This window comes from Yersinia pekkanenii (assembly GCF_001152565.1).
Taxonomy (GTDB): domain Bacteria; phylum Pseudomonadota; class Gammaproteobacteria; order Enterobacterales; family Enterobacteriaceae; genus Yersinia; species Yersinia pekkanenii.
Map to the genome: position 1 here is coordinate 1 of NZ_CQAZ01000013.1, position 115,343 is coordinate 115,343.

Here is a 115,343-nt window from a genome sequence, read left to right on the forward strand (position 1 = left end):
CTCCATTATGAGGCAAAAAAGTGTCTACGAAACCCGGGTCTATTCACCCTACGAATAATACTGCTGATGTAATCAGTTTTAAACTACTCATCTAAAAAATTTAGTCTCTAGACAACTCCTCAGCAGCTCCCTGCTCCAGGGCCTCTAAAATAGAGCAATAAGTTGTGGCATGGGTACTTCCACAACAGGCATTACTCAGTCGTTTTAGTGACTCACGCATTCTCTTCAGCTCAGTAATTTTACTTTCCACGTCGTGTAGACGAGAGTCAACAATCGCCTTTGATTCCTGGCATGTATGATGTTCAGGATCGACGCGGATCGACAGTAACTCAGCGATAGTTTCTAATGTAAACCCGAGCCGTTTCGCATAACGAATAAATCGTAAACGCTGTAAATCCTGTTCGTTATAAAGTCGATAACCGCCTTCGGTACGTTTCCCATGATCCATCATGCCTTGCTTCTCATAATAACGAATAGTATCTGGTGTAACATCGGCAAGTTTAGCAATCTGCCCAATTTTTAACATTTCGTCATTCCTCTTTTGAACGTTTATCTACAGCTTTGTGCTGATACTCTTTATGTGCAAAGTCAGTACTAAACCTTGTTTGTTGTAATCTCAGCACCAATAAAAGCCAAGATCTATACACATTCGGTAGTTATCATCCAATGACAATCATTCAGTAATAGTAAGTGCTTCCTGATGATCTTCCAATTCAGGGGACAAGATACATATTTTAGTCACCTTTACTCGATTCTCAAATCAAGAGAGACAGAGGTGTCATAATCTAGTTCTAATGGTTTACCATTTCCTGGCAAATTATCGAGTGTCCCTTTTATTGGACATCAATAATGTATTTTTAGCCTATTAATTAATCCCAAATTGTTCCTAAGAGATCAAATCCTACAAATCGAAAGATGGCTAAGATGAAAGGATTAGTAGCCAAATAATAAGAAGTGATTGGCAAGATACGAAGGGGATAAACATAGATCACTAAATTATGGACGTAAAAAAACCGGGCAAGCCCGGTTTTTTTACGCGTTTACAGATTACTCTGCAGCAACTACTTCTGCTTGCGATGCAGCACGATCAACTAACTCGATGTAAGCCATCGGTGCGTTGTCGCCTGCACGGAAACCACACTTCAGAATGCGAGTGTAACCACCGGCGCGGCTCGCAAAACGCGGGCCTAGCTCGTTAAACAGTTTTGCCACGATCTCGTTATCACGAGTACGGGCGAATGCCAGACGACGATTAGCTACGCTGTCGGTCTTGGCAAGAGTAATCAGCGGCTCAACAACGCGACGCAGCTCTTTCGCTTTCGGCAGGGTCGTCTTGATTATCTCATGACGAACCAAAGAGCCGGCCATGTTACGGAACATAGCCTGGCGATGGCTGCTGTTACGGTTCAGTTGACGACCACTCTTACGATGGCGCATGACCTTATCCTTCTCAGTAAAACCTTAACCTGTGATCCGGTTACTCGTCAGCAATGCTAGCTGGTGGCCAATTTTCTAGGCGCATGCCTAAAGAAAGACCACGTGAAGCAAGCACGTCTTTAATCTCAGTAAGAGATTTTTTACCCAGGTTCGGCGTTTTCAGCAACTCAACCTCGGTACGCTGTACCAGATCACCGATGTAGTGGATAGCTTCTGCCTTGAGGCAGTTAGCAGAGCGGACAGTCAATTCCAGATCGTCAACAGGGCGCAGCAGGATCGGATCGAACTCTGGCTTCTCTTCTTTAACTTCCGGCTGACGTACATCACGTAAGTCAACGAAAGCTTCAAGCTGTTCAGCCAAGATAGTTGCCGCACGGCGGATCGCCTCTTCAGGATCGATCGTACCATTAGTTTCCATCTCGATAACCAACTTGTCCAGGTCGGTACGCTGTTCTACACGCGCTGCTTCAACATTGTAGGCAATTCGCTCTACAGGGCTATAGCATGCATCTACTAACAGACGACCAATCGGGCGCTCATCTTCTTCCGAATGAATTCGGGCAGAAGCCGGCACATAACCACGACCACGTTGAACTTTGATACGCATACTAATAGATGCGTTCTCATCGGTCAGGTGGCAGATAACGTGCTGCGGCTTGACGATTTCGACATCACCATCATGGGTGATATCGGCTGCAGTCACAGGGCCAATGCCAGATTTATTCAGGGTAAGAATAACTTCATCTTTGCCCTGAACTCTCACCGCCAGCCCTTTCAGGTTGAGCAGGATCTCCAGGATATCTTCCTGTACGCCTTCTTTGGTGCTGTACTCATGTAGTACACCATCAATCTCAACCTCGGTCACAGCGCAACCCGGCATAGATGAAAGCAGAATACGGCGCAGTGCGTTGCCGAGAGTATGGCCAAAGCCACGCTCTAACGGCTCAAGGGTCACCTTGGCATGCGTCGAACTGACTTGCTCGATATCTACCAGGCGCGGTTTTAGAAACTCTGTCACAGAACCCTGCATTGTGTCCTCTCTTTGGTACTAAGCTTTACTTGGAGTAAAGCTCGACGATCAGGTGTTCGTTAATGTCCGCAGACAGATCAGTACGTTCAGGAATACGTTTGAACACACCTTCCATCTTGACAGCATCAACTTCCAGCCAAGTCGGCTTTTCACGCTGCTCAGCCAGCTCCAAAGCTGCCTTAACACGAGACTGCTTTTTAGCTTTCTCACGGATGCTGACTACGTCATTCGGAGATACCTGATAAGAAGCGATGTTAACAACGCGACCATTTACCATGATAGCTTTATGACTCACCAGCTGACGTGATTCAGCACGAGTTGCGCCAAAGCCCATACGGTAAACTACGTTATCCAGACGCCCTTCCAGCAGTTGTAACAGATTTGCACCTGTGTTGCCTTTCAGACGTGCTGCTTCTTTATAGTAGTTACGGAATTGACGTTCTAGAACACCATAGATACGGCGAACTTTTTGTTTCTCACGTAACTGCACACCGTAGTCAGACAGACGCGGTTTACGCGCACCGTGCTGGCCAGGTGGTTGTTCGATCTTACACTTGGTGTCAATCGCGCGAACGCCAGACTTAAGGAATAAGTCTGTGCCCTCACGACGGCTCAGCTTGAGCTTAGGCCCCAAATATCTTGCCATTTTCTATCTCCAACAAACCTAAAAGCAGCGTTATACGCGGCGCTTTTTCGGCGGACGACAACCGTTATGAGGGATCGGAGTCACATCAGTAATATTAGTGATGCGAAAACCAGCCGCGTTTAACGCACGGATAGTAGACTCACGGCCCGGACCAGGTCCTTTAACCATAACTTCCAGATTCTTGATACCGTATTCTTTCACTGCGTCAGCGCAGCGCTCTGCTGCAACTTGCGCTGCAAACGGAGTAGACTTACGAGATCCACGGAAACCGGAACCACCTGCTGTTGCCCAACCCAATGCGTTACCTTGACGATCTGTAATGGTAACGATGGTGTTGTTGAAAGAAGCATGGATATGAGCCACACCGTCAGAGACTGTCTTTCTTACACGCTTGCGTGCACGAATAGGTGCCTTTGCCATTATTCAATCACCCCGATTATTTCTTGATCGGTTTACGCGGACCCTTACGGGTACGTGCGTTGGTCTTAGTACGCTGACCGCGAACTGGTAGACCACGACGATGACGCAAACCACGATAAGTCCCAAGGTCCATCAGACGCTTGATGCTCAGGGTCACCTCACGACGCAGATCACCTTCTACAACGTACTTGGCAACTTCGTCACGCAGCTTCTCGATTTGCTCTTCAGACAGCTCACTGATCTTAACATTTTCAGCAATACCCGTTGCGACACATATAGCCTGTGAACGCGTTTTGCCGATGCCGAAGATCGCTGTTAAAGCGATAACGGTATGTTTCTGATCAGGAATGTTAATGCCTGCTATACGGGCCACTATGCACTCCTACTATTTTATACAGCAATACCATTCTGAAAAGCCCGTTTTCAGGATACTCAAATAGTATTGCAGTCACATACAAAAGATTGGCTGGCTAATCTAGCCAGCTCAACCCAACTTTGCAAGAAAAATATGCAAGATAAATCAGCCTTGACGCTGTTTATGCTTTGGTTCGGCACTGCAGATTACGCGAACGACACCGTTACGCTTAACAATTTTGCAGTCACGACATAATTTCTTGACGGAAGCACGAACTTTCATTTTTACTCTCCGTAACTTCTAAAACATTCCTGATTAGCGGTTATAACCTTTCAGGTTTGCTTTCTTCAATGCAGACTCGTATTGACTAGACATCATCAGAGTTTGCACTTGAGCCATAAAGTCCATGATGACCACCACTACAATAAGTAGGGAGGTACCACCAAAGTAAAATGGTACTTTCATCGCGTCACGCATGAACTCCGGGATCAGGCAGATGAAAGTAATATACATCGCACCAATTAAGGTTAGACGCGTCATTACTTTATCGATGTACTTCGCCGTTTGCTCTCCCGGACGAATTCCTGGCACGAATGCACCGGACTTCTTCAGGTTATCTGCTGTTTCACGCGGGTTGAACACTAACGCCGTGTAGAAGAAACAGAAGAAGATGATTGCAGACGCATAGAGTAACACATAAAGCGGTTGTCCCGGCTGCAAATACATCGAAATAGTCGTCAGCCAGTTCCAACCTGTCCCGCCCCCAAACCATGATGCAATCGTAGCTGGGAACAGAATTATGCTGGAAGCGAAGATTGCTGGGATAACCCCTGCCATATTCACTTTCAACGGTAAGTGTGTGCTCTGTGCCGCATAAACACGACGACCTTGTTGACGTTTAGCATAGTTAACGACAATACGACGCTGACCACGTTCAATGAAAACAACGAAGAAGGTTACTGCAAACACTAATGCTGCAACCAACAGCAACAGGAGGAAGTGCAGTTCGCCTTGCCGAGCTTGCTCGATGGTATGGGCTATTGCAGGTGGAAGACCGGCAACAATACCAGCAAAGATTATGATTGAAATACCGTTACCGATACCACGCTCAGTAATCTGTTCACCAAGCCACATCAGGAACATCGTCCCTGTGACCAAGCTAACAACAGCGGTAAAGTAGAAAGCAAAGCCTGGATTGATTACCAGACCTTGCATCCCAGGCATATTCGGCAAACCGGTAGCAATACCGATCGACTGGAATATAGCCAATACCAACGTGCCATAGCGGGTATACTGACTAATCTTACGACGGCCAGCTTCCCCTTCTTTCTTTATTTCTGCCAACGCTGGATGAACCACCGTTAGCAATTGGATAATAATGGATGCCGAAATATATGGCATGATACCCAAGGCAAAGATAGAAGCACGACTGAGAGCACCACCAGAGAACATGTTAAACATTTCAATGATGGTCCCTCTCTGCTGCTCGAGCAATTTAGCAAGCACAGTGGCATCGATACCAGGAATCGGAATAAAAGAGCCGATACGGAAAACAATAAGCGCACCGATAACAAACAAAAGTCTGCGCTTCAGTTCGCCTAATCCGCCTTTAGCACTTTGAAAATCTAATCCTGGTTGCTTAGCCATCTGCTACTTATTCCTCAATTTTACCGCCAGCAGCTTCGATAGCAGCACGAGCGCCTTTGGTGACACGCAGACCACGAAGAGTTACCGCACGAGTGATTTCGCCTGAAAGCATAACTTTCGCGAACTCAATCTGGATACCAACAACGTTAGCGGCTTTCAGCGTGTTCAGGTCGATTACGTCGCCTTCCACTAAAGCCAGTTCAGACAGACGAACTTCTGCCGTGATCATAGCTTTGCGAGAGGTGAAGCCGAATTTCGGCAAACGACGATATAAAGGCATCTGACCACCTTCAAAACCACGACGTACGCCACCACCAGAACGTGAGTTCTGACCTTTGTGACCACGACCAGCAGTTTTACCCAGGCCAGAACCGATACCACGACCTACACGCTTCGGCGCATGCTTGGCACCTTCAGCCGGAGACAGAGTATTTAAACGCATCTGTTACTCCTCAACTTTAACCATGTAGGAAACCAAGTTGACCATACCACGCACAGCAGGAGTATCCTCACGCTCTACAGTATGACCAATACGACGCAGACCTAAACCGATCAGAGTTGCCTTATGTTTTGGCAAACGACCGATACTGCTTTTTGTTTGAGTTACTTTAATAGTCTTTGCCATGGTTATTTCCCTAGAATTTCTTCGACGGATTTACCACGCTTAGCAGCGACCATTTCTGGGGATTTCATATCTTCCAGAGCTGCAATAGTTGCACGAACCACATTGATCGGGTTAGTGGAACCATATGCCTTGGCTAATACGTTATGAACCCCTGCAACTTCCAAGACGGCGCGCATTGCACCACCGGCGATAATACCGGTACCTTCAGAAGCTGGTTGCATGAATACACGAGAACCTGTGTGAGCACCTTTAACTGGGTGCTGCAGGGTACCGCTATTCAATGCAACATTAATCATAGCGCGACGGGCTTTTTCCATCGCTTTTTGGATCGCTGCCGGAACTTCGCGTGCTTTGCCGTAGCCAAAACCAACGCGACCGTTACCATCACCAACTACTGTCAGTGCGGTAAAGCTGAAAATACGGCCACCTTTTACGGTTTTAGATACGCGGTTTACCGCGATCAGCTTTTCCTGCAGTTCGCCAGCTTGTTTTTCGATGTGTGACATCTTACACCTCTACCTTAGAACTGAAGGCCAGCTTCACGGGCAGCATCTGCCAGTGCCTGGACTCGACCATGATATTGGAAACCGGAACGGTCAAAGGATACTTTCGTGATCCCTTTTTCCAATGCGCGCTCAGCAATAGTTTTGCCTACAGCTGCTGCGGCATCTTTGTTGCCGGCGTACTTCAATTGCTCATTGATAGCTTTTTCTACAGTAGAAGCTGCTACCAAAATTTCTGAACCGTTTGGTGCAATAACCTGCGCGTAAATATGGCGTGGGGTACGATGTACCACCAGGCGAGTCGCACCCAGTTCTTTGAGCTTGCGGCGTGCGCGGGTCGCACGACGGATACGAGCTGCTTTCTTATCCATAGTGTTACCTTACTTCTTCTTAGCCTCTTTGGTACGCACGACTTCGTCGGCGTAACGGACACCCTTGCCTTTATAAGGCTCAGGACGACGGTAGGCACGCAAATCTGCTGCAACCTGACCAATCACCTGCTTATCAGCGCCTTTCAGCACGATTTCAGTTTGGGTCGGGCATTCGGCAGTGATGCCAGCCGGCAATTCATGGTCAACTGGATGAGAGAAGCCTAAGGCTAAATTCACCACGTTGCCTTTAACTGCGGCACGGTAACCTACGCCTACCAGTTGAAGCTTCTTAGTGAAGCCTTCGGTAACACCAATGACCATTGCATTAAGCAGTGCACGAGTGGTACCCGCTTGGGCCCAACCGTCTACAGCACCTTCGCGTGGAGCGAAAGTCAGTGTATTTTCTTCTTGCTTAACTTCAACAGCACTATGGACGGTACGAGTCAGCTCGCCGTTCTTACCCTTAATCGAAATAACCTGACCGTTGAGTTTTACCTCTACGCCGGCAGGAATGACGACGGGTGCTTTTGCAACACGAGACATTCTTTCCTCCCAAATTAAGCTACGTAGCAGATAATCTCGCCACCAAGACCAGCTTGGCGAGCTGCACGATCGGTCATAACACCTTTAGAGGTAGAAATAACAGCAATACCCATACCAGCCATAACTTTTGGCAGCTCATCTTTTTTCTTATAGATGCGCAGACCTGGACGGCTGATACGTTGAATGCTTTCTACCACTGCCTTGCCCTGGTAATACTTAAGTGCTAATTCCAGAACAGGCTTGGTGTCGCCTTCGATTTTAAAATCTTCAATAAAACCTTCTTCCTTCAGAACGTTGGCAATTGCCACTTTCAGCTTGGAGGAAGGCATGGTGACCGCGACTTTGTTTGCGGATTGACCGTTACGGATACGGGTCAGCATATCCGCGATCGGATCTTGCATGCTCATCTGTCTTTACTCCCGTGATTCAATTGGTGACAATTACCAGCTAGCCTTTCTAAGGCCCGGGATTTCACCGCGCATTGCGGTTTCACGGACTTTAATACGGCTCAACCCGAACTTCCGCAAGAAACCATGCGGACGACCAGTTTGGTTGCAGCGGTTACGCTGACGGGACGGGCTGGAATCACGCGGCAGAGACTGCAGCTTCAGAACAGCATTCCAACGATCTTCGTCGGACGAGTTCACACCAGAGATAATAGCTTTTAATTCCTCGCGTTGAGCGCGGTATTTGTTAGCTAGTTTCACGCGAACGACTTCGCGTGCTTTCATTGATTGCTTAGCCATCAGTAACCCTACCTTACTTGCGGAATGGGAATTTAAAAGCAGCCAATAGTGCACGGCCTTCATCATCGGACTTCGCAGTAGTGGTAATGGTAATATCCAAACCACGTACACGATCGACTTTATCATAGTCGATTTCCGGGAAGATGATCTGCTCGCGCACACCCATGCTGTAGTTTCCACGACCATCGAATGACTTAGCGGACAAGCCACGGAAGTCACGGATACGAGGTACAGCAATGGTAATCAGACGCTCAAAGAATTCCCACATGCGTTCGCCACGCAGGGTTACTTTACAGCCGATCGGATAGCCCTGACGGATTTTGAAGCCTGCAACAGATTTGCGTGCTTTGGTGATAAACGGCTTTTGACCGGAGATTGCTGCCAAGTCAGCTGCTGCATTATCCAGCAGTTTCTTGTCAGCGATCGCTTCACCAACACCCATGTTCAGGGTGATCTTCTCGACCCGAGGGACTTGCATGACAGAGTTGTAGCCAAACTGAGACATCAGTTGTTTGACCACCTCGTCTTTGTAGTAATCATGCAGTTTCGCCATCGTATTACTCCAAATTACTTGATAGTTTCGCTATTAGATTTAAAGAAACGGACTTTTTTGCCGTCTTCGAATCTAAAGCCTACACGGTCAGCCTTACCGGTTGTCGTGTTGAACAGCGCAAGGTTGGAAACTTGAATTGCAGCTTCTTTTTCAACAATGCCGCCTGGTTGATTCAGGGCCGGAACCGGCTTCTGATGTTTTTTAACCAGGTTGATACCTTCAACAATGACCTTACCAGCAGACAGGACATTCTTTACTTTACCGCGCTTACCTTTGTCTTTCCCGGTTAGCACGATAACTTCGTCATCACGACGGATTTTCGCTGCCATGGTTCGCTCCTTAGAGTACTTCTGGTGCCAGAGAGATAATTTTCATGAACTTCTCATTACGCAGTTCACGAGTTACCGGCCCAAAAATACGCGTGCCGATTGGCTGCTCGCTGTTATTATTTAAAATAACACAAGCGTTACCATCGAAGCGAATGACAGAACCGTCCGGGCGACGTACACCCTTCTTGGTGCGCACCACTACCGCCTTCAGAACATCGCCTTTCTTCACCTTGCCACGAGGAATTGCTTCCTTGATGGTGATCTTGATGATGTCGCCGATGCCTGCGTAGCGACGGTGCGAGCCACCTAGAACCTTGATACACATTACGCGACGTGCACCGGAGTTGTCGGCCACGTTCAGCATAGTCTGTTCTTGGATCATGTTAGTGCTCCGCTAATGTCAACTACTACTTTAGGACCCAGAATAGGTCGTTTAAAAGCCCCATTAATGAGGGCGCAGCATTATAACACTGCTTCCAGATTATGGGTAGAAAAAATAAACGGCCCACTTTCTGAGCCGTTTATTATGTCGAGTTGGCTACTCTATTACAGAATCGCTTTCTCTACAACGCGAACAAGTGTCCAAGACTTAGTCTTTGACAGTGGACGGCATTCGCGGATTTCAACCACGTCACCGATACCACATTCATTGTTCTCGTCATGTACATGCAACTTCGTCGTACGACGGATGAATTTCCCGTAAATCGGGTGTTTCACCACACGTTCGATAGCAACAACCATGGATTTCTCCATTTTGTCACTAACTACGCGACCTTGCAGAGTACGGATTTGGTCAGTCATTACGCACCCGCCTTCTCAGTCAGTAAAGTCTTAACACGCGCGACATTACGACGCACTTGTTTCAACAGGTGAGTTTGTTGCAGCTGGCCACTAGCCGCCTGCATGCGCAAATTAAATTGCTCACGCAGCAGGTTGAGCAGCTCAGTGTTCAGCTCTTCAACGCTTTTTTCACGCAGCTCTTGTGCTTTCATTACATCACCGTCTTAGTTACAAAGGTGGTTCCGACAGGCAGTTTCGCTGCAGCGAGCTTAAATGCTTCACGTGCAGTTTCTTCAGGGACACCAGCCATTTCAAACAAAACTTTTCCTGGCTGGATCAGGGCAACCCAATACTCTACGTTACCCTTACCTTTACCCATACGCACTTCGAGCGGCTTCTCAGTGATCGGCTTGTCCGGGAATACACGGATCCAGACCTTACCTTGACGCTTAATTGCACGTGTCATCGCACGACGGGCTGCTTCGATTTGACGAGCCGTCAGGCGGCAACGGCCACAAGCTTTCAGGCCGAACTCACCGAAGCTAACATCCGTACCTTGCGCAAGGCCACGGTTACGGCCTTTGTGCATCTTACGGAATTTTGTACGCTTTGGTTGTAACATCAGCGATTCTCCTTACTTGCGGCCTTTACGCTGCTGCTTTTTAGGTTGAGCAGCCGGTTCCGGTTGTTCAACAGCAGCCATACCACCCAAGATCTCACCTTTGAAGATCCATACCTTAACGCCGATTACACCATAAGTGGTGTGCGCTTCAGATGTGTTGTAATCGATATCCGCACGCAGTGTATGCAACGGAACACGACCTTCACGGTACCATTCGGTACGCGCAATTTCAGCACCGCCAAGGCGGCCGCTTACTTCAACTTTAATACCTTTAGCGCCCAGACGCATTGCGTTCTGTACAGCACGCTTCATAGCACGACGGAACATAACGCGACGTTCCAACTGTGAAGTGATACTGTCAGCAACCAATTTTGCATCCAGTTCCGGTTTACGGATTTCGGCGATGTTAATCTGTGCAGGAACGCCAGCGATATCCGCTACGACCTTACGCAGTTTTTCAACATCTTCACCTTTCTTGCCGATAACGATGCCAGGACGAGCGGTGTGAACAGTCACACGGATGCTCTTCGCTGGACGCTCGATAACGATGCGAGAAACGGAAGCTTTCGCTAATTCCTTAGTCAGGAATTGACGAACTTTAAAGTCGCTGTCCAGGTTGTCAGCGAATTCTTTAGTATTTGCGTACCAGGTAGAGTTCCAAGCTTTGACAATACCTAGTCGAATACCATTAGGATGTACTTTCTGACCCATTGCTAGTCTCCAGAGTCTCAGCGATCGGACACAACCACAGTAATGTGGCTGGTGCGCTTCAGGATGCGATCTGCACGACCTTTTGCACGCGGCATAATGCGCTTCATGCTAGGGCCTTCGTCTACGAAGATCTTCGTGACTTTCAGATCATCGATGTCAGCGCCATCGTTGTGTTCTGCGTTAGCAATGGCAGACTCCAGTACCTTCTTAACCAAACCAGCAGCTTTCTTGTTGGTATAGGCCAGAGTTTCCAGAGCTTGCGACACTTTCTTACCGCGAATCAGGTCCGCTACCAAGCGAACCTTCTGAGCAGAAGAACGAGCGTGGCGATGTTTAGCGATAGTTTCCATCTCTTCCTCCTACCTTAGCGCTTTTTAGCCTTTTTATCGGCCGCATGGCCGCGATAAGTACGGGTCGGCGCGAATTCACCCAGTTTGTGACCGACCATTTCATCGGAAACAAAAACGGGAACGTGCTGACGACCATTATGGACAGCGATGGTCAAACCGATCATATTTGGAAAGACCGTTGAACGACGGGACCAAGTCCGAATTGGCTTCTTGTCTCCGCTTTCCACCGCTTTCTCTACCTTCTTCAGCAAGTGCAGGTCAATGAAGGGACCTTTCTTGAGAGAACGTGGCATGGCTTATCCTCTAATTATTTTTTACTACGGCGGCGCACGATGAACTTATCAGTACGCTTGTTGCTACGGGTCTTCTTACCTTTGGTCTGAACGCCCCACGGGGTTACCGGGTGCTTACCAAAGTTACGACCTTCACCACCACCGTGTGGGTGATCTACCGGGTTCATCGCCGTACCGCGAACGGTAGGACGAATACCACGCCAACGACTGGCACCTGCTTTACCCAGGACACGCAGCATGTGTTCAGCGTTACCGACTTCACCTAAGGTGGCGCGGCAATCAGCTAGAACCTTGCGCATTTCGCCGGAGCGCAGACGCAGAGTAACGTAGGAACCGTCACGAGCAACGATCTGAACGTATGCACCAGCAGAACGAGCCAACTGGCCGCCTTTACCTGGTTTCATTTCTACGTTATGAACCGTTGAACCAACTGGGATGTTACGCATAGGCAGGGTGTTACCTGCTTTAATTGCAGCATCAACGCCAGATTGGATCTGGTCACCAGCCTTCAGGCCTTTCGGCGCCAGGATATAACGGCGTTCGCCGTCTTTGTACAGAACCAGTGCAATATTTGCAGAACGGTTCGGATCGTACTCCAGACGCTCAACCACAGCAGGGATACCATCTTTGTTGCGTTTGAAGTCAACCAGACGATAATGTTGCTTGTGGCCACCACCGATATGACGGGTAGTGATACGGCCATTGTTGTTACGGCCACCGCTTTTGCTTAATTTCTCAAGCAACGGGGCATAAGGCTTACCCTTATGCAACTCCTGGTTAACCACTTTAACAACGTGGCGACGACCCGGAGACGTAGGTTTACATTTAACAATTGCCATTGTTTTACTCCTCCGACTTACTCTGCGCCGCCGATGAAGTCCAGATTCTGGCCTTCTTTCAGGGTGACGTAAGCTTTTTTCCAGTCGCTACGACGACCAACACGCTGACCGTGACGCTTACTCTTGCCTTTAACCAGCAAGGTGTTAACGTCTTCGACTTCGACTTCAAACAGTTTCTGCACTGCAGCTTTAATTTCTGCTTTGGTCGCGTCTTTGGCAACTTTGAGAACGATGGTGTTATTCTTTTCCATCGCAGCGGATGCTTTTTCAGATACATGCGGCGAGCGCAGTACTTTCAGCAGACGTTCTTCACGAATCATGCCAGCATCTCCTCAACTTGCTTCACAGCATCAGCAGTCATAACCACTTTATCGAAGGCGATCAGGCTAACTGGGTCGATACCGGCTACATCGCGAACGTCAACCTTGTACAGGTTGCGAGCTGCCAAGAACAAGTTCTCGTCCAGTTCACCCGTTACGATCAGCACATCTTCCAGAGCCATATCTTTCAGCTTCTGCGCCAGCAACTTAGTTTTAGGTGCTTCAACAGAGAACTTTTCGACAATGATCAGACGATCTTGACGTACCAATTCGGACAGAATGCTTTTCAGCGCGCCGCGGTACATCTTTTTATTTACTTTCTGACTGTGATCCTGAGGCTTCGCAGCAAAAGTCACACCACCTGAACGCCAGATTGGGCTCTTTACAGAACCTGCACGCGCACGGCCGGTGCCTTTTTGACGCCACGGCTTCTTACCGGAACCTGTTACTTCAGCACGGGTCTTCTGAGCACGAGTACCTTGACGGGCACCTGCTGCGTAAGCAACAACAACCTGATGTACAAGCGCTTCATTGAAATCACGCCCGAAGGTAGTTTCGGAAACAGTCAGCGCGCCTTGCGCGTCTTTCATTACCAATTCCATTCCTATCTCCTCGACGTTACGCCTTGACAGCCGGTTTTACGATCAGGTTGCCGCCGGTAGCTCCCGGAACAGCGCCCTTGACCAGCAGTAGGTTGCGCTCAGCGTCAACACGTACTACATCCAGGCTCTGAACAGTTACACGTTCATCACCCATATGGCCTGCCATTTTCTTGCCTTTAAACACTTTGCCCGGAGTCTGGTTCTGACCGATAGAACCCGGAACGCGGTGAGACAAGGAGTTACCATGGGTAGCATCTTGGGTACGGAAATTCCAGCGCTTAACAGTACCGGCAAAACCTTTACCTTTAGACGTACCTGTAACGTCGACTTTCTTAACGTCTGCAAAGATTTCGACGCTAATTTCTTGACCAGCAGTAAATTCTTGACCTTCTGGAAGGCGGAATTCCCACAGACCACGGCCAGCTTCTACGCCAGCTTTAGCGAAATGACCTGCTTGTGGTTTAGTAACACGGTTAGCTTTTTTAGCACCAGTAGTTACTTGCACAGCACGGTATCCGTCGTTCTCCAGGCTTTTGACCTGAGTTACGCGGTTCGCTTCAATTTCGATAACAGTTACTGGGATTGAAACGCCATCTTCTGTGAAGATACGCGTCATGCCCACTTTCTTACCGACTAAACCAATCATTGTTTCAACCTCTCAATCGCTCAATGACCTGATTAACCCAGGCTGATCTGCACGTCTACACCAGCAGCCAGATCCAGACGCATCAGAGCATCAACGGTTTTCTCGGTTGGCTCAACGATGTCAACCAGACGCTTGTGAGTGCGAATTTCGTACTGATCGCGCGCATCTTTATTGACGTGCGGAGAAATCAGAACGGTAAAGCGCTCTTTGCGAGTTGGCAGCGGGATCGGACCGCGTACCTGCGCACCAGTGCGCTTGGCAGTCTCGACGATTTCCGCAGTTGATTGATCGATCAAACGATGATCAAACGCTTTCAGGCGGATACGGATTCTTTGGTTCTGCATGAGACCAGAGCTCCAATTATTTATAAACGTAAATGATTACTCCTCGCACCCATTTCGATTGATGGGGGAGTGTAATCGTTCAACATATAACCCCCATATCGGGAGTATTGTTCAGTAACAACACAAGGCTGCGACTGACAGATTAGTTTCAATCTGACCCACCAAGATTAGGTAGGCCCGCGCATTATACGTAAATACCAGCAGGAAGCAAGCCAGTGTTGAAAATCTATGCGGAAACTTGCCAGATAATTTGAATAAGAAGGAAATAAGAAGGGAAATAGTTATTTTCCGGGGAACTAACAAGAAAAAAGAGTGAGTCCGATGAGGATTCTCACTCTTTCAGGCTGAATAAAGAAACTATCTTGCGGGGATTTAGTCTTTTGCCAACTGAGCCTGCGAGTAGTTCTGTATGCCCAAGCGGGAAATCAGGCTAAGTTCAGTTTCAAGCCAATCAATATGCCCTTCTTCATCAGCCAGGATTTCTTTCAATAAATCACGGCTGACATAATCATGGATAGAATCCGCATAGGCAATGCCTTCACGCAGATCCTTCGCCCCTGCTAATTCAAGAGTTAAATCAGATTTCAGAATTTCCTCTACATCTTCACCAATATTCAACTTACCCAAGTCCTGTAAGTTAGGAATACCTTCGAGGAATAAAATACGTTCTATGTATTTGTCCGCATGCTTCATTTCGTCTATGGATTCGTGATACTCCTTATCATTAAGGCGCATCAGCCCCCAGTTTTTAAACATTCGGGCATGAAGAAAATATTGATTGATGGCAACCAGCTCGTTTCCGAGTAGCTTATTGAGATGTGCAATTATCTTTTTATCGCCTTTCATAGGTATACCCTCCGCTTCCAGTACACAAAGTGTAGTACCAGATGGCAAAGTGTGGGGAAAACTTATCCCTACTAACTATTAGGCAACATCATTCATCTCTGGAATGTTAGCGCGTTCCTCAATCAAGATTTCTCTGGCCTGTCGAATGCACTTCCCGCAGTCTGTACCAATGGGTACTAATTGGCGCAACTGTTGAATGGTATGTGGATGGTGCTGACGTACAGCTTTACGGATAACTTTGTCAGATACCGCATTACACAGGCAAACATACATAAAATGACTCACTTCTTAACCAGTATCCACAGTGTAAATAAGAATGCGAGTTATTTCAATTAAGATTATTTTCTTTAGGCAACAAAAAAGGGTGCCGAAGCACCCTTTTACTTGATCAATAAAGTAATTAATCAATAAAACAATTAAGCGATAACTTTAGCAACAACACCAGCGCCTACAGTACGGCCGCCTTCACGGATTGCGAAACGCAGGCCGTCGTCCATTGCGATTGGGTGAATCAGAGTAACAACCATGTTGATGTTGTCACCTGGCATCACCATTTCAACGCCTTCTGGCAGTTCGATGGTACCGGTTACGTCAGTTGTACGGAAGTAGAACTGAGGACGGTAGCCTTTGAAGAACGGAGTATGACGACCACCTTCTTCTTTGCTCAGAATATAAACTTCTGAATCAAAGGTAGTGTGTGGTTTGATAGAACCTGGTTTAGCCAGAACTTGACCACGTTCGATATCTTCACGCTTGATACCGCGCAGCAGAACACCAACGTTCTCACCAGCACGACCTTCGTCCAGCAGTTTGCGGAACATTTCAACGCCAGTACAAGTAGATTTAACAGTATCTTTGATACCAACGATCTCTACTTCTTCACCAACTTTAACAATACCGCGCTCTACACGACCCGTTACAACAGTACCACGGCCAGAGATAGAGAATACGTCTTCGATTGGCAGCAAGAATGGCTTATCGATAGCACGTTCTGGCAATGGAATATAGCTATCCAGTGCTTCAGCCAGTTCGATAATTTTAGCTTCCCACTCAGGAACGCCTTCCAATGCTTTCAGTGCTGAACCTTTGATTACTGGAATGTCATCGCCTGGGAAATCATAAGCTGAAAGAAGCTCACGAACTTCCATTTCAACCAGTTCCAGCAACTCTTCATCATCAACCATGTCGCATTTGTTCATGAATACGATCATGTAAGGAACGCCAACCTGGCGACCCAACAGGATGTGTTCACGAGTCTGTGGCATAGGGCCATCAGTCGCAGCAACAACCAAAATCGCGCCGTCCATCTGAGCAGCACCGGTGATCATGTTTTTAACGTAGTCAGCATGCCCTGGGCAGTCAACGTGCGCATAGTGACGCGCCGGGGTATCATATTCAACGTGAGAAGTGTTGATGGTGATACCACGTGCTTTTTCTTCTGGTGCGTTATCGATCTGATCGAAAGCACGAGCACTACCGCCGTAGGTTTTAGCCAGTACGGTGGTGATTGCAGCAGTCAGGGTGGTTTTACCATGGTCAACGTGGCCGATAGTACCGACGTTTACATGGGGTTTGTTACGTTCAAATTTTTCTTTAGACACGACTATATTCCTTACTCTGGTGCTCTACCACTTATGAGAGAGCACTGGATCATTGTTTTAAACCCGAAAGCTTATTTGCCACGGGCTTCGATAACGGCTTTAGCGACGTTACTCGGTGCTTCAGCATACTCCAGGAATTCCATGGAGTAAGAAGCACGGCCCTGAGTCTGAGAACGCAGGTCAGTAGCATAACCGAACATTTCAGACAACGGAACCTTGACGCGAACAGTTTTACCGGTAGCAGTATCTTCCATACCTTCGATGATACCGCGACGGCGGTTAAGGTCGCCCATTACGTCACCCATGTAATCTTCAGGGGTTTCGACTTCAACCTTCATGATTGGCTCAAGCAGAACTGGTTTAGCTCGTTTGAAACCTTCTTTGAAGGCGATAGAACCGGCTAATTTAAACGCCAATTCTGAGGAGTCAACATCATGGTAAGAACCGTAGTGCAGACGGACTTTAACGTCAACAACCGGATAACCAGCCAGAGGACCGGATTTCAGTTGTTCCTGGATACCTTTATCAACAGCCGGGATGAATTCTTTAGGAATAGAACCACCAACGATTTCGTTGACAAACTCATACCCAACACCACCCGGTGGCAACGGAGACATGTCGATAACAACATGACCGTACTGACCGCGACCGCCTGACTGCTTAGCGTGCTTACCTTCCACGTCCTTAACGGTATCGCGGATAGTCTCACGGTATGCAACTTGAGGTTTACCGACGTTTGCTTCCACGCTAAATTCGCGGCGCATACGGTCAACCAAGATATCCAAGTGCAACTCACCCATACCTGCGATGATAGTCTGACCAGATTCTTCGTCAGTCCACACGCGGAATGATGGATCTTCTTTTGCCAGACGACCCAGAGCCATACCCATTTTTTCTTGGTCGGCTTTGGTTTTTGGTTCAACAGCAACAGAGATTACTGGCTCTGGGAACTCCATACGTTCCAAGATGATCGGATTAGCTGGGTCACATAAAGTGTCACCCGTCGTCACATCTTTCAGACCGATCGCTGCTGCGATGTCGCCAGCATAAACTTCTTTGATCTCTTCACGTTTGTTTGCGTGCATCTGTACGATACGGCCCAAACGCTCGCGCTGTGAACGTACTGAGTTCAACACAGTGTCACCGGAGTTAACAATACCAGAGTACACACGGAAGAACGTCAGGTTACCCACAAACGGGTCGGTAGCAATTTTGAATGCCAACGCAGAGAACGGCTCTTTGTCGTCTGAATGACGAATAGCCGGAGTATCTTTACCATCGTCCAAAATACCGTTGATTGCTTCAACGTCAGTTGGTGCTGGCAGATAGTCGATAACTGCATCGAGCATTGCCTGTACGCCTTTGTTTTTAAACGCAGAACCACAGGTAACCAAGATGATTTCGTTGCGCAGAACACGTTGACGCAGAGCTTTCTTGATTTCTACTTCGGTCAGCTCTTCGCCGCCCAAGTATTTATCCATCAGCTCATCTGACGCTTCTGCCGCAGATTCAACCAGATTCTGGTGCCATTCAGCAGCCAGTTCAGCCATATCCGCAGGGATTTCTTCGTATTCGAAGGTCACGCCCAGATCAGCTTCGTTCCAATTGATCGCTTTCATTTTCACCAGGTCAATAACACCGGTGAATTTCTCTTCCGCGCCGATTGCCAGTTGCAATGGAACTGGATTCGCGCCCAGACGAGATTTAATCTGACCAACAACTTTCAGGAAGTTAGCACCCATGCGGTCCATTTTGTTAACGAATGCAATGCGTGGAACTTTATATTTGTTCGCCTGACGCCATACGGTCTCAGACTGTGGCTGAACACCACCAACTGCACAGTAAACCATTACCGCGCCGTCAAGAACACGCATGGAACGTTCTACTTCGATGGTGAAGTCAACGTGCCCAGGGGTGTCAATGATATTGACGTGATGTGGTTCGTACTGTTTAGCCATACCAGACCAAAAGCAGGTAGTAGCCGCAGAAGTAATGGTAATACCACGTTCCTGCTCCTGTTCCATCCAGTCCATAGTGGCTGCGCCGTTATGAACTTCACCGATCTTATGGTTTACACCGGTGTAAAACAGGATACGTTCGGTAGTGGTTGTCTTACCGGCGTCGATGTGAGCGCTGATACCGATATTACGATAGCGCTCAATGGGTGTTTTACGAGCCATTTGATTCCTCTATTCCTAGGGCGTTCATTCGGTTAACCCATGCGGGTTGGCTTATTAAAGCGCCCGCATGGTTAGCATGACTACTGCGTGGTGATTACCAGCGGTAGTGCGCGAACGCCTTGTTAGCTTCGGCCATACGGTGAACGTCTTCACGTTTCTTAACAGCAGAACCTTTGTTCTCTGCTGCGTCAGACAGTTCATTCGCCAAGCGCAAAGCCATGGATTTATCACCGCGTTTACGAGCAGCATCAACGATCCAACGCATTGCCAAGGCATTACGACGAACCGGACGAACTTCAACTGGTACCTGATAAGTAGAACCACCAACGCGGCGAGACTTAACTTCGACAGTCGGGCGCACGTTGTCCAGAGCTACTTCGAAAGCTTCCAGAAAATCTTTACCAGAACGCTGAGCCAGGGTCTCCAGCGCGGTATAGACGATTGCTTCTGCAGTAGATTTTTTACCATCTACCATCAGGATATTGACAAATTTAGCCAACAGCTCAGATCCGAACTTAGGATCGGGTAAAATTTTACGTTGACCAATTACACGACGACGTGGCATGGAAATACTCCGTTGTTAATTCAGGGTTGTCCAAAACTCTAAGAGTTTATTTTGACATTAATGTGAAAATGTTTGGCCTTACTTAACGGAGAACCATTAAGCCTTTGGCTTCTTCACGCCGTACTTAGAACGTGATTGCTTACGGTCTTTAACACCTGAGCAGTCAAGCGCGCCGCGGACGGTGTGGTAACGCACACCTGGCAAGTCTTTTACACGACCGCCACGGATCAGGATCACGGAGTGTTCCTGTAGGTTATGACCTTCACCGCCGATGTAGGAGGTGACTTCAAAACCGTTGGTTAAACGCACACGACAAACTTTACGCAGTGCGGAGTTAGGTTTTTTCGGGGTGGTGGTATATACGCGGGTACATACACCACGTTTCTGCGGGCATGCTTCCAGCGCAGGAACGTTGCTTTTAGCAACCTTCATGCTGCGTGGCTTGCGAACCAGCTGGTTAATCGTTGCCATTATTAAAAAAGCTCCTGGTTTTTGCTTCGTAAACACATGATAAATCCCCCTCGTTTGCACTACTGGCATAGAACGAGGACGCAGAATTTTATGGCTGACTATCTAAGGTGTCAAGAAATATACAGCATTGACTGCATTACCACGCCAGTTGTTGCTGATGTTTTAGGGTCAAATCCACGAAGTGAGTATAACCGATTAGCGTGGCGCTGTCCGAAATTTGACCAGCCAAGCCGCGTGCAATAACATCATTTTCTAATACAAATAACGAGGTAGGGTTATTTAACAACAGCTTAAGACTTTCACTGTTTTTCAATACCGCCATTACGCCGTCTTGCAAAAAAAGAATATCATCTTCGGATGTCGCTAATCTCAGCAACGCAGATAAATCGCAGTGATAGGGAGAATGACTGACGGTATACAGCATTATGGCTACCCAAACCTCATTAAAAAGTCAGCACGACATCATAAGTTGCCAATTGGCGGCGTAGATTTACCGGAGATAGCACCGCTACATCAAGTACCCAATCCGTCACGTCACTCAATCCACGCTGCTGTAATGAAGCTTCGCAGATATAGCAACTTTCGACATCGTACAACGGTAAGACACCAAAAGTAGCAATATAGTTTCGGGCAAGAATTATTTCCGGTTGTTGCTGAGGTAATAGCTGCAAAACACCATCTGACAGAAAGAATACGCCTAAATCTTCGCTTAATGCCGATGTAGCCAGTAAGGCATCCAACCCTTCCCGCCCCGCCGAATTGCCGTGCGGACCTTGGGTAAAAACAAAAGCGACACGGTTCATTGTCATTAAAATTGCACCATGCGGTCACACGTCAATGCGGCTTCGGCCAGCGCTCCCAACCCACTCAAGGTAAAACCGGGTTGTAAATTTGCCGCGGCCAAATTGAGCTGTTGCGCTTCGTGTTGGTCGATAACGCCACGGCGCAATGCTGCCGCCACACAAACATTCAACATAACCTTATGTTCAGTCGCTAATTGTTGCCACGCCCGTACCAAATCAAATTCATCATTCGCTGGAGCGGTTAATTGATTGGCATTCAGTACACCTTCACGGTAGAAGAAGACACTGACTAAATTATGACCTGAATTTACAAGGGCTTGGGCGAATTGATAAGCACTGCTGGCCTGCTGTGTGCCATAAGCAGGCCCGGTGACCATCAGGCAATATTTCATCCCAGACATTAACGGTCGTGCCCCACAAGGTCGCCACTTTTGAATTGGCGAATGTAGAGATAAACCGTGTGTTTAGAGATATTAAGCCGTTCAGCCACCTGATTGATGGCATCTTTGATATCAAAAATACCTTTTTCATACAGATTGAGAACAACCTGACGGTTCTTCGCATTGTTAGAGACATTGCGATCGACATTAACTTCTTCGATGGTAAACTCCAGCGTTTGCGCCACCAGGTCATCGACCGATGAGGCAAAATTGACCGAAGAAGCCACTTCCTGAGTTTCCGGTGGCATGAAAGTCTTCATGATTTGTGAGAAAGGCACATCCAGATTCATGTTAATACACAGCAAGCCAATAACGCGCTGGTCGCGGTTACGGATAGCGATAGTGACCGACTTCATCAACACGCCGCTTTTAGCTCGGGTGAAATAAGCTCTTGAAACACTGCTGTCGGCACCCGCCATATCGTGCAACATCCGCAGGGCCAGATCGGTTATTGGCGAACCAATTTGCCTTCCAGTGTGTTCACCATTAGCAATTCTTACCGCAGAGCTTTTCAGGTCTTCCAGTGAATGCAGAACAATTTCACAGTGACCGCCAATAAGCATCGCCAAACCATCAACGATAGCTTCGTATGATTTTAGTATTTCATGGTCCGTCTGACTGAACGGACGTTCATCCAGTAAATCCAGTTCACTGGTTTCGCTACTGAGAAGCGAATTAGACATCGAAGACACCATCCTCTACGTAAAGCCTGTCTCAATATCGTTGGCAGACTCATAACTCAATATCTTAGATTTTAAGTCTAGCAAATATGCCGAGATAAAATCCTTGCGTTTACATGTGCTATTGACGTTAAGCCCACAAGCCATAAACCGTCAAGTTATCAACGAGCAGAAGTGCAAATTGATAGATATGCCGCAAAAAAAACCGCCACGACAATTATCGCAGCGGTTATATGGCAGAACGTTTATCTAAGCTGAATTACTTCTTCGCTTTTGCGTCCGCAGCGGCAGCAGGCTGTTCTGCTGAAGCATCGGCTTTAGGCGCGGCTTTAATATCCAGCAGTTCTACTTCGAATACCAGAGTAGAGTTAGCAGGGATGCCTGGAACGCCAGTTTTGCCGTAAGCCAGTTCTGGTGGGATAACCAGAGTGATTTTGCCGCCTTTCTTGATTTGCTTCAGGCCTTCAGTCCAACCTGGGATGACACCATCAAGACGGAATGACAGCGGCTCACCGCGTTTGTAAGAGTTATCAAACTCAGTACCATCAGTCAGAGTCCCTTTGTAGTTAACTACAACGGTGTCGCTGTCTTTTGGTGCATCACCAGTACCGGCGTTCTCAACTTTGTAAAGCAAGCCAGATTCCGTTTTCTTCACATCTTTTTCTTTAGCGAAAGTCTCGCGGTACTTAGCGCCCTTATCCGCGTTTTCTTTAGAATCTTGCTCCATTTTTGCCTGAGCAGATGCTTTTACGCGAGCTTCAAAACCTTGCAGCGTTTTTTCAATTTCTTCGTCAGTCAGTTTGCTTTTGCTGGCAAAGGCATCCTGTACACCAGCGATCAACTGGTCTTTATCCAGTTTAATCCCTAGCTTTTCTTGTTCTTTCAGGGAGTTATCCATGTAACGCCCCAGTGATGCCCCTAATGCATAAGCAGATTGCTGGTCATCATTCTTAAATGCGCTATTGGTCGTTGCGGGCGCATCTGCGGTTTTGGCTGCTTCAGCAGCGAAAGTAGCAGAAGTATTCAGGGTCAGCGCCATGGTGGTAGCCAGTAGCGTTACTTTAAACAGTGATTTCATCCATTTCTCCATTGGCTTAAGGACTCTTACCCCAAGCAACGATTTTAAGAGTAACTTGTACTATAACTGTCTGTGTGAACACAAAACAATCTCAATACTCATGCTATTAAGTGATATTAAGACTTTTTTTACTACAATAAGTTTCGTTTTTACAGATATCTTGCTCTCTTACCGGGTAATCATGCGCCTTTACCGATAGAATCTAGCCTGTTCTGCCATTTTTGCTATACTTCCACCGAGCGAAAAATAACCCAAAGGTAGGGTTCGCTGTTACGCCAAGTGTAGCGGCATCATTTGCAGTCATGAGAGGAGACAAGATGGAACAGGCCCTGTTTGAGCAACGACTGGAAATGCTGGAGAGCCGTCTGGCATTTCAGGAAGTGACGATTGAAGAACTCAATGCGATCGTGACAAAGCACCAGATGGAAATGGCCAAACTGCGGGATCACCTACGTTTATTGACCGATAAACTACGAGAGTCTCAGTCCTCCATGATGGCCTCGCCAGCAGAAGAGACACCGCCCCCGCATTATTAATGCGGATAGCAAAAAGCCAGCCGCAAGGCTGGCTTTTGACTGACAAAGTCAGATTTTAGTGACAGCCACAGCCGCCTTTACCACAACCGCCTTTGGCCTGTTCATGGCTTTCTTTATGGCTTTCTTCATGGTCATCATGGCCATGGCCGCCGCAGCAACCATCACCGTGTTCGTGGTGACTATCATGCTCACCATGTACGTGGCCATGTTGCAGCTCTTCTTCTGTTGCTTCACGGATAGCAACCACTTCAACGTGGAAGTTTAAATCCTGACCCGCCAGCATGTGGTTACCATCAACCACTACGTGCTCGTCTTCAACAGCAGTGATTTCTACCGGTACTGGACCTTGATCGGTATCAGCCAGGAAACGCATACCAACTTCCAGCTCGTCAACGCCCATAAATACATCTTTCGGCACGCGCTGCACCAGATTTTCATCATAGCTGCCGTAACCTTCGTCTGCATTCACACGGACATCAAAGACGTCGCCAGCTTCGTGATCTTCGAGTGCCTTTTCTAAACCCGCGATCAGGGAACCGTGTCCGTGCAGGTAGTCCAACGGCGCACTCACCGGAGACTCATCAACTAACACACCGTCTTCTGTACGTACCTGGTAAGCCAGGCTGACCACCAAGTCTTTTGCTACTTTCATGATATCTCCTACCCTTGGAACAAAAATTGGCACAGATTGTAGCGGAAATCTGCACCGCTGTACCCTTTAGCATAAAAAATCGCGAAGGATAACGCTACTCCGGATGGAAAATGCCTATCACTTGTTCATGTGGACGGAGGTGTTGATTGACCTGTTCATCCGTCTGACGCTGATGGTGACCACACTTAACACACTCCACCACTTCAACCTGATCTTCACGCCATAAAGCCAGTGTGTCCAATGCCTTACACTGCGGGCAGACAGCTCCGGCGATAAACCTTTTACGTGTTTTTACCTTATTATTTGGCGTAATTATCATTGTTTTCTCCGATATTATTCGTATTCATCCCACCCATCTAATTGCCTACTTTCATGCAGCATTTCTCGTTGGAAAATATCTTCCAGTTCACGGCGGGCTTCTTTAATTCTGGATATTTGCGCCACATCGCCATGATGTTGCGGCATCAGTTCACGTAACATACGCATATCGAGCCGACGGAAATGCTGTTGCGCCCGATAGGCCTGATGTGGATGCATACCCAATTCTAATAACGTTTTGCGCCCCAACTCCAACGCACTGGAAAAGGTTTCACGGGTGAAATCCTTGACGCCGTTTTGCAGCAATTCATGTGCTTCAACACGCCCTCTGGCTCGCGCCAGAATGTGCAAATTCGGGAAGTGCTGCTGACATAAATGTACCAGCGTCATAGTGTCTTCCGGCTCATTACAAGTGATAACGATAGCTTTGGCTTTTTCTGCCCCTGCCGCACGCAGCAGCTCCAGTTCCGTGGCATCGCCATAGTAAACCTTGTAGCCGTATTTGCGCATCACACTGACGGCGCTGACATCACGTTCCAGCACGGTAATACGCATTTTGTTCGCCATCAGCAGGCGGCCAATCACCTGACCAAACCGCCCGAAACCGACAATAATCACCTGCGGGTCATTATCCTCTACAAACGGCTTCTCATCGCTCTCTTCCTGCGCGTTGTAGCGACGGATCAGAATGCGATCAATTAGTTGCATCAGCAACGGTGTGGTCATCATCGACAGTGTCACCACCACCAGCAACAAGGCCAATTGTTCTGCATTCAAAACATGTTGAGAGAATGCCGCAGAGAACAAGACAAAAGCAAACTCGCCGCTCTGACTGAGCACCCCGGCAAATTGCAGTCGCACCGAACGGCGCAAGCCAAATGTCCGTGCCAGGCCATACAATACTGCACCTTTGATAAGTACCAGTGCCAGCACACCTAATAACACATCCAGCAAGTGAGTGAACAGCACACCAAGATTCAGCGCCATACCGACTGAGATGAAGAATAACCCGAGCAGCAACCCTTTAAAGGGTTCGATAGCAATTTCCAGTTCGTGCTGGAACTCGCTTTCCGCCAGCAGAATCCCGGCGATAAATGTCCCGAGCGCCATCGACAGGCCCAGTGCATCCATAAACAGTGCCGAACCCAAGACCACCAACAAGGCCGCGGCGGTAAAAACCTCCCGCACACCGGAGGCAACGATATAGCGGAATAATGGGCGCAGTAGGTAGCGACCACCAATTAACATGCCAGCAAACGCGGCAACTTTTAGACCAATCCTGGCCCAGTCGTTGGCTCCCCCTCCGCCACCGGCCAGAATCGGGATCAGAGCCAACGCAGGGATAACCGCCATGTCCTGAAAGAGTAAAACCGAGAAGCCGAGTTGCCCGCCCTCGCTACGGTTCATGCCTTTTTCCCGCATCAGTTGTAGCGCCATCGCCGTCGAGGACATCGCCAGGCCAATACCACCGATAACCGCCGCCTGCCAGGCAAATTGGCTGAAATAAAGCAATGCGCCCAACACCGCCGCCGTTAGCACTACCTGACCGGCCCCGACACCGAAAATAGAGCGCCGCAACTGCCACAGCTTGGCCGGATTCAATTCCAACCCGATGATAAACATCAGGAACACCACACCTAATTCGGAAAAGTGAAGGATTTCATCGACATCACGGATAAAGCCCAATCCCCACGGGCCGATGGCAATACCGGCTATCAAATAGCCCAATACTGCACCAATACCCAGCCGCTGGGCGATGGGAACCGCCACCACGGCAGCAAACAGGAACAACATAATGGCGGTAAGTAGCGCTGAGCCTTCCATATATCAATGCCCTCCCGTAGGCAGCGGTGATTGTAACCACTGCGCATAGGCTTGCGCATGGCTGGCTAAGACTTCCGGCTTTTGACGCCGTGCCCAGTAAACAATAATTGGATTCATCCAATGCATATGACACATCGCCGCCGTCAATTCGAAAGGCCGTAAAATGTCTTCCATCGGATAGCGATTATAGCCCCCCGCCCGGTAAGCGCCTTCCGGCTCACCGGTGGTAATGACCGAACGCCAATATTTACCCGCCAGGGCATCGCCCCCCACCCCATTAGCAAAGCCACGCGCCAATACCCGATCCAGCCATTCTTTCAGTAATGCCGGGCAGCTATAAGTGTATAAGGGGTGTTGAAAGACAATAATTTGATGCTCACGTAGCAATTGCTGCTCATGATGAATATCAATAAAGAAATCCGGATAGTGTGCGTAAAGATCGTGCACAGTGACATGTTCTAATTGCTGCACCGGTTGCAGTAAAACCCGGTTGGCTACCGAGTCCTGTGATTCCGGATGGGCATACAGCAGCAAAACCTTGGGTGGCTGCGACATCATTCCCCTCCAAAGCGTCGTCAGGCTCCGGTTTTTCCGTTACCATGCTCCGCAAAGACTAAAAATAGGGCACTAAACACCCTGTTTACCCTAACATAATGACAATTTAACATACGGCACTCTATGATTGTTTTTTCTTCGCTTCAAATTCGACGTGGTACTCGGGTCTTGCTGGACAACGCGACAGCAACGATTAATCCTGGCCAAAAAGTCGGGCTGGTTGGTAAAAACGGTTGTGGTAAATCCACTCTGCTGGCGTTGCTCAAAGGCGAACTGAGCGCCGATGGGGGCAATGCCACTTTTCCCAGTAACTGGGCGCTGGCCTGGGTTAATCAGGAGACCCCGGCACTGGATGTTCCGGCGATAGAGTATGTCATCGACGGTGACCGCGAATATCGCCAGTTGGAGGCCGAACTTCAGGCCGCCAATGAAAAAAACGACGGCCATGCCATTGCCACGATACACGGCAAGCTGGATGCCATCCATGCCTGGACTATTCAATCCCGTGCCGCCAGTTTGCTACACGGACTGGGCTTTTCTCAAGATCAATTACAACAGCCGGTACGTTCATTTTCCGGCGGCTGGCGTATGCGCCTTAACCTGGCCCAAGCGCTACTTTGCCGCTCTGATTTGCTGCTGCTGGATGAACCGACCAACCATTTAGATTTGGATGCGGTGATCTGGTTAGAGAAATGGCTAAAAAGCTACGCTGGAACACTGGTTCTGATTTCCCATGACCGTGATTTCCTCGATCCTATTATCGATAAGATTCTGCATATTGAACAGCAAACGCTGAATGAATATACCGGTAACTATTCATCCTTCGAACGTCAGCGTGCCACAAAACTGTCGCAACAGCAGTCGATGTATCAGCATCAGCAAGAAAAAGTGGCGCATTTACAAAGCTATATCGACCGTTTCCGGGCACAGGCGACCAAAGCCAAACAAGCCCAGAGTCGCATCAAAATGCTGGAACGGATGGAGCTGATTGCGCCAGCCCATGTTGATAACCCGTTCCACTTCAGTTTCCGCACGCCGGAAAGCCTGCCCGATCCCCTGCTACGCATGGAAAAAGTCTGCGCCGGCTATGGCGATCGCACTATTTTAGAGTCGATTAAACTTAATCTGGTGCCCGGTTCACGCATTGGTCTGTTGGGTCGCAATGGTGCCGGTAAATCAACCCTGATTAAGCTGTTGGCGGGTACGTTAGAACCACAAAGTGGTGAAATCGGCTTATCCAAAGGGGTTAAGCTGGGTTACTTCGCTCAACATCAGCTTGAATTCCTGCGGGCGGATGAATCGCCGTTACAGCATATGAGCCGTCTGGCCCCCAAAGAACCGGAACAACAACTGCGCGACTATTTGGGTGGCTACGGTTTTCAGGGCGATCAAGTTACCGATCCGACGGCCCGCTTCTCCGGTGGTGAGAAGGCACGTCTGGTGCTGGCACTGATTATCTGGCAGCGCCCTAACCTGTTGCTGCTCGATGAGCCAACCAACCACCTTGATCTTGATATGCGTCAGGCTCTGACCGAAGCCTTGATGGATTTTGAAGGCGCATTGGTGGTGGTTTCCCATGATCGTCATTTACTGCGCTCCACCACCGATGATCTTTATCTGGTGCATGACGGCAAAGTTGAACAGTTCGACGGCGACTTAGAGGATTACCAACAGTTTTTGGTGGATGTACAACGTCAGCAAAGCCAGCAGGATAACCCGACAAAAGAGCTATCCGGCAACAGTGCGCAGCAACGGAAAGATCAAAAACGCCGTGATGCCGAGTTCCGTAGCCAGACTCAGCCATTACGTAAAAAAATCATGACATTGGAAAAGCAGATGGATAAGCTCAGTGCAGAGCTGGCGGCTATCGAAGAACAACTGGCTGATCCCGCTTTGTACGATATTGCCCGTAAAGCCGATCTAACCCAGTGCCTGCAACAGCAGACGCAAGTGAAATCCCAACTGGAAGAGACGGAAATGCATTGGCTGGATGCCCAAGAGCAGCTAGAGAGTATTACCAAAATATTTGAAGCGGAGTAATCCGCCGTTCAAAACAGCCCCAATAGATCTCAAGATGCAAAAGGTGGTAAAGGAGAGATAAATCTGCAACTTGAAGGATGACGGGTAAAAGCCTCTATTAAGGATAATAAGGTTATGAATAAAAAGGATATTACCGTCGTGATGCCGGTATTTAACAGTATGCCGTATCTCACGCCACTGCTCGACTCGTTATGTAATCAGTCTGGTCCATCATTAGAGATTATCGCGGTTAATGATGGCTCGACTGATAACAGTCTTTCGGTATTGGAAGACGCCGCACGCCGTGACTCGCGACTCATCATTGTTAATCAGCAGAATCAAGGGCTTTCCGCCGCCCGTAACGCCGGAATAGCTCGAGCTACCGGAACTTGGGTTGCTTTTGCCGATGGGGACGATTGGCTGGCTCCCGATGCTTTATCAACCTGGCTACAGCAGGCTAATCAACAGCAACTCGACTTACTGATTGGCAATGGTTATCCCTTCAGCACCGACCCCCATCAGCCCACCGGCGGCTCATTGTTGCATAAGCAGTCTTGGGGGCAGGTTCTCAGTGGCAAACGGTGGGTTATTGGTAGTGTGGCACACCATGAATGGCCACATTATGCATGGCTGCAACTGATTCGCCGTGATCTGATCACCACCCATCAATTGGCATTCATCCCCGGCATGTTACATGAAGATATCCTGTGGACAACTCAACTGGCATTAGTAGCGCAACGTGTCGGCTACTGTGCCGCGCCATTTTATGGCTACCGTACCAATCCCACGTCGATCACTCACTCCCATTCAACTCAAAACCTCTTGCACCGGGCGAGTAGTTATATCCATATTATCAAAGGGTTGGTTGATATCGCCGGAACAGTAGAGCCCCGCTTACGCCATGCTCTATTCCGTCATGCTAATCAGGAAAGTGGCCATTTTTTAGGGCTGATGCGCAAAAAATTACCCGCATCACCGGAACGCAGTGCGCTGGCAGCCAGGTTTAGCCAATTGGGGCTACACTCAGCCCTGTTCCGTGGTGTTGGTGATATACATGCGTTCTGGCGGGCACTGCGTTGCTTGCTAACTATCGCGCGTTATGCGCGACAAAAGCATTCGCAGTGTGAATAGATATTAAATATACATTTATTTTTGTTATTACTCAGGAAAATTTCATGTTTAATAAGGCATAAAATTTTTTCTGGGAATAGGTATAAATGCAGCGCATTTTGGTTATCCGCATTGATTTCCTTGGCGACATAATATGCACCACTGCTTTACTACATGCACTCAAGCTGCGCTGGCCTACGGCCGAAATTCATGTGTTAGCGAATAAATACAATCGCGCCGCACTGGCACGTAACCCCGATGTCAGCGCGGTTCATACTTATGTTTACAGTAAGCAGTGTGAAAGAAACCAACAACCCGGCAGGCTTAAGGCCCTGTTTGAGCGGCTGGCCCTAATTTGGCAGCTGCGGCGTTTGCGCTTTAATCTGTTGGTTATTCCTAACGGCGGCATGAACAAAAACAGTATTCAGTTTGCTAAACAACTTAATGTGGCTGATAGCCGCTGGCATACCCCTGTCAGTGAGTTTGACGATCGCAATCCTGACCATGTTGCCAATCGGCCCATACGTCATGAGGCACTGTCTGGTTTTTCGCTAATACCCGAACTGGGGCCAGTAGATATCAATACACTTAAGCTGCATATCTATCCTGACCCACAATTACAGGTAAAATGGCAGTCAGAACTAGGCGAAAAAAACCGACCGCGTATCGGGTTGTTTGTGTCGAACAAATCACCGCAACGGCGTTGGAGCTGGGAGAAGTGGCAACAATTGGCGCTGAAACTCAGTGATCAGGCCGATATAGTGATTTTATCTGACCCAACCGCGCCACCGAGTGAACAGCAATTGGCCAGCATCCAGGGCCGGGCGCTGTTAACCCCCTCGGTGGATGAGTTCGTGGCAGCCGCCAGTCAATTGGACTTGGTTATCTCGGCGGATAGCGCGCCGGTACATATCAGCTCAGCGTTGCAAATACCGGTGGTCGCGCTGTTTGAGGCTCGGCCAGAGAAATACCGGCGTTGGTACCCGTTAACCCGCCATGTTTTGTTGCATGCAGGGCCACAGGTCGATGACATCACCGTTGATGCCGTTGAAACGGCTTCCCGTATGTTATTGAATAATAAATAATACCCACCCAAAAACCACTCTCAATGGGCGTGGTTGTTGCAGGCAGTTTGAATGCGGCCAGCGCGTAAAAACCGGAGTGTACACAAAGTACGTGAGGATTTTTAGCACTGCCCAAGTTCAAAATGGCAAATAAAATAGCCGATTAAGGCCGGTACACCGGCCTATCCCCGAGAATAGTCGCCCGATGCATCACCCGCCGCTGTGGCAGATAATCTGCATTGGCGTAGTGTTGGGTGACCCGGTTATCCCAGATAGCCACATCATCCTGCTGCCAGCGCCAACGCACCTGAAACTCCGGTTTGGTGGTATGGGCAAAAAGAAAACGCAGTAACGCATCACTCTCTTTATCACTCAGGTCAACTATTCGGGTGGTGAATCCTTCATTGACAAACAACGCTTGACGCTCCGTCACCGGATGAGTACGTACCACTGGGTGTAACCTCGGCGGATTGTTCTCTTTTGCCAGTAGCCAACGCTGATGCTCTTCCGGCGTTGCACGGTGTTTGTGCTCAGGGAAAGAATGGGTGAAGTCGTGCTCGGCCTGCAAACCCGCCAATAACTGTTTAAATGGGGCAGAAAGCGCCTCATAAGCCGCAATTCCGCTACTCCACAAGGTATCGCCACCAGTGGGTGGTAACTGCTTGGCGGCCAGGATCGCGCCCAATGGCGGATTTTCGATAAACGTAACGTCAGTATGCCAGTTATCATTATCCGGCGGATTATGGTCGTGGGTATCCAGCACGATAATCTCTTCGCACTCTTTAGTGTGCGGATAAACCGGATGAATATGTAGATCACCAAAACGCCCGGCTAACTCGCGCTGCTGTAGCGGCGTGATCGGTTGATTACGGAAAAACAGCACCTGATGCCTAAGCAACGCGTGATAAAGCTGCTCAAACTGGCTATCCCCTAACGGGCGGGCAATATTAATATTCTCAACCTGCGCGCCAATATATGGCCCTAACGGGGTCACGACCAAACGTTCATTCATTGTTGTGCTCCATACCAAGGCGTTAAGCGGCGTTGTATCGCCCGCAAACTTAATTCCATACCAAAAGCGATAATGGCGATCACACTGATACCGGCAATCACCACGTCGGTCGCAAGAAACTCACCGGCGGACTGCACCATAAAACCCAGTCCCCGAGTGGCAGCGATTAACTCAGCCGCGACTAGCGTTGACCAACCGACACCCAAGCCAATGCGGATACCGGTTAGGATTTCCGGCAAGGCGCTGGGCAGTACCACAAACCATAAAACTTGCCCGCGGCTGGCCCCTAATGCGCGGGCCGCTCTTATCCGAACCTGCGCCACACTGCGCACACCAGCAACCGCTGCCAGTGTCACCGGCGCAAATATCGCCAGATAAATCAGCAGAATTTTTGAGGTTTCGCCAATACCAAACCAGATAACCATAAGGGGTAAATAGGCCAACGGTGGCACCGGGCGGTAAATCTCGATCAAGGGGTCCAGCACACCGCGAACCGTACTATTTAGGCCCATCGCAATACCGGTGGGGACACCGAGCGCCACTGCGGCAAATAATGCGACTAAAATTCGCCCCAAACTGGCCGCCAAATGCTGCCATAACGTGGCATCCATAAACCCCTGTGGGCTGGCAATCACCCGTAATTGATGCAATACCTGTTGCGGCGCGGGTAAAAACAGTGGGCTGATAAGCTGTAAAGCCGTCACCGCCCACCACAGGGCTACCACCAACGTTAACGTGATGATACTAAGCCACAAACCTTTCGCTGCCGGTAAATGGCGGGTCGCCTTTTTGCGGGTTGGATGCCCGGTGCGCGGCGCATCAGTGGCTGGCAAAGGCGTGGTTTGATGATGCAACGTGCTGTGCAGGCTCATATCAGAACCTCCCGCTGCTGGAAGACTTTGCCCAACACGTATTCGCGGCGGGCGATAAATTCAGGGTCTGACTTAATAGCGCGGCAAGGTTCACCCTCGGCATAGCGTTGGCCAAAGTTCAGCGATAGCCGTTCGACCACCTGCCCAGGCCCCGGCGACAACAGCAATAACTCGCTGGCGAGAAATACCGCTTCTTCAATATCATGAGTAATCAGTAGAATTTGTTTACCGGTATCACGCCAGATGGTCAGCAGCAGCTCTTGCATCTGCTCGCGGGTAAACGCATCCAGTGCGCCGAAAGGTTCATCCAACAGCAGTAAGCGCGGGGAGACCGCCAGCGCACGCGCAATCCCCACCCGCTGGCGCATACCGCCGGAAAGCTGCCAAATAGCGTGATGCTCAAAGCCGGCTAACCCGACCCGATTAAGCATTTTCAGGGCGATTTCACGCCGCTGTTTTTTATTTAATCCGGTCAGTTGCAGGCCAAACTCGACATTACTGACCACATCGCGCCACGGCAGTAAACCCTCATGCTGGAACACCACTCCCCGCTCGGCACTTGGGCCGTGAACCGGAATATTATCCAGAGTGATGCTGCCAGATGAAGGCTCCATAAACCCGGCAATCAAATTTAATAACGTGGTTTTGCCACAGCCCGATGGCCCCAATACCACGACCAACTGTCCGGATGCGATTTGTAATGACACATCCTGTAAGGCAGGTTTGCCCTGATATTCGGCCCACAGGCCGCGCACGTTTAGCATGGTGGCTCCTAGGGCTGCGGTGTGGCCTGAACTTCTTTCACAAAGCGATCAGTAACAAAATCATGATAATCACTGGCAACTTGCGGGATCTTACCCTGCTCTTTCAGGAACGCAGCCGTATCGCGGATAGCTTGATCCACTGGCTGGCCCAGTTGTGTTATCTGCTCAGCCACCGGCAGGTAAGTATTCCCTTTCACCAGTTCCGGTATTTGGTCGGTCGGGACGCCACTTAAGCGGGACAGCCGGCTCAAATGTTGCTGGTTTTTTAGCCACTGCTCAGGCTGTGCCAGATACGCCCCTTGTGCGGCCAATGCACTGCGAGCAAAGGCGGTAACCACCTCAGGATGTGCTGCTGCGAAGTCCTTGCGCACCACCCACACATCCAGTGTTGGCGCGCCCCATTGCCCTACTTGTGCGGAATCGGTCAATACCGTACCGGTTTTGGCTAATTCGTTAACGGCAGGAGCCCAAACATAAGCGCCATCAATATCCCCTCGTTGCCAGGCGGCAGCGATAGCGGGCGGTTGCAAGTTGAGGATAGTGACCTGACCCGGCTTGATCCCCCAATGCTTCAGGGCTGCCAGTAGACTGTAATGCGTGGTGGAGATAAACGGCACGGCAATGCGTTTACCGATTAAATCTTGCGGCGTTTTGATCTCTTTTTTCACCACCAATGCTTCAGAACTGCCCAACTGTGAGGCCAGTAGAAAAACCTCAATCGGGACATTCTGGCTGGCGGCAACCGCCAGTGGGCTGGAGCCAATATTGCCAATCTGCACATCACCGGAGGCTAATGCTCTGACCACGCTGGAACCACTATCAAACTTGCGCCAATCCACTTTAGCACCAGACAATTTGGCAAAGCTGTTATCCGCCTGAGCAACCTTGGCCGGTTCAGCCGAAGTTTGGTAAGCCACTGTGACATCGACAGCATGCGCACTGGTGGCAACCAGTGACAGGGCCAGGAGTGCGCCACCGGCCCCTAAGAAGCCGCGTATTGCGGTGGTAATACTCATAAAAGAAAAGGTTATCGCCATGGTTCACTCCGCTCGATTAACAGTGTCATTCGCTATTGTTGCGACCCTAAGCGCACCCGGCGCGCTGAAATGACAGTGTTACCTGAAGGAGTAATATGACAAAAGGAATAAAAAAATATTCTTTATTCCTTTAAATAATAAGTAAAGTCTGGCGGGATGGTCTATTCGGTTAACTTATGGATCTATAACCCAAAGTCATTGGTGATAGCGGTGTCAAGTCAGAAGAGATACCTCACCTTTCATGAAAATTCGGGCCTCACCGGCAATCAGGGTGCGATCACCGGCTAAGGTGCAGAATAGCTCCCCCCCCGTGCTGATATCTGCCGAGCATGTAGCGGCGCTTTCCCCAGCCGGGCCACCCAATACGGCATTAATGTGCAATGGGCAGAGCCGGTAACCGGATCTTCATTGCTGCCCAGGGTATAGTTATAGGCCATCAATTAGCTCCAGTGATTAATCAATGCCATATCAGTAATACACAGGCTGCCGTCAGCAAGCCCATCGAGAGATTAAAGGTAAACCAGGCGCGGCGGGTGCGCAGCAGGCGGCCAATCAAAGTGCCAAAACCCAGCCAAATAATACCGGCCACCAGATTCACCATAAACATGCCCAGACTGATCATGACGATGGAATGATTATAATCCGCGCCCGCCATACTGAAGCTGGCGACTGAGCCTAATCCCATTAACCAGGCTTTTGGATTAAGAAACTGTAATAGCCAGCCCTGATATAAACGCAGCGGCTTTGGCGGAACTACGTTGGTTTCTAATTTCTCATAAGCAGAAGTGGCAATCTTCCATGCCAGCCACAGTAGATACAAACTACCCAGAATTTTCAGGATCAGATGGAGGGAAGGGTAAATAAGTATCAGGCCGCCGATACCAAAAGCGACCAACAACAGCATACTTTGCATCCCTAACATAATGCCTAACATCAGCCAGATAGAGCGCATAAAACCAAAGTTGGCACCCGCGGCGGTCAGCAACATATTGTTCGGACCGGGGGTAATAGCAGCAACCCAGAGAAAACCTACCATTGAAAGAAATAAACTCAGTTCCATGAGACGGGTGCCCCTCACCCAAAATGATACGCGATATACCCATGAAGCTAACAGTGTGCTATTGATCACACAAGAACAACGACATGATTTCCATTCACCATATGCATGAAATATTTCGCCCGCTGGCCGGTGCCAGTAACCCACATCTGCAAACGCTGCTGCCACGATGGGTCAGACGGCGCGTGCAACTGCAACCATTCTGGCAACGGCTGGAGTTACCTGATGGGGATTTTATCGATCTGGCCTGGAGTGAAAACCCGGAGCTGGCTCGCGACAAACCCAGAGTGGTGTTATTCCACGGTCTGGAAGGCAATTTTTACAGCCCGTATGGCCATGGGTTACTGCACGCATGGCAAGCTAAAGGATGGTTGGGTGTCGTCATGCATTTTCGCGGATGCAGTGGCGAGCCAAATCGTAAGTCACGTATTTACCATTCCGGTGAAACAGAAGATGCCCGCTTCTTTTTGCGCTGGCTACGGGAAAGCTATGGTCAGGTGCCAACCGCCGCAGTGGGAGTCTCTTTAGGTGGCAATATGCTGGCCTGCTACCTGGCTGAGCAAGGGCGACTGGCCCCATTTGGGGCAGGCAGTCTGTTACAAGCTGCGGTGGTAGTGTCAGCACCGCTGATGCTTGAACCTTGTGCCAATCGGATGGATCAAGGCTTCTCTCGCGTCTATCAACGCTATTTACTGAATCAGCTAAAGTTGAATGCGACCCGCAAGCTTTTACATTACCCCGGAAGCCTGCCTCTCGAACTGGTGCAGTTAAAAGGACTGCGACGAATCAGAGATTTCGATGATGTCATAACAGCTAAAATACATGGCTTTAATGACGCAGTAGATTATTATCGCCGCTGTAGCGCCCTGCCGCTGCTGCCGCAGATAACCACCCCGTTGCTGATCATTCATGCTAAAGATGACCCTTTTATGACGGCCGAGGTGATCCCTGACCTCAGCGAGTTACCGGGCAATATTGATTATCAGTTAACCGAACATGGCGGCCACGTTGGTTTTGTCGGCGGTTCATTGAAACACCCGAAAATGTGGTTGGAGCAACGTATTCCAACCTGGCTTTCCCCTTATCTGGAGTCGCAGTAATGATAGTTCCCTGGCAGCAAGTCGACGCTGAAACACTGGATAACCTACTTGAAGCCTTTGTGCTCCGTGAAGGCACGGATTACGGCGAACATGAGCGTTCACTAGCGCAAAAAGTCGAGGATGTACGCCGTCAGTTGGTGAGCGGTGAGGCTATTTTGGTGTGGTCAGAGTTGCACGAAACCATCAATATTATGACACGAGGCTCCTTTCGCGCCGGAGCAGAAGAACAGCAATAACCCTGGCCCTATCAGAACCGCATTCGGTTAAAACTAAGGTAAAACAAAGTGACAAGCCCGCCACTTTGCCCTAAAAATAACCATCAACGATAAAAAACAGGCAATTGTAGCCCGGTCACTGACAGTCTAACCCCATGGAGTTACTGCTAATATGTCAACTAAACATCCGGTTATCGCCGTTACCGGCTCAAGTGGTGCCGGGACGACCACCACCAGCCTGGCATTCCGTAAAATCTTTCAGCAGTTGAATATTCGCGCGGCGCAAATTGAGGGTGATAGCTTTCATCGCTATACTCGCCCGGAAATGGATGCTGCCATCCGTAAGACACGAGATCTGGGTAAGCACATCAGCTATTTTGGCCCGGAAGCCAATGACTTTGGTCAGTTGGAGCAAAGTGTGGAGGAATACAGCAAAAGCGGCACCGGTCGCTCGCGTAAGTATTTGCACACTTATGATGAAGCCGTGCCTTATAACCAGATCCCAGGAACATTCACGCCATGGGAAGCGCTGCCAGAACCCACCGATGTGCTGTTTTATGAAGGGCTACACGGCGGGGTGGTGACGGAACATCATGATGTGGCAAAACACGTAGATTTGTTGGTGGGCGTGGTGCCTATCGTCAATCTGGAGTGGATTCAAAAGTTGGTCCGCGATACCGGTGAGCGCGGTCATTCCCGTGAGGCGGTGATGGATTCGGTAGTACGTTCCATGGACGATTACATTAACTACATTACGCCACAGTTCTCCCGCACTCATATTAACTTCCAGCGTGTTCCAACCGTCGATACCTCAAACCCATTTGCCGCCAAAGCCATTCCTTCGCTGGATGAAAGCTTTGTTGTCATTCACTTTCGCGGTTTAGACCAAATCGACTTCCCTTACTTGCTGGCAATGCTGCAAGGGTCATTTATCTCTAACATCAATACGCTGGTGGTCCCCGGCGGGAAAATGGGGCTGGCAATGGAGCTGATTATGGCACCACTGGTTCAGCAATTACTGGAAGGCAAAAAAATAATTTAGTGCTATACCAGCCCAAAGTAATTAGAGCTGCAGGTAGGCGGCAAGCGAACCCAGCCAACACCCCTGCAGCGTCAAGTACGAAGGGCTTGTTTAGGCGATTTCGCGGATTTCAAAACTGTGAGTGATAGTGGCAGCCTTACCCAGCATCAGCGCAACCGAACAATATTTCTCTGCTGACAACTCAACCGCGCGCTCAACAATTTTGTCCGTCAGGCCTTTGCCGCTGACAATAAAGTGCAAGTTGATTTGCGTAAACAACCGTGGTGCTTCTTCCTGGCGTTGCGAAGTTAATGTGACCTCGCAATCACGTACATCATTGCGCCCTTTTTGCAAAATAGAAACAACATCAATCGCGCTACAACCGCCTGCCGACATTAACAACATTTCCATCGGGCTGGGTGCCTTGTCTCCGGCATTTCCGTCCATCAAAATCTGATGACCTGAAGCGGATTCCCCCAAAAATGTCAGCCCCTCAACCCACTTTACACGTGCCTGCATAACGCTATCTCCCAGTTAAATTTCCTGATCCAGACTACCCTTTCATTTACAAACTGGCAATGTAACCCGATGTTCATCATGCTGAAGCGATACAACACAAGACACTGGTCTCATCCTGTGCTACAAACAGAACCGAAAGTGTTGTTTCTAGAATTAAATAGGGTAGTGATCAATACTCAGTGAAGGGTTTCTATCCGGTACGTATCTTGGCTATACCTTTCGGCAGTTGAGCAAATTATTATGCTAAGAGAAAGTGTATTTTATAAGCACGCCGTACAGGGAACTCTGATCCCTGTTATGTTAGGCAGCGATAACAACAGAGGATAACAGCGAATGGTTCTCGGTAAGCCGCAAACAGACCCGACTCTCGAATGGTTCCTGTCTCATTGCCATATCCACAAATATCCATCAAAGAGTACGCTAATTCACCAAGGTGAAAAGGCTGAAACGCTTTACTACATCGTGAAAGGCTCCGTTGCGGTGCTTATCAAAGATGAAGAAGGTAAAGAGATGATCCTCTCCTATTTAAACCAGGGAGATTTCATTGGCGAACTTGGATTATTTGAAGAAGGCCAGGAACGGAGTGCCTGGGTTAGAGCAAAAACTGCCTGTGAAGTGGCTGAAATTTCTTACAAAAAATTCCGTCAGTTGATTCAGGTCAATCCAGATATCTTGATGCGCCTATCTTCACAGATGGCGAATCGCTTACAGATTACCTCTGAGAAAGTGGGTAACCTTGCTTTCCTTGATGTGACTGGGCGCATTGCACAAACGCTGCTGAATCTGGCAAAACAACCTGATGCCATGACCCACCCAGATGGGATGCAGATTAAGATTACCCGCCAGGAAATTGGTCAAATAGTTGGCTGCTCCCGCGAAACTGTGGGGCGGATACTAAAAATGCTGGAAGATCAAAATCTGATCTCCGCACACGGTAAAACGATTGTCGTTTACGGCACCCGTTAATCTCCCATAAAGCCGGTGCCGATAACCTCGGGACTGGCTTTTTCGTCTGTTGTAACTTATAAATTTCTGGGGCCTCTATGAATTGGCAACGGCTTATTTATCATCCTGAAGTTATTTATCGGCCCAATGTTAACTATGGACTGCGCCAAACACTGGTGCTCTGCTTACCGGCGGCGTTGGGGTTTGCGATTGGCGAATTGCGATTGGGGCTGATGTTCTCCCTGATACCCGCCTGTTGTAATATTGCTTCGCTAGATACCCCCCATCAACATTTCTTCCGGCGGCTGATTATCGGCGGGATGCTCTTTGCATTCAGTAGCTTTCTGACTCAACAACTGTTGCTGTGGCATATTCCATTGCCTGCGGTGATGCTTGGTTTGGCATTAATATTGGGTATGAGTGGTGCCATCAGCCAGCTCAATGGTCGTCTGCTCCCCGCCGCACTCATCGCCGCTATTTTCAGCCTTAGCATGCTAGGCCGCGCACCTATCTGGCAAGCACCGTTGATGTGTGCCGTGGGGACGCTCTGGTACGGCGTATTTAACTGGTTGTGGTTCCGGTTATGCAAAGATCAACTGATCCGTGAGCCCCTGAGCCAACTCTATAATTTGCTGGCCGAGTATTGCGACGTTAAATACAGCCTGTTTTCCCAGCATGTTGAATCAGAAAAGGCGCTCCCCAAATTGCTCGACAGGCAACAAGGGATAATGGATGAAATTAACCAGCTTTATCAACAATTTAACTTGATAGACAATGCCACTAAACAAGAGCGAAAACGGTTATTGAGCTTGTTTCAGATGGCGCTCGATTTGCAGGAGCATATTACCGCGGCAATGAATCAGCCGGAGAAAGTGCAAGAGCTAATGAAGCAAGGCCAAATAGAAACGGTCCTTGAGCGCAATATGCAGACTATCTCGGCTCGAATGCGCACCATCGCCGATGATATTCTCTATCACCACCGCGCAATGGCACGTTTCAGCGCCGGTGAGGCGCTGGTAGAGCTGGAAGAAATAGCCCAGCAGAACCCAGACAACCCGGTTCTACAATTCAGCTATTACCACATCAGCCATGTTACCCAGATCCTGAGCGACCAACGCCCGCAATATGACCGCGAATTGATGTCCAGCCAGCTCTCCCAGCCGTTCTGGCCAGCACTCGTCAGCTATTTATCATTTAAATCCAGTGCCTTGCGGGATGCTGCTCGCATGGGAGTTACCCTGGCTGTCGGCAGTTACATCGGTAATCTGATGCATCTGCCCAAACCTTATTGGATCTTACTCACCATCATGCTGGTGACGCAAAACGGCTATAACGCCACTAAAGTGCGTATTCATCACCGCGCCCTTGGTACTCTGGTTGGGCTATTACTCGCGGCAGCCTTGCTGCATTTTCAAATTCCAGAAGGGACGACGCTGAGCATCATGTTGCTCATTACCCTGATATCCTATCTGGTTCAACGCAAAAACTACGGGCTGGCTGTCATCGGTAGAACCATAACTGCGGTGTATATCTTGCAGCTATTGACCGGAGAAGGCGCAGACTTTTTAGTCCCACGGTTACTGGATACCTTAATCGGCTGCGCGTTGGCCTTTGCCAGTGCATTATGGTTGTGGCCTCAGTGGCAAAGCGGTTTACTGCGTAAAAATGCGCATCAAGCGTTGGCGAGTTATCAGAATATCCTGCGCATCCTGCTGAAACCTCACCCTGATATCGGGCAACTGGCTTATGAACGGATCCAAGTGAACAAGGCGAGTAACGCCGTTCTAAGCTCACTCAATCAGGCGATGCAAGAACCGGGATTTAATTCAAAATATTTGGCGGACATGCGGCTTTGGGCCACCCATAGCGAGCTAATTGTTGGGCATATCAATGAGATGACTATCCTAACACGGGAGCATTCGTTAGCTGATTCAACCTCGTCCTCCGAGGAGAAGCTCGTGCAAATGAGCGCCACCCTGGCGGCGGAGTATTTGCAGTTATGTGAGATGGCGATTCAGCAATGCCAGCAACGGCTGGAATCGGATAACAGCGGGGGTGATAACGATTTTGTGCAAATGCCAGACGTGGACTCTGACACACAAATCTCTGAGCTGGAACGTAATTTACGGCGGATTTTGTCACATCTGAGTGTGATGCATACCGTATCATCAATGGCCTGGCAGCAGCAGCCACATCACGGTATTTGGCGCAGCCGTAAGTTACGCGATAAAACGTAACAATGGAGAGGCAGAGCGCCTCTCCATACACTGTTTAGCCGTTGACCAAACTGGCAATCGCTTTTTCCAGGCGTGCCATTCCTAGCTGGATATCATCCAGTTCAATCACCAACGAAGGCGCTAACCGCAGCACATCCGGCCCGGCATTGAGGATCATCAAGCCATTAGCCGCCGCCGCCGTCAGGAACTCCCGCGCACGACCCCGGTATTGTGGCGTTAACTCTGCACCCATCAGCAGCCCCATGCCCCGGATATCCTCAAATACATGATACTTGTTGTTAATCTGTTGCAGAGCTTGCACAAACAAACCGTGACGCAGTTCGATACCATCAAGTACCTCAGGGGTGTTAATCACATCCAGTGCCGCCTCAGCGACCGCACAGGCCAGAGGATTGCCACCATAAGTGGTGCCATGGGTTCCTACCGCCATCACCGAGGCAATCTCTTCCGTGGTCAGCATCGCACTGATAGGGAAACCGCCGCCCAAGGCTTTCGCCGTGGTCAGGATATCGGGGGTCACGCCGTAGTGCATATAGGTAAACAGCTTGCCGCTGCGGCCCATGCCGCTTTGTACTTCATCAAATACCAGCAGCGCTTTGTATTGGGAGCACAGCGCCCGCACGCCTTGCAGAAATTCTGGCGTGGCGGAGGTAATGCCCCCTTCTCCTTGAATGGGCTCAAGTACGACGGCACAAGTATGGTCATCCATTACCGCTTTCACCGCCGCCAGATCATTAAACGGCACATGGATGATATCCGCTGGTTTCGGGCCAAAACCATCAGAGTATTTTGGCTGACCGCCAACGGATACGGTAAACAAGGTGCGACCATGGAAAGCATTGTGGAAAGCAATGATTTTGGTTTTGTACGGGCTATGGCGCTCAATGGCATAATGACGGGCTAACTTAAAGGCCGCCTCGTTCGCTTCACCGCCAGAGTTAGCAAAAAACACGCGGTCGGCAAAGGTCGCGGTAATCAGTTTTTGTGCCAAACGCAGTGCGGGCTCGTTGGTGAAGACGTTACTGGTATGCCATAACGTCTCCCCCTGTTCATGCAATGCAGCCACCAGCGCGGGGTGACAATGGCCTAACGCAGTAACCGCAATTCCACCTGCGAAATCAATATATTCCGTACCTGCTTGATCCCATACGCGGCTACCTTTCCCTTTTACCGGAATAAACTGCGCTGGTGCATAAACAGGCAAAATAACCTGATCGAATGTACTGCGACTCACTGCTAACTTATCTGCCATTGCGCTGCCACCCTGATAAAAAATTAAGCTGCCAATGATTGGCGTATGAAAATATAGTCATAAAATATGCATAAAAAATCACAATGAGGCAAATAAAAAGATCACTTTATAAATGATATTATCTTAACATTCTAATTTTTAAGAAAATTATCTAATAATTGATGGCCCTGCTCACTGAGGATACTCTCTGGGTGGAACTGCACCCCTTCCAATGGCAGCGTACGATGGCGGATGCCCATGATCTCATCCATTACACCGTCTTGCTCAGTCCATGCAGTTAGCTCAAAACAGTCGGGCAGTGAGTCAGTGGCAATCACTAAAGAGTGATAACGGGTAACGGTCAGCGGCTGGTTAAGGCCACGGAAAACGCCCTGGCTATTATGACAAATCGCCGTGGTTTTACCGTGCATCACCTGCCGCGCCCGCATTATCCGCGCACCAAAAGCCTGCCCCAGCGCCTGGTGGCCCAAACAAACCCCCAGTATTGGCAATTTATCGGCGAAATGACGAATAGCAGCCAGCGAAATCCCAGCCTCATTCGGGGTACAAGGGCCGGGAGAAATCACCAAGTGTGAAGGAGATAATTTTTCAATATCAGTCAATTGCACTTCATCATTGCGCTTAACCACCACCTGAACGCCCAGTTCACAAAAATACTGGTACAGGTTGTAGGTAAATGAATCGTAATTATCGATCAATAACAGCATTTCACATCCCAAAAAATCAGGTTAACGCTTACGCCCACCCGTAATTGATCCCAGAACACCGCGCAAAATTTGTCGGCCCAGATCGCGCGCCATACTTTTTGCCGCCGTCTGAACAATGCCATCATGCTTGCCACCCCGTGGGCCGGTAGAACCAAACAACAAATCATTCAGTCCCCCCATCCAACCACCGTCAGCGCTCTTCTGCTGACCCGCCGGTTGCTGAGGTCCCGTCACGTTCCCTGTAGCGGTATCGCCCAGGGTAGAGAACCCACTCACGGATAACATCTCATATGCAGACTCGCGATCCACCATCTCTTCATAACGGCCATACAGTGGCGAGTGATTGATGGCGTGATTACGTGCCGCCGCATCCAATGCGCCCATTTTTGATTGTGGGGCAATCACCATTCCTCGCTCCACCACATTGGGCCGCCCTTTCTCATCAAGGAAAGAAATAAGCGCCTCGCCAACACCCAGCTCGGTAATCACTTGTTCGGCGCTAAATGCCGGATTCGCGCGCAGGGTTTGAGCGGCAGCTTTAACCGCTTTTTGATCTCGAGGGGTAAAGGCGCGTAGGGCATGTTGTACCCGATTGCCCAGTTGACCGAGAATTTTATCCGGGATATCCAATGGGTTTTGCGTCACAAAATAGATACCGACCCCCTTTGAGCGGATCAGCCGCACCACTTGCTCAACTTTATCTACCAGCGCCGTCGGAGCATCGGTGAACAACAAATGGGCTTCATCAAAGAAAAAGACTAACTTAGGCTTATCAACATCGCCGACTTCCGGAAGCTGCTCAAAGAGTTCAGCCAGCAACCAAAGCAGGAAAATAGCGTACAGTTTGGGTTGATTGATCAACCGATCAGCGGCCAACAGATTGATAACGCCCTGCCCGTTGCTGTCGGTCTGCATCAAATCGTGGATATCCAACATCGGTTCGCCAAAAAATTGATTGGCACCCTGCGCTTCTAACATCAGTAAACCACGCTGGATAGCCCCAATTGAGGCCGGTGTAATGTTGCCATATTGCGTACGGAACTGTTTTGCGTTGTCTCCGACATATTGCACCATGGCACGCAGGTCTTTCATGTCCAACAGCAGCAAACCGTTGTCGTCAGCAATTTTAAACACCAATTGCAGTATGCCGCTTTGTACCTCATTCAGATCAAGCAAACGCCCCAGCAGCAGCGGGCCGAGATCAGAAATGGTGGCGCGAATCGGATGACCTTTCTCGGCAAAGATATCCCAAGGCACAATCGGGCAGGCTTGTGGCTGCCAGTCGGTAACACCGATTGCCGCCAGCCGGGTTTGCAGCTTTTCAGAATCTCCCCCTTCAGCGCCAATACCGGATAAATCCCCTTTCACATCAGCCAAAAATACCGGCACGCCAATGCGGGAAAATTGCTCTGCCATCTTTTGCAGGGTGACGGTTTTACCGGTACCAGTCGCACCAGTAATCAACCCATGGCGATTGGCCAGTGCCGATAAAATCACTAAGTCTTGTGCCGGCAGTGCTTTGCCGATAAGTAATGTTTCGCTCATAAACCTTTCACCCCATCGCAGACAGATAATTGATTATAAGCATGCCGCAGGAGCCAACGGATTAATTTATGGCAGCAATGTGATTGTTGGGAATATAAACCAGCCTTCGAGGTTTAGCGTGAAGGCTGGTGGGCAGCAATTAAGGCAAAACTTTCGCTGACAGGATAGTGATCGGTTTAACCGGCACATTCTGATACGGGCCGACATTTTCGGTCTGAACCTGGGAGATCTTCTCTACCACATCCATGCCGTTAACTACTTTACCGAACACGGCATAACCAAAGTCACGCTGGCCGTGGTCAAGAAAAGCATTATCTGCCACGTTCAGGAAGAACTGGCTGGTAGCACTGTCTTTATCGGCAGTACGCGCCATAGAGATGGTGCCACGCAGATTACGCAAGCCGTTATCTGCTTCATTTTTGATTGGCGTTTTAGCGGTTTTTTGTTTGAAGTCAGCGGTAAAGCCCCCCCCCTGAATCATAAAACCAGGGATAACACGATGGAAAATAGTGTTGTTGTAGTAGCCGTTGTTGACATAGTCAACGAAGTTTTGTGTTGAAACCGGGGCCTTCTGGCTATTGAGTTCTAGCTCAATATTCCCAACTGACGTCGTTAACAATACATGAGGCTCACCGGCCGCTAAAGCAGCAGGAGCCACGGCGCTTAGGGAACAAAGTGCGATGAAGGTCACTAAAGTACGTTTGAACATTAACGGTTCCTTTCTGTGGGATGCAAACAACGGAAAAGCGCTTTGATTCTAGAGAGCTAACCCGCGCAATACCACCCATTTACGGATATTTACGTAACAGAATGCGGATTTTCGCTGAAATCTCGCCACCTTGGCAGATAAATAGCACCATGGCGATTAATTAACCAAATTAAACCATCAACCCAACCCCAGGCAACAGTGAAATTCTGCAATAGAGATCACGTCTTGCTTATTATTCTTCCTATTACCTGCCATTTTTGGGAGAAACCTCTCATTTTGTTTTTGGTTAATCGCTAGTCTGCTCTAAAATGAGAGCGCTCTCATTTATAATTCATCCATTTGGAAGCCAAATTATGAAAACCTTTAAAATTGCTATTATTGGTGGCGGTAGTAGCTATACCCCAGAGTTAGTTGATGGGCTGATTCAGCGTATTGATCAGTTGCCGGTCACTGAGTTGGCACTGGCTGATGTCGAATTGGGCCGTCAAAAAGTAGAAATCATTGCCGCACTGACTCGAAGAATGTTAGATCGTCATGGTCTTGAGCACGTAAAAGTCAGCGTTCACTTCTCACTGGATGACTCCATCAAGGGAGCCAGTTTTGTCCTGACACAATTCCGTGTAGGCCAGCTCCCTGCACGGGCAGCAGATGAACGCTTGGGGCTAAAATATAACCTACTTGGCCAGGAAACGACCGGCGTCGGCGGTTTTGCCAAAGCACTACGCACCATTCCGGTGATGCTTGATATTGCGGCAAGAGTCGAGCGACTGGCTCCAGATGCCTGGATTATTAACTTTACCAATCCTGCTGGTATCGTCACTGAAGCCGTTACCCGTTACAGCAAAGCAAAAATTATCGGCCTGTGTAATGTCCCAATCAGCATGCACCATATGATTGCCAATTTGCTGCACGCACCTTATGACGATATTCAGCTGCGTTTTGCCGGGCTAAATCATATGGTATGGGTGCATGAAGTCTTACAACGTGGTAAAGATGTCACCGCAGATGTGTTGAATATGTTGTGTGATGGGGCGTCGCTGACCATGAATAATATTAAGGAAGCACCATGGCCACCGGAATTCCTGCGGGCAATGGGGGCGATCCCTTGTCCATATCATCGCTATTTTTACCAGACTCAGGATATGCTGGCAGAAGAAATGGCTGCAGCCGCCGAACGTGGTACCCGTGCAGAACAAGTGATGCAGGTAGAAAAAGAGTTATTCGAGCTGTACGCTGATCCCCATCTGGACAGTAAACCGGAACAGCTCAGCTTCCGTGGCGGATCATTTTATTCTGAAGTTGCACTGGAGCTTATTCGTGCTATTCATAATAATTTAGGTACGCAACTCGTCGTTAATACCACAAACCGTGGCGCGATCCATGGTTTATCCGATGGCTCAGTGGTAGAAACTAACTGTATTATTGATGCACAAGGTGCTCATCCACTCACCTTCGGTTCATTACCGGTTGCGATGCATGGGCTGACCCAGCAAGTAAAAGCCTACGAGCGTCTGACCATTGAAGCTGCGGTACACGGTGACCGTGGTAGTGCTTTGTTAGCCTTAGTGACTAACCCACTGATTGCTAACGCCAGCATTGCTCAGCCGCTATTGGACGATGTTCTACAGGTCAATAAACCCTACCTGCCTCAGTTCGCAGATTTGTAACATTAACTCATTTTATACCCAAAGTAATTGGAGTCGCAGGTAGGCAGCAAGCGAGCAACAAAATGGTCGGGAACCGATTTGAACCGCATTTATGCTAGCCCGCAGGGTGAACCTCAAGGATGAGGCTCATTAATCCCGATGAGCTTACTGAAGTGAGTGATTCGGGGGCCGTCAACCCCCTGCGGTTTCCAGTATCAAGGGGATTGGAGCAAGATGATGGTGACACTAGAAGACGTTGCGGCACTCGCCGGGGTTTCCCGCGCTACAGTTTCCCGCGTGGTCAACGGTGATACAAATGTCAAGGCTCCGACTCGCGAAAAAGTAGAACAAGCTGTCGCGGTTCTGGATTATACCCCAAACCCTGCCGCACGGGCGCTGGCCTCTAGTCAAAGTAATACGCTGGGGCTAGTGACCACCTCTTATCGCGGGGGTTTTTTTGGTGCGCTGATGGATTTCGTGCAAACCGAAACTGAATCCCAGGGGAAGCAGCTACTGGTGACTCAGGGGCGGGATAATGCCGAGAAGGAGTGGCAGGCGATTCAACGCCTGTATAACTTACGCTGCGACGGCTTAATTCTACATGTGCGCTTTCTCAGTGACGAGAAGCTGCGTCAGCTTGTCGCCGTCGATCGACCATTCGTGCTACTGGACCGGCTGGTTCCGGGCCTTGAAACCCGCTGTGTGACTTTTGATCATCGGCGTGCCAGCCAAATGGCCACTCAGGTACTTATCGATGCCGGCCACCGCCATATTGCTTGTATCAGTGGTTCTGCTCAGCGTCATTCCAGTGCGTTACGCCGCCAGGGTTTCGTCGATGCCATGCAACAGGCAGGTTTAGAGCCGGTCGCTTGTGTGGACGGGGTTTACGATTTGGAAAGTGGTTATCAGCGCGCAGATGAGATCCTGAATCAACCTCACTTACCGACAGCTATCTATTGTTGCAATGAAGAAATGGCCATTGGCGCATTATTAGCTATTAATAAACACCGTTTACAGGTGCCGCAGGATATTTCATTGATTTGCTATGACAGTGGCGAACGCGCGCCTTTTGTGTGTCCGGCATTAACCAGCCTGCATTTCCCGATTGTAGAAATGGCGCAATACGCCACTCGACTGTTGATTAACCCACAGCTACCCAATGTCAGTTTCCCGCCCACGATTGTGATGCGAGATTCAGTCGCCCCGCCAAGATAACGATTCAATGCAAGATATCGGCTAATTAAAGTAACGGTGGCAAAGGGTCAGCTCACCTGCCGCACCCGCAACTTGTGACATCTCACTATTATTCGCAATGACACCGCATCAATTGCATTAAAAACTAGATGCATATCACAAAAAATAGCCATACCTATGCTAGGATCCGCCACCTTAGCGCTGGAAACCGGCTTGATGCCTTTTCAGCTCTATACCCGTTTTTAGCTATTATCTGTCTTTAACTCTTCTTGATTTGATACTGACACACAGGCTTATTTATGAATAACAGCAATCGCATTCGGTTAACTTGGATCAGTTACTTCTCTTACGCCCTTACTGGTGCGTTAGTGATTGTCACCGGGATGGTGATGGGAAATATCGCAGAGTATTTCAATCTGCCTATTGCCAGTATGAGTAACACATTTACTTTTCTTAACGCGGGTATATTGATCTCTATTTTCCTCAATGCCTGGTTGATGGAAATTATTCCATTAAAACGTCAGTTAATATTCGGTTTTATCCTGATGTTGATCGCTATTGCCGGATTGATGATTGGCCATAATCTGATGATCTTCTCAATCAGCATGTTCATCCTCGGGGTGGTCAGCGGGATAACCATGTCGATCGGTACCTTCCTGGTAACCCATATGTATGAAGGGCGTCAGCGCGGTTCACGCCTGCTGTTTACCGACTCATTCTTCAGTATGGCAGGGATGATTTTCCCGGTAGCCGCTGCGATGCTGCTGGCACGCCATATTGAATGGTATTGGGTGTATGTCGGCATCGGCCTGCTATATGTCGGTATTTTCGTGCTGACACTGTGCTCTGAGTTCCCGGTGCTCGGCCATAAAGCCAGTGATCAAAGCAAGCCAATTGCGAAAGAGAAATGGGGTATCGGCGTGCTGTTTCTGGCGATTGCCGCCTTATGCTATATCCTCGGTCAACTCGGTTTCATCCAGTGGGTGCCGGAATATGCCACCAAAAACTTCAATATGGATATCAGCCAGGCTGGCCAACTGGTCAGTAACTTCTGGATCTCGTACATGATTGGGATGTGGATATTCAGCTTTATCCTGCGCTTCTTTGACCTGCAACGTATCGTAACCATACTGGCGGCGCTGGCCACGCTGGCGATGTATATGTTCGTGAGCACGGATAACCCAGAGCACCTGAGCTACTACATCCTGGCGCTCGGCTTTGTCTCCAGTGCCATTTACACCACGCTGATTACCTTGGGTTCACTACAAACCAAAGTGTCGTCACCCAAACTGGTGAACTTCATTTTGACCTGCGGCACTGTCGGCACCATGCTGACCTTCGTGGTGACCGGCCCGATTGTGGCTAACAATGGGGTTCATGCCGCGCTGGCAACAGCAAATGGCCTGTACCTGGCAGTGTTTGTGATGTGCCTGGTTCTGGGCTTCTTCACCAAGCACCGCAGCCACGGCCACGTGACTCACTGATTTAGCGGTTTTACTGCCCTGCCGCCACGCCAGTGGCAGGGCAATGTCTCTTTATTTAAAATCCCCCTCCTTCGGCTTCAAATATATCCGATTTTCGGCCAATACTTAGGTTCGAACACATCTTCATGACCAAAACAGACATTGATATCAGCGGCCAGCATCTCTTTAACTTCCCCCAACTAACAGCATGCTGTCCGATTTTCTTTTTAGTCAGCTAAATTCAAAAACTGAAACCTTTCAGCTAAAGATGAATGAAATCCGCAACTTATCAAAAATCGTTAAAAATCATCCATCTACCACCTTAGAGGTATATGAGAAGCCATTTGATTTACATCAATAAGTGCGGTGCACAGAAGATTAAGGTAAAGGTAGAAAATTAAAAATTGAGGCAATAATGAGCAAAGTCAAACTTGCTATCATCGGCAACGGTATGGTCGGCCACCGCTTTATCGAAGACTTATTAGATAAAGCGGATAAAGACCAATTTGAGATAACCGTATTTTGCGAAGAACCACGTATCGCTTACGACCGGGTCCATCTTTCTTCTTACTTCTCTCATCATACTGCGGAAGAACTTTCACTGGTCCGTGAAGGCTTTTATGAAAAACACGGTGTAAAAGTGCTGGTTGGCGAACGTGCCATCACTATCAATCGCACCGAGAAAGTGATCCATTCCAACAGTGGCCGCACCCTGTATTACGACAAACTGATTATGGCGACGGGTTCATATCCGTGGATCCCGCAGATTAAAGGCAGCGAGGGGCAAGATTGCTTTGTTTATCGCACCATTGAAGACCTGAACGCCATCGAAGCCTGTACCCGCCGCAGTAAACGTGGCGCGGTTATCGGCGGTGGACTGTTAGGGTTGGAAGCCGCTGGCGCGCTGAAAAGTCTTGGCGTTGAAACACATGTTATTGAGTTTGCTCCCGTATTAATGGCCGAGCAGCTTGATCCAATGGGCGGTGACCAACTGCGTCAAAAAATTGAGCGAATGGGTGTTAGAGTTCATACCGGAAAAAATACCCAAGAGATAGTCCATTCAGGCCAAAACAGCCGCAAAACCATGCTATTTGCTGATGGCAGCCAACTGGAAGTCGATTTTATCGTCTTTTCCACCGGTATCCGCCCGCAGGACAAACTGGCCCATCAATGCGGTTTAGCGACAGCACGCCGTGGTGGTATTGCTATCAATGATTATTGCCAGACTTCTGATCCTGATGTATACGCCATTGGTGAATGTGCATCGTGGCAGGAACGGACTTTCGGGCTGGTGGCTCCGGGTTACAAAATGGCACAGGTCACGGCTGACCATCTGTTAGGCCGTGAGAATGCCTTCCGGGGTGCCGATATGAGTGCCAAGCTGAAGTTGCTGGGCGTCGATGTCGGCGGGATTGGTGATGCTCATGGCCGCACTGAAGGTGCGCGTAGCTACGTTTATCTGGATGAAAGTAAAGAGATTTATAAACGCCTGGTGGTTAGCGCCGACAACAAAACCCTGTTGGGCGCGGTGCTGGTGGGTGATACCACCGATTACGGCAATCTGCTGCAATTGGCACTGAATAATATCCCGTTACCGGAAAACCCCGATAGCCTGATCCTACCCGCCCACGCAGGCAGCAAACCGGCAATCGGCGTGGATTCGCTACCGGATACTGCGCAAATATGCTCCTGTTTTGATGTCACCAAAGGTGACATTATTCAGGCGATTGGTCAGGGCTGCCATACCGTTGCCGCGCTGAAATCTGCGACTAAAGCCGGTACCGGCTGCGGCGGCTGTATTCCGCTGGTGACCCAAGTACTGAATGCTGAACTCAGCAAGCAAGGTATTGAAGTCAATCATCATCTCTGTGAGCACTTCGCCTATTCACGTCAGGAGCTGTATCACCTGATCCGCGTCGAACAGCTGAAAACCTTCGACGCCCTGTTGGAGAAATACGGCAAAGGTTACGGCTGTGAAGTGTGCAAACCGACCGTCGGTTCACTGTTGGCATCGTGCTGGAATGAATATGTACTGGCGCCGCAACATACGCCGTTGCAGGACACCAATGATAATTTCCTCGGCAATATCCAAAAAGACGGCACTTACTCGGTTATCCCGCGCTCACCGGGCGGGGAAATCACACCGGATGGCTTGTTGGCCATTGGTCGTATCGCCAAACAATATAACTTGTATACCAAACTGACCGGCTCACAACGAGTGGGGATGTTTGGCGCACAAAAAGATGACCTGCCTGCCATCTGGGCGCAACTGATTGAAGCCGGCTTCGAGACCGGACATGCCTATGCCAAAGCACTGCGCATGGCAAAAACCTGTGTTGGTAGCACTTGGTGCCGCTTTGGGGTAGGTGATAGCGTCGGTTTTGGTGTGGCGCTGGAGCATCGTTACAAAGGTATCCGTACACCGCACAAAATGAAGTTTGGCGTCTCCGGTTGTACCCGCGAATGTGCCGAGGCACAGGGCAAAGATATCGGGATTATCGCCACTGAAAACGGCTGGAATCTGTATGTCTGCGGTAACGGTGGTATGAAGCCACGTCATGCCGACTTGTTAGCGGCGGATCTGGATGAAGATACCCTGATGCGCTACCTCGACCGCTTTATGATGTTCTATATCCGCACTGCCGATAAGCTGCAACGCACCTCGGTCTGGCTGGAAAGCCTGGAAGGCGGCATTGATTACCTGCGCGCCGTCATCCTTGACGACAAACTGGCTATCAACGACCAGTTGGAAACCGATATTGCCCGTCTGCGCGATAAAGTCATCTGCGAATGGAAAGTCACGGTCGAGAACCCAGCAGCGCAGGTTCGTTTTGCCCACTTTATCAACAGCCCACTGCGCGACCCGAACGTGCAAGTGGTGCCTGAACGTGATCAACATCGCCCAGCCCGCCCGGAAGAACGTATCCCGGTGCGCATACTGGAACTGGAGGACAACCTATGAGCCAGTGGATCCCACTCTGCCCGTTAAATGATATTTTACCCGGTAGCGGTGTATGCGGCCTGATCGGCGAGCATCACGTTGCGGTTTTCCGCCCTCATGCTGACGAACAGCTATTCGCCATCAGTAACATCGATCCTTTCGCCCAGGCCAGTGTGTTGTCGCGTGGATTGATTGCCGAGCATCAGGGTGACCTGTGGGTAGCCAGCCCACTGAAAAAACAGCACTTTCGCCTGCATGATGGTTTATGTATGGAAGATGAAACACGCTCAGTTACCCATTATGACGTGCGGGTTCGTGACGGCATGGTGCACGTCAAAGCGTGATAACTATAAACTAACACTTGATCATCCCCAAAGATATTGGCGTCAAGAGCAAGGGGATTTAGGATTAACTATGTATACAGACACCATCAACAAATGCGCGGCCAATGCGGCCCGAATCGTCAAGCTGGCCAAAGAAAGCCCGCTCGGTTTTTGGATTGGTTCAGCCATGGCCGGTGCTTATGTCGGCATTGGCATTATTCTGATTTTCACCCTAGGTAACCTCATCGATCCGGCTTACCGCCCGCTAGTGATGGGTGCCACCTTTGGCCTGGCCCTGACCTTAGTGATTATTGCCGGTTCTGAGCTGTTTACCGGCCACACCATGTTTCTGACCTTCGGTGTGAAAGCGGGCACCATCACATCCAGCCAAATGTGGACGGTATTGCCACAAACCTGGCTGGGGAACCTGCTGGGTTCCGTCTTTGTTGCCCTGCTCTATTACTACGGCGGCGGTAATCTGCTGTCAGTAGATACCAGTTTGGTACACACCGCCGCACTGGCAAAAACCACGGCACCGGCTATGACCTTATTTTTCAAAGGTGTATTATGTAACTGGCTGGTTTGTCTGGCTATCTGGATGGCAATCCGCGTGGAAGGGGCGGCGAAATTTATCGCTATCTGGTGGTGTCTGCTGGCCTTTATTGCCTCGGGTTACGAACACTCAGTGGCGAATATGACACTGTTTGCTCTGTCCTGGTTTGGTCATCACAGTGAGGCTTACACCCTAAATGGTATTGGCCACAACCTGTTGTGGGTCACTCTGGGTAATACTCTGTCCGGAGCCGTATTTATGGGACTGGGTTACTGGTATGCCACACCACGAGGACAACGCCCACAGCCTGCGGTAGCCAATGCGCCGCAAGCGGTGAAAGAGTGAGTTATACGAGGTTAATGGCAAAACGATTGATAGCTCAGTGAGTGAAGGGTTTACCGCACCTAGGGGCGCTCCGGCGACTTACGTCGCTACGACCCCAACCGCACGCTTCCCCTTCAATTGACTTTATCAGCAGTCTGATACCCGAATTCACCAGCTCTTAGGGGCTGGTTTATCCCCTAGCGGCCTCAACCTGAAGGATTGCCCATGGACTACTTCCCGATTTTCTGCCAACTGCAAAACAAAGCCTGCCTGCTGGTCGGGGGTGGCGAAGTGGCCGAACGCAAAGCCCGCCTGCTGCTGGATGCCGCTGCAAGGCTCACCGTTAATGCCCGCGAATTCACGCCACAGTTTCACGACTGGGCCGAACAAGGGCTGCTTTCATTAGTCAGCGGTGAGTTTGTACCCAGCTTGCTGGCAGAGAAATGGCTGGTGATTGCGGCAACCGATCAAGTGGCGGTTAATGCACTCGTCTATCAAAGTGCCAACCAGCAGCGCGTGTTCTGTAATGTGGTTGATGACCCGAAGCGTACCAGTTTTATCATGCCATCGATCATCGACCGCTCGCCTATCATGATTGCAATATCTTCCGGTGGAAAAGCGCCAGTACTGGCACGGTTACTGCGGGAAAAACTCGAGGCCATACTGCCACAGCATTTGGGCCAACTGGCACAGTTAGCCGGTAATTTACGTCAGCGGGTGAAACAGCATTTTGCCGCCATGACCGATCGCCGCCGTTTTTGGGAAAAACTGCTGACACATGATCGTCTGGCCCAATCACTGGCTAACCACGATCAAGTACAAACCGAGCAGCACATTGAGCGACTGTTCAACGCACCGCTGGCAGATCGTGGCGAAGTGGTGTTAGTGGGCGCTGGGCCGGGTGATGCCGGTTTGCTGACATTAAAAGGTTTACAGCAGATCCAACAAGCCGATGTGGTGGTTTATGACCGGCTGGTGTCCGATGAGGTTATGAATCTGGTACGGCGCGACGCCGAGCGTATTTTTGTCGGCAAAGAGTCCGGCCGCCACAGTGTTCCGCAGGACCAAATTAATCAGATTCTGTTGCAGCAGGCGCAGCAAGGTAAACGGGTAGTACGTCTGAAAGGTGGCGACCCGTTTATTTTTGGTCGCGGCGGCGAAGAACTGGAAACGCTAGCGCAGTACGGTATTCCGTTTTCGGTGGTGCCAGGGATTACCGCAGCATCCGGTTGCTCGGCCTACAGTGGCATTCCGCTGACCCATCGAGATCATGCACAAAGCGTACGGCTGATTACCGGTCATGCCAAAAAAGACAGTCAGCTAAATTGGGCTAATTTGGCGGCGGAGAAACAAACGCTGGTGTTCTATATGGGGTTATCGCAAGCCGGGGAGATCCAGCAGCAACTGATTCAACACGGTATGCCAGCAACCACACCAGTGGCTCTGGTAGAAAACGGCACTTCGCGGCATCAGCGGGTCGTCAGCGGTGAACTAAACCAGTTGGCGTTACTTTCCCAGCAGGTTAACAGCCCCAGCCTGATTATTGTCGGCAGTGTGGTCAGTTTGCGCGAAAAACTGAATTGGTTTTCCAGTGCAGAACACGGCAACGTAGCTGAACCGATAAAAAGAGTGGGTTAAGTTGTATTGACTCCGAAGGGAATAACCCCTTCGGATGGCCTATGCCATTACTTACGGATGGGCCACAAAACCAATGGCTTGATACACCTTAGCCAGTGTCTCTTGCGCGCGAGCACGGGCCTTGCTAGCCCCTTCACGCATCACTTCCTGTAAGAGTGCCTCGTCTGCACGATAAGTGTGATAACGCGCCTGTAGCTCACTCAGCATGCCAGAAACTGCATCAGCAACCGCACCTTTCAGATGACCATACATCTGGCCTTCAAACTGGGCTTCCAGCTCAGGAATAGACTGGCCTGTCACACCCGACAGAATATCCAGCAGGTTAGAAACACCGGCTTTCTTTTCTACGTCATAACGGACGACCGCTGGCTCGTCAGAATCCGTCATCGCGCGCTTAATCTTTTTCACCACCGACTTAGGGTCTTCCAGCAATTCGATGACGTTATTGCGGTTGTCATCAGATTTAGACATCTTTTTGGTTGGATCCTGCAACGACATCACTCGCGCACCCGCTTTAGGAATAAACGGCTCAGGGATTTTAAAGATATCGCCATACAGATTATTGAATCGACTGGCAATATCGCGGCTGAGTTCCAGATGTTGCTTCTGGTCTTCGCCCACCGGCACCTGATTGGTCTGATACAGCAAAATATCCGCCGCCATCAACACTGGGTAATCAAACAAGCCAGCATTAATATTCTCGGCATAACGGGCTGACTTATCTTTGAACTGAGTCATGCGGCTCAACTCGCCGAAATAGGTGTAGCAGTTCAGCGCCCATCCCAATTGAGAGTGTTCTGGCACATGGGATTGAACAAAAATGGTGCTTTTCTGCGGGTCAATGCCACAAGCCAGATACAGCGCCAAGGTGTCCAGAGTTCTTTTTCTTAACAGAGTAGGATCCTGACGAGCAGTAATAGCATGCAGGTCAACGATGCAATAAATACAATCATAATCATCCTGCATCTGTACCCACTGACGCAGCGCACCCATGTAATTACCAATGGTTAATTCGCCGGACGGTTGCGCACCGCTAAATACGATAGGTTTTATTGGTTTATCGGATACAGCCGTTAATTCAGTGGGTTTACTCATTTTAGACTTCCTGACCTTTTAAAGATGACAGCCCGATGATGGGCAACAGATCGGCAAAATGCTCCAGCACGCAGTCGGGGTGACTGGTGGCAATAGCTTCACCGTAGTTATATCCATAGGTCAACCCAATACAGGGGCAACCCGCTGCCTGTGCGGCCATAATGTCATTACGCGAATCACCGACAAACAGCATTTCGCTGGCGCGCAAGCCCAGTTTGGCTAACAGTAAATACAACGGGGCCGGATGGGGCTTTTTCACCACCACATCATCACCGCCAATAATGACAGAGAAGTAATCCGCAATACCCAGTGATACCAGCAAAGGAGCAACAAACGGCGTGGGCTTATTGGTAATCAGGCCCATCGGCAAGCCATGGGCGACAAGCTGTTCCAATGTGGCTTTAACCTGTGGGAATAGTTGGCTCCCCTGCTCAACCGTTTTGGCGTAATAGTGGTCAAATAGCTCACGGGTATGGGTAACCGTTTTGGCATCAGCTTCATGGCCCGCCCAACGTAAAGCGCGTTCCACTAAAACATCGGCACCGTTGCCAATCCAGGTTGATACTAACGCTTTACCGGCAAGCGGTAACCCCTGATGCTGCAACGCCATATCAATGGCGCTGGCCAAACCGGGGGCACTATCCACTAATGTGCCATCGAGATCAAAAGCCACACCACGGATAGAGTCGAATTTAATCATGGGCCAACACCGCCAGCTCACTGCGCATGGCATCAATCACCGCGGCATAATCCGGTTGGTTGAAAATAGCCGAACCTGCCACAAACATATCAGCACCTGCGGCGGCTATCTGGCGAATATTATCAACTTTCACCCCGCCATCCACCTCCAAACGAATATCATAACCACTGTCATCAATCAGTTTACGCACCTGACGCAACTTATTCAGTGTCTCAGGAATAAATGACTGGCCGCCGAAACCGGGGTTTACTGACATCAATAAAATGACATCCAGCTTATCCATCACATAATCCAGATAGCTAAGAGGAGTGGCTGGATTGAACACCAGACCGGCCTTACAACCATTCTCTTTGATAAGTTGCAGGGTACGGTCGACATGTTCTGAAGCTTCAGGGTGGAATGAGATATAAGTGGCACCGGCTTTGGCAAAATCCGGGACGATACGGTCAACCGGCTTCACCATCAGATGCACATCAATCGGCGCAGTAATACCGTAATCACGCAGGGCCTGGCACACCATAGGGCCGATGGTCAGGTTAGGAACGTAATGATTGTCCATCACATCAAAATGCACAACATCAGCACCGGCCGCGAGTACCTTGGCGGTGTCTTCACCCAAGCGGGCGAAATCGGCTGACAGAATAGATGGGGCAATTAAAAACTTTTTCATCTGCTTCTCCAAACTTCTATTTTTGTTTTATAAAACATTAGCTTAACAGCATTCATCACAGCAATATTAGGCATTTTATTTCATAAACCATTGGGTTTGAATCTTTACTGAGTGGAAGTTCCCACTCAGCTATACAGCGCCAAAAGCTCGTTCACTTTACTACGACCAAGAATATTACGGCTGATAGTACGGCGCGCTTTCACTACATGCAGTGACGCCTGGTGATACCAATTGCGCGTCAATTCTGTGTCATGGTTAGAAATCAGCACCGGAATTTTGTTTTCGCTCGAAAGCTGATAAGCCAAACGAGCCAGATTCTGTTGATCCACGATGCCAAAATTGTTGGTGTGATATGCCGTAAAATTAGCCGTCGCTGATAATGGCGCATATGGAGGATCGCAGTAAACCACCGCCCCGTGCACCGCTTTTAATAACGTTTCCTGATAGTGCTCACAAACGAAAACAGCATGTTGTGATTTTTCAGCAAACCAATACAGCTCAGCTTCCGGGAAATAAGGTTTTTTGTAACGACCAAAAGGCACATTAAATTCACCGCTCAAATTATAACGGCACAGACCGTTATAACAATGGCGATTCAGATAGAGAAACAATAATGCACGGCGATAGGCATCGGTACTGGAATTAAACTCTTGACGCAGTAGGTAAAACTGCTCAGATTGGTTGAAGTCCCCCGTGAATAAAACACGAGCATCACGCACGAAGTCATCAGTGCGGTCCTTCACGATATTGTAGAGGTTGATAAGATCGTTGTTGATATCGGCCAGTATGTAAGACTCATACTCAGTGTTAAGAAACACCGACCCCGCACCGACGAATGGCTCTATCAAGCAGTCTCCCGCAGGAAGATGGCGTCGTATGTCATCAACCAGCGGATATTTCCCACCAGCCCATTTTAAAAAAGCGCGGTTTTTCTTCATGCCGTCAGTTAGCTACTTAATAATTCAGAGCCGCAGATTGTACTCTGTTTCAAACAGCACATCAGCGCACAAATAAGAATGATTTATTTTTTAAGGTCTTGCTGCACTTGTTGTACAGGTTTAACCCACGGTTTTTTCGCCTGAACATCGGCTGGTAGTGTTGTGATAGCCTTTTTTGCATCAGCAGAAGAAGCGTAGTTACCACTCACTAAAATATACCAAGGTTTACCATCACGTTTAGTTTCATAAACATGATAGTCAGTTAATTTTTGCTGCCGGGCAAAGGCATTCAACGTATCCGAGCGTGATGCACTGCTCAGCTGTATCGTGAAATGGCTACCTGGCGCATTTTTCAATGTATTACTGCTGCCACTCACCGAACCTGATTGGGCCACCGCAGACGCTGCTGGGGAAATCGCCGTGGTCGGCTTCTTATGGTTGGTAGAAGATTGGTTGATAGACGATTGTTTGATAGACGATTGTTTGATAGACGATTGTTTAGTTGCAACCGTAGTTTGTTTCGGCGATGGATGAGTAATCGTTTCGCCCGTCGTCGCAGTCTTAGCCCCTTTGGAGCCAGAAACCGTTGCCGGTGCTGTCGGTAAGGTTGATGTCTGGCCGTCATTCATATTCTGAGACAGTGTATCGACCTGCCCCTGAGTCTGGGAGAGCGCGTCAGACATATTCCCCGGTAATTCAACACGCTGAGTCGGGCTGTTTGTTGCAGGCTGCGCAGCGGCCTCGGTTGGCGTCGGAGATATCGGAGGAACACTGATCTCTTGTGGCTGAGCGGTATTCTTCACACCGTTGGCATCATGACCATCGCTGGCATTGTTCGCCACCGCGGGTTGCGTGTTAGCGCCACTGGTAAGTGAGGATGAGTCAGACAGATTAATATTTCTCGCAGCATCAACATTCGGATTCTGTTGGGATGCTTCATGTTCTGTTGGGGCTTTCAGGGCAGAACCGATGGCAATAATGATCAATAGCAGCACTAAAATGCCGATACCAATCATGATATGTTGGCGTGAGATAGCAAGCTTAGACCCGGTCAAAGACTTGCGGGCACGACGTATTGGGCGACGGTCACTGCTATCTGGTTTCAGATCGTCTTCCGGCTTTAAATCATCCATCTAAACCCTCCAACTAGAGGCAAAAGCCTACCGCATTTTTGTCACTGCAGTCCGGCTGATTGATTGTACTGACTGCAAACAGGCTATATCCGTCATATTTCAAGCTGCATGGGCGTTGGCTACGCTCAATCACCCGAATCACTTACTGATAAGCTCATTGGGATTCTCTCGCTTGCCGCCTTCCTGCAACTCGAATTATTTAGGGTATAAACAGCCCGCAGCAAAGGAATAATATTAATATCGCATTTATGCCATTTTCGAATACTGACAATCAGCTATTGATGCTAACACCATGTCATGTGCGATACCGCTACGAATTTCTGACTTACCGATAGCGGTTGGCAGTACCAGACGAAGCTCGCCCGCCAGCACTTTTTTATCCCGCATCATATGCGGCAGATAAGACTCTGGTGTCATTTCCGGCGGCCCGCAGACAGGCAGACCGGCGCGTAAAAGTAGTTTCTTGATCCGCTCAACATCACTGGCGGAGAACTGACCCAATCGGCGGGAGGTTTGTGCCGCCATCATCATACCGACAGCAACGGCTTCCCCGTGTAGCCAGACGCCATAACCCATTTCGGCTTCAATGGCATGACCATAAGTATGACCCAAATTGAGTAAAGCGCGCATCCCACTCTCTTCACGTTCATCGGCAGCAACAACATCGGCTTTTAATTCGCAGCAACGGCGGATGCAGTAAGCTAACGCTGACATATCCAGTGCGAGTAATGCATCGATATTATCTTCTAACCAATCAAAGAAAGCTGCATCAAGAATAATGCCGTATTTGATCACTTCAGCCAGCCCGGAAGCAAGCTCACGTGGAGGAAGAGTTTTAAGACAATTGAGGTCAATCACCACCGATGCTGGCTGGTAGAAAGCACCAATCATGTTCTTACCCAACGGATGGTTCACTGCGGTTTTGCCACCGACAGAAGAGTCCACTTGAGAAAGTAAGGTCGTGGGGACTTGAATAAACCGAACGCCACGTTGGTAGCAAGCTGCGGCAAAACCGGTCAGGTCGCCTACTACACCGCCACCTAAGGCAACAAGCGTAGTATCACGACCGTGCGGTTTTTCCAGAAGGGCAGAAAATACCTGCTCCAGAACACTCAGAGATTTATACTGCTCGCCATCAGGTAAAATCACCTGATCAACTTTAATGCCACTTTGCTCCAGCACTGCCCGGAGCGAATCCAGATAGAGCGGAGCCAGCGTTTGGTTAGTGACCAGCATTACCTGGTCACCCGCCTTTAGCGGCTTAAAAGAGGCGGGGGCATTGAACAACCCAACGGCAATCGTAATGGGGTAACTACGCTCCCCTAACGTGACAGTAATCTTCTCCATGTCGCGCTCAGTAACCTTCTTAAACTTACGCCCATAGGCATTAGTAAAATGCTAAAATCAGTTACTTTCCAGCATGTTGATAATCTGGTTAGCAACGACCTTGGCGCTTTGATCGTCAGTGCGGATGGTGACATCTGCAATTTCTTCGTACAACGGATTACGTTCTTTTGCCAGTGCTTCTAACACTTCACGCGGAGGCGCATCAACCTGCAACAGCGGACGTTTTTTGTCACGTTGTGTACGGGCTAACTGCTTTTCGATTGTGGTTTCTAAATACACCACAACGCCACGGGCTGACAAACGGTTACGAGTTTCTCTGGATTTAACAGAGCCACCACCGGTCGCCAGAACAATGCCTTGTTTTTCCGTCAGTTCATTAATAACTTTTTCTTCGCGATCGCGGAAACCTTCTTCGCCTTCCACGTCGAATACCCAGCCCACGTCAGCTCCGGTACGTCGCTCAATTTCTTGATCGGAGTCGAAGAACTCCATATTGAGTTGCTGAGCTAACTGACGACCAATAGTGCTTTTGCCGGCACCCATAGGCCCAACCAGAAAGATATTGCGTTTCTCTGCCATGTTTTTGGTATTACTAAGACTATTCGTTAATGATAACCCGCCCCGCCAATCAAATTAGCGGCGGGACCTAAACTGAAACCTCATGAGCGATAGTACGAGATCAGACGGAAAATTATCTCAGCACTTCTGGTAGTTTGGCAACCGAATAAATCGTTGTACACGTCGTGGGAGGGAAACCATACGTTTTTATCGGCGTATCAACGTTATTAAAAACCTCGGAGCTCAATTCGGTAACCCTTGTAAGCTAAATCGGGCGCAGCGTCAAATTTAGAAGCCTCCTATCACACAAAAAGTTGCAGAAAGTCACCAAGAACGGCCTATTTCGATAAAATCGCATCTCACAGCACTCAGGCACTGATTAATTTTGGCGTAATGAAAATCACTAACTCCCGACGACTTTGTTGTTGGCCATTTTGTTTAAACAGTGCTCCCAACCAAGGAATATCCGCCAATATGGGGACTTTATTAACGCCCTGACTACTTTTTTGTTGGAAAATACCTCCCAGCACAATAGTTTCACCATCGTTTACGGTTATTTGGGTTGTTATCTCCTGCTTATCTATTAGTAATGCTTCACTATCACCGCGTTTAATTGCCATGCCAGGCATATTTTGGCTAATTTTCAAGTTTAGAGTAATTTTGCCATTACGCAGTATTTTTGGTGTTACTTCCATCCCTAATACTGCTTCTTTGAATTCGATAGTCGGTGCCTCTTTTTTACCTCGCGAGACTGTATAAGGAATATCGGAACCCTGTTTTATACTGGCAGTTTGCTGATGCGAAGTCACCAAGCGTGGGCTGGCAATAATATCAACCTGGTTTTCTTGTTCCAACGCGCTAAGCTCCAGTTCCAGTAGACGCCCGCCGATACGGGCAACATTGAATCCTGCACTGACCGCACTATTTAGCAGCGGTAAATTGACATTAAAATTATTCACCCTGAGCGAGCTGGCATGCTTTGCTTCATTCATCCCCCAACGGACACCAAGTTCCTGCAAGCTTTCTCGGCTGATGGTTACTATGTGCGCAGCTAATTGTACTTGCTGTAAAGGCAAATCCATTTCTGCCAACCAGTTTTTCAATAGTGCTAAAGACGCGGGAGTATCGCGAATTAATAATGTATTTGTACGTTTATCTACCACGACGCTACCCAGTGGAGAGAGCAAGCCCCCTTCGGGGAGATTCAAACTATCGGCTACATATTCGGCATCAGCATATTGCAAAGCAAGGATGAGATTACTCAGGGATCCTGGCGCGGATTTTTGTTCAGCCCGTTGCTGCCTTTCCTGTATATCTTGTTCAGTGAAAACCATCATCACGGCTCCTTCGCGCTCCACTTTTAACTGGCCCATGCGCAAAATGATAGCCAGCGCCTGCTCCCAAGGAACGTCAACCAGCCTCAGGCTAAGATTGCCACCAACCCCGGCGGCAATAACTAAATTCAATTGCTGATAATCGGCCAACGCCTGCAACACGATGGAGACCGGTGCGTCCTGAAACTCCAGTGTGACCGGCTGCCCTCCTTTTTTGCTGTGAGAAGCGGCACTAATGAGTAATAAGCTGAGCAGTAACAACATGAGTAATCGCGCCCGTACAATATTATTGCACGCAGGAGTGAGCCAGTACCTGGCTGTAGTTGTATCAATATCCATCAGATCAATTCCTTTTGTATCTTTCGTATTTGAAGCTGTGGAGATGTCCGCTTCACCTGACTTAAACTCCACGTCATTTTCCATCATTCAGAAAAAACTTAATTCAGCGCATCGACAACACCACTGATTCTGCTGAGCCAAAACAAGAACTGGCTGGATTTGCATACTGTAAAATCACCTGCCGTGAGCTGATGTGGGTAACCTGCCAATTCGGCAACAACCGTGTGCCGATGATGAGCTTCTGCCAGTGACCTCCCGGCCGCTGTACCCAGCCTGAATAGTCATCTGCGCCACTCACAATACCTTTTAATTGCCAATGGGTTAGCTGCTCTCGGGCATCATCGCATGGCTCTGTTGATACCGGCTGAAAGGGGTTACGCCCCACGGCTATGAATAAAGAGTCGGCATAAACATCAGGAACCAGTGATACGATTATCAGTAGCTGCATTGCCAACCGGCTCTTGCGGCTACTCATTTGTCTCTCCCGCCCGATATTCTTTCAGTCTTAATTTCACCGTCAGCGCCGGGTGATCGCTATTAATCTCAACGAGTTGGATCTGGGTAGGTCCTGGTATTTCAGATAACTGACGCAGTAAATGGAGTAACCCATAGAAATTGACCCGCAAGGTGGCCTGCCACTCCCGCTGCCTTACTGACCCCACGTCTGCCTCTACCACCGATTCAGATTGTCGCTGCCAACGCATAACCCGCCCACCAAACGGTGTAATCAATTCACCCACCAAATGGGCCATTGAGCTATCAAGCTGCCGCCATGAGGTTTCATTTGATCTCAATACCGTGATTTGCTGACGAACATGGAAGAGTGAAGGCAACCGCGCCAAAGCAGACTGTTGGCGCTCAATCTGCTGTTGCTGCTGAATAATCTGATGTGTGGTGAGACGTTGCTGTTGCCATACAGGGCGTAATAGCATGCCATACGCAATAATGCCAAAGAGCCCCAGAATACCCCATTGCCATAAACAAAGTTGCCAACCCGGCCTATCGATCCAACGTTGCCATTGTTTATTCATCATTTTCACCCCCATCCCGCCACTCAGCCCAAACCACAAAGCGAAAATGGCCGTCCTCCTGTTGAGTAATCCCTTGTAAGTGCACATTCTCAAGTAAAGGCTGGCGGCCTAATTGCACTAAAAAAACATTAATTGCCGCATAATTCTGACTAATTGCCTCGAAAACCACCCTTTCGTCTTGTGGTATTAAACTGACCAACCAACAACTATCCGGAATTTGTTGTGAGAGTTGCTGCAACAATGTTGAGTATCGTCGGGCGGGTTGGAGTGCCTGACGATAAATTTGGGCGCGGTGTTCCCTATGCCGTAGCTGCGCCATAGCCTGTTGCAGTTCTTGATAGTGCTGGCTTAATAGCGACTGCTGTTGTGATAATGCAGCCAAATTAACCTGTTGTCTGATGTGTGCCGTGCGTGATTGCACTTGTATTACCAGCAGCGTGATCACAAAAAGTGTGCATTGGCACAAACCTGCATTTCGCCAAAAACGATAACGATCTAACTGATGTTCGGCGCGCCATGATGAAAAGTTAACCTGATACATCAGTCGTCAGCCGGGCGTAATGCCAGCCCCCCAGCCAAAGTAAATGCCGCGGGTAAGGGGGGCAGCGGCGGCTGATAGTGGGTAAAGGCAGTAAAAGGCAACCAGGCCGTCATGTTTGCTGGCGTCGGTTCATCCAGAGTACTGCTGTAATACACTTTCACTGGTGCACCATTCTGTTCGGGATAGCGCGCAAGAAGCTGTGCCAGTAAGGTAGATAACGGATTGAACGTCGGTGATGGGGGGCTTCCAGGCCCCCAATCATCTGAGTCAACCGCGACCACGCCGAAATCAAACAGCATATCGGCAGATGATACCCATAACCACTCATTCACCAAACGATGAACCAGCCAATACGACCCGGATAACCCTGCTGCCGTTGCCATATAACGCAGAGCACAGGGTGTGATATCAATCATGTGGGATGACAGGCCCGCCTGATGTAAACATTGCTGCCATTGCCGGACTTCTGACTGACGAGCGGCAGTGATTAACAACTCACTGCCAGATGCGGTTTCGGTACGATAATCCAGAGCCAGTGCCTGACTGCTGACCGGAAATGCTCTGCTTGCTGCGGCGTTGATGAAACCATCACGCGCCGGTTCACGCAAACGCCTGTCCGGCGCTGGAATGGTGTGTTGCAATATACGTTGTGCGGGCAAGGCAATACGTAATGAAATATGTCGCGGTAATTGTTTGCGTAATAATCTGAGTTTGTCGCTAACAATATCCGGTTGTTGTAAAATACCATCCCGCAAAACGCCAGAAGGTAAGGTTTGATACCACCAGTAGCGTAGTTGCCAACCAGAGCGGCGCTTAACAACAGCCAATGCGCGGATAGCTTCCATTTGAATATCTAGCCCAACCTGCCAATATTGTGTGTACACCTTTGTCGACCTCCATGTCGAGAGAGAATAAAAGAACGTATCCATGTTACGGGCTTGCCTTTATACTACGGCGCGGTTGTTTATAAACTGCCCAATTGACATTGAATGGGAAATCTCAGGTGAAGTTCGTAAAGTATTTTTTGATCCTTGCGGTGTGTTGCATTTTACTGGGAGCAGCCTCGATATTTGGCCTGTACAAATATATTGAGCCACAGCTACCCGATGTTGCCACGCTGAAAGATGTCCGGCTGCAAACACCTATGCTGGTGTATAGCGCCGAAGGCGAACTGATCGCCCAATACGGTGAAAAACGCCGTATCCCGTTGACACTAAAACAAATTCCACCAGAAATGGTGCATGCGTTTATTGCAACAGAAGATAGCCGATTCTATGAGCATCACGGTGTGGACCCAGTGGGTATCCTGCGTGCGGCCTCTGTGGCACTGGTTTCTGGTCGAGCCTCGCAAGGGGCAAGTACCATTACCCAGCAATTGGCGCGAAATTTCTTCTTAAGCCCGGAACGCACCTTGATGCGTAAAATCAAGGAAGCATTTCTGGCAATTCGTATCGAACAGTTATTGACCAAAGATGAAATTCTTGAGCTGTATCTAAACAAAATTTATCTGGGTTACCGGGCCTATGGCGTCGGGGCGGCGGCACAGGTCTATTTCGGCAAAGAGGTCAACGAGTTGACCCTCAGTCAGATGGCGATGATTGCCGGTTTACCAAAAGCACCGTCAACCTTTAATCCACTCTATTCACACGACAGAGCCGTTGCCCGCCGTAACGTGGTGTTGTCGCGGATGTTGGATGAAAAGTACATTACTCAGGCGCAGTATGATCACGCGCGCAGTGAAGAGCTCGTCGCCAACTACCATGCCCCACAAATCGCGTTCTCGGCACCTTATCTGTCCGAAATGGTGCGTCAGGAGATGATTAAGCGTTACGGTGAGAATGCGTATACCGACGGCTATCAGGTCTATACCACCATAACGAGAAAGCTCCAGTTGGCTGCGGTTGATTCCTTACGCGCCAATGTGCTGGCTTACGACATGCGCCATGGCTATCGGGGCCCGTCCAATGTGTTATGGAAAGTGGGCGAAAATGCATGGAGCCGCGAACAGATTATCGATTCACTGAAAACACTGCCGGTTTATGGTCCGCTATTACCTGCGGTAGTAACTGAAGCAGATGCCGCACAAGCGACAGCCATGTTAGCTGATGGTACAAGCGTTGCGCTGCCGATGTCCGGTATGCGTTGGGCACGCCCGTATAAATCGGATAATGCTCAGGGGCCAACCCCAAAACAAGTGACTGATGTGGTTCAACCCGGCCAGCAGATTTGGGTCAGAAAAGTCAATGATAATTGGTGGCTGGCACAGGTACCGGACGTCAACTCAGCCCTGGTTTCTATCGATCCAAACAATGGTGCGGTGAAAGCGTTGGTGGGCGGTTTTGACTTTAACCAAAGTAAATTTAACCGCGCCACACAGGCATTGCGTCAAGTCGGTTCAAATATAAAACCCTTCCTGTACACCGCCGCGATGGACAAGGGTTTGACCTTAGCAACCATCCTCAACGACCTGCCAATCACGCGCTGGGATGCGGGTGCGGGTACCGACTGGCGGCCAAAGAACTCACCACCCACTTATGATGGCCCAATTCGTTTGCGCCAAGGCTTAGGCCAGTCGAAAAACGTGGTGATGGTGCGGGCAATGCGGGCGATGGGTGTGGATTACGCCGCTGAATACCTGCAACGCTTTGGCTTCCCGGCGCAGAATATTGTGCATTCGGAGTCACTGGCATTGGGTTCAGCCTCGTTTACCCCATTGCAATTAGTCCGTGGCTACGCGGTGCTGGCAAACGGCGGCTATTTGGTTGATCCCTACTTCATCGCCAAAATTACTGATGACGTAGGCAATGTGCTGTTTGAAGAAAAACCGAAAATTGTCTGCGAAAGCTGTAACTTGCCGGTCATCTATGGTGACACTCAGCGCTCGGTGGTGCTGTCCGACGATAATATCGAGAACGTCGCCACGTCACAGACTAACAATGCCAGTAATGTGGCAATGCCTGAACTGGAGCAAGTCACGCCAGCACAGGCCAAGCTCAATAGCGATCAACAATATGCGCCACACGTCATCAGCACGCCATTGGCCTTCCTGATCCGCGATGCGTTGAACTCTAACATCTTCGGCGAACCCGGCTGGATGGGAACCGGCTGGCGTGCCGGCCGTGATCTGAAACGCAAAGATATCGGCGGTAAAACCGGTACCACCAATAGTTCGAAAGATGCCTGGTTCTCAGGTTATGGCCCGGATACCGTGACCTCAGTCTGGATCGGCTTCGATGACCATCGCCGCAACTTAGGCCGTAGCTCTGCATCAGGCGTGATACCTGATCAAATCTCCGGTGCGGAAGGCGGTGCTAAAACGGCTCAGCCAGCATGGGATGACTTTATGAAAGCCGCCCTTGAAGGTCTGCCAGAGAAACAAGTTCCCCCCCCTCCGGGGATAGTCAGTGTGGTGATTGATAAACAAACCGGTAAATTATCCAGTGGTGGGCCAGGTAGCCGTCCTGAATTCTTTATCGAGGGGACACAACCCACTGAATATTCGGTACATGAGGCGGGAACCACCTTGATGGACAACGGGCAGACCCACGAGTTGTTCTGATAGTCATATTGGGCCGCCACGGATGATTTAGCCTCTGTAGCAAAGCAGCCCCGATAAAAAGCCGGGAGATCGCCAGATTATCCCGGCTTTTTATCGGGGGTCACTGATTATAAAGAGATCTCGGTGTTATTAAGAAATACCTGTGCAAGGAACAAAGCGCTGACATTACGGGCCTCACAGAAACCGGGTTCATCAAGCAGTGCCATCATGTTAGCAATGGGCCAACGCACTTGTGGCAATGGTTCCGGCTCATCGCCCTCCAGGCTTTGCGGATAGAGGCCCTGCGCAATAACGATATTCATTTTGCTGGAGAAGTAGGACGGTGCCATGGTCAGTTTACGCAGATAATCGAAACGTTTAGCGCCAAAACCAACTTCTTCCATCAGCTCGCGATCCGCGGCCTCTAGCACCCCCTCACCCGGATCAATCAGGCCCTTGGGGAAACCCAATTCATACTCTTCAATACCGACAGCGTATTCACGGATCAGCAACAAATCATCACCGATAATAGGCACAATCATCACCGCTTCGCGATTCGATGGCCGCATCCGTTCATAAACACGTTGTACGCCATTGCTGAACTCCAAGTCTACCGCTTCGACAGTAAACAAATGGGAATGGGCAACCGTCTCTATTTTAAGAATTTTAGGTTTTTGCAGGTGTTTCATGATAGCCCCAAATTAAAAACTCACCGCCTATCGGACTCATATCAGAATAATCAGAGCCTCATTGTGGTTACTTAGTAAGCCACTTTTTACCCATAACGATTAACCCGACGCTTTATACTGGAATTTATTAGAACTTGATCACATTGTGCGTTGATGAGAACCTTTATCGCAATGTCAGTTAGATATAATTTACCTGTTTTTAACATGACGTCGAGTTTAGTCAAGATTCAACTGGTTAATTTTCACCCACCCCCACTTCAGACAGGTTAAGAATTGTGTTTGAAAATAGGATTATGCTGATATTACCGATGTTTTAGCCTTGCTATCCTTACCGGTCTACGGGCAGTTTAAGAGCACTTGTATTAGGTTATTTGATGAAGAGTAGCGTGTGGCTACGTTAATGCATTGAATGACTCTGCTATATTCCTCTGTACTGTATTTATGCATAATATGCATTATTTCATAGAGTTGACATGAGTCAGGGCGCTCGGATGGGGATGGGATGAGTACAATGCTCTTAATATTGTCCTTACTGTTGACCAGTCTGATCGCAGTGGGCTTGTTGTGGTGGTTCCGGTTCCGCCGTGCTACCTCTGGAGCGGCTATACTGCTGTTCGCCAAACCCACTCACCGCAAACTCACGTCGGAAGAGCGGGTTAATATTGAACATTACCTGTTAAACCAGCAAGAGAAACTCGGATTTAAAACCTCGTCAACTTTCGATACCCACACCCTGACCAACAGCAATACTTCGCCAGTAAAACTCGTCCTGATACCACAAAGCGATAACGTTTATTCAGTAACCCGCGCCATCACCCGCTACGGCGTGGCAAGTGACGAACCCAATAAATGGCGCTATTACCTTGATTCGATTGAAGTCCACCTGCCCTCATCATGGGAGCAATATATTGCTCAGGATAACGACGTCGAACTGATCCAAACCCAGACAATTCCATTAGTAATTTCCCTCAACGGGCATACGCTTAAAAATCACCAACCTGAAAACACCTACCCGCCTATTTTGCCGTCCGCAGAGCAAAATGCATCAATTCGCAAAGAAGACAGCGAACATATCGAGCTGCTGAATATCCGCAAGGAAACACCGGAAGAGTATGCCCTGCATGGCTCTAATGGCTTAAAAGAAGCTGGGGCTATTTGTCTGGCATTGCTATTGCTGTTTTTCGCGCTGACGGGCCCGACGGTAACGCTGCCTTGGCTGGTTATTGTGGCAGCAACGCTAACCGGCTGGGCCTGCTGGAATATGTTCCGCCCATTGTCTGAAAAAGACTTGCGTGAAGTCCATTGCTTGAGCGGTACGTTGAAGCGCTGGGGGCTGTTTGGTGAATCGGATCAGGGGCAGATGAACAATATCTCACTCGGGATTGTCGACCTGATTTATCCGGCCCATTGGGGACCTTATTTTGCTCATGACCTGGGTAAGAAAACCAATATTGATATCTACCTTAATCGTCAGGTTGTTCGCCAGGGGCCTTTTTTATCTCTGCATGACGAAATGAGACATTTTCCATTACAGCGTTGGGGGAAAAACCTGACGCTAATCGCCGGTTCACTGTTGGTTATCGCGTTATTACTGATCTATGTGCCGCTCGGCCTGCCATTAAAATTAAGTGTTGCCTGGTTGCAAGGTGCGCAAAGCCAACAGGTTACCAGTGTCGAAGCGCTGGAAAAAATGCCACTACGCATCGGCGATATGCTGAAAGCTCAGGGTACGGGTATGTGTTATGTCCCGCCGAATACTCAGAACCCACACAGCTTTGTTTTTACGCCTTTTGATTGTTCCGGTATCTATTGGAATAACGCCGCACCACTGCCACAACCTGAATCTGAGACGATTGAAAAAGCCGCCGCATTGGTCGCTACCGTCAATCAACAGTTACACCCACAAGGCACCGATGCCAACGTTAACCCACAACTGGCAACCGCGATTGAAAAGTCCGGCATGATTTTACTGGATGACTTTGCCGATATCGTCTTAAAAACCCAGGCATTATGTGGCGGAGATAGTGACTGTATGCGTTTGAAAAATGCGTTGGTTAACCTGGGTAATGCCAAGAATTGGTCTGGGCTGGTCAAACGGGCGCAATCTGGCACATTGAAAGGCATGAACGTGCTGTTACGCCCGGTCAGTGCCGATGCCTTGGAAAGCCTGGTTAAAACCGCCGCCTCATCGTTTGTTTACCGTGAAACCCATTTGGCGACAGAAGCGTTAAATAGCCCGCCACCGGGTGGGTTCCTGATAACCAGCGATGAGGGTAAGCAGTTAGTGAATCACCCCGCACCGGCCGTCCCACTATTTGATTACAGTGCACTAGAGCAATGGCGGGAATTGCAGCGGCTCTCAGGGCTGCTACTTAACACACCGTTTAAGGCCGAAGGGATTATCACCAGCATCACGGTTGATGCCAATGGTACGCGGCATATTACGTTGCATAGCGAGCCGGATATTGTGACACTTGGTCGTTATCTGGGTACTAGCCTGCTGTTGCTGGCTTTGATTGTCTGCTTGGTCGTGAATACCACCCTATTAATTCAGCGGATACTGAAAAACCGTAGCCGGATGGATAATATTCAGCACTATTATGAGAGTTGCTTTAACCACCCGCGAACTCCAGCCCCCTTCCTGCGTTAACGATTTTACGTTTATCGCCGGTCATCTCATTTATCTCTGGCCGCACCCATGGGTGCCCACACAGTAACGTTGATATGCTAGGCTAACTTTAGCGGTGCTAGCTTATCGGCAATGCCCCCTGATTGGTCACTTGTATTCTTTGTTATCCGTATCGTGATTATGGAGTCGCTATGCCCCCTGAATTTAATTGGCAAGAAATTGATACCGTGTTGTTGGACATGGATGGCACCCTGCTAGATTTGGCATTCGACAGCTATTTCTGGCTAAAACAGGTACCGGCAACACTCAGCCAACGCCGGGGGATCCCGCTGGAGCAAGCGCACAACATTATTCATGATGAATATCTGGCGGTGCAACATACCTTAAATTGGTATTGCTTCGATTACTGGAGTGAACGGCTAGATTTAGATATTTACGCCATGACCACAGAAGCTGGCAGCCGGGTTCGCCTGCGTCAAGATACCAAGCCATTTTTATCCGTTTTACGTGAGCGGGGTTTACAAACAATTTTGCTCACCAACGCCCACCCACACAGCCTGGCGGTAAAAATTGAGCACACAGCTCTTGACCAGCACCTTGATTTATTACTTTCCACCCATACATTTGGTTATCCAAAGGAAGATCAACGGCTGTGGCAAGCCGTCACACAGCATACCGGGTTGGATCCGGCCAGAACCTTATTTGTCGATGACAGTGAAACGATCTTGGATGCTGCTCGTACCTTTGGTATCCGTTACTGTCTGGGCATAGAAAACCCAGACTCCAGTTGTGCTGACCAAGCATTTCATCGTCACCCTGCAATCAATGATTACCGTAAGCTGTTACCCGCTCTACAGTTACGTTGTGAATAAAATGACGTTGTGAGTAAAACAGCCGAAAGGAGTATCCATGAAGAACAAAACAGTCTCTGACGAATCGGTTCGGCTGGATAAATGGCTATGGGCCGCCCGGTTTTATAAAACCAGAGCAATCGCCAGAGACATGGTGGATGGCGGTAAAGTCCATTACAACGGTCAGCGCGGTAAACCGAGTAAGTTAGTTGAACTCAATGCTGAAATCCGTCTGCGTCAGGGCAATGATGAACGTACCGTGCGGGTATTGGCATTACACGGCCAACGCCGTGGTGCAACTGAAGCGCAGGCACTGTATGAAGAGACTGAAGCCAGTATCGCTAACCGCGAAAAGGTGGCACAGGCGCGCAAACTGAATGCCCTAACCATGCCACATCCGGATCGGCGACCGGATAAAAAAGAGCGCCGCGACCTGATTAAATTTAAACAAGGCGAGCCTGAGTAAGGCCCGCCGGAATGAGAAAAAACCGATGACTAATCACGATCAATTACACCGCTACCTGTTTGCTAACCATGCTGTACGCGGTGAGCTGGTTTCAGTCAATGAAACCTACCAGCAGGTATTAGCCAACCATGATTACCCACCTGCGGTGCAAAAACTATTAGGTGAAATGTTGGTCGCGACCAGTTTGCTGACCGCTACCCTCAAATTTGAGGGTGATATCACCGTGCAATTACAGGGCGGCGATGGCCCACTGTCACTGGCGGTAATTAACGGTAATAACCAACAGCAAATGCGTGGTGTCGCCCGTTTTAAAGGCGAAATCAGCGATGAAAGCACACTAAAAGAGATGATCGGCAACGGCTATCTGGTGATAACCATTACACCAGCACAGGGTGAACGCTATCAGGGCGTAGTGGCATTGGAAGGTGATACTCTCGCCGCCTGCCTGGAAAATTACTTTATGCAATCAGAACAATTGCCGACACGCCTGTTTATCCGAACCGGCAAAGTGGAAGGCAAAGCGGCGGCGGGCGGTATGCTGTTACAAGTTCTGCCAGCGACCGATCGCAATGAAGATGAATTTGATCATCTGGCACAACTTACAACCACAATTAAAGCTGAGGAGTTATTCACGCTGCCAGCCAATGAAGTGCTGTATCGTTTATACCATCAGGAAGAGGTGACGTTATATGAACCACAAAACGTGAGCTTCCGTTGCACCTGTTCCCGTGAACGTTGTGCTGATGCATTAGTCACGTTATCCGAAGATGACATCACCGAAATGCTTGAGCAAGATGGCAATATTGATATGCATTGTGAGTATTGCGGCAATCACTACCTGTTTGATGCCGTCGATATTGCTTCATTAAAAGAGGGCAACAGCCCTTCCTCGGAACAAATTCATTAATTACTATAATGATTGGTTGGGTGCTGACTCGTGCCCAGCTAATTCTTCTGGTGTTTCATACTTGCGGCAATCCGTGTCCTATCTCTCATAACCTAGCGAAAAATAGGCCATATAGTGAAATATTTGAACGCTATCGCTGTTAATCAGAGGTGAGCATTTACAATCGCGGGTAGAAAATTGACGATCCAGGAGTTATGACATGAATGTTAAAGGAATTACCCCGCAGGAGCTCGCCGCCTATGGCATCCATAACGTCAGCGAGATTGTTTACAACCCAAGCTATGATTTACTGTTCCAGGAAGAGACCAAACCCACGCTGAAAGGATACGAGCGCGGGACCCTCACCACGACAGGAGCAATCGCAGTAGATACCGGTATCTTTACCGGCCGATCACCAAAAGATAAATATATTGTCCGCGATGCTATCACTCAGGATACCGTGTGGTGGGCCGATCAGGGCAAAGGCAAGAATGATAACAAACCTCTGAGCCAGGAAATCTGGAACCACCTGAAAGGGCTGGTCACCCAGCAACTGTCTGGCAAACGTCTGTTTGTTGTTGATACATTCTGTGGCGCTAACGCAGATACCCGTCTACAAGTACGCTTCGTCACTGAAGTCGCCTGGCAGGCGCATTTTGTCAAAAATATGTTTATCCGCCCATCAGATGAAGAACTGGCCTGTTTCGAGCCGGACTTTATCGTCATGAACGGCGCTAAATGCACCAATCCGGATTGGCAACAACAAGGTCTGAACTCAGAAAACTTTGTTGCTTTTAACCTGACAGAACGTATGCAGCTCATTGGCGGCACATGGTATGGCGGCGAAATGAAGAAAGGTATGTTCTCAATGATGAACTACCTGCTGCCCCTGAAAGGCATTGCTTCTATGCACTGCTCAGCTAACGTCGGTGAGAAAGGCGATGTCGCCATCTTCTTCGGCCTGTCCGGTACCGGTAAGACCACGCTGTCTACCGACCCGAAACGTAAGTTGATCGGTGATGACGAACACGGCTGGGATGATGACGGTGTATTTAACTTTGAGGGTGGCTGTTACGCCAAAACCATCAAGTTATCCGAAGAAGCCGAACCTGATATTTACCATGCGATTAAACGCGATGCTTTGCTGGAAAACGTGGTGGTGTTGGCAGACGGTAGCGTTGATTTCAACGACGGTTCTAAAACTGAAAATACCCGTGTTTCTTACCCGATCTACCACATCGAAAACATTGTTAAGCCGGTTTCCAAAGCGGGCCATGCGACTAAGGTTATCTTCCTGACCGCCGATGCCTTTGGTGTATTACCACCGGTATCACGCTTGACGGCCAATCAAACCCAGTATCACTTCCTGTCTGGCTTTACTGCCAAACTGGCGGGCACTGAGCGCGGTGTGACCGAGCCAACGCCAACCTTCTCCGCCTGCTTTGGTGCAGCATTCTTGTCGCTACACCCAACGCAATACGCAGAAGTACTGGTTAAACGGATGCAAGCGGTGGGAGCACAGGCCTATCTGGTCAATACCGGCTGGAATGGTACTGGCAAGCGCATCTCCATCAAGGATACCCGTGCCATCATTGACGCCATTCTAAACGGTGAAATTGATAAGGCAGAAACCTTTACCCTGCCAATCTTCGATCTGGCGGTGCCAACGGCATTACCGGGTGTGAACCCTGAGATCCTCGATCCTCGTGACACTTATGCGGATGTCGCACAGTGGCAAGAGAAAGCCGAAGATCTGGCGAAGCGTTTCACCACTAACTTTGATAAATATACCGATACCCCAGCAGGTGCCGCGTTGGTCAGCGCCGGGCCAAAACTCTAAGTTAGCGTTAATTTTGTCAGCAATCTAAGGGGCATGTAAGTGCCCCTTTTTGTTTTTCACTACGCCGCTAAAATGTGCTTTGAAGAACAAATCAAATCACGGCTGGCGGCTTAGGCTTCACATCCAGCGGCAATGGAATATACGCCCGGATCCGTAACCCACCCCGTTCGCTGGTACCGATATCCAGTGAACCGGCGTGAGCATCAATAATCCGCTGCACAATTGCCAAACCCAGCCCGGTACCGCTGGTACTGCGAGCGCTATCGCCACGGACAAAAGGCTGGAACAAATGCTTTAAATCCTCCGGCTTAATACCGGGACCATCATCTTCTACCTGAAACCAGGCCCGCTGTAGCTCGGTGCCGCTACTCACTTTTATCCAGCCATTGCCGTAACGGGCCGCATTCACCACCATATTGGCCAAGGCGCGCTTAATCGATAACGGATGAATATCCACCAGCACTTCGCCATCGCATAAATCAGTTTCAATCACTCGCTCATAGCCACTTTCGGCCGCAATCACCTCGCCTAATACCGCGTTGAGATCACTTGACTCGGTGGGCATCTCCTGCCCGGTGCGCAGATAATCGATAAACTGCTCGATAATGGCATTACACTCTTCAATATCTTTATTGATCGACTCAGAAAGGTATCCATCGGCTTCACTCATCATCTCGGTCGCCAAACGGATCCGGGTTAATGGTGTGCGTAAATCATGGCTGACCCCAGCCATCAACAAGGTGCGGTCATCCGCCAGCAACTTCACGCCAGCCGCCATTTGGTTAAATGCCCGGGTCACCGAACGCACTTCTGAAGCGCCATACTCGCGTAAAGGCGGCGGAATAATACCCTTCCCGACCTGTAAAGCCGCATGTTCCAGCTCGACCAAGGGCCGATTCTGAATACGGATAAACAGCCAGGCACCGCCAACGGCCAGTAACATAATGGCTAGGGTATAACGGAACAGTGGCGAGAAATCGCCCTGATGGATCTCAGTTAATGGCACCCGCACCCAAATATCTGGCGATAACCACGTTTTCAACCAGACTACGGGGGAGTTTTTGTTAACTTCAACTCGAACATCGGTTGGCCCACCCAACTGCTGGGCCATTTGGTCACTGAGAAATTTGTAATGTTGCGCCCAACGTAGGCCACTTTCCTCCGCCGCTGCATTGGTATAAAGCGAAATCCCCAATTCACGGTAAATCTCACGCCGAAACGCCGGCGGGACTTCAAGTAGCGTGCCATCTTCCAGTTGCAGCCGGTCGGTCATCAACATACGAACTTCATAGGCCAACACTTTATTAAACTGCTGCAAACTGGGCAAAATGGCGAAATTCAGCACCACCAAGTACGTGGTGACCAGGCTGACGAACAGCAAGGTCACAATCAGTAGTAAGGTTCGGGCAAATGAGCTACGTGGAGAAAAGTGCCATCGCCTCATGCTTTACTGCCGTCCGGCACAAATACGTAGCCCAGGCCCCATACAGTTTGGATATAGCGAGGATGCGCCGGGTCCTCTTCTACCATGCGCCGCAGACGTGAAATCTGTACGTCGATAGAACGCTCCATCGCACTGTATTCGCGACCACGAGCCAAATTCATCAGCTTATCGCGGGATAGCGGCTCGCGTGGATGGCTTACCAGTGCTTTCAGCACCGCGAATTCACCACTGGTCAATGGCATAGGCTCGTCTTCACGGAACATCTCGCGCGTCCCCAGATTGAGTTTGAACTTACCAAACGCAATAATCGCTTCTTCCTGTGAAGGTGCACCCGGTAGCTCATTCGCCTGACGACGTAACACCGCACGGATACGAGCCAGCAACTCACGGGGATTGAATGGTTTCGGAATATAATCGTCAGCGCCAATTTCCAGCCCAACTATACGGTCCACTTCTTCGCCTTTCGCCGTCACCATAATGATCGGCATGGGGTTACTTTGGCTACGCAGGCGACGGCAGATAGACAAACCATCTTCACCCGGTAACATCAGGTCGAGCACCATCAGGTGGAAAGACTCACGGGTTAGCAAGCGATCCATCTGTTCAGCATTGGCAACACTGCGCACCTGGAAACCTTGCTCTGTCAGGTAACGTTCTAACAGCGCACGCAGGCGCATATCGTCATCAACGACCAGAATCTTGTGGTTCTCTTGCATTTTATTACTCCCAAAGGCCATATTGCCCGAACCTGCACATTGTCAGAAAAACTTACGCTAACAGACAGCGATTAATGGTATACATTCTAGTCGAAATTGTTACAAAGCTTATTGTTGTGCCTAATTATCAACACTTTCGTCAAATGGGCGGTAGCGGATCTCTAGTATCCAGTAGGTTGCTTCACCATTTGGCGTCTGAACCGTCACCTCATCATCCACCTGTTTACCAATTAAGGCGCGAGCAACCGGCGAGTCGATAGAAATCCATTTTTTCGCCGGATCAAACTCATCTGGCCCAACTAAGCGAAAAACACGCTGCTCTTCTGATTCATTTTCTACCCGCACCCAGGCACCAAAAAAGACTTTCCCTTCCTGACGTGGGTCAGGATCGACCACTTTCAGCACTTCAAGGCGTTTGGCCAGAAAGCGCACCCGGCGATCAATTTCCCGCAACCGCTTCTTGCCATAGATATATTCAGCATTTTCCGAACGGTCACCCATTGCGGCGGCTTCAGACACCGCTTGCGTCACTATCGGGCGCTCTTCCCGCCACAGATAATGCAATTCATGATCCAGCGCTTGCCAGCCTTCGCGGGTTATGTAATTACTTTTAGCCATAAAATTGTTCCCTTGGCATAGAGACCTCTACTATACCTAAATTTTTACCGATAAGTTCAGTCCGGCGACCGCGCTACTGGCAATTTATCCGTGCAATCCGTATAACTATCATTAGCCGTTTTTCCCACTCACAAATTGATATTAGACTTATGAATGAACAACTGAGCAGCATTATTGCAAACGAAATACAAGCACGGCCGGAGCAAGTTATCTCTGCTATCCGTCTGCTTGATGAAGGTAATACCGTTCCCTTTATTTCGCGGTATCGTAAAGAAGTTACCGGCGGGTTGGATGATACCCAGTTGCGCCAGTTGGAAAGCCGTTTGGGCTATCTACGTGAACTCGAAGAAAGACGTCAAACCATTCTTAAATCAATTGAAGATCAGGGCAAGCTCACTGAGCAATTAGCCGCTGCCATCAACGGCACGATGAGTAAAACCGAGCTGGAAGACTTATATCTTCCTTATAAACCGAAACGCCGCACCCGTGGGCAGATTGCGATTGAAGCCGGTCTGGAGCCATTGGCAGACAGTTTATGGCACGATCCGCAACAGGATCCGCAACAGGTTGCTCATACTTATATCAATGCCGACAACGGCGTCGCGGACACCAAAGCAGCACTGGATGGTGCGCGCTATATCCTGATGGAGCGTTTTGCTGAAGACGCTACCCTGCTGGCCAAAGTGCGCCAGTACTTGTGGAAAAATGCCCATTTAGTGGCAAAAGTGGTGGAAGGTAAAGAGCTGGAAGGCGCTAAATTCCGCGATTACTTTGATCATCACGAACCTATCGCCCAAGTACCTTCTCACCGCGCACTGGCCATGTTCCGTGGCCGCAATGAAGGTGTGTTGCAACTGGCACTGAATCCCGACCCACAGTTCGACGAACCGCCTCGCGAGAGTCAGGGCGAACAGATTATTATCAACCATCTGGATCTGCGGCTGAATAACGCGCCGGCGGATAGCTGGCGCAAAGCGGTAGTCAACTGGACCTGGCGTATCAAAGTGCTGATGCACTTGGAAACCGAGTTGATGAGTACCCTGCGGGAACGGGCCGAAGACGAAGCCATTAATGTATTCGCCCGTAACATGCAAGATTTGCTGATGGCCGCACCAGCAGGGATGCGCGCTACCATGGGTCTCGATCCCGGCCTGCGTACCGGCGTAAAGGTGGCGGTGGTTGATGCTACTGGCAAGCTGGTGGCCTTTGATACCATCTACCCGCATACCGGGCAGGCGGCCAAAGCCGCTGCTGTGGTGGCGGCCCTGTGCATCAAGCATCAGGTTGAACTGGTGGCTATCGGTAACGGCACCGCATCACGGGAAACCGAACGCTTCTTTACCGAATTGCAGCAGCAGTATCCGGCCGTCACGGCACAGAAAGTCATTGTCAGCGAAGCCGGGGCCTCGGTTTACTCTGCTTCTGAGCTGGCGGCACTGGAATTCCCGGATCTGGATGTCTCTATCCGTGGGGCGGTATCTATTGCCCGCCGGTTACAAGACCCCCTGTCTGAGCTGGTAAAAATTGATCCGAAGTCTATCGGGGTCGGCCAGTATCAGCACGATGTCAGCCAAAGCCAACTGGCGAAAAAGCTGGATGCGGTGGTAGAAGACTGCGTAAACGCCGTTGGTGTGGATTTAAACACCGCATCCGTGCCGTTACTGACCCGTGTTGCCGGTTTAACCCGCATGATGGCGCAGAATATCGTTAACTGGCGTGATGAGAACGGCCGCTTCCATAACCGTGAGCAATTACTGAAAGTCAGCCGTCTGGGGCCAAAAGCCTTTGAACAATGCGCGGGCTTCTTACGCATCAACCACGGTGATAACCCGCTGGACGCATCAACCGTGCATCCCGAAGCCTATCCGGTGGTTGAGCGCATTTTGGCGGCAACCGAACAGGCATTGCAGGACCTGATGGGCAATGCTGCAGCGCTGCGTAATCTCAACGCACGGGATTTCACTACCGAGCGTTTTGGTGTCCCGACGGTCACCGACATCCTGCGCGAGTTAGAAAAACCGGGTCGTGATCCACGCCCTGAGTTTAAAACCGCGACCTTTGCCGAGGGCGTCGAAACCCTGAATGATCTGACGCCAGGCATGATCCTCGAAGGTTCGGTGACGAACGTGACCAACTTTGGTGCCTTTGTGGATATTGGTGTTCATCAAGATGGTTTGGTGCACATCTCGTCACTGGCAGATAAGTTTGTCGATGACCCGCACAAGGTGGTGAAAGCCGGTGATATCGTCAAAGTTAAAGTCATGGAAGTGGACCTACAGCGCAAACGTATTGCCCTGACCATGCGCCTTGATGAGCAACCGGGTGAAAGCGGTTCGCGCCGTGCTGGCAATGGGGCGAATAATGGCACCAAAAACAATAATGACAATCGCGGCACCAGCCGCCCGCGTAACAGCAATGACTCGAACAGCCGCCCGGCAGCAAAAGGGCGATCAGACAGTAACAGTAATACGGGCAATAACAGTGCCATGAGTGATGCACTGGCTGCGGCCCTGAAGAAACGCTGATACACACCGGCCAAGGGTCACATTTCTGTGGCCCTTCTCATATTCTTTTCTTCTATAAAGTTGATGACTTATCTTTTAAATTAATTAGCACGAAATTCTTTTCTTGGGTAAAAGGCCCACTCAAAGCAAAAGTAGATCGGGCTGATTTAACAATCTATTTAACATGAAGGTTAATTCAATCAGCAACTCAGGCTAATTTATAAATAATTACGAGGATATGCTGCGAGTTAATTAAAATCCGAATGTTATTTTATTAAAATCATCGTGAGCCGATTATGTTAATAATCGGTATTTATCCGTATTGACAGCGCGTTATAGAAACATTCAGTTAACTGATTTAACTCATCATTCGCATTTGCGATCAGTCTGATTTGATGGTAAAACAGGCACAAATAGAAATCAGACTCATTAATTATAAAAATGAAATTGTAATGAATACTTACTTTTAAGTATTTAACCTCAGTTGAATATGAAAACGATTCTTACTATTATTATTTTAATCATTACCTTTTAGAGTGAACATTACTCTGAATTTTGGTACGCCAATAATGTAATAACGAGAGGCTGCTATGCATCTTATCCCACAGCGTTCCTACAAAATTATTGGTTTCTCACCAGAGATCAGCCCGGCTTATCGGCAGAAATTATTGTCACTGGGTATGCTACCCGGCTCCTCATTTAATGTTATTCGCCTTGCGCCATTAGGTGACCCCATCCAGATAGAAACCCGCCGGGTCAGTCTGGTGGTCCGTAAAAAAGACTTAGACCTGCTGACGCTGGATCTGCAACCATAATATTTCAGCGCAACACTCAGGAATTTGGTATTGCAGGATAGACATCTTACTTTTGTTACCAGGTGGTGTGTGAACATCACCCTGCGTAGCCTGATTTTAATTTACTGATATCACGTTGGATCATGAAAGCACTCACAATCGGCCTGATCGGCAACCCCAATGCGGGTAAAACTACCCTTTTTAACCAGTTAACCGGTGCCCGTCAGCGGGTAGGTAACTGGGCCGGGGTCACTGTCGAGCGCAAAGAGGGCCACTTCAGCACCGCACAGCATCAGGTGACATTGGTCGATCTACCAGGGACTTACTCCCTGACGACCATTTCTGAACAAACTTCGCTGGATGAGCAGATTGCTTGCCACTACATTCTGAGCGGCGAAGCTGACCTGCTGATTAACGTGATTGACGCGGCAAATCTGGAACGTAATCTCTATCTGACATTGCAATTAGTCGAGCTGGGCATCCCCTGTATTGTCGCGCTCAATATGTTGGACATTGCCAAAAGCCAGCATATCGATACTGATATCAATGCGTTATCTCAGCAATTGGGCTGCCCGGTTATTCCACTGATATCAACCCGTGGGCAAGGGATTAATGAATTAAAAAACAGCATTGATGAGTTTCAGCCCGTCAGCTTTAAAGCCTTGGTGAACTACCCAGCCGTACTTCTTGGCGAAGTGGATAAGCTGGTACACGCCATGCCTGGATCGTGGCCGGTGCAGCAACGCCGCTGGCTGGCGCTGCAAATACTGGAAGGTGATATCTACAGCCTGGTCCGCGCGGGTATAGCGCCGTCAATCGTTGAACTGGCACGTAAAAATCTGCGAGAAAGCCAACACGATGATCCGGAACTGGTGATCGCCGATGCCCGCTATCAAAGTATTGCCCATATCTGCGATGCGGTTGGTAACTCGCAACAGGCGCAGCCAAACCGCCTGACACAAGCGCTGGATAAAGTGATCCTTAACCGTTGGTTAGGTGTCCCTATCTTCCTGTTTGTTATGTATTTAATGTTTGTACTGGCCATCAATATCGGCGGGGCATTACAGCCCATCTTTGATATCGGCTCGGCGGCTATCTTTATTCAGGGGCTGCAATGGGTCGGTTACACCCTGCATTTCCCGCAGTGGCTGACCATCTTCCTCGCCCAAGGCGTGGGGGGCGGCATTAACACGGTGCTGCCATTGGTACCACAGATTGGCATGATGTATCTGTTCCTCTCTTTTTTAGAAGACTCCGGCTATATGGCCCGCGCGGCGTTTGTGATGGACCGGCTGATGCAGGCCCTGGGATTACCGGGGAAATCCTTTGTCCCACTGATTGTCGGTTTCGGCTGTAACGTGCCCTCGATCATGGGCGCACGCACGCTGGATGCACAACGTGAACGATTGATCACCATCATGATGGCACCCTTTATGTCCTGTGGCGCACGGCTGGCTATTTTTGCCGTCTTCGCCGCCGCATTCTTTGGGCAAAGCGGGGCCAGTATCGTTTTCTCTCTCTATCTGTTGGGCATCGCCGTCGCCATCCTCACCGGGCTGGTACTGAAATACACCATCATGCGCGGTGAAGCCTCGCCCTTTGTGATGGAACTGCCGGTTTACCATGTTCCCCATCTAAAGAGCTTGTTATTACAAACCTGGCAACGCCTTAAAGGCTTCGTACTGCGAGCCGGGAAAGTCATTGTCATCGCCAGTATCTTCATTGGTGGCCTAAACAGTTTCTCTTTCAGCGGTAAAGCGGTAGATAGCATCAATGACTCGGCGCTGGCTTCAGTCAGTAAAGTGCTGACGCCATTGCTGGCACCCATGGGGGTCCATGAAGATAACTGGCAGGCAACCGTTGGGTTGGTGACCGGGGCCATGGCAAAAGAAGTGGTGGTAGGAACATTGAATACGCTCTATACCGCTGAGCAGATTAAAAATGCGCCATTTGACGCAGAAAACTTCAACTTACTGAGTGAATTAGCCGGTGCGGTCGATACCACCTGGCAGGGCTTGAAAGACACCTTTAGCCTCAGAGTATTATCTAACCCGATTGAAGCCAGTAAAGGTGATGGCGAAATGGCCGCCGGTTCTATGGGGATGATGAGCAGCAAATTCGGTTCCAGTATTTCCGCTTATAGTTATCTGATTTTCGTATTGCTGTATGTACCTTGTGTCTCTGTCATGGGCGCCATTGCGCGAGAAACCAGCCGTGGCTGGATGACCTTCTCAATACTGTGGGGATTGAACGTCGCATACTCACTGGCGACTCTGTTCTATCAGGCTGCCACCTTCCACCAGCACCCACAGCAAAGCATCAGTATTATTGCGCTGGTCATTATCATTAATGCACTGATCTTATTTGGTTTGCGCCGTGCACGTAGTCGGGTCACGGTTAGATTACAAAACAGTGCACCGGCCTGCTGTAGCCAAAACTCTGGCAATGATTGTCATTAAACGATAACCACCATTAACGGATGTTTTTCATCAATAAGGAGGGGCTATGGCAAGTCTGCTGCAATTACGCGATGCAATCGCCCTCAACGGCAGCGCTGGTGCGAGCCAGCTAAGTCAGCAATTGGCAACGCCTTTACCCTTGGTTGAGGCCATGCTGGAAAAACTAACGGCGATGGGTAAGATTGAACGTATTGAGCAGGATAACAGTGGGTGCTTAACAGGCAGTTGCAAGGGTTGCCCGGAAGGGAAAAGTCAGTGTAACACTGTCATTTATCAGTTAAAAAATCATCATTAAAAATGAAGAAGAGATACCTAACCTGGCATCTCTTCTTACCCAACTCAGATAACGTATGTCTTCACTTACTTATAGACATCAGCATTGGCATCGAATTTCTTCTTCTCACGTTCGGCGATAATCACATAATATTTACCGCCCTTCTCGTCTGCCAGTTTTGACAGCTCTTCCTTCACATCCATTGGCGAGGTTGCCTCACCCGAGGTTGTGATTGTGCCGATCTTCTCGTAATTCTTCGCTTCTTCTTTAGTAATTTCTTTAGCGGCCATCGCGCCGAAAGAAACCCCAGTCACCACCAGAGCTACAGCCAGATTTCTCAATAAACTCATACCAAATACCTCGCAAGTTAATGGTTAATGCGTATAAAGATAGTTAAGCAAAACGAATGTGATATTTTTCTAATTCAGAGAGTTAGCTGATATGATGCAGTGCTATATGACAGCCTCACAACCCCAAAGATAACGCACTCAAATAAAGAGGTGGTTAACACCGCCACTGAGTCACGTCTGGTTTAACCTTCTTAATTATTAGTCATATTTGATATTTAGCTATTAAATGACCGATTAAATTCTATTGGCTTAACTTTTTAGCGCTTTTTTATTTATAGCAATCTTATTTATAACCATAAAGTCGGAGCACCTTGAGTGTCGGGTGCTACCCCTTGTTCTGCTGCGAAAAATCCAGAATTAATTTTGAAAAATCATCAGGATGAGAAACAAATGGCGCATGGGCTGCCCCCTTCATCACCACCGACTGAGTCTGTGGCCAGCCGCTATCTAATAACGAAGCCACTTTGCGCGGTACCAGCCCATCCAGATAACCATAAATACGCAGAAAGGGCAGAGTGCAATCTGCCAAAACTTGCCGTAAATCTGTGGTACGCAGAATTTCCAACCCGCCGGTTAGCACGTCTACCGCTGGCATTTGATGTTGCAGCACAACGGCTTTCAATAAACGGGCATCCTGCCGTGCGCTTTCAGTCCCTAGGGTTTGCAACGCCAGAAAACGTTCAACGGTGCGCTGGAAATCGTCATTTAACTGTTGTTGAAACCCAGCTAATACTTCCGGTCTGATCCCCGGCCATTCATCATCGGCGGTAAAGCACGGAGAGGAAGAGACAGTTATCAGCCCATGGACACGCTCTGGAGCGCTCAAGGCTACCTGACTGGCCACCAACCCGCCCATTGACCAACCGAGCCATAAAGCCTGCTGCGGAGCCTGCTGCAACACGATTGTAGCCATATCAGACAACGTCATCGCACCAAAATCTTTGCTGCGCCCATAACCGGGGAGATCCACCAAATGCAGACGAAAATGCGGCGCGAGTCGATCAATGATGCAATGCCATACTCCGGCATTCAGCCCCCATCCGTGCAGTAGCACAAGATCGTAATCGCCCTCACCGCAGGTGTTCCAATAAAGTTGTTTCATACGTTAATATCCTGACCAATCCGTGCTAACAGCCATGTCAGGCATTTTGCAGGATTCAATTGTTTAGTGGAAACGTTGTTTTATGGAAATAGAGCATATAGCCAAAGTCATTGGAGTTTCAGGTAGGTGGCAAGTGAACGAGTCCCGATGAGCTTACATCAGTAAGTGATTCGGGTGAGTGAGCACAGCCAACACCCCTGTGGCTTCAAGAACGAAGAATATTCAAGGAAGATAAACATGCTAACAATCGTCAGCCGGTGCTGGCTATGCCAGCAGCCGCTATATCATCCATGGCATGGTATCTGTTGTTACTGCCGCCGCCATATCCCTGAGTTACCGCACTGTTGCCCTCGCTGCGGTTTGCCCTGTAGCAACACCATTTTGCCTTGTGGCCGCTGCCTTATCAAACCGCCACGTTGGAGTAGCATCATCTTTGTCAGTGATTACGTTCCTCCCTTGAATGGGTTGATAAAAAAGCTAAAATTTAATGGCACTGCGCAACTGGCCTCCGTACTGGCTCGTTTATTGTTGCTGCGCTGGCTTGATGCCTGGCGTCACTGTCAGGTTCTCAAACCGGAAAGGATCATCAGTGTCCCCTTACATCGCTGGCGCTGCTGGCGGCGCGGTTATAACCAGACAGATCTATTAGCGCGGCCATTAGCACACTGGCTTGGTTGCCACTACAGCAATATGACCTTACAACGCATACGGGCGACATCGCCTCAGCAGCAATTGGGTGCCACGGCGCGACGTAAAAATCTGCGCGGAGTTTTTTGCTGCATGGAGTCTATTCGTGGTCAACATATTGCCCTACTGGATGATGTAGTGACTACTGGCAGTACGCTGAATGAGATTGCCAATCTGCTATGGGCCGAGGGGATTGCTTCATTACAGGTCTGGTGTATCTGCCGAACCTTGTAGTCACCCTAACAATGGGCGTATTATAACCGACAAGAACAGTCAACTATTGAGCAGATGCCATGATCACAATAACAGACGCAGCACAATCTCATTTTGCCAAACTGTTGGCAAATCAAGAAGAAGGCACCCAAATCCGCGTATTTGTTATCAACCCCGGTACGCCAACCGCTGAATGCGGCGTGTCTTACTGCCCACCGGATGCGGTTGAAGCAACAGATACCGAACTGAAATTCGAGCAGTTATCTGCCTATATTGATGAATTGAGCAAACCGTATCTGGAAGACGCTGAAATCGATTTCGTCACTGACCAGTTAGGTTCTCAGCTAACCCTGAAAGCACCTAATGCCAAAATGCGCAAAGTGGACGACACTGCGCCGCTGATGGAACGGGTGGAATATGTTCTGCAATCGCAGATTAACCCACAATTGGCGGGCCACGGTGGCCGTGTAACATTGATGGAAATCACGCCGGATGCATTGGCTATTCTGCAATTTGGTGGCGGTTGTAACGGTTGCTCGATGGTCGATGTCACCCTGAAAGAAGGCATCGAGAAAGAACTGTTGCAGAAATTCCCAGAATTGAAGGGTGTGAGAGATTTGACCGAGCATCAGCGCGGCGAGCACTCCTACTACTGATTATCCTGCGTCCTTGGCGCTACAGCGGTGTTAGCTTCGCTCCCTCACCCGAATCACTGACTCAAGTCAGCTCATCGGGGTTTGTCCGCTTGCTGCCTTGCTGTAACACCAATGACTTTGGCTACTATTAGACGGTTAACCAACCTTATCCTGCGTCCTTGGCGCTACAGCGGTGTTAGCTTCGCTCCCTCACCCGAATCACTGACTCAAGTCAGCTCATCGGGGTTTGTCCGCTTGCTGCCTTGCTGGAGCGCCAATGACTTTGAGTAATATCTTTCTTAATGTTGACAAAATCAGATGCCAAACAAAGGGGAAACGTGCCGTGGCGTAAGCCACCGGAGTGCCCCTAGGTGCGGTTACCCCTTGGTCCACGGACTTAATTGTTGATTTTGTCATCACATTCAGAGGGGTTTATCCCCCCTTTTTTTGTTTTTTTACCCTTAACCTGAATCGTGCAGGTATTAGCCCACCGAAACATTCTTGCGGCGCTTATCCAAATCCTTCAACAAGCGATTAACCTGGTCGTCAGCAAATATCTCTTCCAATGTCGCAGACAATTTACGCCGCCAGTTGGGATACTCATCGCTGGTACCGGGAATGTTTACCGGGGTCGCCATATCCAACCAGTCTTCCGGTTGCAACCCCAACAACGCACTCGCGCTGTCAGCAACATAACGCTGCAATCCCCGGTTGAGAACAGGGCTCATCGACAGTAATGATGCCTTGTGACCCACCTTCTTGGGCACACAATCATAATGATGTAAGCCTTCTAACAACCCTTGCTTAGCGCGCTCCCTATCAAGATAGAGCTGCTTCAACATCTGCTGGTCTGGGTATAACCCCAGTTTACTCCCCAAGGTCAGATCATCGCCTTGCCAATAGCCTCGTAAGGTCGGCAAATCATGGGTCGTAATCGTCGCCATCGCCTGTACCGGATAAGACTGTGGCGCCCGGAAAATATTCTCGCTGTCGTGCTCAAAATAGAGCACTTTGTAGGAATACACGCCACTGTCACGCAATTTGCCCACAATTTCTACCGGTACGGTGCCTAAGTCCTCACCAATAACCATGCAGTGATGACGCTGACTCTCCAGCGCCAAGATCGCCAGTAGGTCATCCACCGGATATTTAACATAAGCCCCTTGATCGGCGGTATGCCCGTAAGGTATCCACCACAAACGCAATAACGCCATCACGTGGTCGATACGCAAAGCGCCACAACTGGTCATATTGGCGCGCAGCAAATCGATAAAAGGCTGATAGGCACGAGCGACCATCACGTGTGGGTCCATTGGTGGCAACCCCCAGTTCTGACCCAGTGGCCCTAAAATATCGGGCGGCGCACCCACCGAGGCTTTCAGGCAATATAACTCGCGGTCACACCATGTTTCAGCCCCCCCTTCCGCCACGCCCACCGCTAAATCACGGTACAGGCCAATCGGCATTTTTCGCGTTTGGCTGGCGCGGAAACAGTCATCAAACTGACAAGCGGCCAGCCACTGCAACCACAGATAGAAAATCACGTCACTCGCGTGCTCACGGCAAAAATCAACCACCGCACTGCTATGCCCATCACGATATTCTGCTGGCCACACCGGCCAACCCCACATCATCGGGTCATTTTCACTCAAATGGGTATGTAAGGCATCAAAAGCAGCTTGTTGATGTAGGCTGCGACCACCTTGCTCAACAAACTGGTGGAATGCCTGCACCCGCGCATCTTTTGCTTTACGGGCGGTAAACAGGGGAAACGCCAAACGCAAGGCAGTCAGTTTAAGCTGCATAACTTGCGGATAATCAACCCATTCGCTGGCCCGACTTGCCGCCAGCGCACGCTGGGTTTCGGGCTGATGCCACCAGGTCTGGGCCGCTTCGCTGTGCTGAAATTCATCCACGCTGTTTACGTCGATATAAATCACATTCAGCCAGCGCCTTGATGAGGGGCTGTAAGGGCTGGCACTTTGTGGATTTGCCGGATACAACGCATGGATTGGGTTAAGACCGATAAAGGCCCCACCGCGTTCCCCTACCTGCCCTAGCATCTGATTCAAGTCGCCAAAATCACCGATACCCCAGTTACGTTCGGAACGCAGGGTATACAGTTGTACACAAGCGCCCCAAAGTTTTTTCCCCGCTAACAATGCATCCGGCTCATAGCAACGTTTCGGTGCCACAATAACCGAGCACTGCCACTGTTGTAAGCCTTGATCCATAATCAAACGGTGATAACCCTGCGGCAGCGAAGCCGGTAATGTCAGCGTTTTTTTCGCACTGATACGCCCTTGATGCAGCTCACCTTTTTCGGTCTGTAATTGCCAGTGATAATCACCAGAACCGGCCATTGGCAATTGCATCGGGCTGCCAAAAGTAAATACTTTCACCACGGGTAATGGGGCATTTCCTGCCTGGGTGTCCTGAGGCACATGAGTGCGCCCCATTGCCGCCAACAACTGCTGCTTGGTTTCCGGTAAAATAGCCTGCGGCTTGCCATGAGCATTAATATAGCTGGCGGCTATCCCTGCCAGTGTCGCTGCTTGATCGAGCGATTTACGATCCATGCAGTCTTCTCCTTAACGTTTGGCTTGCCAGATGCGCAATTGATAATCGCGAATCGAGCGGTCAGAACTGAACATCCCTACCCGAGCAGTGTTAAGAATGGTACGGCGGGTCCATTCATCCTTATCGCGGTACAAGGTGTCAATTTGCTTCTGTGCCTGACAATATGAGGCAAAATCAGCCAGTACCAGATAAGGGTCGCCCCCTTCCACCAGGCTATGCAACATCATGTCAAATGCGTGCTTATCACCTTGGCTGAATGCACCACTGGCCAATTCGTCCAGAATACTGTTCAGATGTGCGTCAGCTTTCAGATATTTCTGTGGCTTATAACCTTTAGCCAAAATAGCTTTTACTTGCGGAGCGGTATTGCCAAAAATAAAGATATTCTCGTCACCCACTTGCTCGGCAATCTCAACATTAGCACCGTCCAGCGTACCAACCGTCAAAGCACCGTTCAGTGCCAGTTTCATATTACCCGTACCGGAAGCCTCTTTACCGGCAGTTGAAATCTGCTCAGAGATATCCGCTGCGGGGATCATCAGCTCCGCCACTGAAACACGATAATCCGGGATAAAGACTACTTTCAGCCGATCTTTAACCATCGGATCATTATTGATCTTGTCAGCTACCTGATTGATCGCATAAATAATGTTTTTGGCTAAATAGTAACCAGGTGCCGCTTTGGCGCCAAACAAGAATACGCGCGGTGCAATATCCAATGCTGGGTTGTCACGGATCTGGCGATACAGTGATAAAATATGCAACAGATTCAAATGCTGGCGCTTGTATTCATGCAACCGCTTAATCTGCACATCGAAGATGGCATCCGGATTAATCACCAGCCCCATAGTGCGTTTAACGTATTCAGCTAACTTAACTTTATTGTCATATTTGATCTGCTGATAGCGGTTGCGGAAAGTCTTATCTTCGGCATAAGGCTCTAGCCTGGCTAATGCATCCAGATCATTGGCCCACTCTACCTTCAGCGTTTCATCAATCAGACTGGATAACGCTGGGTTACATTGCTTCAACCAACGACGCGGCGTAATACCATTGGTAACGTTGTGGAATTTATTTGGCCATAATTGATAGTATTCTGGGAACAAATCGTTGATAACCAGATCCGAGTGCAACTGCGCCACACCATTGACGGCAAAGCCGCTCACCACACACAGATTGGCCATGCGTACCTGTTTATTGTGATGAACCGCCAGCTTGGCCCACACCGCGTCATCCCCTGGCCATTGTTTATCAACTACTTTTTTAAACTGGGTATTGATCTGTTTGATGATGACAAAATGACGCGGCAACAGGCTACGCACCAATTTTTCATCCCAACACTCAAGCGCTTCTGGCATCAAGGTGTGGTTGGTGTAAGCAAAGGTTTTGCTGGTAATTGCCCACGCGGCATCCCAACTTAGCTGATGCTCATCCAACAACACTCGCAGCATTTCAGGAATGGCGATAGTCGGATGGGTATCATTCAGTTGAATCACTTCATAATCTGGCAATTCGGCCACTTTACGGCCAGCCAGATGGTGCTTACGTAAAATATCGGCGACCGAACAGGCACATTGGAAATATTGTTGCATCAGGCGCAGACGTTTACCGGCCAGATGGTTATCGTTCGGATACAACACTTTAGTCAGTTTTTCTGCTTCAACGCCGTTTTGTTCTGCAAGCAGGAACTTACCGTCATTAAAGTTAGTTAAATCAAATGGATGCTGATGAGTTGCCTGCCATAGCCGCAAGGGTTGTGTTACCCCATTACGAAAACCCAATACCGGTAAATCCCAGGCTTCGCCGCGCAAGGTGAACGCCGGACGCCATAACTGACGGCCATCAGCTTGCTTCTCTAGCTTGCCACCAAAGCCGACATCAACCGCCAGTGCCGCATTGTGGCGAAACCATGGGTAGCTTTCGCGCTGCCAATTGTCCGGTGCTTCCTGCTGCTTGCATTCACTGAAAGATTGCCGAAACAGGCCATATTGATAGTTCAGCCCATAACCGGTGGCGGGCTGCTCAACCGTTGCCATAGAATCAAGGAAACAGGCCGCCAAACGCCCAAGCCCACCATTGCCCAGTGCGGGATCGGTTTCCTGCTCCAGTAAGTCACTTAGGTTAATCTGCTGCTCTGCCAGCAACGCCGCTACCTTGTCATACCAACCCAGGTTAATCAGGTTATTTGCCGTTAATCGGCCGATTAAAAACTCCATCGAAATGTAATTAACATGACGCTGTACTTTTTGGGTTTTACCCGCTGCCGGTTGCGCAGACAACTGTTCGGCTAACGCCGCGCTAACCGCTTCCCACCACTGGTGTTGAGTCATTTGTTGAGCGGAAGTTAGGCCAAAGCGCTGCCACTGGCGGGTCAGTGCGGCCAGGAAATCGTCCTTTTTAAGCATAGGCTGTGACATAGGGAGGTCTCTATCCTGTCAGTTGGGTAATTTTACCCTTATCCTGCCAATGAGAACTGACAAGAGCATCATCCTGCCGGGGGATTAGCTGGGGATGAGTCGCAGGGCGTAGCTAAAATTGTGATCGGGTGCAACTTACAGCCACATGAAACATTAACACTATTGCAATAGTATGGCGGTTATCAGACCTTAGCAGCGATGATTAATTACGAGGCTAAAAATAATTACTCTTATGAATGCCTGTAACGACTCTTTACCAATGGATATGTTAGCCGCAGGGAATTCTTCTAACCGGATATTTTTTAAACCGGACACAGCATGCTGATCCCATCAAAATTAAGCCGCCCGGTACGGCTGCAAAATACCGTGATACGCGACCGCCTACTGGTGAAATTATCTGGTGTGGCGAATTATCGTCTGACATTAATAAATTGCCCAGCTGGGTACGGTAAAACCACGTTAATCGCCCAATGGGCAGCCGACCAATCCAGTCTTGGTTGGTATTCTCTGGATGAAAGTGACAATCAGACCGAGCGTTTTGCCACCTATCTGATCGCGGCAGTACAGTTAGCGACCGGTGGCCATTGCAGTAAAAGTGAAGCTCTCAGCCAAAAGCATCAATACGCCAATCTTCCAGCGCTGTTCGCGCAATTATTTATCGAACTGTCCGATTGGGACGGCCCACTCTATCTGGTTATCGATGATTATCATCTGATTACCAATGACGCTATTCATGAAGCCATGCGTTTCTTTCTGCGCCATCAGCCAGAAAATCTGACCCTGATCCTGCTGTCCCGTACTTTGCCACCATTAGGTATCGCTAACTTACGGGTACGTGACCAGTTGCTGGAGTTAGGGATGCAGCAATTGGCGTTTAATCATCAGGAAGCTCAGCAATTCTTCGATTGTCGTTTGTCCGTACCATTGGAACAAGGTGATAGCAGCCGCCTGTGTGATGAGGTTGAAGGCTGGGCCACTGCATTGCAACTGATCGCACTGTCATCGCGTCAGCCAAATTCCTCAGCACAAAAATCAGCAAAACGTCTGGCCGGGTTGAATGCCAGTCATTTATCAGACTATCTGGTGGATGAAGTATTAGATCAGGTTGATAGCAATGCCCGCGCCTTCCTGCTGCGCTGCTCGGTATTACGATCCATGAATGACGCCCTGATTGTGCGTCTGACCGGTGAAGATAACGGCCAGCAGCGGTTGGAGGAGTTAGAGCGGCAAGGGCTATTTATTCACCGCATGGATGACACCGGTGAATGGTTCTGTTTCCATCCCTTATTTGCCACTTTTCTGCGCCAACGCTGCCAGTGGGAATTAGCGCTGGAGCTGCCGGAACTGCATCACGCGGCGGCTGAGGGCTGGATGGCACTGGGTTACCCGGCGGAAGCTATCCACCACGCTTTGGCGGCGGGTGACGTCGGTATGCTACGCGATATTTTGCTGCAACATGCCTGGACGCTGTTTAACCACAGTGAGTTGGCGCTACTGGAGCAATGTCTGGTGGCCCTGCCCTATGCGTTATTAGTCCAAAATCCAGAGCTGGCACTGCTGCAAGCCTGGCTGGCACAGAGCCAACACCGCTATGGTGAGGTCAATACTCTGCTCGAACGGGCCGAAATGGCGATGCAGGAACGTAAAATTCCTATTAATGAAATTTTGCGGGCAGAATTCAATGCACTGCGTGCTCAGGTGGCTATCAATGCCGGTAAGCCGGATGAAGCCGAAAAACTGGCAACCGATGCCCTGAAATACTTACCAATGGCGAACTTTTACAGCCGTATTGTGGCAACGTCAGTCACCGGTGAAGTGCATCATTGCAAAGGGGAACTGAGCCGTGCGCTGCCAATGATGCAGCAAACCGAGCAAATGGCGCGCCGTCACGAAGCCTATCATTGTGCTTTATGGGCGTTATTGCAACAGAGCGAAATTCTGATTGCGCAGGGTTTCCTACAAGCGGCCTATGAAACGCAAGATAAAGCCTTTGAATTGGTTCATGAACAGCATCTTGAACAGTTGCCGATGCATGAATTCCTACTGCGTATTCGCTCTCAGATTTTATGGTCGTGGTCACGGCTGGATGAAGCAGAAGAAGCGGCACGTAAAGGTATCGAAATCCTGGTCAACTACCAGCCACAGCAGCAATTACAGTGTCTGGCGATGCTGGCAAAATGCTCACTGGCACGTGGGGATCTGGATAACGCCAATATGTATATTCAGCGTTGCGAGGCCCTGCAACACGGCAGCCAATATCATCTCGACTGGATAACCAATGCTGATAAGCCACGGGTTATTCACTGGCAGATGACCGGAGATAAAGTCGCCGCCGCAAATTGGCTGCGTCAGGCAGAAAAACCGGGGATGGCCGATAACCACTTCTTACAGGGTCAGTGGCGCAATATTGCCCGAATACAGATTATGTTAGGGCGCTTTAATGAAGCGGAAGTGGTATTGGACGAGCTTAATGAGAATGCCCGCCGCTTGCGTTTAACCAGCGATCTTAATCGTAATCTGTTGTTAAGTAATACTCTTTACTGGCAAACCGAGCGTAAAAGCGAGGCGCAGAAAGCGCTGATTGAATCGCTGTCGTTAGCCAATCGCACCGGTTTTATCAGCCATTTCGTAATCGAAGGTGAGGCGATGGCACAGCAGTTGCGCCAACTGATTCAACTTAATGCGCTACCTGAATTAGAACAGCATCGTGCTCAGCGGATCCTCAAAGATATTAACCAGCACCATCGGCACAAATTCGCCCATTTCGATGAGATATTCGTCGATAAACTGCTGACCCACCCGCAAGTGCCTGAACTGATCCGCACCAGCCCGTTAACGCAACGTGAATGGCAGGTTTTAGGGCTGATTTATTCTGGCTACAGTAATGATCAAATAGCCGGTGAGCTGGAGGTCGCGGCCACCACCATTAAAACTCATATCCGTAATTTGTATCAAAAACTCGGCGTCGCCCACCGGCAGGAAGCAGTACAACAGGCGCAGCGTTTATTACAAATGATGGGATATGTTTAATATTCAACCTATAACGGCGTCAACGCGGTGGTTACCCTAATTGAAAGTACCCTACCGTACAAAATAACATTACATACTGTCTGGTCTTTGTCAGGTAAAAAATGATTATAATCACGAATCTGAATTTTTATTCCCCCGAACTCACGTTGTAAGGCAGACAGTCGTATGGAACAGTTTGAAACAATCAGTATCGAGCAGGCTTATACTCGCCTGAAAGAAAGCAAAACGGTTTTGGTTGATATCCGAGATCCACAAAGTTATGAAGCGGCTCATGCACCAGAGGCGTTCCATTTGACCAATGACAGCCTGCATACCTTTATGCAACAAACTGATTTTGAACAACCGGTGATGGTCATGTGCTACCACGGTAACAGCAGCAAAGGCGCGGCGCAGTATTTGCTCCAGCAAGGTTTTGAGGCGGTTTACAGCATTGATGGTGGTTTTGAAGCCTGGGCCAGACATTATCCGCAAGAGGTGCTGCGCGCCGGTTAGCCAATACTATCCAGATTGTGATATTTTTAAGCACGTTAATTAAAAACTCGTGATACCCAATAGATTTCAAGAGGCAGGAAGGCGGCAAGGGAGAGAGTCCCGATGAGCTGACTCAAGTCAGTGATCCGGGTGAGCGAGAGCAGCCAACATAGCGGCAACTTGAAAGATGAAGGGTATAAATATGGTTCGTGTAATAGCAATCTCTAATCTACGTCTGGCGCAGGCCTTTGTTGATTATATGGCCACCCATAATGTGGCACTGGAAGTGAGACCGGATAGCCAAGGTGCTGAGATTTGGCTCGCCGATGACGAGCAACTGCCTCAAGTACAACATGAGCTGGAGCAGTTTTTACTCGATCCCCTCAATCCGCGCTATCAGGCGGCCAGTTGGCAATCTGGCAATCTGCATGCTAATTTTTCCTATCAGCGCTTTCCCTACCTCCAAACACTGCGCAGCCAGGCCGGGCCACTGACTCTGAGCGTCATGGTGCTGTGCATCGCTATCTATATTTTGATGCAAATCGTTGGCGATGTGGCAGTGATGTCCTGGCTTGCCTGGCCCCGCGACGAGAGCCAGTACCTGCAAATCTGGCGTTGGGTCAGCCATGCGTTACTACACTTTTCACTGTTGCATATCCTGTTTAACCTGATGTGGTGGTGGTATCTGGCTGGGCAAATGGAGAAACGGCTCGGCACGGGTAAATTGCTAGTATTAACCGTTGTTTCGGCCTTATTCAGTGGCTGGGGGCAATCGCTGTTTAGCGGCGTGAATTTTGGCGGTCTTTCTGGCGTGGTATATGCCTTAATGGGTTATGTCTGGCTGACTGGCGAACGCGCACCCGAGCGTGGTATCTCGCTGCCCCGCGGTTTGATGGCCTTTTCTGTTCTCTGGCTGGTTGCCGGATATTTCGATATTTTAGGTTTGTCGATTGCTAATGCAGCTCATGTCTCAGGTTTGATTATTGGGTTATTAATGGCATTTTGGGATACACGCAACAGCGTAAGAACCACACAATAACTGCCTGGAACAACCAGGCGCATTAGGGGATTATCGTGAAGCAAACGCAGCGGCATGATGCGATTATTGAGCTGGTACGCCAACAGGGTTACGTCAGCACTGAAGAGTTAGTAGAACATTTTGCTGTTAGCCCCCAGACCATTCGACGTGATTTGAATGATTTGGCGGACCAGAGCAAAATTCACCGTCATCATGGTGGTGCGGCGCTGCCGTCCAGTTCAGTTAATGCGGCCTATAACGATCGTAAAGTAATGTGGTCGGAAGAAAAAGCCCGTATTGCCCAACGCGTTGCCAGTCAGATCCCCGATGGCGCGACATTATTTATCGATATCGGTACCACGCCAGAAGCGGTGGCTCATGCTCTGATGAACCACAAAGGTCTGCGGGTGGTAACTAACAATCTAAACGTGGCGACACTGCTCACAGCCAAAGAAGATTTCCGGCTGATTCTGGCCGGTGGTGAAGTTCGCACCCGTGATGGTGGAATCATCGGTGAAGCCACGCTAGATTTCATTTCTCAGTTCCGTCTTGATTACGGCATCCTCGGTATCAGTGGTATCGATATGGATGGCTCCCTGCTGGAGTTTGATTACCATGAAGTGCGTACCAAACGGGCAATTATCGAGAACTCTCGTTGCGTGATGCTGGTAACCGACCATTCCAAATTTGGCCGTAATGCGATGGTGAATTTGGGCAATATGAACCTGATTGATTACCTGTTTACTGATCAGATGCCACCTGCCAGTATAATGAAGATTATTGAGCAACATGAGGTTCAATTGGAGTTGTGTTGAGGTTTTAGTTTTGGTGATCCGGTTCGGTTGTTAGAGCTGCTAAGTTAACCTCTGATGAACCAACCGGCAAAGGGGCCATAAGCGTGGCCCCTTATGCAATCCCGCGCTTGCGCGAAATATTACGGCTATTCGCAGTTCCCTCTGGCAGCCGTTGGCCTTATCGAGCCAGCGCGATTCGCTCCTGCTCAAGCGCGCTTTTCGCGGGCGTCCATGCCCGCTCACTCTACCCTCATTCCTTGTCGGCAATATTCCTGATTGCGCTCAACATCAAAACCATCACTTTAGGTTTTTGAATTTATCTTTTGACCTTTAAAAGCACATTTGAGCAGCCGAGTGAAGAATGTAGCCAAGGAAATCCGCCATGGACGGCGGATTTAGGCGTCACGCGGAGGGACCCGCGTAAAGCCGTCCCGCCAGCGTAATGATGATCCGAGGGTACCTGCAAAGCAGGCTAGCGATACGTGCGTAAGCGCAGGGGTTCCAAGGGGGTCACGCGCTTGTGACCCCCTTGGCGGTTGAGGCTACGGAGATAAGCTAATCACTGAACTCATGTCAACCGAACTGATCACCAAACCCAAACCCATCTTCCCCACTACATATCAATAACAAAACCGTTACCTCCATCACGCATAAATGTTTTTTTTTGGTTAACTCTTGGCTTATTTGTTGGTTTTTGATTACAATCATGAGCGAAAACGAAGATTAAAGAGCTGTTTCGAACATCTGGAGGACGAAAGCATGGAAACCAAAGACTTGATCGTGATCGGTGGCGGTATCAACGGTGCCGGTATCGCTGCAGATGCGGCAGGGCGTGGCCTGTCGGTTCTGCTGCTGGAAGCACAAGACTTGGCCTGTGCTACGTCTTCCGCCAGCTCCAAACTTATCCACGGTGGCCTGCGCTACCTGGAACACTATGAATTCCGGTTAGTAAGTGAAGCGCTGGCCGAACGGGAAGTTTTACTGCGATTGGCACCACATATCGCGTTCCCAATGCGTTTTCGTCTGCCTCATCAACCCCATCTGCGCCCGGCATGGATGATTCGTACCGGCTTGTTCCTCTACGATCACTTAGGCAAACGTACCAGCCTGCCCGCCAGTAAAGGGCTGCGTTTTGGCCCAGAGTCAGTATTGAAACCAGAGTTAGTGCGCGGTTTCGAATATTCTGACTGCTGGGTAGATGATGCCCGCCTGGTGGTATTGAATGCTCAAGAAGTGGTCGAACGGGGTGGCGAAGTCCGAACCCGTACCAAAGTGACCCGCGCATGGCGTGAGCAAGGTCTGTGGATGGTGGAAGCTGTTGATGTCAATACCGGCAAGACCTTTACCTGGCGAGCCAAAGGCTTGGTGAATGCCACTGGCCCATGGGTTAAACAGTTCTTCGATGAAGGTTTGAAACTCAAATCCCCTTATGGGATCCGCTTGATAAAAGGCAGTCATATTGTGGTTCCACGGGTTCATGACCAACCGCAAGCCTATATTCTGCAAAATGAAGATCATCGTATTGTCTTTGTTATTCCGTGGCTGGATGAATATTCCATCATCGGCACCACTGACGTGGAATACCACGGCGATCCGCAAGATGTGAAAATCGATGACCAGGAAATTGATTACCTGCTGAAGGTCTATAACGACCACTTTAAAAAGCAGTTGGGCCGCGATGATATTGTCTGGACCTACTCGGGTGTGCGTCCACTGTGTGACGATGAATCAGATTCACCGCAAGCCGTCACCCGCGATTACACGCTGGATGTGGCTGATGAAGGCGGCAAAGCCCCTCTGCTATCGGTATTTGGCGGCAAACTGACCACTTATCGTAAGCTGGCAGAACACGCACTGGAAAAACTGTCTGGTTATTATCCAAATGTCGGCCCGGCGTGGACTAAAACCGGCGCGTTACCGGGTGGCGATATTGGCGGCAACCGCGATAGTTATACCGTGCAGTTGCGCCACCGCTATAACTGGTTACCTGAAGGGCTAGCCCGTCGCTATACCCGCACCTATGGTAGCCATAGCGAGCTGATTTTGGCCGATGCCACCAGCCTCGAAAGCCTGGGCGAACACTTCGGCCATGGTCTGTATGAAGCCGAACTGCGCTATCTGGTTGAGAAAGAGTGGGTGGTTGAGCTGGATGATGCTATTTGGCGTCGTACCAAGTTAGGTATGACTCTGGATGACGCGCAGAAACAGCGCGTTGCCGCATGGCTGGCAGCAGCACAAGCTGAGAAACAGCAGACTCTGTCTCTGATCTCCTGATAACAAATACCCGTCATCGATCTGTTAACACCCCTCTTCACTGTTGAAGAGGGGTTTTGTTATTAACTCGCTGAATATATCCAACGTCATTGGAGTTACAGGTAGGCAGCAAATTCATCCCGTTAAGTCAGTGATTCGGGCGCGCGCGCGCAGCTAACCCCCTGTAGCTTCAAGTACAAAGGATATAGCTACAACCTAATCGGCTTAATATGCCAAATCTCATTGGCATACTCTTCAATGGTTCGGTCTGAAGAGAAATAGCCCATATTGGCAATATTGAGTAAGGTCTTGCGTGTCCACTCATCAGGGTGCCGATACAAGGTATCGACTTTCTCCTGCGCGTTCACATAACTACGATAATCTGCCAACAACTGGTAGTGATCACCAAAATTGACCAGTGAATCAAACAGATTGGTATAACGCTTTGGCTCTTCCGGGCTGAAGACGCCTGTCACAATCTGCGTCAGTGCCAGATGCAGGTCCGGATCTTCATCGTAATATTTCCTCGGATTGTAGCCATTATTACGCAGTGCCTCGACCTGTTCGGTGGTATTACCGAAGATAAAGATATTATCCTCCCCCACATGTTCGCGGATCTCGACATTCGCCCCATCCAGTGTGCCAATAGTCAGCGCGCCGTTCAGTGCAAACTTCATATTGCTGGTACCCGATGCCTCGGTACCCGCCAGCGAGATCTGTTCCGATAGATCAGCCGCCGGAATGATCAACTGCGCCAGGCTGACGCTGTAGTTCGGAATAAACACCACTTTCAGCCGGTTATTAATCCGTGGATCGTTGTTGATCACCTTGGCAACATCATTGATCAATCGAATGATTTGTTTGGCGTTGTAATAAGCCGATGCCGCTTTACCGGCAAAAATAACCACTCGCGGTACCCATTGCTCATCTGCCGCGTCGAGAATGCGGTTATAGCGGGTTATCACATGCAACACATTCAACAGTTGCCGTTTGTACTCATGGATACGCTTGATTTGCACATCAAACAACGCCGCCGGATTGACCACAATATTTAGTTTTTCAGCGAGATACGTTGCCAGTCGTTTTTTATTTTCCAACTTGGCTTTTTGTAACGCCTGCAAGAAGCTCGGATAATCGAGATTCTTTTCCAGCTCACTGAGTTGGCTTAGGTCGGTACGCCAGTTATGGCCGATACTGTCATCCAATACTGCCGCCAATGGGCGGTTAGCCAGTGCTAGCCAGCGCCGTGGCGTCACGCCATTGGTTTTATTGCAGAAGCGATTAGGGAAAATACGAGCAAAATCAGCAAATAGCGATTGCACCATAAGTTCGGAATGCAGCGCAGATACGCCGTTAACTTTATGGCTGGCAATAACTGCAAGCCAGGCCATACGCACCTGCCGACCATGGTTTTCATCAATAATCGATACCCGTGGCAGCAGCTCTGGTTCCGCCGGATACTGTTCCTGTACCAGTTTGAGGAAATGGTCATTGATATCAAAGATGATTTGTAGATGACGTGGCAGGATCTTGCCGATCATATCGATGGGCCAGGTTTCCAACGCTTCCGTCATCAAGGTGTGATTGGTATAAGAGAAGACTTGCTGCACCACGTCCCACGCATCCATCCAGCTAAATTTATGCTCGTCGATCAGCAAACGCATCATTTCAGGGATAGAAAGTACCGGGTGGGTATCATTTAAGTGAATAGCAATCTTATCCGCCAGATTGTCGAACGTCTGGTGCATGGCCCAGTGGCGGCTAAGGATATCCTGCACCGTCGCCGAGACTAAAAAGTACTCTTGTCGCAAACGTAGTTCACGCCCGGAATAGGTGGAGTCGTCGGGATACAGCACGCGTGATACGTTCTCTGAATGGTTTTTATCTTCAACCGCCGCGAAGTAATCACCCTGATTGAATTTACCCAGGTTAATTTCGTTACTGGCCTGCGCAGACCATAAACGCAGTGTATTAGTGGCATCAGTATCAAAGCCGGGAATGATTTGATCATAGGCACAGGCGAGAATTTCTTCGGTTTCCAGCCAGCGAATTTTGCTCCCCTCCTGCTGAATTCGGCCGCCAAAACGAACTTTATAACGGGTATTGTGCCGTGGGAACTCCCAGGCATTACCGTATTCCAACCAGTTATCCGGCGACTCCATCTGTTGGCCATTCACTATTTTCTGGCTAAACATGCCATATTCATAGCGGATGCCGTAGCCCCGCCCCGGTAGTGCCAGTGTTGCCAGTGAATCCAGGAAGCACGCCGCCAAACGGCCCAACCCCCCATTACCTAAACCGGGGTCGTTTTCTTCTTGCAGTAACTCTGACAGATTGAGGCCCATCTCATCCAACGCCTGTTCGATATCTTCATAAATCCCCATCGATAACAGTGCATTTGAGAGGGTTCGCCCCAATAAAAACTCCATCGACAGATAGTAAACCTGACGAACGTCTTGTGATAATTGTGCACGGTTAGAACGTAACCAGCGCTCGACCATCCGGTCACGTACCGCAAATAGTGTCGCATTCAACCAGTCGTGCTGAGTCGCAATCGAGGGATCCTTGCCAACAATAAACATCAGTTTATAGGCAATGGAGTGCTTCAGCGCATCCACACTGACAACCGGTGAGGTATAACTGAACGGTGATGTCATAGCAGTTTTCCCTATTCGTGGTTACAGCAAATCGGCAACTAAAGACGCCGATAAAGTGATAGATATTGGCTAGCGGCAACTTGCCAGCCAAAGTCCAACCCCATCACATGGCGTTGAACATGCCGCCAATGTTTTGGCCGGCTCCATAGCACAAAAGCACGGCGTATCGCGCGAACTAATGCCTGTGCATCGCATTCGTCAAACACAAACCCCGAGGCGCTGCCATCGGCCAGATTCTCCAGCGCGCAATCCATCACGGTATCTGCCAACCCGCCGGTATGCCGGACCAGTGGCAAGGTGCCATATTTCAAACCATACAACTGCGTTAGCCCACAAGGTTCAAAACGGCTCGGCACCAGAATCACATCCGCACCGGCAATAATTCGGTGAGAAAATGCCTCGTGATAACCAATTTGTACCCCAACCTGGCCGGAGTAGTCTGCCGCTGCCGCCAAAAATGCCTCTTGTAGCACCGCATCCCCAGCCCCCAATACCGCCAGTTGCCCACCCAACGCCAGCAATTCAGGCAAGGCTTCCAGCACTAAATCCAACCCTTTTTGCGCAGTCAATCTGCTGACCACTGCAAAAATGGGTTTCTTATCCGTCACCTCCAACCCCATGGCGGTTTGCAGATGCACTTTGTTCACCGCTTTTGCTTGCAGGTTTTCGGTGTCATAACGGGCATGTAGCAAGGTGTCGCGCTGTGGATCCCAAATATCACTGTCCACCCCGTTGAGGATCCCAGTCAACCGCCCCTGACTGGCGCGCTCCTGAAGCAGCCCTTCCATGCCATAGCCAAACTCTGGCTGGGTAATTTCCTTGGCATAGGTCGGGCTGACGGTGGTAACGTGATCGGCAAAGAACAACCCGGCTTTCAAATAGGAAATCTGACCGTAGAATTCCAGCCCATACATTTGGAAAAATGCCGCTGGCAGTTGTAACTCGGCCAAGTGGTGGCCTGAAAATAGCCCCTGATAGGCCAAATTATGGACGGTAAATACCGATCGTGCCGGTCGGCCACGCGCCGCCAGATAAGCACAGGCCAGCCCGGCGTGCCAATCATGTGCATGCACCACCTCTGGACGCCAGTAACCATCCAGCCCGCAGGCTAGCTCACAAGCCATCCAGCCCAGCAGGGCAAAGCGGCGATAGTTATCCGCGTAGGAATACATATTTTGGTCGTGATAAGGGCTCCCCGCCCGGTCATAAAGTCCAGGTGCATCAATCAGATAGATGCCAATCCCCTGATAATGTCCATAGCGCAGAGAAACCCGACCAGCAAAGGTATCAATCTCTCTGACTAAAACAGTATCCGGAATACCACGGCGTAAATCAGGGAAAGCAGGCAGCATGACCCGAACATCGGCCCCTTCTGCAATTTGTGCGGTAGGTAAAGCCCCAACAACATCGGCTAGCCCCCCTGTTTTCAACAAAGGGAACAACTCAGTACATACGTGTAAGACCCGCATTATCACCCCTGATCACTTTTAAGCTTGGCCAGCATTGCGCGCGTTACCAGCACCACACCGCCCTCAGAACGGTAAAAACGGGCGCTGTCGTCCTCGGCGTTTTCCCCGATAACCATCCCCTCAGGAATGTGGCAGGCGCGGTCAATAATGCAACGGCGTAAACGGCACGAACGCCCAATATTGACATCAGGCAGCAGGAGCGTGGAATCAATGGTACAGAACGAGTTCACCCGTACCCGAGGGAACAACACCGAATGCACCACGACTGAACCGGATACAATACAACCACCAGAAACCAATGAATTCATGGTCATGCCGTGGCTACCAGAGCGATCCTGCACAAACTTGGCAGGTGGTAACGGCTCCATATGCGTGCGGATCGGCCAGGCGCGGTCATACATATCCAGTTCCGGTGTCACCGAGGCCAAATCGAGATTGGCCCGCCAGTAAGCATCCAGCGTGCCAACATCACGCCAGTAAGGGGGAAGTTCAGCATTAGAGGTCACGCAGGAAAGGTCAAACGGATGCGCCCACGCGACTCTTCGCTCAGTCAGTTTCGGGATCAAATCTTTACCAAAATCATGGCTAGAGCCGGGAGTGTTCCGGTCTTCTTCTAATAACTTAAACAGATAATCGGCATTGAAAATATAAATCCCCATACTGGCCAATGCCATATCAGGCCGACCAGGCATGGCAGGAGGATTGGCCGGTTTTTCATAGAACGCGGTTATCTGGTAATCCTCACCGACCTCCATGACACCAAATTCAGTGGCTTCTTTAATTGGCACAGGAATGCAGGCGACAGTACATTCGGCCCCTTTCTCCGCGTGGTCGAGCAGCATGCGCGAGTAGTCCATCTTGTAGATATGATCACCCGCCAGAATAACGATATATTCCGCGTCGTAGCGGCGGATAATATCCAGATTCTGGTAAACCGCATCCGCCGTGCCTTGGTACCATTGCTCAGTGCTCAGGCGCTGTTGGGCGGGCAGTAAATCCACAAACTCGTTCATTTCCTCATTGAGGAACGACCAGCCGCGTTGAATATGCTGAACCAAACTATGGGATTGGTATTGAGTTATCACACCAATGCGCCGGATGCCAGAGTTCAGGCAGTTGGATAGTGCAAAATCAATGATGCGGAACTTGCCGCCAAAATGGACTGCGGGCTTAGCACGGGTCGCGGTTAAATCTTTCAGCCGTGAACCACGGCCCCCCGCCAAAATCAGCGCAATGGATTTATTCGGTAATAGTCTGGCTAACATCAACGGGTCTTTGTTTTCGAATGTAACCATGGCTGGCTCCTTAAGATTTCTGTACGAGCACGCAAATGTCATGCGCGGAACCATTCCATACCCCGAATGGTTCCGCCTGATCTGACGGCCCAAAAGGAGGCGTCCGCACCCATTCCCCCACAGGTAAATGCATTTCACACGCTTGGTCAGTGGCGTTAATCACCACCAGCCAACGCTGAGACAACAGAATTTGTAGCTGTTTCTGGCAGCCATGTTGCCAAGCTGCATCACTCAGCACTTGCCCCTGACTATCGAACCATTGCACATTGCCATCACCTTCCTGCCACCATGTGTCCTTAATCAGCGCCGGAATTTGTTGGCGTAACCGAATAAGATCGGCGGTAAATGTCATTAATGAAAGGTCTGCACTGCCCCAGTCGAGCCAAGTGAGGATGTTGTTCTGACAATACGCATTGTTATTACCTTGCTGACTGTGACCATGTTCATCACCGGCCAGTAACATCGGCGTTCCCTGCGAGAGTAATAAGGTGGTTAGCAATGCCCGCTGGCAAGATTTACGCCGTTGCCAGATAGCCTCGTCAGCCACCAAACCTTCACTACCAAAATTATTACTCAGATTGTTATCACTGCCATCACGGTTTTCCTCGCCGTTGATTTGATTGTGTTTTTGGTTAAAACACAGTAAATCCTGCAAGGTAAAACCATCATGGGCGGTAATTTGATTGATACTGGCGGAGGGCAATCGCTCCCGCTGTTCGAACAGGCGGCTTGACGCTGCGAAGTGCTGGGCAAATAGCCCGCGCGGTAAGCCATCCCGCAACCAGAAACGGCGCATCGTGTCGCGATACTGGTCATTCCATTCGCTAAAACCGGTAGGGAAGTTACTCAGTTGATAGCCGCCCCAGCCGATATCCCAAGGCTCAGCAATCATCTTGCAAGCACTGAGTCGTTCATCGGCCACTAACGCGGCAAACAAGGGGGCATGCTGGTTAAAAGCCGGGGTGCGGCCCAGAACAGTCGCCAAATCAAAACGGAAACCGTCAACATGGCAACTGTCGAGCCAATGATGCAGGCAGTTGATCACCCACTGCGCCACATAAGGCTGGTTAAGGCGCAGCGCATTGCCGCAACCGGTCATGTTGTCGTACTCACCCTCGGCGTTAAGCCAGTAGTAGCTGGCGTTGTCGATACCGCGCTGACACAAGGTTGGGCCGAAAACGTCCAATTCAGCCGAGTGGTTAAACACCACGTCGAGAATCACTTCAATACCGGCTTTGTGTAGCGCTTTGACGGCATCCCGTAGCTCTTTCAGGGGCGATATCCCTTCACGGCCGGAAGCATAATCCGGGTCAACAGCATAGGGGGCCAATACGTTGTAGCCCCAGTAATTACCCAGCCCCATCTTCTGTAAACGAGGCTCATCGACATGGAATTGCACTGGCAGCAACTCCAGTGTCGTAATGCCCAGTGTTGTCAAATGGTGGATCATGGCGGGGTGAGCCAAACCGGCGTAGGTACCCCGCAAATCATCGGGAATATCGGGATGCAGTTTGGTTAAGCCACGCACATGGGCTTCGTAAATCACGGTATTGCCCCAAGGAATGGCGGGCGATCTATCCTGCTGCCAGTCATATTCCTCATGCACCACAATGCATTTAGCTACCGCTGCAGCGCTGTCCCGCTGATCGGGTTGATTAACCCCGCCGTCTAAACTCGGGTCATCTCCCACTTTGTGGTCTAATGCGTGGGCGCAGGGGTCTATCAATAATTTATGTGGATTAAAACGATGCCCTTGTTGCGGGGAGAATGGCCCGCTGACCCGATAGCCATAGCGCTGACCCGGTTTTCCAGCGGGGAGATAGCCATGCCAAATATCACCACTTCGAGCCGGCAGTGGGATCCGTCGTTCTTGGTTATTGTCATCAAACAGGCACAGTTCTACCTGTTCGGCGTTGGCCGAAAACAGAGTGAAATTTACCCCAGCCCCATCAAAGTGAGCACCAATGGGGTTCGGGGAACCTCGGGTAAGGCGGGTCATCCTATCACTCCCGCAACAAATAAATAGTCGATAATGGCGGCAGAGTTAACAGCAATGAATGGGCGTGGTTATGACTCCCCACCTGCTGGCTATAGATACCCCCCAAATTGCCCACATTACTGCCACAATAGAATTCAGAGTCAGAATTCAGCACTTCACGATAATGGCCACCCTGCGGGATACCTACCCGATAGTTATAACGCGGCACCGGGGTGAAATTGCTGACGGCAATCAGTTCACCACCACTGGCGTCACGGCGCAGGAAAGCAAACACTGAGTTTTCATGGTCATCAACCACCAACCATTCAAAACCGGCAGGTTGATAATCCAACTCATATAAAGGCGCATGCTGTTGATAACACTGGTTAAGGGAGCGCACCAAACGCTGCACACCGCTGTGCCAACCATTGTCATCATCCAGCAAATGCCAGTCGAGGCTGGCATCGAAATTCCATTCGCGCCCCTGAGCAAACTCGCAGCCCATAAACAGCAATTTTTTACCGGGATGCGCCCACATAAACGCGTAATAAGCTCGCAAGTTAGCAAATTTCTGCCATGCATCCCCCGGCATGCGGTCAAGCATCGAATGCTTACCGTGCACCACTTCATCGTGAGAGATAGGTAAGATAAAGTTCTCGGTATAGGCGTACAACATACCGAAAGTCATCAGATTATGGTGGTATTTGCGGTGAATCGGGTCACACTGCATATAATTCAGCGTGTCATGCATCCAGCCCATATTCCATTTATAGTGAAAACCTAACCCACCCGCATCCGGCGGTAACGTCACCCCGGGGAAGTCGGTTGACTCTTCAGCCATGGTCACGCCGCCGGGGCGCTCAACACCGAGGGTGTGATTGGTGTAACGCAGGAAAGCTATCGCCTCCAGATTTTCCCGCCCGCCGTAATAGTTCGGCACCCACTGCCCTTCGGCACGGCTATAGTCGCGATAGATCATTGAAGCTACAGCATCGATACGCAATGCATCAATACCAAAGCGTTCCATCCAGTAAAACGCATTTCCCGCCAGATAGTTACGGACTTCATTGCGGCCATAGTTATAAATCAGGGTATTCCAATCTTGATGATAACCCTCGCGTGGATCGGCATATTCATACAGCGAAGTGCCGTCGAACTGCATTAAACCGTGCTCATCACTGGGGAAATGACCGGGAACCCAGTCAAGGATCACGTTAATCCCCGCTTCATGGAATTTGGCGACGAAATCTTTGAAATCCTGCGGCGTACCAAAACGACGGGTCGGGGCATACAACCCCAATGGCTGATATCCCCAACTGCCATCGAACGGGTGTTCGTTAATTGGCAGCAGCTCGACATGGGTAAACCCCATGTATTTGACGTAGGTGACCAGTTGATCCGCTAATTCGCCGTAACTGAGCCAAAAATTATTCTCGGTATGGCGACGCCACGAACCCAGATGCACTTCATAGATAGAAACCGGTGAACGCAGATCATTCGCTTTTTGCCGGGCAGTGGTGTTTTCCACCACCTCTGGCAATGGGCTGACCAGCGAAGCCGTCTCCGGCCGCATCTGAGCTTCGAAAGCATAAGGGTCCGCTTTTAGCCGTACCTGATTATTGCTGTCGATTATCTCAAACTTATACAACTGTCCGACCTGTACGCCGGGCAGAAATAACTCCCAGATCCCATTTTCACGCCGTAATCGCATTGGATGACGGCGACCATCCCAAAAGTTAAATTCGCCCACTACAGAAACCCGTTTGGCATTCGGCGCCCAAACAGCAAAGCTGACCCCCGGAACGCCGTCAAGGCTCATTAAATGTCCGCCCAAACGTTCATAAGGACGTAAATGGGTGCCTTCTGCCAATAACCAGCTATCAATATCCTGCAATAGTGTGCCGAACCGGTAGGGATCGTCGATGATTTGTGGGATTTCTTGCCAGGTAACGGCTAATTGATAACGAAATGGACTTTTACGGCGAGGAAGTTTGGCAATAAAAAAACCGCGTGGGTCTTCACGGGTCAATTGAGCCATGTTGCCGCCACTTTCCGTGTCGATCAACCAGACTTCTTTGGCATCTGGCAGCAATGCGCATATCTGTAACCCCTGCGCCGTTTGGTGCATACCCAAAATAGAAAAGGGATCGGCATAGTGGCCGGAAATAATCTGATTAATCACCTGACGGTCGGGAAGTACTGGCATGATTTCTTCCTATGATTAACGGCATGATTTTGGGCCAATTTCTTAATAATTAAGCCGAGATGGCCCTTTTCATCATGCAATCCATTTAGCGTTTAAAGCGTGACTAGGGTCAATGATTAACCAATTAATTGATTTAATGCTCTAAATACACTTTTTCTGGCCATGAAACCCCATCAGCTAATTTTTCTTATCCAAACTATAAGCATAGTCAAAGGGGCTAAAAAATTGCCTTACTGCTAATGAAATTTTTTCTGACGGGGAGCGACGGGTAAAATGTCTAAAACAGAGGGCTGACCTGACGTTTGCCATTATCGGGCCTATCTTGCTTAAAAGAGGTGGCAGTTAAAATTTTCTGCGGCAGATTGTGGTTACAATAGCGGTAAGAATGAATATTCGTGGTTATCAATATGGGCATCAGCCAAGCCGAACTAATTTTTTCCCTGCTGCAACAGATGTGTGTGTATCTGGTTATTGCCTATCTGCTCAGTAAAACACCGCTGTTTATCCCATTAATGCAAGTGACCATCCGCTTACCCCACAAACTGGTGTGCTATCTCACGTTTTCCATGTTTTGTATCATGGGCACCTACTTTGGTTTGCATATTGATGACTCCATCGCCAATACCCGGGCTATCGGGGCGGTGTTGGGGGGCATGCTGGGTGGGCCATCAGTCGGTTTTCTGGTGGGGCTGACCGGTGGATTGCACCGTTACTCCATGGGTGGGATGACCGCCACCGCCTGTATGTTGTCTACCGTGGCTGAAGGGCTATTAGGTGGCTTCCTCCACAGCTATCTGATCCGTAAAAACCGCCTCGACCTGTTATTTCAGCCACTGGTTGTTGCCACCATTACCCTGGTCGCTGAAGTCCTGCAAATGCTGATTATTTTGGCCGTCGCCCGCCCGTGGCACGAAGCTGTCGAACTGGTGGGGAATATTGCGCTGCCGATGATGATCACCAATACCATTGGTGCCGCCATGTTTATGCGGATCTTATTAGATAGGCGGGCTATTTTCGAGAAATACACCACGGCATTCTCAGCCAAAGCCTTACAAATTGCCGCGCGGGCGGAAGGGCAGCTACGCTATGGTTTTGACCAGAAAAACAGTATGCGGGTGGCGCGAATTTTGTATGAGGAACTGGGTGTTGGCGCAGTGGCAATTACTGATCGCGAAAAGCTTCTGGCATTTATCGGCACCGGTTCTGACCACCATGTGGTGGGGAACGCCATTACCTCAGACCATACCCACCGAGCGATTGAGCTGAATCAGGTGGTCTATGCCGATGGCAATGCCGTACCTTATACCTGTTCTATTTCACCCACCTGCAAGCTGGGCTCCACGCTGGTGATCCCATTACGTGGCGAAGAACATCGGGTGATTGGTAGCATTAAGCTGTATGAACCGAAAAGTAAATTATTCTCCAGTATCAACCGCTCATTGGGTGAAGGTATTGCTCACTTGTTATCGGCCCAGATACTGGCCGGTGAATTTGAGCAACAAAAACAGCTACTGGCGCAATCCGAAATCAAACTATTGCACGCGCAGGTCAATCCTCATTTTCTATTTAATGCACTCAATACCTTGTCGGTGGTTATCCGTCGTGACCCGGACCATGCCCGTAAGCTGGTGCTCTCTCTGTCGACATTTTTCCGTAAAAACCTCAAACGCAGCCACGATATCGTCACGTTAAGTGATGAAATTGAACATGTTAAGGCGTATCTGGAAATAGAAAAGGCGCGCTTTGCTGATCGTCTGAGTGTCGAAATCTCATTACCGGATGAACTGATGGAGGCTCGATTACCGGCATTTTCCCTGCAACCGGTGGTCGAAAACGCGATTAAGCACGGAACATCACAGATGTTCAGTAATGGGCGGGTCACATTGCACGGTAAGCTGGAGGACAATACGTTGATACTGGCAGTGGAAGATAACGCCGGATTATATCAACCACGCCCCAATGGCGATGGATTAGGCATGAATCTGGTGGATCGGCGGATTAAAGTTCGCTATGGCAGCCAATATGGGGTGACGGTAATTAGCGAGATGGAGAATTTCACCCGGATTATTATTAAATTACCGTTTATTACAGCGAGTGAATGAACCACTCAAACCAATAGAATGATGCGATCAGCCGAAGCAATGGTTGAAGGCCGATGAGCAATGATCACTCGGGTTATAGCCAGTGCAGCAATACTGGTATTGATATAGGCTTCATTTGCTAAATCCAAATGACCAGTCGCTTCATCCATAAATAGCAGGCTGGGGCGACGATACAGGGCGCGTGCAATCAATAAGCGCTGCTTCTACCCTCCGGATACACTGCCCACACACTCAACATCCCCCAGATGAGGGTTTAAGCCCTTGCCAATCGGCTGCTTCACGAGCCGGGAGCGTTTAACCCGGTCTAATATCTGTTGTGTGTAGTAGGCCGCATCCATCTCCGACTAAACAATTTTATTGGTTACCTAAAAAACGGCAGCGCAATCTTTACCTATTCCGCTCTGTTAATGCGACAGTATCCCTCCATACACTTGGCTCCTATTATTTATATTAAAGCTTAGGAATATTTTTCTTCAAAAGTTTTCGTTGTAACGTGCGTCGATGTAAATTGAGTGCTCTTGCTGAAGCAGATATATTGCCAAAATGGTCGTCCATAACTTTATTTATATATTCCCATTCTATTTGTTCTAAAGAAGGGTAGGAGAATAAACTATCTTTATCATTTTTTAAACTTGTAATTTCGTTGCGAAGATTAAATAAAATATTATCAGCACTTACCGGTTTTTGCAGAAGATTATCAGCACCTTTTTTTAGAGCAATGATGGCTGAAGTGATACTGGAATAATTGGTAAGGATTAATATCTTGGATAATGGATTTAGATATCTTAATATTGGAATCCATGTTAACCCAGAATCATCTTTCAACTTTAGATCTATCACAATATAATCATGATAAGTAGACTCAGCCATTATAACGGCCTGCGCTCCTGAACTTGCTACATTAACAAATAAATCTTTTCTCATTAGTATTGTTGAAAGTGTACTTGTAAACACATCATCATCATCTAAAATTAAGATCTTTTCCATTATAAACCCCTCATCCTTACGGTGGCTACTGTACCAGCATAATCTGAGCATAATATTATTTCTGCTCCAATTCTGACCGCATTAGAAAATGCTAACACCAGACCGATGCCATGTCCGGATGTCGTGCTTTTTACCGGTTTTTTTCCTAATGAATCGATTAAATCACTTGGTATACCACATCCGTTATCCGTTATTCTTATCATTGCGTAACCATTTTCAACCTGACAACTACAATGAATAAAACCATTATCACTGGAAATGGCCGAATTAGCATTTTCAAGCAAGTTAATAATAATTGTATGAAGAACCCCTGCATTTTTAATGTATATACAGACATCAGGCAATAGATAAGTTACTTTTTTATTAGACTTAACTTCAAATGAATCAAATACATTTCTAAGCCATGTGCATAAATTAATAACCTCCTCATTTTCAAATTCACTAAATCCTAATGAAAGCGACATTTTAGTGAGTTCTCGTGTACATTCTTTGGTTTTTTTCAATGCTAAACTTAAATACTCATCAAAATATTTACCGCATCTTTCCTCAGGTTTAAATAATTTAATTTCCTCTAAAGCCAGAACGGCTGTTGATATTGGTTTCGATATATTATGAGCTGAAGAACTCGCTTGCAACGCCAAAGAGAATATTATATCTGACTGTTTTTGATACTCTATTGAACGTATTAAATTATTGCTGCACTCAATTGATGCATCATTCATTTTTTTTACAAAAAAAATGATAATGAATGTAGACATTAAAAAACTTACCCGCGGAGAATAGTACTCTAAACTTTTAGCACTATGGATAGTATTAAGATGACTTGAGAATGTAAACTTAGATGACACGTAAAATAAAATTACTGAGTAAATCACTATGAATATGAGGTTTTTATTACATAGGATCGTAAATGCAACGATTAACCCTGGAAGATAAAATGAGACACTTGATATTTCACCATGAAAATTTAGCCTCTCCCAAAGAGTAAATAAAAGCAAATCAATACACAGTTGAACGACAAGCTCTCTTTCCTTTAGTGGTGTAGAAAGCCTTAGTCTATATAGTGTGACAGCAATACTCATTAGCAATAAAAACAATACGAAAATGATGGATATTACACATGCATATTCTTGATTTAATATATCTTTAAATACAAAAACACTTAAAAAAAGTTGAC

At 49.2% G+C, this 115,343-nt stretch carries 115 protein-coding genes and 2 pseudogenes (1 of these 117 running past the window's edge); 34 read left to right on the forward strand and 83 right to left on the reverse strand.

All coding sequences use genetic code 11. The features are described 5' to 3' along the window. Positions 1-100: 100 nt before the first annotated feature. The 40 genes from zntR to fkpA all read right to left on the reverse strand — a co-directional run bounded on the left by zntR (position 101) and on the right by fkpA (position 23,376). Positions 101-526 carry a Zn(2+)-responsive transcriptional regulator gene (gene zntR, locus AEP37_RS08275; RefSeq protein ID WP_049612300.1) on the reverse strand — a complete coding sequence of 142 codons (426 nt, stop codon included), beginning with the start codon at positions 524-526 and terminating at the stop codon, positions 101-103. Between the two features lie 521 nt (positions 527-1,047). Continuing rightward, a complete protein-coding gene (gene rplQ / locus AEP37_RS08280; protein WP_004391407.1) occupies positions 1,048-1,437 on the reverse strand; it encodes a 50S ribosomal protein L17 in 390 nt (129 codons plus the stop codon). A 40-nt stretch (positions 1,438-1,477) separates the two neighbouring features. Further along, complete coding sequence (locus tag AEP37_RS08285; RefSeq protein ID WP_002438685.1) at positions 1,478-2,467, reverse strand: DNA-directed RNA polymerase subunit alpha; 990 nt, start codon at positions 2,465-2,467, stop codon at positions 1,478-1,480. Positions 2,468-2,492: 25 nt separating this feature from the next. Then, complete coding sequence (rpsD, locus tag AEP37_RS08290) at positions 2,493-3,113, reverse strand: 30S ribosomal protein S4 (protein WP_002218949.1); 621 nt, start codon at positions 3,111-3,113, stop codon at positions 2,493-2,495. A gap of 30 nt (positions 3,114-3,143) precedes the next feature. Then, the gene (gene rpsK, locus AEP37_RS08295) at positions 3,144-3,533 is read right to left on the reverse strand and encodes a 30S ribosomal protein S11 (RefSeq protein WP_004709234.1); all 390 of its coding nucleotides are present in this window, start codon (positions 3,531-3,533) and stop codon (positions 3,144-3,146) included. 16 nt (positions 3,534-3,549) lie between these two features. After that, the gene (gene rpsM / locus AEP37_RS08300; RefSeq protein WP_049612303.1) at positions 3,550-3,906 is read right to left on the reverse strand and encodes a 30S ribosomal protein S13; all 357 of its coding nucleotides are present in this window, start codon (positions 3,904-3,906) and stop codon (positions 3,550-3,552) included. Between the two features lie 147 nt (positions 3,907-4,053). After that, positions 4,054-4,170 carry a 50S ribosomal protein L36 gene (gene rpmJ / locus AEP37_RS08305; RefSeq protein WP_049612305.1) on the reverse strand — a complete coding sequence of 39 codons (117 nt, stop codon included), beginning with the start codon at positions 4,168-4,170 and terminating at the stop codon, positions 4,054-4,056. Positions 4,171-4,203: 33 nt separating this feature from the next. Continuing rightward, on the reverse strand, positions 4,204-5,535 hold the full coding sequence (gene secY / locus AEP37_RS08310; protein ID WP_049612307.1) for a preprotein translocase subunit SecY: 1,332 nt from the start codon (positions 5,533-5,535) through the stop codon (positions 4,204-4,206). A 7-nt stretch (positions 5,536-5,542) separates the two neighbouring features. Beyond that, positions 5,543-5,977: a 50S ribosomal protein L15 gene (gene rplO / locus AEP37_RS08315; RefSeq protein ID WP_004702343.1), complete on the reverse strand. Its 435-nt coding sequence runs from the start codon at positions 5,975-5,977 to the stop codon at positions 5,543-5,545. Between the two features lie 3 nt (positions 5,978-5,980). Then, on the reverse strand, positions 5,981-6,160 hold the full coding sequence (gene rpmD, locus AEP37_RS08320) for a 50S ribosomal protein L30 (RefSeq protein ID WP_002213339.1): 180 nt from the start codon (positions 6,158-6,160) through the stop codon (positions 5,981-5,983). A gap of 2 nt (positions 6,161-6,162) precedes the next feature. Beyond that, complete coding sequence (gene rpsE / locus AEP37_RS08325) at positions 6,163-6,666, reverse strand: 30S ribosomal protein S5 (RefSeq protein ID WP_025381731.1); 504 nt, start codon at positions 6,664-6,666, stop codon at positions 6,163-6,165. Positions 6,667-6,680: 14 nt separating this feature from the next. Beyond that, positions 6,681-7,034: a 50S ribosomal protein L18 gene (gene rplR / locus AEP37_RS08330; RefSeq protein WP_002213336.1), complete on the reverse strand. Its 354-nt coding sequence runs from the start codon at positions 7,032-7,034 to the stop codon at positions 6,681-6,683. 9 nt (positions 7,035-7,043) lie between these two features. After that, the gene (gene rplF, locus AEP37_RS08335; protein ID WP_005159860.1) at positions 7,044-7,577 is read right to left on the reverse strand and encodes a 50S ribosomal protein L6; all 534 of its coding nucleotides are present in this window, start codon (positions 7,575-7,577) and stop codon (positions 7,044-7,046) included. Between the two features lie 14 nt (positions 7,578-7,591). Further along, a complete protein-coding gene (gene rpsH / locus AEP37_RS08340) occupies positions 7,592-7,984 on the reverse strand; it encodes a 30S ribosomal protein S8 (RefSeq protein WP_049612312.1) in 393 nt (130 codons plus the stop codon). A gap of 33 nt (positions 7,985-8,017) precedes the next feature. After that, a complete protein-coding gene (gene rpsN / locus AEP37_RS08345; protein ID WP_032906605.1) occupies positions 8,018-8,323 on the reverse strand; it encodes a 30S ribosomal protein S14 in 306 nt (101 codons plus the stop codon). 13 nt (positions 8,324-8,336) lie between these two features. Continuing rightward, on the reverse strand, positions 8,337-8,876 hold the full coding sequence (gene rplE, locus AEP37_RS08350; protein WP_004391419.1) for a 50S ribosomal protein L5: 540 nt from the start codon (positions 8,874-8,876) through the stop codon (positions 8,337-8,339). 14 nt (positions 8,877-8,890) lie between these two features. Next, positions 8,891-9,205 carry a 50S ribosomal protein L24 gene (gene rplX / locus AEP37_RS08355; RefSeq protein ID WP_049612315.1) on the reverse strand — a complete coding sequence of 105 codons (315 nt, stop codon included), beginning with the start codon at positions 9,203-9,205 and terminating at the stop codon, positions 8,891-8,893. A gap of 10 nt (positions 9,206-9,215) precedes the next feature. Beyond that, on the reverse strand, positions 9,216-9,587 hold the full coding sequence (gene rplN, locus AEP37_RS08360; protein ID WP_002213325.1) for a 50S ribosomal protein L14: 372 nt from the start codon (positions 9,585-9,587) through the stop codon (positions 9,216-9,218). A 164-nt stretch (positions 9,588-9,751) separates the two neighbouring features. Next, on the reverse strand, positions 9,752-10,006 hold the full coding sequence (rpsQ, locus tag AEP37_RS08365) for a 30S ribosomal protein S17 (protein ID WP_002228135.1): 255 nt from the start codon (positions 10,004-10,006) through the stop codon (positions 9,752-9,754). Next, positions 10,006-10,197: a 50S ribosomal protein L29 gene (gene rpmC / locus AEP37_RS08370; protein ID WP_002218942.1), complete on the reverse strand. Its 192-nt coding sequence runs from the start codon at positions 10,195-10,197 to the stop codon at positions 10,006-10,008. The genes rpsQ and rpmC overlap by 1 nt, the downstream gene beginning before the upstream one ends. After that, on the reverse strand, positions 10,197-10,607 hold the full coding sequence (rplP, locus tag AEP37_RS08375) for a 50S ribosomal protein L16 (protein WP_002218940.1): 411 nt from the start codon (positions 10,605-10,607) through the stop codon (positions 10,197-10,199). The genes rpmC and rplP overlap by 1 nt, the downstream gene beginning before the upstream one ends. A 12-nt stretch (positions 10,608-10,619) precedes the next feature. Next, positions 10,620-11,318, reverse strand: coding sequence for a 30S ribosomal protein S3 (gene rpsC / locus AEP37_RS08380; protein WP_049612317.1), 699 nt, complete (start codon positions 11,316-11,318; stop codon positions 10,620-10,622). 17 nt (positions 11,319-11,335) lie between these two features. Next, the gene (gene rplV, locus AEP37_RS08385) at positions 11,336-11,668 is read right to left on the reverse strand and encodes a 50S ribosomal protein L22 (RefSeq protein WP_004391423.1); all 333 of its coding nucleotides are present in this window, start codon (positions 11,666-11,668) and stop codon (positions 11,336-11,338) included. A 14-nt stretch (positions 11,669-11,682) separates the two neighbouring features. Further along, entirely contained in the window at positions 11,683-11,961 is a 279-nt protein-coding gene (gene rpsS / locus AEP37_RS08390) for a 30S ribosomal protein S19 (protein WP_002213430.1), read from the reverse strand. A 14-nt stretch (positions 11,962-11,975) separates the two neighbouring features. After that, positions 11,976-12,800 (reverse strand): 50S ribosomal protein L2, encoded by an 825-nt coding sequence (gene rplB, locus AEP37_RS08395; protein WP_004391424.1) that lies wholly within the window; start codon positions 12,798-12,800, stop codon positions 11,976-11,978. A 17-nt stretch (positions 12,801-12,817) separates the two neighbouring features. Continuing rightward, a complete protein-coding gene (rplW, locus tag AEP37_RS08400; RefSeq protein WP_002213423.1) occupies positions 12,818-13,120 on the reverse strand; it encodes a 50S ribosomal protein L23 in 303 nt (100 codons plus the stop codon). Further along, positions 13,117-13,722 (reverse strand): 50S ribosomal protein L4, encoded by a 606-nt coding sequence (gene rplD / locus AEP37_RS08405; RefSeq protein WP_004702326.1) that lies wholly within the window; start codon positions 13,720-13,722, stop codon positions 13,117-13,119. Before rplD ends, rplW begins: the two co-directional genes overlap by 4 nt. A gap of 16 nt (positions 13,723-13,738) precedes the next feature. Further along, a complete protein-coding gene (rplC, locus tag AEP37_RS08410; protein WP_049612319.1) occupies positions 13,739-14,368 on the reverse strand; it encodes a 50S ribosomal protein L3 in 630 nt (209 codons plus the stop codon). 32 nt (positions 14,369-14,400) lie between these two features. Continuing rightward, positions 14,401-14,712 carry a 30S ribosomal protein S10 gene (gene rpsJ, locus AEP37_RS08415; RefSeq protein ID WP_001181005.1) on the reverse strand — a complete coding sequence of 104 codons (312 nt, stop codon included), beginning with the start codon at positions 14,710-14,712 and terminating at the stop codon, positions 14,401-14,403. A 372-nt stretch (positions 14,713-15,084) separates the two neighbouring features. Beyond that, entirely contained in the window at positions 15,085-15,558 is a 474-nt protein-coding gene (gene bfr, locus AEP37_RS08420; protein WP_049612323.1) for a bacterioferritin, read from the reverse strand. A 78-nt stretch (positions 15,559-15,636) separates the two neighbouring features. Beyond that, complete coding sequence (gene bfd, locus AEP37_RS24230) at positions 15,637-15,831, reverse strand: bacterioferritin-associated ferredoxin (protein ID WP_004391429.1); 195 nt, start codon at positions 15,829-15,831, stop codon at positions 15,637-15,639. 143 nt (positions 15,832-15,974) lie between these two features. Next, a complete protein-coding gene (gene tuf / locus AEP37_RS08425) occupies positions 15,975-17,159 on the reverse strand; it encodes an elongation factor Tu (protein ID WP_049612324.1) in 1,185 nt (394 codons plus the stop codon). 71 nt (positions 17,160-17,230) lie between these two features. After that, the gene (gene fusA, locus AEP37_RS08430; protein WP_049612327.1) at positions 17,231-19,339 is read right to left on the reverse strand and encodes an elongation factor G; all 2,109 of its coding nucleotides are present in this window, start codon (positions 19,337-19,339) and stop codon (positions 17,231-17,233) included. Positions 19,340-19,433: 94 nt separating this feature from the next. Beyond that, a complete protein-coding gene (gene rpsG / locus AEP37_RS08435) occupies positions 19,434-19,904 on the reverse strand; it encodes a 30S ribosomal protein S7 (RefSeq protein ID WP_002212324.1) in 471 nt (156 codons plus the stop codon). Between the two features lie 96 nt (positions 19,905-20,000). Beyond that, the gene (gene rpsL / locus AEP37_RS08440) at positions 20,001-20,375 is read right to left on the reverse strand and encodes a 30S ribosomal protein S12 (RefSeq protein WP_002212323.1); all 375 of its coding nucleotides are present in this window, start codon (positions 20,373-20,375) and stop codon (positions 20,001-20,003) included. Positions 20,376-20,511: 136 nt separating this feature from the next. After that, positions 20,512-20,799 carry a sulfurtransferase complex subunit TusB gene (tusB, locus tag AEP37_RS08445; protein WP_049612329.1) on the reverse strand — a complete coding sequence of 96 codons (288 nt, stop codon included), beginning with the start codon at positions 20,797-20,799 and terminating at the stop codon, positions 20,512-20,514. A 19-nt stretch (positions 20,800-20,818) separates the two neighbouring features. Next, positions 20,819-21,184, reverse strand: a complete 366-nt coding sequence (gene tusC / locus AEP37_RS08450; protein ID WP_082170731.1) for a sulfurtransferase complex subunit TusC — start codon at positions 21,182-21,184, stop codon at positions 20,819-20,821. Further along, positions 21,184-21,579, reverse strand: a complete 396-nt coding sequence (gene tusD / locus AEP37_RS08455; RefSeq protein ID WP_082170732.1) for a sulfurtransferase complex subunit TusD — start codon at positions 21,577-21,579, stop codon at positions 21,184-21,186. Before tusD ends, tusC begins: the two co-directional genes overlap by 1 nt. Next, positions 21,579-22,301: a helix-turn-helix transcriptional regulator gene (locus AEP37_RS08460; protein WP_049612331.1), complete on the reverse strand. Its 723-nt coding sequence runs from the start codon at positions 22,299-22,301 to the stop codon at positions 21,579-21,581. Before AEP37_RS08460 ends, tusD begins: the two co-directional genes overlap by 1 nt. 256 nt (positions 22,302-22,557) lie before the next feature. Beyond that, complete coding sequence (gene fkpA / locus AEP37_RS08465; RefSeq protein WP_049612333.1) at positions 22,558-23,376, reverse strand: FKBP-type peptidyl-prolyl cis-trans isomerase; 819 nt, start codon at positions 23,374-23,376, stop codon at positions 22,558-22,560. 317 nt (positions 23,377-23,693) lie between these two features. Here fkpA and AEP37_RS08470 point away from each other — a divergent pair, with 317 nt between their 5' ends. Next, positions 23,694-23,912: a protein SlyX gene (locus tag AEP37_RS08470; RefSeq protein WP_049612335.1), complete on the forward strand. Its 219-nt coding sequence runs from the start codon at positions 23,694-23,696 to the stop codon at positions 23,910-23,912. A 55-nt stretch (positions 23,913-23,967) separates the two neighbouring features. On the opposite strand, the gene slyD is transcribed toward AEP37_RS08470, so the two are convergent. The 4 genes from slyD to kefG all read right to left on the reverse strand — a co-directional run bounded on the left by slyD (position 23,968) and on the right by kefG (position 27,261). Beyond that, positions 23,968-24,564: a peptidylprolyl isomerase gene (gene slyD / locus AEP37_RS08475; protein WP_049612337.1), complete on the reverse strand. Its 597-nt coding sequence runs from the start codon at positions 24,562-24,564 to the stop codon at positions 23,968-23,970. 94 nt (positions 24,565-24,658) lie between these two features. Further along, the gene (locus AEP37_RS08480; RefSeq protein ID WP_049612338.1) at positions 24,659-24,883 is read right to left on the reverse strand and encodes a YheV family putative zinc ribbon protein; all 225 of its coding nucleotides are present in this window, start codon (positions 24,881-24,883) and stop codon (positions 24,659-24,661) included. A gap of 14 nt (positions 24,884-24,897) precedes the next feature. Next, positions 24,898-26,706: a glutathione-regulated potassium-efflux system protein KefB gene (gene kefB, locus AEP37_RS08485; protein ID WP_049612340.1), complete on the reverse strand. Its 1,809-nt coding sequence runs from the start codon at positions 26,704-26,706 to the stop codon at positions 24,898-24,900. A 3-nt stretch (positions 26,707-26,709) separates the two neighbouring features. After that, positions 26,710-27,261, reverse strand: coding sequence for a glutathione-regulated potassium-efflux system ancillary protein KefG (kefG, locus tag AEP37_RS08490; RefSeq protein WP_049612342.1), 552 nt, complete (start codon positions 27,259-27,261; stop codon positions 26,710-26,712). A 123-nt stretch (positions 27,262-27,384) separates the two neighbouring features. Here kefG and AEP37_RS08495 point away from each other — a divergent pair, with 123 nt between their 5' ends. The 3 genes from AEP37_RS08495 to AEP37_RS08505 all read left to right on the forward strand — a co-directional run bounded on the left by AEP37_RS08495 (position 27,385) and on the right by AEP37_RS08505 (position 31,475). Further along, the gene (locus AEP37_RS08495) at positions 27,385-29,301 is read left to right on the forward strand and encodes an ABC transporter ATP-binding protein (protein WP_049612344.1); all 1,917 of its coding nucleotides are present in this window, start codon (positions 27,385-27,387) and stop codon (positions 29,299-29,301) included. Between the two features lie 114 nt (positions 29,302-29,415). After that, positions 29,416-30,411, forward strand: a complete 996-nt coding sequence (locus AEP37_RS08500) for a glycosyltransferase (protein ID WP_049612346.1) — start codon at positions 29,416-29,418, stop codon at positions 30,409-30,411. Positions 30,412-30,497: 86 nt separating this feature from the next. Beyond that, entirely contained in the window at positions 30,498-31,475 is a 978-nt protein-coding gene (locus tag AEP37_RS08505; protein ID WP_049612348.1) for a glycosyltransferase family 9 protein, read from the forward strand. Positions 31,476-31,617: 142 nt separating this feature from the next. Here AEP37_RS08505 and tauD read toward each other — a convergent pair whose 3' ends face one another. From tauD to AEP37_RS08530, 6 genes and pseudogenes are all read right to left on the reverse strand, one after another. Continuing rightward, positions 31,618-32,466, reverse strand: coding sequence for a taurine dioxygenase (tauD, locus tag AEP37_RS08510; RefSeq protein ID WP_049612350.1), 849 nt, complete (start codon positions 32,464-32,466; stop codon positions 31,618-31,620). Next, on the reverse strand, positions 32,463-33,338 hold the full coding sequence (gene tauC / locus AEP37_RS08515; protein WP_049612351.1) for a taurine ABC transporter permease TauC: 876 nt from the start codon (positions 33,336-33,338) through the stop codon (positions 32,463-32,465). The genes tauD and tauC overlap by 4 nt, the downstream gene beginning before the upstream one ends. Further along, on the reverse strand, positions 33,335-34,102 hold the full coding sequence (tauB, locus tag AEP37_RS08520; RefSeq protein ID WP_049612354.1) for a taurine ABC transporter ATP-binding subunit: 768 nt from the start codon (positions 34,100-34,102) through the stop codon (positions 33,335-33,337). Before tauB ends, tauC begins: the two co-directional genes overlap by 4 nt. Before the next feature lie 8 nt (positions 34,103-34,110). After that, a complete protein-coding gene (gene tauA / locus AEP37_RS08525; RefSeq protein ID WP_049612355.1) occupies positions 34,111-35,139 on the reverse strand; it encodes a taurine ABC transporter substrate-binding protein in 1,029 nt (342 codons plus the stop codon). 213 nt (positions 35,140-35,352) lie between these two features. Then, positions 35,353-35,564: pseudogene (locus tag AEP37_RS24750) on the reverse strand (PhzF family phenazine biosynthesis protein); the annotation flags it as partial. Positions 35,565-35,596: 32 nt separating this feature from the next. After that, entirely contained in the window at positions 35,597-36,199 is a 603-nt protein-coding gene (locus tag AEP37_RS08530; protein WP_049612357.1) for a LysE family translocator, read from the reverse strand. Positions 36,200-36,300: 101 nt separating this feature from the next. Here AEP37_RS08530 and AEP37_RS08535 point away from each other — a divergent pair, with 101 nt between their 5' ends. From AEP37_RS08535 to AEP37_RS08545, 3 genes are all read left to right on the forward strand, one after another. Further along, a complete protein-coding gene (locus tag AEP37_RS08535) occupies positions 36,301-37,296 on the forward strand; it encodes a hydrolase (protein ID WP_049612467.1) in 996 nt (331 codons plus the stop codon). Beyond that, a complete protein-coding gene (locus tag AEP37_RS08540) occupies positions 37,296-37,532 on the forward strand; it encodes a YheU family protein (RefSeq protein WP_049612359.1) in 237 nt (78 codons plus the stop codon). The genes AEP37_RS08535 and AEP37_RS08540 overlap by 1 nt, the downstream gene beginning before the upstream one ends. 151 nt (positions 37,533-37,683) lie before the next feature. After that, a complete protein-coding gene (locus AEP37_RS08545; RefSeq protein ID WP_049612365.1) occupies positions 37,684-38,553 on the forward strand; it encodes a phosphoribulokinase in 870 nt (289 codons plus the stop codon). Between the two features lie 90 nt (positions 38,554-38,643). On the opposite strand, the gene AEP37_RS08550 is transcribed toward AEP37_RS08545, so the two are convergent. Further along, a complete protein-coding gene (locus AEP37_RS08550; protein ID WP_049612366.1) occupies positions 38,644-39,051 on the reverse strand; it encodes an OsmC family protein in 408 nt (135 codons plus the stop codon). Between the two features lie 333 nt (positions 39,052-39,384). Here AEP37_RS08550 and crp point away from each other — a divergent pair, with 333 nt between their 5' ends. Together crp and AEP37_RS08560 are read left to right on the forward strand one after the other, a co-directional pair. After that, positions 39,385-40,017 carry a cAMP-activated global transcriptional regulator CRP gene (gene crp, locus AEP37_RS08555; RefSeq protein WP_002212297.1) on the forward strand — a complete coding sequence of 211 codons (633 nt, stop codon included), beginning with the start codon at positions 39,385-39,387 and terminating at the stop codon, positions 40,015-40,017. A gap of 77 nt (positions 40,018-40,094) precedes the next feature. After that, positions 40,095-42,233 carry a YccS/YhfK family putative transporter gene (locus AEP37_RS08560; RefSeq protein WP_049612368.1) on the forward strand — a complete coding sequence of 713 codons (2,139 nt, stop codon included), beginning with the start codon at positions 40,095-40,097 and terminating at the stop codon, positions 42,231-42,233. 34 nt (positions 42,234-42,267) lie between these two features. Here AEP37_RS08560 and argD read toward each other — a convergent pair whose 3' ends face one another. From argD to ppiA, 4 genes are all read right to left on the reverse strand, one after another. Beyond that, complete coding sequence (gene argD, locus AEP37_RS08565) at positions 42,268-43,485, reverse strand: bifunctional acetylornithine/succinyldiaminopimelate transaminase (RefSeq protein ID WP_049612371.1); 1,218 nt, start codon at positions 43,483-43,485, stop codon at positions 42,268-42,270. Positions 43,486-43,616: 131 nt separating this feature from the next. Then, positions 43,617-44,192, reverse strand: a complete 576-nt coding sequence (locus tag AEP37_RS08570; RefSeq protein WP_049612373.1) for an aminodeoxychorismate synthase component II — start codon at positions 44,190-44,192, stop codon at positions 43,617-43,619. A 21-nt stretch (positions 44,193-44,213) separates the two neighbouring features. Next, positions 44,214-45,737 (reverse strand): helicase HerA-like domain-containing protein, encoded by a 1,524-nt coding sequence (locus AEP37_RS08575; protein WP_049612374.1) that lies wholly within the window; start codon positions 45,735-45,737, stop codon positions 44,214-44,216. 139 nt (positions 45,738-45,876) lie between these two features. Further along, positions 45,877-46,446 carry a peptidylprolyl isomerase A gene (ppiA, locus tag AEP37_RS08580; protein WP_049612376.1) on the reverse strand — a complete coding sequence of 190 codons (570 nt, stop codon included), beginning with the start codon at positions 46,444-46,446 and terminating at the stop codon, positions 45,877-45,879. 353 nt (positions 46,447-46,799) lie between these two features. Between ppiA and AEP37_RS08585 the strand changes: the two genes are divergently transcribed. From AEP37_RS08585 to cysG, 7 genes are all read left to right on the forward strand, one after another. Then, positions 46,800-48,113 carry a 6-phospho-beta-glucosidase gene (locus AEP37_RS08585; RefSeq protein ID WP_049612378.1) on the forward strand — a complete coding sequence of 438 codons (1,314 nt, stop codon included), beginning with the start codon at positions 46,800-46,802 and terminating at the stop codon, positions 48,111-48,113. Positions 48,114-48,329: 216 nt separating this feature from the next. After that, entirely contained in the window at positions 48,330-49,307 is a 978-nt protein-coding gene (locus AEP37_RS08590) for a LacI family DNA-binding transcriptional regulator (protein ID WP_049612469.1), read from the forward strand. Positions 49,308-49,585: 278 nt separating this feature from the next. Next, a complete protein-coding gene (gene tsgA / locus AEP37_RS08595) occupies positions 49,586-50,770 on the forward strand; it encodes an MFS transporter TsgA (RefSeq protein WP_049612380.1) in 1,185 nt (394 codons plus the stop codon). Positions 50,771-51,164: 394 nt separating this feature from the next. Further along, positions 51,165-53,711, forward strand: a complete 2,547-nt coding sequence (gene nirB / locus AEP37_RS08600; RefSeq protein ID WP_049612382.1) for a nitrite reductase large subunit NirB — start codon at positions 51,165-51,167, stop codon at positions 53,709-53,711. Continuing rightward, complete coding sequence (gene nirD, locus AEP37_RS08605; protein WP_049612384.1) at positions 53,708-54,034, forward strand: nitrite reductase small subunit NirD; 327 nt, start codon at positions 53,708-53,710, stop codon at positions 54,032-54,034. The genes nirB and nirD overlap by 4 nt, the downstream gene beginning before the upstream one ends. A gap of 70 nt (positions 54,035-54,104) precedes the next feature. Further along, positions 54,105-54,911 (forward strand): nitrite transporter NirC, encoded by an 807-nt coding sequence (gene nirC / locus AEP37_RS08610; RefSeq protein WP_049612385.1) that lies wholly within the window; start codon positions 54,105-54,107, stop codon positions 54,909-54,911. 204 nt (positions 54,912-55,115) lie between these two features. Continuing rightward, entirely contained in the window at positions 55,116-56,528 is a 1,413-nt protein-coding gene (gene cysG / locus AEP37_RS08615) for a siroheme synthase CysG (protein ID WP_049612387.1), read from the forward strand. Positions 56,529-56,579: 51 nt separating this feature from the next. Here the strand turns inward: cysG and trpS are convergent, their stop codons facing one another. The 12 genes from trpS to pilM form a co-directional block, all read right to left on the reverse strand. Next, positions 56,580-57,623 (reverse strand): tryptophan--tRNA ligase, encoded by a 1,044-nt coding sequence (gene trpS / locus AEP37_RS08620; protein ID WP_049612389.1) that lies wholly within the window; start codon positions 57,621-57,623, stop codon positions 56,580-56,582. 1 nt (position 57,624) lies between these two features. Beyond that, complete coding sequence (locus tag AEP37_RS08625; protein WP_049612391.1) at positions 57,625-58,323, reverse strand: phosphoglycolate phosphatase; 699 nt, start codon at positions 58,321-58,323, stop codon at positions 57,625-57,627. Beyond that, positions 58,316-58,993 carry a ribulose-phosphate 3-epimerase gene (gene rpe, locus AEP37_RS08630; protein WP_049612393.1) on the reverse strand — a complete coding sequence of 226 codons (678 nt, stop codon included), beginning with the start codon at positions 58,991-58,993 and terminating at the stop codon, positions 58,316-58,318. Before rpe ends, AEP37_RS08625 begins: the two co-directional genes overlap by 8 nt. Positions 58,994-59,118: 125 nt before the next feature. Next, positions 59,119-59,931, reverse strand: coding sequence for an adenine-specific DNA-methyltransferase (dam, locus tag AEP37_RS08635; RefSeq protein WP_049612395.1), 813 nt, complete (start codon positions 59,929-59,931; stop codon positions 59,119-59,121). Between the two features lie 83 nt (positions 59,932-60,014). Continuing rightward, entirely contained in the window at positions 60,015-61,064 is a 1,050-nt protein-coding gene (locus AEP37_RS08640) for an SPOR domain-containing protein (protein WP_049612396.1), read from the reverse strand. Between the two features lie 246 nt (positions 61,065-61,310). After that, positions 61,311-62,411, reverse strand: coding sequence for a 3-dehydroquinate synthase (gene aroB, locus AEP37_RS08645; protein ID WP_049612398.1), 1,101 nt, complete (start codon positions 62,409-62,411; stop codon positions 61,311-61,313). A gap of 57 nt (positions 62,412-62,468) precedes the next feature. Then, positions 62,469-62,990, reverse strand: a complete 522-nt coding sequence (aroK, locus tag AEP37_RS08650) for a shikimate kinase AroK (protein WP_004702222.1) — start codon at positions 62,988-62,990, stop codon at positions 62,469-62,471. A gap of 347 nt (positions 62,991-63,337) precedes the next feature. Further along, positions 63,338-64,567 (reverse strand): DNA uptake porin HofQ, encoded by a 1,230-nt coding sequence (gene hofQ, locus AEP37_RS08655; protein WP_082170737.1) that lies wholly within the window; start codon positions 64,565-64,567, stop codon positions 63,338-63,340. 178 nt (positions 64,568-64,745) lie between these two features. Further along, positions 64,746-65,117, reverse strand: coding sequence for a pilus assembly protein PilP (locus tag AEP37_RS08660; protein WP_235801367.1), 372 nt, complete (start codon positions 65,115-65,117; stop codon positions 64,746-64,748). Continuing rightward, positions 65,110-65,673 carry a hypothetical protein gene (locus AEP37_RS08665; RefSeq protein WP_049612475.1) on the reverse strand — a complete coding sequence of 188 codons (564 nt, stop codon included), beginning with the start codon at positions 65,671-65,673 and terminating at the stop codon, positions 65,110-65,112. The genes AEP37_RS08660 and AEP37_RS08665 overlap by 8 nt, the downstream gene beginning before the upstream one ends. Then, on the reverse strand, positions 65,666-66,214 hold the full coding sequence (locus AEP37_RS08670; RefSeq protein ID WP_049612399.1) for a PilN domain-containing protein: 549 nt from the start codon (positions 66,212-66,214) through the stop codon (positions 65,666-65,668). The genes AEP37_RS08665 and AEP37_RS08670 overlap by 8 nt, the downstream gene beginning before the upstream one ends. Next, on the reverse strand, positions 66,214-67,098 hold the full coding sequence (pilM, locus tag AEP37_RS08675; protein ID WP_049612401.1) for a type IV pilus biogenesis protein PilM: 885 nt from the start codon (positions 67,096-67,098) through the stop codon (positions 66,214-66,216). The genes AEP37_RS08670 and pilM overlap by 1 nt, the downstream gene beginning before the upstream one ends. 119 nt (positions 67,099-67,217) lie before the next feature. On the opposite strand from pilM, the gene mrcA reads away from it, so the two are divergent. After that, positions 67,218-69,773 carry a peptidoglycan glycosyltransferase/peptidoglycan DD-transpeptidase MrcA gene (mrcA, locus tag AEP37_RS08680; protein WP_049612403.1) on the forward strand — a complete coding sequence of 852 codons (2,556 nt, stop codon included), beginning with the start codon at positions 67,218-67,220 and terminating at the stop codon, positions 69,771-69,773. A 107-nt stretch (positions 69,774-69,880) separates the two neighbouring features. Here mrcA and nudE read toward each other — a convergent pair whose 3' ends face one another. After that, positions 69,881-70,441 (reverse strand): ADP compounds hydrolase NudE, encoded by a 561-nt coding sequence (nudE, locus tag AEP37_RS08685; protein WP_049612405.1) that lies wholly within the window; start codon positions 70,439-70,441, stop codon positions 69,881-69,883. Between the two features lie 502 nt (positions 70,442-70,943). Between nudE and AEP37_RS08690 the strand changes: the two genes are divergently transcribed. From AEP37_RS08690 to pckA, 5 genes are all read left to right on the forward strand, one after another. After that, entirely contained in the window at positions 70,944-73,091 is a 2,148-nt protein-coding gene (locus AEP37_RS08690; RefSeq protein ID WP_049612406.1) for an intracellular growth attenuator family protein, read from the forward strand. Positions 73,092-73,261: 170 nt separating this feature from the next. Continuing rightward, on the forward strand, positions 73,262-73,942 hold the full coding sequence (gene yrfG, locus AEP37_RS08695; RefSeq protein ID WP_049612408.1) for a GMP/IMP nucleotidase: 681 nt from the start codon (positions 73,262-73,264) through the stop codon (positions 73,940-73,942). Between the two features lie 37 nt (positions 73,943-73,979). Then, a complete protein-coding gene (hslR, locus tag AEP37_RS08700; protein ID WP_049612410.1) occupies positions 73,980-74,387 on the forward strand; it encodes a ribosome-associated heat shock protein Hsp15 in 408 nt (135 codons plus the stop codon). Positions 74,388-74,412: 25 nt separating this feature from the next. Further along, positions 74,413-75,294 carry an Hsp33 family molecular chaperone HslO gene (gene hslO, locus AEP37_RS08705; RefSeq protein WP_049612413.1) on the forward strand — a complete coding sequence of 294 codons (882 nt, stop codon included), beginning with the start codon at positions 74,413-74,415 and terminating at the stop codon, positions 75,292-75,294. Between the two features lie 199 nt (positions 75,295-75,493). Next, positions 75,494-77,113: a phosphoenolpyruvate carboxykinase (ATP) gene (pckA, locus tag AEP37_RS08710; protein WP_049612415.1), complete on the forward strand. Its 1,620-nt coding sequence runs from the start codon at positions 75,494-75,496 to the stop codon at positions 77,111-77,113. A 91-nt stretch (positions 77,114-77,204) separates the two neighbouring features. Here pckA and envZ read toward each other — a convergent pair whose 3' ends face one another. The 3 genes from envZ to greB all read right to left on the reverse strand — a co-directional run bounded on the left by envZ (position 77,205) and on the right by greB (position 79,891). Then, entirely contained in the window at positions 77,205-78,557 is a 1,353-nt protein-coding gene (gene envZ, locus AEP37_RS08715; protein ID WP_049612416.1) for a two-component system sensor histidine kinase EnvZ, read from the reverse strand. Next, positions 78,554-79,273, reverse strand: coding sequence for an osmolarity response regulator transcription factor OmpR (gene ompR, locus AEP37_RS08720; protein WP_004393220.1), 720 nt, complete (start codon positions 79,271-79,273; stop codon positions 78,554-78,556). The genes envZ and ompR overlap by 4 nt, the downstream gene beginning before the upstream one ends. A 120-nt stretch (positions 79,274-79,393) precedes the next feature. After that, entirely contained in the window at positions 79,394-79,891 is a 498-nt protein-coding gene (greB, locus tag AEP37_RS08725) for a transcription elongation factor GreB (RefSeq protein WP_049612418.1), read from the reverse strand. 149 nt (positions 79,892-80,040) lie between these two features. On the opposite strand from greB, the gene AEP37_RS08730 reads away from it, so the two are divergent. The 4 genes from AEP37_RS08730 to AEP37_RS08745 all read left to right on the forward strand — a co-directional run bounded on the left by AEP37_RS08730 (position 80,041) and on the right by AEP37_RS08745 (position 85,943). After that, the gene (locus tag AEP37_RS08730; RefSeq protein ID WP_049612419.1) at positions 80,041-82,416 is read left to right on the forward strand and encodes a Tex family protein; all 2,376 of its coding nucleotides are present in this window, start codon (positions 80,041-80,043) and stop codon (positions 82,414-82,416) included. Positions 82,417-82,985: 569 nt separating this feature from the next. Further along, positions 82,986-83,210 (forward strand): ferrous iron transporter A, encoded by a 225-nt coding sequence (gene feoA / locus AEP37_RS08735; protein WP_049612421.1) that lies wholly within the window; start codon positions 82,986-82,988, stop codon positions 83,208-83,210. Between the two features lie 122 nt (positions 83,211-83,332). Next, positions 83,333-85,648 carry a Fe(2+) transporter permease subunit FeoB gene (feoB, locus tag AEP37_RS08740; RefSeq protein WP_049612423.1) on the forward strand — a complete coding sequence of 772 codons (2,316 nt, stop codon included), beginning with the start codon at positions 83,333-83,335 and terminating at the stop codon, positions 85,646-85,648. A 46-nt stretch (positions 85,649-85,694) separates the two neighbouring features. Next, complete coding sequence (locus AEP37_RS08745; RefSeq protein WP_049612426.1) at positions 85,695-85,943, forward strand: FeoC-like transcriptional regulator; 249 nt, start codon at positions 85,695-85,697, stop codon at positions 85,941-85,943. A gap of 65 nt (positions 85,944-86,008) precedes the next feature. Here the strand turns inward: AEP37_RS08745 and AEP37_RS08750 are convergent, their stop codons facing one another. Together AEP37_RS08750 and bioH are read right to left on the reverse strand one after the other, a co-directional pair. Beyond that, positions 86,009-86,272, reverse strand: coding sequence for a YdgH/BhsA/McbA-like domain containing protein (locus tag AEP37_RS08750; RefSeq protein WP_049612428.1), 264 nt, complete (start codon positions 86,270-86,272; stop codon positions 86,009-86,011). Positions 86,273-86,597: 325 nt separating this feature from the next. Then, the gene (gene bioH / locus AEP37_RS08755) at positions 86,598-87,374 is read right to left on the reverse strand and encodes a pimeloyl-ACP methyl ester esterase BioH (RefSeq protein ID WP_049612429.1); all 777 of its coding nucleotides are present in this window, start codon (positions 87,372-87,374) and stop codon (positions 86,598-86,600) included. 237 nt (positions 87,375-87,611) lie between these two features. On the opposite strand from bioH, the gene gntX reads away from it, so the two are divergent. Beyond that, positions 87,612-88,295: a DNA utilization protein GntX gene (gene gntX, locus AEP37_RS08760; protein WP_049612431.1), complete on the forward strand. Its 684-nt coding sequence runs from the start codon at positions 87,612-87,614 to the stop codon at positions 88,293-88,295. 59 nt (positions 88,296-88,354) lie between these two features. Continuing rightward, a complete protein-coding gene (gene nfuA / locus AEP37_RS08765; RefSeq protein ID WP_004714726.1) occupies positions 88,355-88,930 on the forward strand; it encodes a Fe-S biogenesis protein NfuA in 576 nt (191 codons plus the stop codon). A 461-nt stretch (positions 88,931-89,391) separates the two neighbouring features. Here the strand turns inward: nfuA and malQ are convergent, their stop codons facing one another. Further along, a complete protein-coding gene (gene malQ, locus AEP37_RS08770) occupies positions 89,392-91,488 on the reverse strand; it encodes a 4-alpha-glucanotransferase (protein ID WP_049612433.1) in 2,097 nt (698 codons plus the stop codon). 12 nt (positions 91,489-91,500) lie between these two features. Next, the gene (malP, locus tag AEP37_RS08775) at positions 91,501-93,906 is read right to left on the reverse strand and encodes a maltodextrin phosphorylase (RefSeq protein WP_049612435.1); all 2,406 of its coding nucleotides are present in this window, start codon (positions 93,904-93,906) and stop codon (positions 91,501-91,503) included. 318 nt (positions 93,907-94,224) lie between these two features. Here malP and malT point away from each other — a divergent pair, with 318 nt between their 5' ends. The 5 genes from malT to glpD all read left to right on the forward strand — a co-directional run bounded on the left by malT (position 94,225) and on the right by glpD (position 101,493). Continuing rightward, the gene (gene malT, locus AEP37_RS08780; RefSeq protein WP_049612437.1) at positions 94,225-96,936 is read left to right on the forward strand and encodes an HTH-type transcriptional regulator MalT; all 2,712 of its coding nucleotides are present in this window, start codon (positions 94,225-94,227) and stop codon (positions 96,934-96,936) included. A gap of 165 nt (positions 96,937-97,101) precedes the next feature. Continuing rightward, the gene (gene glpE / locus AEP37_RS08785) at positions 97,102-97,428 is read left to right on the forward strand and encodes a thiosulfate sulfurtransferase GlpE (RefSeq protein WP_049612440.1); all 327 of its coding nucleotides are present in this window, start codon (positions 97,102-97,104) and stop codon (positions 97,426-97,428) included. 181 nt (positions 97,429-97,609) lie between these two features. Then, on the forward strand, positions 97,610-98,446 hold the full coding sequence (glpG, locus tag AEP37_RS08790; protein WP_049612442.1) for a rhomboid family intramembrane serine protease GlpG: 837 nt from the start codon (positions 97,610-97,612) through the stop codon (positions 98,444-98,446). A gap of 35 nt (positions 98,447-98,481) precedes the next feature. Next, complete coding sequence (locus AEP37_RS08795) at positions 98,482-99,240, forward strand: DeoR/GlpR family transcriptional regulator (RefSeq protein ID WP_049612444.1); 759 nt, start codon at positions 98,482-98,484, stop codon at positions 99,238-99,240. A 738-nt stretch (positions 99,241-99,978) separates the two neighbouring features. After that, complete coding sequence (glpD, locus tag AEP37_RS08800; protein WP_049612446.1) at positions 99,979-101,493, forward strand: glycerol-3-phosphate dehydrogenase; 1,515 nt, start codon at positions 99,979-99,981, stop codon at positions 101,491-101,493. Positions 101,494-101,681: 188 nt separating this feature from the next. Here glpD and glgP read toward each other — a convergent pair whose 3' ends face one another. Genes glgP through glgB form a run of 5 tightly spaced genes read right to left on the reverse strand, consistent with a single transcriptional unit; the run spans position 101,682 to position 111,077 of the window. Continuing rightward, complete coding sequence (glgP, locus tag AEP37_RS08805; protein ID WP_049612448.1) at positions 101,682-104,129, reverse strand: glycogen phosphorylase; 2,448 nt, start codon at positions 104,127-104,129, stop codon at positions 101,682-101,684. 38 nt (positions 104,130-104,167) lie between these two features. Beyond that, on the reverse strand, positions 104,168-105,598 hold the full coding sequence (gene glgA / locus AEP37_RS08810; protein ID WP_049612450.1) for a glycogen synthase GlgA: 1,431 nt from the start codon (positions 105,596-105,598) through the stop codon (positions 104,168-104,170). A gap of 2 nt (positions 105,599-105,600) precedes the next feature. Then, positions 105,601-106,893, reverse strand: coding sequence for a glucose-1-phosphate adenylyltransferase (glgC, locus tag AEP37_RS08815; RefSeq protein WP_049612451.1), 1,293 nt, complete (start codon positions 106,891-106,893; stop codon positions 105,601-105,603). Between the two features lie 10 nt (positions 106,894-106,903). Continuing rightward, positions 106,904-108,892: a glycogen debranching protein GlgX gene (gene glgX, locus AEP37_RS08820; RefSeq protein ID WP_049612453.1), complete on the reverse strand. Its 1,989-nt coding sequence runs from the start codon at positions 108,890-108,892 to the stop codon at positions 106,904-106,906. 4 nt (positions 108,893-108,896) lie between these two features. Further along, positions 108,897-111,077 carry a 1,4-alpha-glucan branching protein GlgB gene (glgB, locus tag AEP37_RS08825; RefSeq protein WP_049612455.1) on the reverse strand — a complete coding sequence of 727 codons (2,181 nt, stop codon included), beginning with the start codon at positions 111,075-111,077 and terminating at the stop codon, positions 108,897-108,899. Between the two features lie 407 nt (positions 111,078-111,484). Here glgB and AEP37_RS08830 point away from each other — a divergent pair, with 407 nt between their 5' ends. Further along, positions 111,485-113,179 (forward strand): sensor histidine kinase, encoded by a 1,695-nt coding sequence (locus tag AEP37_RS08830; protein ID WP_049612477.1) that lies wholly within the window; start codon positions 111,485-111,487, stop codon positions 113,177-113,179. Between the two features lie 5 nt (positions 113,180-113,184). On the opposite strand, the pseudogene AEP37_RS08835 reads toward AEP37_RS08830, so the two are convergent. From AEP37_RS08835 to AEP37_RS08845, 3 genes and pseudogenes are all read right to left on the reverse strand, one after another. Further along, positions 113,185-113,382 (reverse strand): annotated as a pseudogene (locus tag AEP37_RS08835) (ATP-binding cassette domain-containing protein); the annotation flags it as partial. 247 nt (positions 113,383-113,629) lie between these two features. After that, the gene (locus AEP37_RS08840; protein WP_049612459.1) at positions 113,630-114,166 is read right to left on the reverse strand and encodes a response regulator transcription factor; all 537 of its coding nucleotides are present in this window, start codon (positions 114,164-114,166) and stop codon (positions 113,630-113,632) included. Beyond that, positions 114,166-115,343, reverse strand: partial view of a sensor histidine kinase gene (locus AEP37_RS08845; protein WP_049612461.1) — the 3' portion only. Its footprint extends 76 nt past the window's final position; 1,178 of the gene's 1,254 nt are visible here — the last part of the coding sequence; its start codon lies off the right edge, out of view; it ends in the stop codon at positions 114,166-114,168. The genes AEP37_RS08840 and AEP37_RS08845 overlap by 1 nt, the downstream gene beginning before the upstream one ends.

What these genes read in the sequence shown, in the direction of transcription:
- zntR (WP_049612300.1), bottom strand. Translation starts at nt 526, where the DNA reads ATGTTAAAAATTGGGCAGATTGCTAAACTTGCCGATGTTACACCAGAT.
- rplQ (WP_004391407.1), bottom strand. Translation starts at nt 1,437, where the DNA reads ATGCGCCATCGTAAGAGTGGTCGTCAACTGAACCGTAACAGCAGCCAT.
- AEP37_RS08285 (WP_002438685.1), bottom strand. Translation starts at nt 2,467, where the DNA reads ATGCAGGGTTCTGTGACAGAGTTTCTAAAACCGCGCCTGGTAGATATC.
- rpsD (WP_002218949.1), bottom strand. Translation starts at nt 3,113, where the DNA reads ATGGCAAGATATTTGGGGCCTAAGCTCAAGCTGAGCCGTCGTGAGGGC.
- rpsK (WP_004709234.1), bottom strand. Translation starts at nt 3,533, where the DNA reads ATGGCAAAGGCACCTATTCGTGCACGCAAGCGTGTAAGAAAGACAGTC.
- rpmJ (WP_049612305.1), bottom strand. Translation starts at nt 4,170, where the DNA reads ATGAAAGTTCGTGCTTCCGTCAAGAAATTATGTCGTGACTGCAAAATT.
- secY (WP_049612307.1), bottom strand. Translation starts at nt 5,535, where the DNA reads ATGGCTAAGCAACCAGGATTAGATTTTCAAAGTGCTAAAGGCGGATTA.
- rplO (WP_004702343.1), bottom strand. Translation starts at nt 5,977, where the DNA reads ATGCGTTTAAATACTCTGTCTCCGGCTGAAGGTGCCAAGCATGCGCCG.
- rpmD (WP_002213339.1), bottom strand. Translation starts at nt 6,160, where the DNA reads ATGGCAAAGACTATTAAAGTAACTCAAACAAAAAGCAGTATCGGTCGT.
- rpsE (WP_025381731.1), bottom strand. Translation starts at nt 6,666, where the DNA reads ATGTCACACATCGAAAAACAAGCTGGCGAACTGCAGGAAAAGCTGATC.
- rplR (WP_002213336.1), bottom strand. Translation starts at nt 7,034, where the DNA reads ATGGATAAGAAAGCAGCTCGTATCCGTCGTGCGACCCGCGCACGCCGC.
- rplF (WP_005159860.1), bottom strand. Translation starts at nt 7,577, where the DNA reads ATGTCTCGTGTTGCAAAAGCACCCGTCGTCATTCCTGCCGGCGTAGAG.
- rpsH (WP_049612312.1), bottom strand. Translation starts at nt 7,984, where the DNA reads ATGAGCATGCAAGATCCGATCGCGGATATGCTGACCCGTATCCGTAAC.
- rpsN (WP_032906605.1), bottom strand. Translation starts at nt 8,323, where the DNA reads ATGGCTAAGCAATCAATGAAAGCACGCGAAGTCGTTCGCGTGAAACTA.
- rplE (WP_004391419.1), bottom strand. Translation starts at nt 8,876, where the DNA reads ATGGCGAAACTGCATGATTACTACAAAGACGAGGTGGTCAAACAACTG.
- rplX (WP_049612315.1), bottom strand. Translation starts at nt 9,205, where the DNA reads ATGGCAGCGAAAATCCGTCGTGATGACGAAGTTATCGTGCTAACCGGG.
- rplN (WP_002213325.1), bottom strand. Translation starts at nt 9,587, where the DNA reads ATGATCCAAGAACAGACTATGCTGAACGTGGCCGACAACTCCGGTGCA.
- rpsQ (WP_002228135.1), bottom strand. Translation starts at nt 10,006, where the DNA reads ATGACTGACCAAATCCGTACTCTGCAAGGTCGCGTAGTTAGTGACAAA.
- rpmC (WP_002218942.1), bottom strand. Translation starts at nt 10,197, where the DNA reads ATGAAAGCACAAGAGCTGCGTGAAAAAAGCGTTGAAGAGCTGAACACT.
- rplP (WP_002218940.1), bottom strand. Translation starts at nt 10,607, where the DNA reads ATGTTACAACCAAAGCGTACAAAATTCCGTAAGATGCACAAAGGCCGT.
- rpsC (WP_049612317.1), bottom strand. Translation starts at nt 11,318, where the DNA reads ATGGGTCAGAAAGTACATCCTAATGGTATTCGACTAGGTATTGTCAAA.
- rplV (WP_004391423.1), bottom strand. Translation starts at nt 11,668, where the DNA reads ATGGAAACTATCGCTAAACATCGCCACGCTCGTTCTTCTGCTCAGAAG.
- rpsS (WP_002213430.1), bottom strand. Translation starts at nt 11,961, where the DNA reads ATGCCACGTTCTCTCAAGAAAGGTCCCTTCATTGACCTGCACTTGCTG.
- rplB (WP_004391424.1), bottom strand. Translation starts at nt 12,800, where the DNA reads ATGGCAATTGTTAAATGTAAACCTACGTCTCCGGGTCGTCGCCACGTT.
- rplW (WP_002213423.1), bottom strand. Translation starts at nt 13,120, where the DNA reads ATGATTCGTGAAGAACGTCTGCTGAAAGTACTGCGCTCGCCGCATGTA.
- rplD (WP_004702326.1), bottom strand. Translation starts at nt 13,722, where the DNA reads ATGGAATTGGTAATGAAAGACGCGCAAGGCGCGCTGACTGTTTCCGAA.
- rplC (WP_049612319.1), bottom strand. Translation starts at nt 14,368, where the DNA reads ATGATTGGTTTAGTCGGTAAGAAAGTGGGCATGACGCGTATCTTCACA.
- rpsJ (WP_001181005.1), bottom strand. Translation starts at nt 14,712, where the DNA reads ATGCAGAACCAAAGAATCCGTATCCGCCTGAAAGCGTTTGATCATCGT.
- bfr (WP_049612323.1), bottom strand. Translation starts at nt 15,558, where the DNA reads ATGAAAGGCGATAAAAAGATAATTGCACATCTCAATAAGCTACTCGGA.
- bfd (WP_004391429.1), bottom strand. Translation starts at nt 15,831, where the DNA reads ATGTATGTTTGCCTGTGTAATGCGGTATCTGACAAAGTTATCCGTAAA.
- fusA (WP_049612327.1), bottom strand. Translation starts at nt 19,339, where the DNA reads ATGGCTCGTAAAACACCCATTGAGCGCTATCGTAATATCGGTATCAGC.
- rpsG (WP_002212324.1), bottom strand. Translation starts at nt 19,904, where the DNA reads ATGCCACGTCGTCGTGTAATTGGTCAACGTAAAATTTTACCCGATCCT.
- rpsL (WP_002212323.1), bottom strand. Translation starts at nt 20,375, where the DNA reads ATGGCAACGATTAACCAGCTGGTTCGCAAGCCACGCAGCATGAAGGTT.
- tusB (WP_049612329.1), bottom strand. Translation starts at nt 20,799, where the DNA reads ATGCTGTATACCGTCAGTCATTCTCCCTATCACTGCGATTTATCTGCG.
- tusC (WP_082170731.1), bottom strand. Translation starts at nt 21,184, where the DNA reads ATGACAATGAACCGTGTCGCTTTTGTTTTTACCCAAGGTCCGCACGGC.
- tusD (WP_082170732.1), bottom strand. Translation starts at nt 21,579, where the DNA reads ATGTCTGGGATGAAATATTGCCTGATGGTCACCGGGCCTGCTTATGGC.
- AEP37_RS08460 (WP_049612331.1), bottom strand. Translation starts at nt 22,301, where the DNA reads ATGTCTAATTCGCTTCTCAGTAGCGAAACCAGTGAACTGGATTTACTG.
- fkpA (WP_049612333.1), bottom strand. Translation starts at nt 23,376, where the DNA reads ATGAAATCACTGTTTAAAGTAACGCTACTGGCTACCACCATGGCGCTG.
- AEP37_RS08470 (WP_049612335.1), top strand. Translation starts at nt 23,694, where the DNA reads ATGGAACAGGCCCTGTTTGAGCAACGACTGGAAATGCTGGAGAGCCGT.
- slyD (WP_049612337.1), bottom strand. Translation starts at nt 24,564, where the DNA reads ATGAAAGTAGCAAAAGACTTGGTGGTCAGCCTGGCTTACCAGGTACGT.
- AEP37_RS08480 (WP_049612338.1), bottom strand. Translation starts at nt 24,883, where the DNA reads ATGATAATTACGCCAAATAATAAGGTAAAAACACGTAAAAGGTTTATC.
- kefB (WP_049612340.1), bottom strand. Translation starts at nt 26,706, where the DNA reads ATGGAAGGCTCAGCGCTACTTACCGCCATTATGTTGTTCCTGTTTGCT.
- kefG (WP_049612342.1), bottom strand. Translation starts at nt 27,261, where the DNA reads ATGTCGCAGCCACCCAAGGTTTTGCTGCTGTATGCCCATCCGGAATCA.
- AEP37_RS08495 (WP_049612344.1), top strand. Translation starts at nt 27,385, where the DNA reads ATGATTGTTTTTTCTTCGCTTCAAATTCGACGTGGTACTCGGGTCTTG.
- AEP37_RS08500 (WP_049612346.1), top strand. Translation starts at nt 29,416, where the DNA reads ATGAATAAAAAGGATATTACCGTCGTGATGCCGGTATTTAACAGTATG.
- AEP37_RS08505 (WP_049612348.1), top strand. Translation starts at nt 30,498, where the DNA reads ATGCAGCGCATTTTGGTTATCCGCATTGATTTCCTTGGCGACATAATA.
- tauD (WP_049612350.1), bottom strand. Translation starts at nt 32,466, where the DNA reads ATGAATGAACGTTTGGTCGTGACCCCGTTAGGGCCATATATTGGCGCG.
- tauC (WP_049612351.1), bottom strand. Translation starts at nt 33,338, where the DNA reads ATGAGCCTGCACAGCACGTTGCATCATCAAACCACGCCTTTGCCAGCC.
- tauB (WP_049612354.1), bottom strand. Translation starts at nt 34,102, where the DNA reads ATGCTAAACGTGCGCGGCCTGTGGGCCGAATATCAGGGCAAACCTGCC.
- tauA (WP_049612355.1), bottom strand. Translation starts at nt 35,139, where the DNA reads ATGGCGATAACCTTTTCTTTTATGAGTATTACCACCGCAATACGCGGC.
- AEP37_RS08530 (WP_049612357.1), bottom strand. Translation starts at nt 36,199, where the DNA reads ATGGAACTGAGTTTATTTCTTTCAATGGTAGGTTTTCTCTGGGTTGCT.
- AEP37_RS08535 (WP_049612467.1), top strand. Translation starts at nt 36,301, where the DNA reads ATGCATGAAATATTTCGCCCGCTGGCCGGTGCCAGTAACCCACATCTG.
- AEP37_RS08540 (WP_049612359.1), top strand. Translation starts at nt 37,296, where the DNA reads ATGATAGTTCCCTGGCAGCAAGTCGACGCTGAAACACTGGATAACCTA.
- AEP37_RS08545 (WP_049612365.1), top strand. Translation starts at nt 37,684, where the DNA reads ATGTCAACTAAACATCCGGTTATCGCCGTTACCGGCTCAAGTGGTGCC.
- AEP37_RS08550 (WP_049612366.1), bottom strand. Translation starts at nt 39,051, where the DNA reads ATGCAGGCACGTGTAAAGTGGGTTGAGGGGCTGACATTTTTGGGGGAA.
- crp (WP_002212297.1), top strand. Translation starts at nt 39,385, where the DNA reads ATGGTTCTCGGTAAGCCGCAAACAGACCCGACTCTCGAATGGTTCCTG.
- AEP37_RS08560 (WP_049612368.1), top strand. Translation starts at nt 40,095, where the DNA reads ATGAATTGGCAACGGCTTATTTATCATCCTGAAGTTATTTATCGGCCC.
- argD (WP_049612371.1), bottom strand. Translation starts at nt 43,485, where the DNA reads ATGGCAGATAAGTTAGCAGTGAGTCGCAGTACATTCGATCAGGTTATT.
- AEP37_RS08570 (WP_049612373.1), bottom strand. Translation starts at nt 44,192, where the DNA reads ATGCTGTTATTGATCGATAATTACGATTCATTTACCTACAACCTGTAC.
- AEP37_RS08575 (WP_049612374.1), bottom strand. Translation starts at nt 45,737, where the DNA reads ATGAGCGAAACATTACTTATCGGCAAAGCACTGCCGGCACAAGACTTA.
- ppiA (WP_049612376.1), bottom strand. Translation starts at nt 46,446, where the DNA reads ATGTTCAAACGTACTTTAGTGACCTTCATCGCACTTTGTTCCCTAAGC.
- AEP37_RS08585 (WP_049612378.1), top strand. Translation starts at nt 46,800, where the DNA reads ATGAAAACCTTTAAAATTGCTATTATTGGTGGCGGTAGTAGCTATACC.
- AEP37_RS08590 (WP_049612469.1), top strand. Translation starts at nt 48,330, where the DNA reads ATGGTGACACTAGAAGACGTTGCGGCACTCGCCGGGGTTTCCCGCGCT.
- tsgA (WP_049612380.1), top strand. Translation starts at nt 49,586, where the DNA reads ATGAATAACAGCAATCGCATTCGGTTAACTTGGATCAGTTACTTCTCT.
- nirB (WP_049612382.1), top strand. Translation starts at nt 51,165, where the DNA reads ATGAGCAAAGTCAAACTTGCTATCATCGGCAACGGTATGGTCGGCCAC.
- nirD (WP_049612384.1), top strand. Translation starts at nt 53,708, where the DNA reads ATGAGCCAGTGGATCCCACTCTGCCCGTTAAATGATATTTTACCCGGT.
- nirC (WP_049612385.1), top strand. Translation starts at nt 54,105, where the DNA reads ATGTATACAGACACCATCAACAAATGCGCGGCCAATGCGGCCCGAATC.
- cysG (WP_049612387.1), top strand. Translation starts at nt 55,116, where the DNA reads ATGGACTACTTCCCGATTTTCTGCCAACTGCAAAACAAAGCCTGCCTG.
- trpS (WP_049612389.1), bottom strand. Translation starts at nt 57,623, where the DNA reads ATGAGTAAACCCACTGAATTAACGGCTGTATCCGATAAACCAATAAAA.
- AEP37_RS08625 (WP_049612391.1), bottom strand. Translation starts at nt 58,323, where the DNA reads ATGATTAAATTCGACTCTATCCGTGGTGTGGCTTTTGATCTCGATGGC.
- rpe (WP_049612393.1), bottom strand. Translation starts at nt 58,993, where the DNA reads ATGAAAAAGTTTTTAATTGCCCCATCTATTCTGTCAGCCGATTTCGCC.
- dam (WP_049612395.1), bottom strand. Translation starts at nt 59,931, where the DNA reads ATGAAGAAAAACCGCGCTTTTTTAAAATGGGCTGGTGGGAAATATCCG.
- AEP37_RS08640 (WP_049612396.1), bottom strand. Translation starts at nt 61,064, where the DNA reads ATGGATGATTTAAAGCCGGAAGACGATCTGAAACCAGATAGCAGTGAC.
- aroB (WP_049612398.1), bottom strand. Translation starts at nt 62,411, where the DNA reads ATGGAGAAGATTACTGTCACGTTAGGGGAGCGTAGTTACCCCATTACG.
- aroK (WP_004702222.1), bottom strand. Translation starts at nt 62,990, where the DNA reads ATGGCAGAGAAACGCAATATCTTTCTGGTTGGGCCTATGGGTGCCGGC.
- hofQ (WP_082170737.1), bottom strand. Translation starts at nt 64,567, where the DNA reads ATGTTGTTACTGCTCAGCTTATTACTCATTAGTGCCGCTTCTCACAGC.
- AEP37_RS08660 (WP_235801367.1), bottom strand. Translation starts at nt 65,117, where the DNA reads ATGAGTAGCCGCAAGAGCCGGTTGGCAATGCAGCTACTGATAATCGTA.
- AEP37_RS08665 (WP_049612475.1), bottom strand. Translation starts at nt 65,673, where the DNA reads ATGAATAAACAATGGCAACGTTGGATCGATAGGCCGGGTTGGCAACTT.
- AEP37_RS08670 (WP_049612399.1), bottom strand. Translation starts at nt 66,214, where the DNA reads ATGTATCAGGTTAACTTTTCATCATGGCGCGCCGAACATCAGTTAGAT.
- nudE (WP_049612405.1), bottom strand. Translation starts at nt 70,441, where the DNA reads ATGAAACACCTGCAAAAACCTAAAATTCTTAAAATAGAGACGGTTGCC.
- AEP37_RS08690 (WP_049612406.1), top strand. Translation starts at nt 70,944, where the DNA reads ATGAGTACAATGCTCTTAATATTGTCCTTACTGTTGACCAGTCTGATC.
- yrfG (WP_049612408.1), top strand. Translation starts at nt 73,262, where the DNA reads ATGCCCCCTGAATTTAATTGGCAAGAAATTGATACCGTGTTGTTGGAC.
- hslR (WP_049612410.1), top strand. Translation starts at nt 73,980, where the DNA reads ATGAAGAACAAAACAGTCTCTGACGAATCGGTTCGGCTGGATAAATGG.
- hslO (WP_049612413.1), top strand. Translation starts at nt 74,413, where the DNA reads ATGACTAATCACGATCAATTACACCGCTACCTGTTTGCTAACCATGCT.
- pckA (WP_049612415.1), top strand. Translation starts at nt 75,494, where the DNA reads ATGAATGTTAAAGGAATTACCCCGCAGGAGCTCGCCGCCTATGGCATC.
- envZ (WP_049612416.1), bottom strand. Translation starts at nt 78,557, where the DNA reads ATGAGGCGATGGCACTTTTCTCCACGTAGCTCATTTGCCCGAACCTTA.
- ompR (WP_004393220.1), bottom strand. Translation starts at nt 79,273, where the DNA reads ATGCAAGAGAACCACAAGATTCTGGTCGTTGATGACGATATGCGCCTG.
- greB (WP_049612418.1), bottom strand. Translation starts at nt 79,891, where the DNA reads ATGGCTAAAAGTAATTACATAACCCGCGAAGGCTGGCAAGCGCTGGAT.
- AEP37_RS08730 (WP_049612419.1), top strand. Translation starts at nt 80,041, where the DNA reads ATGAATGAACAACTGAGCAGCATTATTGCAAACGAAATACAAGCACGG.
- feoA (WP_049612421.1), top strand. Translation starts at nt 82,986, where the DNA reads ATGCATCTTATCCCACAGCGTTCCTACAAAATTATTGGTTTCTCACCA.
- feoB (WP_049612423.1), top strand. Translation starts at nt 83,333, where the DNA reads ATGAAAGCACTCACAATCGGCCTGATCGGCAACCCCAATGCGGGTAAA.
- AEP37_RS08745 (WP_049612426.1), top strand. Translation starts at nt 85,695, where the DNA reads ATGGCAAGTCTGCTGCAATTACGCGATGCAATCGCCCTCAACGGCAGC.
- AEP37_RS08750 (WP_049612428.1), bottom strand. Translation starts at nt 86,272, where the DNA reads ATGAGTTTATTGAGAAATCTGGCTGTAGCTCTGGTGGTGACTGGGGTT.
- bioH (WP_049612429.1), bottom strand. Translation starts at nt 87,374, where the DNA reads ATGAAACAACTTTATTGGAACACCTGCGGTGAGGGCGATTACGATCTT.
- gntX (WP_049612431.1), top strand. Translation starts at nt 87,612, where the DNA reads ATGCTAACAATCGTCAGCCGGTGCTGGCTATGCCAGCAGCCGCTATAT.
- nfuA (WP_004714726.1), top strand. Translation starts at nt 88,355, where the DNA reads ATGATCACAATAACAGACGCAGCACAATCTCATTTTGCCAAACTGTTG.
- malQ (WP_049612433.1), bottom strand. Translation starts at nt 91,488, where the DNA reads ATGGATCGTAAATCGCTCGATCAAGCAGCGACACTGGCAGGGATAGCC.
- malP (WP_049612435.1), bottom strand. Translation starts at nt 93,906, where the DNA reads ATGTCACAGCCTATGCTTAAAAAGGACGATTTCCTGGCCGCACTGACC.
- malT (WP_049612437.1), top strand. Translation starts at nt 94,225, where the DNA reads ATGCTGATCCCATCAAAATTAAGCCGCCCGGTACGGCTGCAAAATACC.
- glpE (WP_049612440.1), top strand. Translation starts at nt 97,102, where the DNA reads ATGGAACAGTTTGAAACAATCAGTATCGAGCAGGCTTATACTCGCCTG.
- glpG (WP_049612442.1), top strand. Translation starts at nt 97,610, where the DNA reads ATGGTTCGTGTAATAGCAATCTCTAATCTACGTCTGGCGCAGGCCTTT.
- glpD (WP_049612446.1), top strand. Translation starts at nt 99,979, where the DNA reads ATGGAAACCAAAGACTTGATCGTGATCGGTGGCGGTATCAACGGTGCC.
- glgP (WP_049612448.1), bottom strand. Translation starts at nt 104,129, where the DNA reads ATGACATCACCGTTCAGTTATACCTCACCGGTTGTCAGTGTGGATGCG.
- glgA (WP_049612450.1), bottom strand. Translation starts at nt 105,598, where the DNA reads ATGCGGGTCTTACACGTATGTACTGAGTTGTTCCCTTTGTTGAAAACA.
- glgC (WP_049612451.1), bottom strand. Translation starts at nt 106,893, where the DNA reads ATGGTTACATTCGAAAACAAAGACCCGTTGATGTTAGCCAGACTATTA.
- glgX (WP_049612453.1), bottom strand. Translation starts at nt 108,892, where the DNA reads ATGACCCGCCTTACCCGAGGTTCCCCGAACCCCATTGGTGCTCACTTT.
- glgB (WP_049612455.1), bottom strand. Translation starts at nt 111,077, where the DNA reads ATGCCAGTACTTCCCGACCGTCAGGTGATTAATCAGATTATTTCCGGC.
- AEP37_RS08830 (WP_049612477.1), top strand. Translation starts at nt 111,485, where the DNA reads ATGGGCATCAGCCAAGCCGAACTAATTTTTTCCCTGCTGCAACAGATG.
- AEP37_RS08840 (WP_049612459.1), bottom strand. Translation starts at nt 114,166, where the DNA reads ATGGAAAAGATCTTAATTTTAGATGATGATGATGTGTTTACAAGTACA.